This is a genomic window from Dehalogenimonas sp. NIT-SK1 (assembly GCF_055384165.1).
On record NZ_AP042352.1, the window covers coordinates 55,942 to 169,576 of the forward strand.

117 protein-coding genes and 5 tRNA genes (2 of these 122 running past the window's edge) are annotated in these 113,635 nt (G+C 51.9%); 47 read left to right on the plus strand and 75 right to left on the minus strand.

Annotation, left to right across the window (positions count from 1 at the left end):
* Positions 1-32: the 3' end of an ABC transporter ATP-binding protein gene (locus tag ACZ48S_RS00305; RefSeq protein WP_464212935.1), read on the plus strand. It extends 688 nt beyond the left edge of the window; 32 of the gene's 720 nt are visible here — the last part of the coding sequence; its start codon lies off the left edge, out of view; it ends in the stop codon at positions 30-32.
* Between the two features lie 45 nt (positions 33-77).
* Positions 78-443, plus strand: coding sequence for a 6-carboxytetrahydropterin synthase QueD (gene queD / locus ACZ48S_RS00310; RefSeq protein ID WP_464212937.1), 366 nt, complete (start codon positions 78-80; stop codon positions 441-443).
* A gap of 10 nt (positions 444-453) precedes the next feature.
* Here the strand turns inward: queD and ACZ48S_RS00315 are convergent, their stop codons facing one another.
* The 9 genes from ACZ48S_RS00315 to ACZ48S_RS00355 form a co-directional block, all read right to left on the minus strand.
* Positions 454-1,143, minus strand: coding sequence for a glycerol-3-phosphate acyltransferase (locus tag ACZ48S_RS00315; RefSeq protein ID WP_464212939.1), 690 nt, complete (start codon positions 1,141-1,143; stop codon positions 454-456).
* Between the two features lie 22 nt (positions 1,144-1,165).
* Positions 1,166-1,996, minus strand: a complete 831-nt coding sequence (locus tag ACZ48S_RS00320) for a PHP domain-containing protein (RefSeq protein WP_464212941.1) — start codon at positions 1,994-1,996, stop codon at positions 1,166-1,168.
* Positions 1,993-2,769 carry a TIGR00282 family metallophosphoesterase gene (locus ACZ48S_RS00325; protein WP_464212943.1) on the minus strand — a complete coding sequence of 259 codons (777 nt, stop codon included), beginning with the start codon at positions 2,767-2,769 and terminating at the stop codon, positions 1,993-1,995. The genes ACZ48S_RS00320 and ACZ48S_RS00325 overlap by 4 nt, the downstream gene beginning before the upstream one ends.
* 134 nt (positions 2,770-2,903) lie before the next feature.
* Entirely contained in the window at positions 2,904-4,088 is a 1,185-nt protein-coding gene (locus tag ACZ48S_RS00330; RefSeq protein ID WP_464212945.1) for an ABC transporter substrate-binding protein, read from the minus strand.
* A 157-nt stretch (positions 4,089-4,245) separates the two neighbouring features.
* Positions 4,246-5,826 (minus strand): helicase HerA domain-containing protein, encoded by a 1,581-nt coding sequence (locus tag ACZ48S_RS00335; RefSeq protein WP_464212947.1) that lies wholly within the window; start codon positions 5,824-5,826, stop codon positions 4,246-4,248.
* Positions 5,823-6,425, minus strand: coding sequence for a hypothetical protein (locus ACZ48S_RS00340; protein ID WP_464212949.1), 603 nt, complete (start codon positions 6,423-6,425; stop codon positions 5,823-5,825). Before ACZ48S_RS00340 ends, ACZ48S_RS00335 begins: the two co-directional genes overlap by 4 nt.
* Positions 6,407-6,760 (minus strand): hypothetical protein, encoded by a 354-nt coding sequence (locus ACZ48S_RS00345; protein WP_464212951.1) that lies wholly within the window; start codon positions 6,758-6,760, stop codon positions 6,407-6,409. Before ACZ48S_RS00345 ends, ACZ48S_RS00340 begins: the two co-directional genes overlap by 19 nt.
* A 24-nt stretch (positions 6,761-6,784) precedes the next feature.
* A complete protein-coding gene (locus ACZ48S_RS00350; protein ID WP_464212953.1) occupies positions 6,785-7,990 on the minus strand; it encodes a DNA double-strand break repair nuclease NurA in 1,206 nt (401 codons plus the stop codon).
* 63 nt (positions 7,991-8,053) lie between these two features.
* Entirely contained in the window at positions 8,054-8,722 is a 669-nt protein-coding gene (locus tag ACZ48S_RS00355) for an MBL fold metallo-hydrolase (RefSeq protein ID WP_464212955.1), read from the minus strand.
* Between the two features lie 49 nt (positions 8,723-8,771).
* Between ACZ48S_RS00355 and ACZ48S_RS00360 the strand changes: the two genes are divergently transcribed.
* Entirely contained in the window at positions 8,772-9,263 is a 492-nt protein-coding gene (locus tag ACZ48S_RS00360; protein ID WP_464212957.1) for a YajQ family cyclic di-GMP-binding protein, read from the plus strand.
* A gap of 56 nt (positions 9,264-9,319) precedes the next feature.
* Positions 9,320-9,934, plus strand: coding sequence for a LysE family transporter (locus ACZ48S_RS00365; protein WP_464212959.1), 615 nt, complete (start codon positions 9,320-9,322; stop codon positions 9,932-9,934).
* Positions 9,935-10,013: 79 nt separating this feature from the next.
* Here ACZ48S_RS00365 and ACZ48S_RS00370 read toward each other — a convergent pair whose 3' ends face one another.
* The 12 genes from ACZ48S_RS00370 to ACZ48S_RS00425 all read right to left on the minus strand — a co-directional run bounded on the left by ACZ48S_RS00370 (position 10,014) and on the right by ACZ48S_RS00425 (position 20,440).
* On the minus strand, positions 10,014-11,246 hold the full coding sequence (locus ACZ48S_RS00370) for an ABC transporter permease (RefSeq protein ID WP_464212961.1): 1,233 nt from the start codon (positions 11,244-11,246) through the stop codon (positions 10,014-10,016).
* Positions 11,243-12,136: an ABC transporter ATP-binding protein gene (locus tag ACZ48S_RS00375; protein WP_464212963.1), complete on the minus strand. Its 894-nt coding sequence runs from the start codon at positions 12,134-12,136 to the stop codon at positions 11,243-11,245. The genes ACZ48S_RS00370 and ACZ48S_RS00375 overlap by 4 nt, the downstream gene beginning before the upstream one ends.
* A gap of 228 nt (positions 12,137-12,364) precedes the next feature.
* On the minus strand, positions 12,365-13,030 hold the full coding sequence (locus tag ACZ48S_RS00380; protein WP_464212965.1) for a 50S ribosomal protein L25: 666 nt from the start codon (positions 13,028-13,030) through the stop codon (positions 12,365-12,367).
* Between the two features lie 133 nt (positions 13,031-13,163).
* Positions 13,164-15,482 (minus strand): MMPL family transporter, encoded by a 2,319-nt coding sequence (locus tag ACZ48S_RS00385; RefSeq protein ID WP_464212967.1) that lies wholly within the window; start codon positions 15,480-15,482, stop codon positions 13,164-13,166.
* Between the two features lie 148 nt (positions 15,483-15,630).
* Entirely contained in the window at positions 15,631-16,077 is a 447-nt protein-coding gene (locus tag ACZ48S_RS00390; protein WP_464212969.1) for an SHOCT-like domain-containing protein, read from the minus strand.
* Between the two features lie 11 nt (positions 16,078-16,088).
* On the minus strand, positions 16,089-16,373 hold the full coding sequence (locus ACZ48S_RS00395) for a hypothetical protein (RefSeq protein WP_464212971.1): 285 nt from the start codon (positions 16,371-16,373) through the stop codon (positions 16,089-16,091).
* Between the two features lie 111 nt (positions 16,374-16,484).
* Positions 16,485-16,856, minus strand: coding sequence for a DUF2089 domain-containing protein (locus ACZ48S_RS00400; RefSeq protein WP_464212973.1), 372 nt, complete (start codon positions 16,854-16,856; stop codon positions 16,485-16,487).
* Positions 16,857-16,889: 33 nt separating this feature from the next.
* Complete coding sequence (locus ACZ48S_RS00405) at positions 16,890-17,066, minus strand: hypothetical protein (RefSeq protein WP_464212975.1); 177 nt, start codon at positions 17,064-17,066, stop codon at positions 16,890-16,892.
* A gap of 81 nt (positions 17,067-17,147) precedes the next feature.
* Positions 17,148-17,699, minus strand: a complete 552-nt coding sequence (locus ACZ48S_RS00410) for a flavodoxin domain-containing protein (RefSeq protein WP_464212977.1) — start codon at positions 17,697-17,699, stop codon at positions 17,148-17,150.
* 11 nt (positions 17,700-17,710) lie between these two features.
* Positions 17,711-18,121 carry a response regulator gene (locus tag ACZ48S_RS00415; protein ID WP_464212979.1) on the minus strand — a complete coding sequence of 137 codons (411 nt, stop codon included), beginning with the start codon at positions 18,119-18,121 and terminating at the stop codon, positions 17,711-17,713.
* Positions 18,122-18,302: 181 nt separating this feature from the next.
* Positions 18,303-18,944 carry a response regulator gene (locus ACZ48S_RS00420; RefSeq protein WP_464212981.1) on the minus strand — a complete coding sequence of 214 codons (642 nt, stop codon included), beginning with the start codon at positions 18,942-18,944 and terminating at the stop codon, positions 18,303-18,305.
* Between the two features lie 2 nt (positions 18,945-18,946).
* On the minus strand, positions 18,947-20,440 hold the full coding sequence (locus tag ACZ48S_RS00425; protein ID WP_464212983.1) for a PAS domain-containing sensor histidine kinase: 1,494 nt from the start codon (positions 20,438-20,440) through the stop codon (positions 18,947-18,949).
* 212 nt (positions 20,441-20,652) lie between these two features.
* Here ACZ48S_RS00425 and ACZ48S_RS00430 point away from each other — a divergent pair, with 212 nt between their 5' ends.
* From ACZ48S_RS00430 to ACZ48S_RS00455, 6 genes are all read left to right on the plus strand, one after another.
* The gene (locus ACZ48S_RS00430) at positions 20,653-21,036 is read left to right on the plus strand and encodes a hypothetical protein (protein ID WP_464212985.1); all 384 of its coding nucleotides are present in this window, start codon (positions 20,653-20,655) and stop codon (positions 21,034-21,036) included.
* 131 nt (positions 21,037-21,167) lie between these two features.
* Positions 21,168-22,088: an ABC transporter ATP-binding protein gene (locus ACZ48S_RS00435; RefSeq protein WP_464212987.1), complete on the plus strand. Its 921-nt coding sequence runs from the start codon at positions 21,168-21,170 to the stop codon at positions 22,086-22,088.
* A gap of 11 nt (positions 22,089-22,099) precedes the next feature.
* Complete coding sequence (locus ACZ48S_RS00440; RefSeq protein WP_464212989.1) at positions 22,100-22,837, plus strand: ABC transporter permease; 738 nt, start codon at positions 22,100-22,102, stop codon at positions 22,835-22,837.
* A gap of 61 nt (positions 22,838-22,898) precedes the next feature.
* On the plus strand, positions 22,899-23,072 hold the full coding sequence (locus tag ACZ48S_RS00445) for a hypothetical protein (protein ID WP_464212991.1): 174 nt from the start codon (positions 22,899-22,901) through the stop codon (positions 23,070-23,072).
* A 26-nt stretch (positions 23,073-23,098) separates the two neighbouring features.
* Complete coding sequence (locus ACZ48S_RS00450) at positions 23,099-23,422, plus strand: DUF3784 domain-containing protein (RefSeq protein WP_464212993.1); 324 nt, start codon at positions 23,099-23,101, stop codon at positions 23,420-23,422.
* A gap of 134 nt (positions 23,423-23,556) precedes the next feature.
* On the plus strand, positions 23,557-24,183 hold the full coding sequence (locus ACZ48S_RS00455; RefSeq protein WP_464212995.1) for a GNAT family N-acetyltransferase: 627 nt from the start codon (positions 23,557-23,559) through the stop codon (positions 24,181-24,183).
* A gap of 1 nt (position 24,184) precedes the next feature.
* Here ACZ48S_RS00455 and ACZ48S_RS00460 read toward each other — a convergent pair whose 3' ends face one another.
* Positions 24,185-24,574 carry an FxsA family protein gene (locus ACZ48S_RS00460; RefSeq protein WP_464212997.1) on the minus strand — a complete coding sequence of 130 codons (390 nt, stop codon included), beginning with the start codon at positions 24,572-24,574 and terminating at the stop codon, positions 24,185-24,187.
* A 306-nt stretch (positions 24,575-24,880) separates the two neighbouring features.
* Here ACZ48S_RS00460 and trhA point away from each other — a divergent pair, with 306 nt between their 5' ends.
* Together trhA and ACZ48S_RS00470 are read left to right on the plus strand one after the other, a co-directional pair.
* Positions 24,881-25,447: a PAQR family membrane homeostasis protein TrhA gene (gene trhA / locus ACZ48S_RS00465; RefSeq protein WP_464214604.1), complete on the plus strand. Its 567-nt coding sequence runs from the start codon at positions 24,881-24,883 to the stop codon at positions 25,445-25,447.
* A 49-nt stretch (positions 25,448-25,496) separates the two neighbouring features.
* A tRNA-Leu gene (locus tag ACZ48S_RS00470) sits at positions 25,497-25,581 on the plus strand.
* A 103-nt stretch (positions 25,582-25,684) separates the two neighbouring features.
* On the opposite strand, the gene ACZ48S_RS00475 is transcribed toward ACZ48S_RS00470, so the two are convergent.
* Both ACZ48S_RS00475 and ACZ48S_RS00480 read right to left on the minus strand, forming a co-directional pair.
* Positions 25,685-26,137: a helix-turn-helix domain-containing protein gene (locus ACZ48S_RS00475; protein ID WP_464212999.1), complete on the minus strand. Its 453-nt coding sequence runs from the start codon at positions 26,135-26,137 to the stop codon at positions 25,685-25,687.
* Between the two features lie 207 nt (positions 26,138-26,344).
* Positions 26,345-26,512, minus strand: coding sequence for a hypothetical protein (locus ACZ48S_RS00480; RefSeq protein WP_464213001.1), 168 nt, complete (start codon positions 26,510-26,512; stop codon positions 26,345-26,347).
* Positions 26,513-26,572: 60 nt separating this feature from the next.
* On the opposite strand from ACZ48S_RS00480, the gene ACZ48S_RS00485 reads away from it, so the two are divergent.
* Positions 26,573-26,980 carry a hypothetical protein gene (locus ACZ48S_RS00485; protein ID WP_464213003.1) on the plus strand — a complete coding sequence of 136 codons (408 nt, stop codon included), beginning with the start codon at positions 26,573-26,575 and terminating at the stop codon, positions 26,978-26,980.
* Between the two features lie 19 nt (positions 26,981-26,999).
* On the opposite strand, the gene ACZ48S_RS00490 is transcribed toward ACZ48S_RS00485, so the two are convergent.
* The 7 genes from ACZ48S_RS00490 to ACZ48S_RS00520 all read right to left on the minus strand — a co-directional run bounded on the left by ACZ48S_RS00490 (position 27,000) and on the right by ACZ48S_RS00520 (position 29,590).
* Positions 27,000-27,074, minus strand: a tRNA-Cys gene (locus ACZ48S_RS00490).
* Positions 27,075-27,121: 47 nt separating this feature from the next.
* Positions 27,122-27,196 (minus strand) — tRNA-Gly (locus ACZ48S_RS00495).
* 26 nt (positions 27,197-27,222) lie between these two features.
* Positions 27,223-27,309: transfer RNA gene (locus ACZ48S_RS00500), tRNA-Leu, on the minus strand.
* 3 nt (positions 27,310-27,312) lie between these two features.
* A tRNA-Trp gene (locus ACZ48S_RS00505) sits at positions 27,313-27,388 on the minus strand.
* 102 nt (positions 27,389-27,490) lie between these two features.
* Complete coding sequence (locus tag ACZ48S_RS00510) at positions 27,491-28,111, minus strand: TetR/AcrR family transcriptional regulator (RefSeq protein WP_464213005.1); 621 nt, start codon at positions 28,109-28,111, stop codon at positions 27,491-27,493.
* A 122-nt stretch (positions 28,112-28,233) separates the two neighbouring features.
* Positions 28,234-28,374, minus strand: a complete 141-nt coding sequence (locus ACZ48S_RS00515; RefSeq protein ID WP_464213007.1) for a DUF5679 domain-containing protein — start codon at positions 28,372-28,374, stop codon at positions 28,234-28,236.
* Between the two features lie 229 nt (positions 28,375-28,603).
* Positions 28,604-29,590 (minus strand): hypothetical protein, encoded by a 987-nt coding sequence (locus tag ACZ48S_RS00520; protein WP_464213009.1) that lies wholly within the window; start codon positions 29,588-29,590, stop codon positions 28,604-28,606.
* A 75-nt stretch (positions 29,591-29,665) separates the two neighbouring features.
* Between ACZ48S_RS00520 and ACZ48S_RS00525 the strand changes: the two genes are divergently transcribed.
* On the plus strand, positions 29,666-30,136 hold the full coding sequence (locus ACZ48S_RS00525; protein WP_464213011.1) for a gamma-glutamylcyclotransferase family protein: 471 nt from the start codon (positions 29,666-29,668) through the stop codon (positions 30,134-30,136).
* Positions 30,137-30,194: 58 nt separating this feature from the next.
* Here the strand turns inward: ACZ48S_RS00525 and ACZ48S_RS00530 are convergent, their stop codons facing one another.
* The 4 genes from ACZ48S_RS00530 to tsaD all read right to left on the minus strand — a co-directional run bounded on the left by ACZ48S_RS00530 (position 30,195) and on the right by tsaD (position 33,630).
* On the minus strand, positions 30,195-31,472 hold the full coding sequence (locus tag ACZ48S_RS00530; protein ID WP_464213013.1) for a M16 family metallopeptidase: 1,278 nt from the start codon (positions 31,470-31,472) through the stop codon (positions 30,195-30,197).
* Positions 31,473-31,559: 87 nt separating this feature from the next.
* The gene (locus tag ACZ48S_RS00535) at positions 31,560-32,063 is read right to left on the minus strand and encodes a hypothetical protein (RefSeq protein ID WP_464213015.1); all 504 of its coding nucleotides are present in this window, start codon (positions 32,061-32,063) and stop codon (positions 31,560-31,562) included.
* 107 nt (positions 32,064-32,170) lie between these two features.
* A complete protein-coding gene (locus ACZ48S_RS00540; protein WP_464213017.1) occupies positions 32,171-32,296 on the minus strand; it encodes a hypothetical protein in 126 nt (41 codons plus the stop codon).
* 341 nt (positions 32,297-32,637) lie between these two features.
* Positions 32,638-33,630 carry a tRNA (adenosine(37)-N6)-threonylcarbamoyltransferase complex transferase subunit TsaD gene (tsaD, locus tag ACZ48S_RS00545; RefSeq protein ID WP_464213019.1) on the minus strand — a complete coding sequence of 331 codons (993 nt, stop codon included), beginning with the start codon at positions 33,628-33,630 and terminating at the stop codon, positions 32,638-32,640.
* A 319-nt stretch (positions 33,631-33,949) separates the two neighbouring features.
* On the opposite strand from tsaD, the gene ACZ48S_RS00550 reads away from it, so the two are divergent.
* From ACZ48S_RS00550 to tilS, 13 genes are all read left to right on the plus strand, one after another.
* Positions 33,950-34,240, plus strand: coding sequence for a co-chaperone GroES (locus tag ACZ48S_RS00550; RefSeq protein ID WP_464213021.1), 291 nt, complete (start codon positions 33,950-33,952; stop codon positions 34,238-34,240).
* A 32-nt stretch (positions 34,241-34,272) separates the two neighbouring features.
* Positions 34,273-35,877: a chaperonin GroEL gene (gene groL / locus ACZ48S_RS00555; protein WP_464213023.1), complete on the plus strand. Its 1,605-nt coding sequence runs from the start codon at positions 34,273-34,275 to the stop codon at positions 35,875-35,877.
* 113 nt (positions 35,878-35,990) lie between these two features.
* A complete protein-coding gene (gene hypA, locus ACZ48S_RS00560; RefSeq protein WP_464213025.1) occupies positions 35,991-36,431 on the plus strand; it encodes a hydrogenase maturation nickel metallochaperone HypA in 441 nt (146 codons plus the stop codon).
* On the plus strand, positions 36,412-37,068 hold the full coding sequence (hypB, locus tag ACZ48S_RS00565) for a hydrogenase nickel incorporation protein HypB (RefSeq protein WP_464214606.1): 657 nt from the start codon (positions 36,412-36,414) through the stop codon (positions 37,066-37,068). The genes hypA and hypB overlap by 20 nt, the downstream gene beginning before the upstream one ends.
* A 4-nt stretch (positions 37,069-37,072) precedes the next feature.
* The gene (gene hypF, locus ACZ48S_RS00570) at positions 37,073-39,397 is read left to right on the plus strand and encodes a carbamoyltransferase HypF (protein ID WP_464213027.1); all 2,325 of its coding nucleotides are present in this window, start codon (positions 37,073-37,075) and stop codon (positions 39,395-39,397) included.
* Between the two features lie 22 nt (positions 39,398-39,419).
* Positions 39,420-39,647, plus strand: a complete 228-nt coding sequence (locus ACZ48S_RS00575) for a HypC/HybG/HupF family hydrogenase formation chaperone (RefSeq protein WP_464213029.1) — start codon at positions 39,420-39,422, stop codon at positions 39,645-39,647.
* A complete protein-coding gene (gene hypD, locus ACZ48S_RS00580; RefSeq protein WP_464213031.1) occupies positions 39,644-40,735 on the plus strand; it encodes a hydrogenase formation protein HypD in 1,092 nt (363 codons plus the stop codon). Before ACZ48S_RS00575 ends, hypD begins: the two co-directional genes overlap by 4 nt.
* Before the next feature lie 18 nt (positions 40,736-40,753).
* Positions 40,754-41,767 (plus strand): hydrogenase expression/formation protein HypE, encoded by a 1,014-nt coding sequence (gene hypE / locus ACZ48S_RS00585; protein ID WP_464213033.1) that lies wholly within the window; start codon positions 40,754-40,756, stop codon positions 41,765-41,767.
* Between the two features lie 117 nt (positions 41,768-41,884).
* Entirely contained in the window at positions 41,885-43,228 is a 1,344-nt protein-coding gene (locus ACZ48S_RS00590; RefSeq protein WP_464213035.1) for an HlyC/CorC family transporter, read from the plus strand.
* Positions 43,229-43,287: 59 nt separating this feature from the next.
* Positions 43,288-43,932, plus strand: a complete 645-nt coding sequence (locus ACZ48S_RS00595) for a TIGR03936 family radical SAM-associated protein (protein ID WP_464213037.1) — start codon at positions 43,288-43,290, stop codon at positions 43,930-43,932.
* 7 nt (positions 43,933-43,939) lie between these two features.
* Positions 43,940-45,067 (plus strand): M48 family metallopeptidase, encoded by a 1,128-nt coding sequence (locus ACZ48S_RS00600; RefSeq protein ID WP_464213039.1) that lies wholly within the window; start codon positions 43,940-43,942, stop codon positions 45,065-45,067.
* 57 nt (positions 45,068-45,124) lie between these two features.
* Positions 45,125-45,748 (plus strand): histidine phosphatase family protein, encoded by a 624-nt coding sequence (locus tag ACZ48S_RS00605; RefSeq protein WP_464213041.1) that lies wholly within the window; start codon positions 45,125-45,127, stop codon positions 45,746-45,748.
* A gap of 149 nt (positions 45,749-45,897) precedes the next feature.
* The gene (gene tilS, locus ACZ48S_RS00610; RefSeq protein WP_464213043.1) at positions 45,898-47,277 is read left to right on the plus strand and encodes a tRNA lysidine(34) synthetase TilS; all 1,380 of its coding nucleotides are present in this window, start codon (positions 45,898-45,900) and stop codon (positions 47,275-47,277) included.
* Between the two features lie 10 nt (positions 47,278-47,287).
* Here the strand turns inward: tilS and ACZ48S_RS00615 are convergent, their stop codons facing one another.
* From ACZ48S_RS00615 to purM, 6 genes are all read right to left on the minus strand, one after another.
* Positions 47,288-48,112 carry an arsenite methyltransferase gene (locus ACZ48S_RS00615; protein ID WP_464213045.1) on the minus strand — a complete coding sequence of 275 codons (825 nt, stop codon included), beginning with the start codon at positions 48,110-48,112 and terminating at the stop codon, positions 47,288-47,290.
* 12 nt (positions 48,113-48,124) lie between these two features.
* Positions 48,125-48,388, minus strand: a complete 264-nt coding sequence (gene hgcC / locus ACZ48S_RS00620) for an HgcAB-associated protein HgcC (protein ID WP_464213047.1) — start codon at positions 48,386-48,388, stop codon at positions 48,125-48,127.
* A 117-nt stretch (positions 48,389-48,505) separates the two neighbouring features.
* On the minus strand, positions 48,506-49,534 hold the full coding sequence (locus ACZ48S_RS00625; protein WP_464213049.1) for a nicotinate phosphoribosyltransferase: 1,029 nt from the start codon (positions 49,532-49,534) through the stop codon (positions 48,506-48,508).
* A 27-nt stretch (positions 49,535-49,561) separates the two neighbouring features.
* Complete coding sequence (purH, locus tag ACZ48S_RS00630) at positions 49,562-51,097, minus strand: bifunctional phosphoribosylaminoimidazolecarboxamide formyltransferase/IMP cyclohydrolase (RefSeq protein WP_464213051.1); 1,536 nt, start codon at positions 51,095-51,097, stop codon at positions 49,562-49,564.
* A 22-nt stretch (positions 51,098-51,119) separates the two neighbouring features.
* The gene (locus ACZ48S_RS00635) at positions 51,120-51,830 is read right to left on the minus strand and encodes a hypothetical protein (RefSeq protein ID WP_464213053.1); all 711 of its coding nucleotides are present in this window, start codon (positions 51,828-51,830) and stop codon (positions 51,120-51,122) included.
* Positions 51,830-52,891 carry a phosphoribosylformylglycinamidine cyclo-ligase gene (purM, locus tag ACZ48S_RS00640; protein WP_464213055.1) on the minus strand — a complete coding sequence of 354 codons (1,062 nt, stop codon included), beginning with the start codon at positions 52,889-52,891 and terminating at the stop codon, positions 51,830-51,832. The genes ACZ48S_RS00635 and purM overlap by 1 nt, the downstream gene beginning before the upstream one ends.
* A gap of 210 nt (positions 52,892-53,101) precedes the next feature.
* Here purM and ACZ48S_RS00645 point away from each other — a divergent pair, with 210 nt between their 5' ends.
* From ACZ48S_RS00645 to rho, 7 genes are all read left to right on the plus strand, one after another.
* A complete protein-coding gene (locus tag ACZ48S_RS00645) occupies positions 53,102-54,055 on the plus strand; it encodes a DnaJ C-terminal domain-containing protein (RefSeq protein WP_464213057.1) in 954 nt (317 codons plus the stop codon).
* A 17-nt stretch (positions 54,056-54,072) separates the two neighbouring features.
* Positions 54,073-54,390: a MerR family transcriptional regulator gene (locus tag ACZ48S_RS00650; RefSeq protein WP_464213059.1), complete on the plus strand. Its 318-nt coding sequence runs from the start codon at positions 54,073-54,075 to the stop codon at positions 54,388-54,390.
* Between the two features lie 30 nt (positions 54,391-54,420).
* Positions 54,421-56,853 (plus strand): ATP-dependent Clp protease ATP-binding subunit, encoded by a 2,433-nt coding sequence (locus ACZ48S_RS00655; protein WP_464213061.1) that lies wholly within the window; start codon positions 54,421-54,423, stop codon positions 56,851-56,853.
* Between the two features lie 502 nt (positions 56,854-57,355).
* The gene (locus ACZ48S_RS00660; protein ID WP_464213063.1) at positions 57,356-59,002 is read left to right on the plus strand and encodes a CTP synthase; all 1,647 of its coding nucleotides are present in this window, start codon (positions 57,356-57,358) and stop codon (positions 59,000-59,002) included.
* 338 nt (positions 59,003-59,340) lie between these two features.
* Positions 59,341-60,006 (plus strand): fructose-6-phosphate aldolase, encoded by a 666-nt coding sequence (gene fsa, locus ACZ48S_RS00665; protein ID WP_464213065.1) that lies wholly within the window; start codon positions 59,341-59,343, stop codon positions 60,004-60,006.
* A gap of 97 nt (positions 60,007-60,103) precedes the next feature.
* Positions 60,104-60,472 (plus strand): four helix bundle protein, encoded by a 369-nt coding sequence (locus ACZ48S_RS00670; protein ID WP_464213067.1) that lies wholly within the window; start codon positions 60,104-60,106, stop codon positions 60,470-60,472.
* A 115-nt stretch (positions 60,473-60,587) separates the two neighbouring features.
* Positions 60,588-61,937: a transcription termination factor Rho gene (rho, locus tag ACZ48S_RS00675; RefSeq protein WP_464213069.1), complete on the plus strand. Its 1,350-nt coding sequence runs from the start codon at positions 60,588-60,590 to the stop codon at positions 61,935-61,937.
* A gap of 582 nt (positions 61,938-62,519) precedes the next feature.
* Here rho and ACZ48S_RS00680 read toward each other — a convergent pair.
* The gene (locus tag ACZ48S_RS00680) at positions 62,520-63,314 is read right to left on the minus strand and encodes a hypothetical protein (protein ID WP_464213071.1); all 795 of its coding nucleotides are present in this window, start codon (positions 63,312-63,314) and stop codon (positions 62,520-62,522) included.
* A 368-nt stretch (positions 63,315-63,682) separates the two neighbouring features.
* Here ACZ48S_RS00680 and ACZ48S_RS00685 point away from each other — a divergent pair, with 368 nt between their 5' ends.
* Complete coding sequence (locus tag ACZ48S_RS00685; RefSeq protein WP_464213073.1) at positions 63,683-63,979, plus strand: AbrB/MazE/SpoVT family DNA-binding domain-containing protein; 297 nt, start codon at positions 63,683-63,685, stop codon at positions 63,977-63,979.
* On the plus strand, positions 63,979-64,239 hold the full coding sequence (locus tag ACZ48S_RS00690) for a type II toxin-antitoxin system RelE/ParE family toxin (protein WP_464213075.1): 261 nt from the start codon (positions 63,979-63,981) through the stop codon (positions 64,237-64,239). The genes ACZ48S_RS00685 and ACZ48S_RS00690 overlap by 1 nt, the downstream gene beginning before the upstream one ends.
* A gap of 112 nt (positions 64,240-64,351) precedes the next feature.
* Here the strand turns inward: ACZ48S_RS00690 and ACZ48S_RS00695 are convergent, their stop codons facing one another.
* Complete coding sequence (locus ACZ48S_RS00695) at positions 64,352-64,669, minus strand: type II toxin-antitoxin system PemK/MazF family toxin (RefSeq protein ID WP_464213077.1); 318 nt, start codon at positions 64,667-64,669, stop codon at positions 64,352-64,354.
* Positions 64,670-64,921, minus strand: coding sequence for a ribbon-helix-helix protein, CopG family (locus ACZ48S_RS00700; protein ID WP_464213079.1), 252 nt, complete (start codon positions 64,919-64,921; stop codon positions 64,670-64,672).
* 585 nt (positions 64,922-65,506) lie between these two features.
* Here ACZ48S_RS00700 and ACZ48S_RS00705 point away from each other — a divergent pair.
* The 3 genes from ACZ48S_RS00705 to ACZ48S_RS00715 all read left to right on the plus strand — a co-directional run bounded on the left by ACZ48S_RS00705 (position 65,507) and on the right by ACZ48S_RS00715 (position 73,059).
* Positions 65,507-68,359, plus strand: coding sequence for a fibronectin type III domain-containing protein (locus ACZ48S_RS00705; protein WP_464213081.1), 2,853 nt, complete (start codon positions 65,507-65,509; stop codon positions 68,357-68,359).
* 466 nt (positions 68,360-68,825) lie between these two features.
* Positions 68,826-71,729: a fibronectin type III domain-containing protein gene (locus ACZ48S_RS00710; protein WP_464213083.1), complete on the plus strand. Its 2,904-nt coding sequence runs from the start codon at positions 68,826-68,828 to the stop codon at positions 71,727-71,729.
* A gap of 370 nt (positions 71,730-72,099) precedes the next feature.
* The gene (locus tag ACZ48S_RS00715) at positions 72,100-73,059 is read left to right on the plus strand and encodes a histone deacetylase family protein (protein WP_464213085.1); all 960 of its coding nucleotides are present in this window, start codon (positions 72,100-72,102) and stop codon (positions 73,057-73,059) included.
* A 201-nt stretch (positions 73,060-73,260) separates the two neighbouring features.
* Here ACZ48S_RS00715 and ACZ48S_RS00720 read toward each other — a convergent pair whose 3' ends face one another.
* From ACZ48S_RS00720 to ACZ48S_RS00775, 12 genes are all read right to left on the minus strand, one after another.
* Positions 73,261-73,533, minus strand: coding sequence for a type II toxin-antitoxin system RelE family toxin (locus tag ACZ48S_RS00720; RefSeq protein ID WP_464213087.1), 273 nt, complete (start codon positions 73,531-73,533; stop codon positions 73,261-73,263).
* Complete coding sequence (locus tag ACZ48S_RS00725) at positions 73,520-73,753, minus strand: ribbon-helix-helix protein, CopG family (protein ID WP_464213089.1); 234 nt, start codon at positions 73,751-73,753, stop codon at positions 73,520-73,522. Before ACZ48S_RS00725 ends, ACZ48S_RS00720 begins: the two co-directional genes overlap by 14 nt.
* A gap of 98 nt (positions 73,754-73,851) precedes the next feature.
* Complete coding sequence (locus ACZ48S_RS00730; protein ID WP_464213091.1) at positions 73,852-74,070, minus strand: type II toxin-antitoxin system HicA family toxin; 219 nt, start codon at positions 74,068-74,070, stop codon at positions 73,852-73,854.
* Positions 74,070-74,315, minus strand: coding sequence for a type II toxin-antitoxin system HicB family antitoxin (locus ACZ48S_RS00735; protein WP_464213093.1), 246 nt, complete (start codon positions 74,313-74,315; stop codon positions 74,070-74,072). Before ACZ48S_RS00735 ends, ACZ48S_RS00730 begins: the two co-directional genes overlap by 1 nt.
* 692 nt (positions 74,316-75,007) lie before the next feature.
* Positions 75,008-75,886: a protein translocase subunit SecF gene (secF, locus tag ACZ48S_RS00740; RefSeq protein ID WP_464213095.1), complete on the minus strand. Its 879-nt coding sequence runs from the start codon at positions 75,884-75,886 to the stop codon at positions 75,008-75,010.
* A complete protein-coding gene (gene secD, locus ACZ48S_RS00745) occupies positions 75,879-77,225 on the minus strand; it encodes a protein translocase subunit SecD (protein ID WP_464213097.1) in 1,347 nt (448 codons plus the stop codon). Before secD ends, secF begins: the two co-directional genes overlap by 8 nt.
* A 25-nt stretch (positions 77,226-77,250) precedes the next feature.
* Entirely contained in the window at positions 77,251-78,759 is a 1,509-nt protein-coding gene (locus ACZ48S_RS00750; protein ID WP_464213099.1) for an HD domain-containing protein, read from the minus strand.
* 68 nt (positions 78,760-78,827) lie between these two features.
* Positions 78,828-79,217: a helix-turn-helix domain-containing protein gene (locus tag ACZ48S_RS00755; RefSeq protein WP_464213101.1), complete on the minus strand. Its 390-nt coding sequence runs from the start codon at positions 79,215-79,217 to the stop codon at positions 78,828-78,830.
* 167 nt (positions 79,218-79,384) lie between these two features.
* Positions 79,385-81,805 carry a replication restart helicase PriA gene (gene priA, locus ACZ48S_RS00760; RefSeq protein ID WP_464213103.1) on the minus strand — a complete coding sequence of 807 codons (2,421 nt, stop codon included), beginning with the start codon at positions 81,803-81,805 and terminating at the stop codon, positions 79,385-79,387.
* A 29-nt stretch (positions 81,806-81,834) separates the two neighbouring features.
* Entirely contained in the window at positions 81,835-82,185 is a 351-nt protein-coding gene (gene rplS / locus ACZ48S_RS00765; RefSeq protein ID WP_464213105.1) for a 50S ribosomal protein L19, read from the minus strand.
* Positions 82,186-82,373: 188 nt separating this feature from the next.
* The gene (gyrB, locus tag ACZ48S_RS00770) at positions 82,374-84,299 is read right to left on the minus strand and encodes a DNA topoisomerase (ATP-hydrolyzing) subunit B (protein WP_464213107.1); all 1,926 of its coding nucleotides are present in this window, start codon (positions 84,297-84,299) and stop codon (positions 82,374-82,376) included.
* A 169-nt stretch (positions 84,300-84,468) separates the two neighbouring features.
* Positions 84,469-85,611 carry an iron-containing alcohol dehydrogenase gene (locus tag ACZ48S_RS00775; protein WP_464213109.1) on the minus strand — a complete coding sequence of 381 codons (1,143 nt, stop codon included), beginning with the start codon at positions 85,609-85,611 and terminating at the stop codon, positions 84,469-84,471.
* A 128-nt stretch (positions 85,612-85,739) separates the two neighbouring features.
* On the opposite strand from ACZ48S_RS00775, the gene ACZ48S_RS00780 reads away from it, so the two are divergent.
* Both ACZ48S_RS00780 and ACZ48S_RS00785 read left to right on the plus strand, forming a co-directional pair.
* Positions 85,740-86,702, plus strand: coding sequence for an ROK family protein (locus ACZ48S_RS00780; RefSeq protein ID WP_464213111.1), 963 nt, complete (start codon positions 85,740-85,742; stop codon positions 86,700-86,702).
* Positions 86,699-87,526 carry a UTP--glucose-1-phosphate uridylyltransferase gene (locus ACZ48S_RS00785; RefSeq protein WP_464213113.1) on the plus strand — a complete coding sequence of 276 codons (828 nt, stop codon included), beginning with the start codon at positions 86,699-86,701 and terminating at the stop codon, positions 87,524-87,526. Before ACZ48S_RS00780 ends, ACZ48S_RS00785 begins: the two co-directional genes overlap by 4 nt.
* 16 nt (positions 87,527-87,542) lie before the next feature.
* On the opposite strand, the gene ACZ48S_RS00790 is transcribed toward ACZ48S_RS00785, so the two are convergent.
* Entirely contained in the window at positions 87,543-89,294 is a 1,752-nt protein-coding gene (locus tag ACZ48S_RS00790) for a chloride channel protein (RefSeq protein WP_464213115.1), read from the minus strand.
* A 103-nt stretch (positions 89,295-89,397) separates the two neighbouring features.
* Positions 89,398-89,760: an ArsR/SmtB family transcription factor gene (locus ACZ48S_RS00795; protein ID WP_464213117.1), complete on the minus strand. Its 363-nt coding sequence runs from the start codon at positions 89,758-89,760 to the stop codon at positions 89,398-89,400.
* A 188-nt stretch (positions 89,761-89,948) separates the two neighbouring features.
* Here ACZ48S_RS00795 and alaS point away from each other — a divergent pair, with 188 nt between their 5' ends.
* The 3 genes from alaS (at position 89,949) to tgt (ending at position 94,226) form a co-directional block, all read left to right on the plus strand.
* Positions 89,949-92,528, plus strand: a complete 2,580-nt coding sequence (alaS, locus tag ACZ48S_RS00800; protein ID WP_464213118.1) for an alanine--tRNA ligase — start codon at positions 89,949-89,951, stop codon at positions 92,526-92,528.
* Between the two features lie 8 nt (positions 92,529-92,536).
* Positions 92,537-92,965 (plus strand): Holliday junction resolvase RuvX, encoded by a 429-nt coding sequence (gene ruvX / locus ACZ48S_RS00805; RefSeq protein ID WP_464213119.1) that lies wholly within the window; start codon positions 92,537-92,539, stop codon positions 92,963-92,965.
* A 97-nt stretch (positions 92,966-93,062) separates the two neighbouring features.
* Positions 93,063-94,226, plus strand: a complete 1,164-nt coding sequence (tgt, locus tag ACZ48S_RS00810; protein ID WP_464213120.1) for a tRNA guanosine(34) transglycosylase Tgt — start codon at positions 93,063-93,065, stop codon at positions 94,224-94,226.
* 39 nt (positions 94,227-94,265) lie between these two features.
* Here tgt and ACZ48S_RS00815 read toward each other — a convergent pair whose 3' ends face one another.
* Positions 94,266-95,762, minus strand: coding sequence for an alpha,alpha-trehalose-phosphate synthase (UDP-forming) (locus ACZ48S_RS00815; protein WP_464213122.1), 1,497 nt, complete (start codon positions 95,760-95,762; stop codon positions 94,266-94,268).
* 266 nt (positions 95,763-96,028) lie between these two features.
* Here ACZ48S_RS00815 and ACZ48S_RS00820 point away from each other — a divergent pair, with 266 nt between their 5' ends.
* Entirely contained in the window at positions 96,029-96,295 is a 267-nt protein-coding gene (locus ACZ48S_RS00820; RefSeq protein WP_464213124.1) for a dehalogenase, read from the plus strand.
* 93 nt (positions 96,296-96,388) lie between these two features.
* Here the strand turns inward: ACZ48S_RS00820 and holA are convergent, their stop codons facing one another.
* The 8 genes from holA to ACZ48S_RS00860 all read right to left on the minus strand — a co-directional run bounded on the left by holA (position 96,389) and on the right by ACZ48S_RS00860 (position 103,297).
* Positions 96,389-97,414: a DNA polymerase III subunit delta gene (holA, locus tag ACZ48S_RS00825; RefSeq protein ID WP_464213126.1), complete on the minus strand. Its 1,026-nt coding sequence runs from the start codon at positions 97,412-97,414 to the stop codon at positions 96,389-96,391.
* 148 nt (positions 97,415-97,562) lie between these two features.
* A complete protein-coding gene (locus tag ACZ48S_RS00830; protein ID WP_464213128.1) occupies positions 97,563-98,228 on the minus strand; it encodes a potassium channel family protein in 666 nt (221 codons plus the stop codon).
* Entirely contained in the window at positions 98,229-98,627 is a 399-nt protein-coding gene (locus ACZ48S_RS00835; protein ID WP_464213130.1) for a potassium channel family protein, read from the minus strand. It abuts the gene before it with no gap.
* A gap of 11 nt (positions 98,628-98,638) precedes the next feature.
* Positions 98,639-99,073: a universal stress protein gene (locus ACZ48S_RS00840; protein ID WP_464213132.1), complete on the minus strand. Its 435-nt coding sequence runs from the start codon at positions 99,071-99,073 to the stop codon at positions 98,639-98,641.
* 92 nt (positions 99,074-99,165) lie between these two features.
* Positions 99,166-99,513, minus strand: a complete 348-nt coding sequence (locus tag ACZ48S_RS00845; protein WP_464214608.1) for a DUF4870 domain-containing protein — start codon at positions 99,511-99,513, stop codon at positions 99,166-99,168.
* A gap of 768 nt (positions 99,514-100,281) precedes the next feature.
* Positions 100,282-101,193, minus strand: coding sequence for a hypothetical protein (locus ACZ48S_RS00850; RefSeq protein WP_464213134.1), 912 nt, complete (start codon positions 101,191-101,193; stop codon positions 100,282-100,284).
* A gap of 377 nt (positions 101,194-101,570) precedes the next feature.
* Positions 101,571-101,849 (minus strand): dehalogenase, encoded by a 279-nt coding sequence (locus ACZ48S_RS00855; RefSeq protein ID WP_464213136.1) that lies wholly within the window; start codon positions 101,847-101,849, stop codon positions 101,571-101,573.
* A gap of 29 nt (positions 101,850-101,878) precedes the next feature.
* Positions 101,879-103,297 carry a reductive dehalogenase gene (locus tag ACZ48S_RS00860; RefSeq protein WP_464213138.1) on the minus strand — a complete coding sequence of 473 codons (1,419 nt, stop codon included), beginning with the start codon at positions 103,295-103,297 and terminating at the stop codon, positions 101,879-101,881.
* 280 nt (positions 103,298-103,577) lie between these two features.
* On the opposite strand from ACZ48S_RS00860, the gene ACZ48S_RS00865 reads away from it, so the two are divergent.
* Both ACZ48S_RS00865 and ACZ48S_RS00870 read left to right on the plus strand, forming a co-directional pair.
* Positions 103,578-104,768, plus strand: coding sequence for a PAS domain-containing sensor histidine kinase (locus ACZ48S_RS00865; RefSeq protein WP_464213140.1), 1,191 nt, complete (start codon positions 103,578-103,580; stop codon positions 104,766-104,768).
* A complete protein-coding gene (locus ACZ48S_RS00870) occupies positions 104,765-105,454 on the plus strand; it encodes a response regulator transcription factor (protein WP_464213142.1) in 690 nt (229 codons plus the stop codon). The genes ACZ48S_RS00865 and ACZ48S_RS00870 overlap by 4 nt, the downstream gene beginning before the upstream one ends.
* A 565-nt stretch (positions 105,455-106,019) precedes the next feature.
* Here the strand turns inward: ACZ48S_RS00870 and ACZ48S_RS00875 are convergent.
* The 8 genes from ACZ48S_RS00875 to ACZ48S_RS00910 all read right to left on the minus strand — a co-directional run.
* On the minus strand, positions 106,020-106,484 hold the full coding sequence (locus tag ACZ48S_RS00875; protein WP_464213144.1) for a QcrA and Rieske domain-containing protein: 465 nt from the start codon (positions 106,482-106,484) through the stop codon (positions 106,020-106,022).
* 203 nt (positions 106,485-106,687) lie between these two features.
* On the minus strand, positions 106,688-107,068 hold the full coding sequence (locus ACZ48S_RS00880; RefSeq protein WP_464213146.1) for a hypothetical protein: 381 nt from the start codon (positions 107,066-107,068) through the stop codon (positions 106,688-106,690).
* 113 nt (positions 107,069-107,181) lie between these two features.
* A complete protein-coding gene (locus ACZ48S_RS00885; protein WP_464213148.1) occupies positions 107,182-107,889 on the minus strand; it encodes a flavodoxin family protein in 708 nt (235 codons plus the stop codon).
* Positions 107,890-107,920: 31 nt separating this feature from the next.
* Complete coding sequence (locus ACZ48S_RS00890) at positions 107,921-108,337, minus strand: pyridoxamine 5'-phosphate oxidase family protein (protein ID WP_464213150.1); 417 nt, start codon at positions 108,335-108,337, stop codon at positions 107,921-107,923.
* Between the two features lie 70 nt (positions 108,338-108,407).
* Positions 108,408-108,872, minus strand: coding sequence for a MarR family winged helix-turn-helix transcriptional regulator (locus ACZ48S_RS00895; RefSeq protein WP_464213152.1), 465 nt, complete (start codon positions 108,870-108,872; stop codon positions 108,408-108,410).
* A 1,927-nt stretch (positions 108,873-110,799) separates the two neighbouring features.
* The gene (locus ACZ48S_RS00900; RefSeq protein ID WP_464213154.1) at positions 110,800-111,786 is read right to left on the minus strand and encodes an NAD(P)-dependent alcohol dehydrogenase; all 987 of its coding nucleotides are present in this window, start codon (positions 111,784-111,786) and stop codon (positions 110,800-110,802) included.
* A 32-nt stretch (positions 111,787-111,818) separates the two neighbouring features.
* Entirely contained in the window at positions 111,819-112,757 is a 939-nt protein-coding gene (locus ACZ48S_RS00905) for an NAD(P)-dependent alcohol dehydrogenase (RefSeq protein ID WP_464213156.1), read from the minus strand.
* A 293-nt stretch (positions 112,758-113,050) separates the two neighbouring features.
* Positions 113,051-113,635, minus strand: the 3' end of a protein-coding gene (locus ACZ48S_RS00910; RefSeq protein ID WP_464213158.1) for a hypothetical protein. 912 nt of this gene lie beyond the right edge of the window; only the last 585 of its 1,497 coding nucleotides appear in the window; its start codon lies beyond the right edge, outside the window; it ends in the stop codon at positions 113,051-113,053.

Consider the following 113,635-nt stretch of genomic DNA (forward strand, 5'->3'; position numbering starts at 1 on the left):
CCCGCAAGAAGTATCTCGGCCTCGGTAATTAGTTCAATCCAGAATCCAGACGCTTTAATAACGGGTGAGGTGGAGTAATGTATTATGTCAGCGTAGAAAGCCATTTTGACGCCGCCCATTTTCTCCGTGGTTACGGTGGCAAATGTGAAAAGATGCACGGCCACCGTTATAGGGTGGCCGTCAAACTGGGCACCGATCGGCTGAATGAAACCGGGCTGGCCTATGATTTCACTGATCTAAAAGCAGTATTGAAACCTTTGCTGTCCCATTATGACCATACATTGCTGAACGATATTCCGCCATTTGACGAAATCAATCCCTCGGCTGAAAATATCGCCAAGGTGATTTTTGAATCGCTCCAGCCCCAGGTTTCCGGCGCGTCCCTGGAATCGGTAACCGTGTGGGAATCCCCGGAAAGCTACGCCGAGTACCGTCCCGGCTAAACTGCCTGGTTTAACTCAGCGCTTTGCCGCCGGTGTTTTCCGGCCGCGTTATCCAGACCTGACGGTCCCGAATATCCCGGTCGAACAATAAGCGGTTCAGCAGCAGTTCCCCCGTTGGCAAGTCGGCGGACAATTCACTGCGCCGCCATACCAGGCGGCGTCCCAGGGCTAATATGGTAAGGGCGGCGAACCCTCCGGCCGCGGCGCCCGGTTCTTCAATGCTGAAAAAACCCGGAAGATAATAGGATAAAAACGGCAAGGCGACCAGCCCGATAAAAACTCCCAGCGAAAGATTTTTAAACGGAGCCAGCGAGAAAGCTATAATAGTCACGAAAAGCCCCAGGAGCGGCGAGAAGGCCAGTATTACTCCCAGCGTGGAGAGAATACCGCGCCCGCCGCGAAAACCGAGGAAAACAGGCCAGTTGTGTCCGGCCACGGCAGCCATGCCTACTAAAAACTGCGGCAGTATATCAAGTCCGGCCCAGCGTGCCAGCCAGACCGCCAGCAGACCTTTGCTGACATCAAACAGGGCAACGGGCAGTGTCCAGCGTTTAGAGGTTACCTGCAGTACGTTGGAAGATCCGACATTGCCGGATCCGTATTTGCGCAGATCAACCCCGCGGACAATCCGGGCAATGATGTATGCCAGCGGGATGCTGCCTATCAGGTAAGCTGTTACTACCAGGAAAAACAGGACCATCAGTTAAAACCCTCGTGTGAATTTATTTTTTTAGTCTAGCCAACAGGTTCTTTACCGCTTCCAGCGGTACCGGCTGCCCACCGGTCATTGTTTCGGTGGTCGGGTCCAGGCCGTGATAGTCGGTGCCGCCGGTAGCTGCCAACCCGTTTTTGTCTGCCAGTTGCTTAAGGTAACGGATTTCATGGTCATTGTAAGTGGCGTAATAGACTTCAATGCCGCTTAATCCCGCGGGGACCAGGCTTTTAATCAGTTCTTCGGCACCCGGCAGCGTCAGCGGATGGGCCATCACCGCCAGACCTCCGGCGGAGCGGATCAGCGCTACCGCCTCAACGGGGCTCAGCTTGATGCGCTCGGCGTAGCCTGGCCCGTTGCGGCTGATGTATTTATCAAAAGCCTCAGCGAAACAGGATATATAGCCCTTTTCCAGCATCGCCTGGGCAATGTGAGGCCGCCCGATAACGGCGTCACCGGCAATTTCCTTGACCCTGGCCCAATCCAGAGGCATGCCCAGTTGCGCCAGTTTTTCGATGATGGCCAGCCCACGTTCTTCCCGGGAAGCCCGCATGGTATCCAGTTTTTGTTTAAAGTTTTCGTCCCGCCAATCTATAAAATAGCCCAGTATATGGACGTCGCCTCCGGTAATATCGGTGGAAATCTCAACCCCGGGGATAACCGTCAGTCCCGGGTGTTTTTCCGCCTCCGCCAGCGCTTCGGCGATGCCTTCTACGGTGTCATGATCTGTCAGGGCAATGTACTCAAGTCCACGTGAGGCTGCCAGTCGCACTACTTCAGACGGGGGCAGAACGCCATCAGAGGCGGTTGAATGCAGGTGCAGGTCAACTTTACTGGTCATGCCAGGGCCGCCGTTTCCCGGTCAATCCGTTCAATAGCAATTGCCCGTCCGTCTTTGTTGGTGGTGATAAGTACGGCATTAAAGGTGACCGTACCCCGGCCGACCGCCAGCCGGTTGGGCAGACCGGTGAGGAAGCGTTTAAGCACGTCGTCTTTACTGTCGCCGATAATAGAGTCCCACGGTCCTACCATGCCGATGTCGGAAACACAGGCGGTGCCGTTGGGCAGCACCCGGGCGTCAACGGTACCGACATGAGTGTGCGTACCGACTACCCCGCTGACCCGTCCGTCCAGGTACCAGCCCATTGCCTGCTTTTCCGAAGTTGCTTCAGCGTGGAAATCCACTATGATGTGTCCGGGCGGTTTTTCCATTTCAGCCAGCAGCCGGTCCATCGCTCGGAAAGGGCAGTCAATCAGATTATTCATAAAGGTCCGGCCCATCAGGCTGACTACCATTACTCCCTTGACTGAAGTAAATGCCTTGCCGGGTACATCAGGGGGGTAGTTCAGGGGGCGGACTACCGGGTCATCCCCATCCAGCATGGGCATGATTTCCGATTGAGCCCAGATATGATTGCCTGAAGTAATAGCATCAACGCCGCAGGAAAAAAGTTCTTCAGCGACATCAGGAGTAAGCCCGATACCACCGGCTGCGTTTTCGCCGTTGGCAATGACCGCGTCAATATCCAGGCCCAGTTTCAAGGCCGGCAGGATTTCCTTGACGCCGCGCCGGCCGGGTTTGCCGATTATATCGCCGATGCAAAGTATTTTCATGGATTTCCAATCTATGGTTTATTGATTGTCTTATTATGCCACTCATTGGGCATTCGTTCAATTAAATACTGTAAATGATACAAAAAAGAGGGAGCCTATAAGGCTCCCTCTTTCAATTGCGGTGGTCCTAAGAACTAGGGTTCAAGGATGCGAACTTGTTCGTACTTGAAGCCGTCTCCGTCCTCGACGACTTTCCAAACTTCAAAAAAGGCACTCTGTCGATCGCCGTATTGGTCTAGCGTGATTGTACCGGAAACACCGGCATAGTCCTTGGCTACATTCAACACCTCGGCGGCAATTTCAGAGGCACTGTCAGCGCCGACATTTTTCATTGCTTCCAAAACCAGGTTGGTAGCGTCATATACAGTGTCGGCATAGGTGCCTGGGGCGTTATTAAACCGAGCTTCATACTGCTGTGCGAATGTCTCAGCAAGATCTAACCCTTCAGGTGCTACCGGGTTGGTGCCGATGACGTTATCTTTCATAAAAGCGGCGGCAGCTGCATCTTCCAGGGTGCGGTCAGCTTTGACTCCCTCAGAAGTTATCCACTGGGCGGTGTCCAGGCCGACCTGTGCGGCTTGCTTGAAGACTATCTGGGCGTCATCCTGATAGCCGGCATGGACGACCACATCAGGATTCTGTGCTTTGATCTGCTGGAGCTCTGTCTGGTAGTCGAGCTTGGCCGGGTCGTACTTGATATAGGAAACGACGTTATCGGCACCTACCAGATCTTGAACTTCGTCACCGATACCAGTGCCGTACTGGTTGTCCTGTACGATTATGGCAATATTCTGGTAGTTATTTTCCTCGATAATCTGGGCCATCGCCTTACCTTGAATGGCGTCTGTAGTTGCGGTCCGGAAAACGAACTGTCTCCATGACTGCTGGGCGATATCCGGGGACGTAGCGGAAGGGGAGATAATAAAGACACCGTTATCGGCAGCCCACTGGCCGGCGGCCATGACTGCACCGGAAATCATAGGTCCGATTATGACCTTTACACCATTGACTGTGGCTAATTTTTTAACAGCTTCAAAACCGGCGGTGGGGTCGGTTTTGCCGTCTTCAACAATCAGTTCGACTTCGGCGCCGTTGATGCCGCCGGCGTCGTTGATCTGCTCGACAGCCAGGATGATGCCGTCGCGGATGGGCCCACCGATGCCTGAGAGTGCACCGGTAAGATCCATAACAGCCCCAATTTTAATGGGATCGGGATCGGTAGTCGTGGTTGGGTCGGTGTCGCCGTTATCATCGCTGCAGGCGGCGAAGGTGAACACCATGACCAGGGACATGAGAAGTACTAATACCTTTTTGAGCATGCCTAACCTCCTATTTAAGTTGTGAATGGTTGATAATACACTGGCATTAAAGCTAGTGTCAAGATGAACGCCGGCAGGTTTGAGCTGATCCATCTTTAAGGGCTGGTTTTAATACCCAGTCGATGGATATCATCAACCAGATTTTTCCGGACCATGGTCAGCTCCAGAGGTCTTCTATATCCTGTTCGCTGACTGGCGCGGTTTTTTCTCCCCAGTCACCGTAATTCTGCCCGTATTCCCGCGGTTCAAAGGCTACCGGCATGGGAACGGCATGACCGAATATAAGGGCCTGCTGCCGGGCCGACAATTTGGCCAGGACATTTTTAAGTTCGCCCTTGCCGGATACACCGGACAAAACCGCGTCAATATCTTTTTCCGAATCCAGCAGGCAGGTTATCTTGGTTCCCAGCTGGGACATGATTTCATCATCGATGCCTGAAGGCCGCTGGTCAATAATCAGCAGGGTAACGGAGTATTTGCGCATCTCACGGGCGATGGTGCCGAAGATGGTCTGGTCGGCCACGCCGGGATTAAGGAATTTGTGGGCCTCTTCAATAGTAATAACCAGCGGCCTGGGGTATCCGGAATCAGCGGCGATGGCTTTTTCGGTTCGGTCACGGTAACGGGCATATATGCGCCGGGTCAGCATGTTGGCTACCAAAATGTAAGCGGTGATGTCGGTGTAGCGGCCGAATTCCAGTACCACGTGCTTGCCGGCTTCCAGGTAAGCAAGAATCCGCTCAACCACGTCGCCGGGGGCGTTGGCGGCGATGAACGGCAGCCGCTGAATGGTATTCAGCCCCCGTTTCAGGTTCTGGAAAGTACTTTCATGTATGGACAGTTCCGACAGCGTTTCCGTATCTTCCATGCGCGTTGTTTCCAGGAACCAGTTTTTGCCGAAATGGCGGCGCAGCTGGTAAACGGCTTCCACCGCGGCATCAGTGAGGTTAAGTGTTTGCCGCAGGAGCGAAAGGTCTTCCGGCTCTACTTCTTCAAATCCGATTTTGACTACGTAGTCGGTGGAGACGCCGCGGCGGCGGGAGTTCTCCTCATCCAGCGTAAATACAGCTACTTTGGAAGGGAAAAGCTGCTTCAGCGCCTTGACCTGGCGCTTTTTTTCCGAGGTCCCAGCCCAGCCATATTCCGAATGCATATCAAATACCAGGTTTACCGCCGCGCTTTTTTGCAGCAGCCCTATCAGCAGCATCCGGGTCAGGAAGGTTTTCCCGGTGCCGCTCTTGCCGAAAATGCCGTTGGAGCGCTTGGCCATCTCCGGCAGGTTAAGGCACAGCTTCACCTCCATGTCCAGCGGATTGCCGATCCAGAAACGCTCCTTGTCTTCTTTGCCGAAAACCAGTTCAATGTCTGCCGACGAAGCTTCCTTCACGGTGGAGAAATGGCTGGGAATGGTCTTTACCGGCTGCGGCCCTTCCAGGGCTGTTTCGGTACCGCCGATAGTCAGGTATGGGGCGACGTGCAGCGAGCCGTAGGCTGAAGTACCGGATAGCACCTCGGAGAGAAAATCATCGCCCGAAGGGGGTGACACCGTCAGGTTGAGGTCGGTGACGCCGAGGGATACGTCGGTGATCATGCCGAAAAAACGGCGTTTGTTTCCTTCGATGGTAACATAGCGGCCGACGGCCATGTCTTCAATGGAAGACGACCCATCAAGCTTAACTTCAATGCCCTTGTTCAGGGAACCGGCGGTAACAATTCCCAGCTTGTTCTCAATGGTCATACGGCAAGCCTTTCCAGGATAGTTTTCAATCGGTTATAGTCCGCGGACAATAATTGGGCCAGTGCCTTGCCCGATGAAGTCAGGAACAGCCGTCGTTCATCGCCCTCATAAGCGTAACTCAGACGGCGGATGGCTGCCGCGGTCATTTCTTCGGCGGATACTTCACCGCGGGCGGCCAGCAGCAGCGGGATATAACCGGGGTTGCGGCTGAAGTTCCTGATTTCGTCGTTGCTGCAGTTATACACAAACCCATGCAGCCGGGCCGGACGGGGCGGCAGATGATGGCGAACAGCGCCGTTTTCGGCGTAACCGACGATAAGCGCCTCTACCTCGCAGCGGATCAGTTTTTCCAGGTGCGGATTGGCCTTGAATATAGCGTCTTCCGTGGCCTCGTCCCGGCCGCGGGCTATGGGTTTGCGTCCCGAATCAAAGGAAGCAGTGGTAACGTGACTGACAACGGCAAACAGCATTACCCCATCGACGGATGTTTTTACCAGTGAACCCAAGGCAGGCGGCGCGTCCAGGTCATAGCACTGGGCGGTAAAGCCGGTGCTTGCGGTTTCAATAACTTCGGCGATTTTTAATTCTTCGGCGGGCAATTTTGCCTCCCTGGATTTTTTTCAGCTGCCTGGGGCAGTTTAGCCTGTCTGCTCCTGGAGTTCAAAAACGGGTTGTTTTCCATCAGTTCAGCCGGGTAGAACAGCGTCTTAATCCCGGCACGGGAGTGTACATAGCGGTCTTGCGGTGGGTTTGACTGGTCTTCCAGTATCTTTTTAATGGTCCACTGCACCCTTCCGCCCTGGATGGGCTGCAGTTTCTTTTTAATGATGAGTTCCCGGAGATAGTCATTGAAGTCGGCATAACTTACATAGCCGTGTTTAGCCGATGCCTGCCGGGCGACGGCCAGGACCCTGTTTTTATCCAGTTCATACATTCGACACCTCCCTGGGGGCTGTTTTCACAGCCACCGCGCCTGTTTGCTGAAACTTTTGGCGGAGATAGCGGATGTAATCCCCTGTTCAGCAAGATAAGAATCAACCAGTTCAAAGAAGACTTCCCGGTCGGCGCCGGTAACTACCGCCAGTTCATGCGCCTCGGCCAGGGCAACCGGGTAACCGCCGCCTTTTTTGACCTGTTCAAGGGTGAGCGAATGGATCAGCTTGACTTTCTGGCTATCGGCAGCCAGCCAGGACGGCAGCTCGATGCGGGCTATCTCATCTTCCAGACGGAGATAGAAAAAGCAGATATGGTGGGGTCCGTAATACTGCCCGATGACTTTCGATGTGCTTTCGAAAATGCCTGACCTTTCTCCGGCGGCCAGGTGGCCGGCGAATAACTCGGCGTCGGCGATGCCGGAAACGGCGTCACAGGGGCGCCCTCCCGGAGCCAGGGCGGCGCAATGCCGGTCGCAGTTGGCTGGTTCGTAAGGGCACAACAGCAGCCGCAGGGTATTGACCACCTCTTCTCCTCCGGGGCGGGAAATATAAGAAGCCATGGCCAGCGGCTGCTTTTCACACAGGTTTTTGAATTCATCCAGGCATTTGATGTAGCCGTTGTCCAGCAGCTCCCGAAGCACATAAGCATCGTAGTTCTGAGTGGTCAGGCTCCACCGGATAAGGCTGCCGTCGGACAGGGCTAAGGCCGGACGCCCGGACGGCAGCGCCGCGGATAAATCGGCCAGTGCGCGAAATTCTTCAACGTCTCTTTTAATGCCAAGCAAAGCTCCCTGCAGCGGCGTTTCCCGGCTGCTCTGGGGGTCACGGATAAATAAATCCCGGTCTTCGGACAGCAGAACCGGGTAACTGTCCAAATCGGCACCGCTGTCAGCGCCATAGTCCAGCCGGACGGTTCCGATATTGATCAGGCGGCAGGGAGTAGGACGATGCCGGTCGAAATCGATGTGAGATCCGTCGGAGGCGGTAACGCTGCTGGTTTCGGGCGGTGCTGTCGCCGGCATTTTGCAGTTTATATCTTCAGTCGGGTCGGCCAGCAGGAAGCTGGTTTTGCTGCGGCGTACTTTTTCGCGAAGGTTGTCAAGTTTGACTTCACCGTCCAGCGCGGCCTGGGCGGCGGCCAGGTGCTGGCGCTGCACGGCGGCATTAGCCTTCATTTTTTCAGCCATCAGGCTGACCTGTCCGGCTACTTTGGTAATATCCAGTGACACGAGTACCTCCGCTTCACCGTTAAGTATAGTTTATGGTGACCGCCGGCTCAAGGATGGAAAAAGTCAGGCGCGGGCACCGGATATGAGTTCCCCGAGTTTTGCCGAAGCCGAGCCCATTACCGGCGGACCGTGACCGCCGCAAAGGGTTTCGAATTCAAAGCCGGCTATACGGCGCATTGAAGCTAAAGCCGTTTCCAAATCGACGACGGTGGGTCGGGAAGGAGTCAGTATTTTGCCTCCGGCGTGAGTGCGCACGGTGTCTCCGGCAAACAGTAGTTTGCCGGACTGCCATAGACAAATACTGCCGGGGGTATGTCCAGGGGTGTGGATGACGTGAAAACTGCCCACATGGTCTCCGTCATCCAGGGTAATGTCCGGTTTCAACTCAGCGGTGCGGCTTAGCTTTGGTAACAGGCGTGAAACCCAGCGGAACGGGCCGGGAAGGTTGGCTTTTTCGTTCAGAAATAGCGCTTCGGCGGCGCCGACGGCGATGCGGGCCCCGCTAATTTTCCGCAGTTGTGCCGCGCTGCCGCCGTGGTCGATGTCGGCATGGGTCAGGACTATATATTTAATTTTGTTGCTGCCGCCGCATCTGGATGCGTAACCGGCAATGCGGTGGGCGTTGCCCGGCAGTCCGGTGTCAACGACCATGAAATGGCCGCAGTCTTCCACCAGCCAGCTGTTGCCGCCGACCACGCCCCGTATCCAGTGAACTCCGGGTAAAATTTCCACCGCTATTCATGTTAGAATGACCGCAGTTTCGTGTCAAAAGGGAGGAGATATGCCATCGGTAGATGTAGTCAGTGATGTTGATTTACAGGCGTTGGATAACGCGGTCAACAATGTAAAAAGAGAGACCTCTTCGCGTTATGACTTCCGCAATGTCAAAAGCGAGATAACCCTGGACCGCAAGGAAAAAACCCTCCACCTGGAAAGTGTTGATGACCTCAAGGTAAAAGCCATGACCGAGATGCTCATCGGGCAGGCGGTCAGATTCGGTCTTGATCCCAAGTGCCTGGATTTCGGCAAGATGGAGGCTACAGCCCAGGGCGGGGCGGAGATGGAAATCAAGATCAAAGAAGGCATAGCCAAGGAAACCGCCCAGAAGATGGTCAAGTTCGTTAAAAGCCTTAAGCTTAAAGTGGAACCGGCTATCCAGGGAGAGCAGCTGCGGATCACCGGCAAGAAAATTGATGACCTGCAGGAAGTCATGAGCCAGCTCAAGGAACAGGATTATGATATTCCGCTGCAGTTCGTTAATATGAAGCGATAGTACGCAAATCCATCCGTTTTCCGTTGTTTGCCAGTTCGGTGCTATAATGCCGTTCTATGTTTACGATCCTGGTTTCGGTGTTTTTTATTTCCATGTCCGGCGCACTGATGCCGGGACCTATGTTCGCAACCGTACTGGCCAAGAGCTATAAGACGCCATGGGCCGGCGCCCAGGTATCACTGGGGCATGCTGTAGTTGAAATCCCGATTATCCTGCTGATTTATTTCGGCGCCGCAGCTTTTTTTGAAAATGCTGCGGTTCATTTTCTCCTGGGAGTAGCCGGCGGCGGCATGATAATCTGGATGGGACTGGGCATGCTGCGGGCGAGTAAGGAACTGTCAACCGGTCGGAAAGATACTCCATACAACGCTTTTACTGCCGGTATTATCCTCTCAGCGGGCAATCCGTTCTTTCTGATATGGTGGGCGACTATTGGGGCGCTTTTGGTGTTTAAAATGGCTGATTATGGCTTTGGCGGGCTGTGGGCGCTGGTTTTGACGCATTGGGCCGTCGACCTAATCTGGCTTTCGATAGTATCATGGCTGGTCTACCGCACCCACCGGCTGTGGGCGCCGGCTTTTCACCAAGCGGTGTTCGTCGGCTGCGGACTGCTGCTGATGGGTTTCGGGAGTTGGTTTTTGATCTCCGGGGTACAGGCGGTTATCAGTTAATAGCTTTCAGTAGTCAGTATAATAAACCGGGAGGCCAAAAAAGCCTCCCGGTTCTTAGTTGACAAGGATTCTTAGTTGTCTACGCCTGCCGGATAAGCCGGATTATCTCTCCAAGCTTGGGAGTCTTGCCGTACATCAGCAGGAAAGTGCGGAATATCTTGGCTGACAGTAACAGCAGACCTACCACGGTGGCGGCCATCAGCGTCAGGCTGAGACCTATCTGCCAGACTGGCACGTCGGCAATGCCGATGCGAACAATGGTGGTGATGGGCGCGGTGAATGGAAAGAGGCTCAGAAAAACGCTTACCGGATGATGCGGGTTTTCAATCAGGAAAGCCATGCCCCACAGCGGGGATACCGCCAGCAGGGTGAAAATGGTGGCCATTTGCTGGCTTTCGCGGGCGTTGGAGCCGATGCTGCCGGCGGCGGCCATGATAATGGCGAACAATAAATAACCCAGGATAAAATAGCTGAGACCCAGGATGATGAAAGTGGCTGAAACTTCAATCGACCCCAGTATTTCTGAGAAGTTTTCTGAAGCCATGTCAGCCAGGAAACGGGCCGACATGAGCCAAATGGCCATTTGCAGCAGCCCGGCGGCGCCGAGCCCCAATACCTTGCCGGTGATAAGCTGGCGGCTGGAAACGCTGGACAGCAGTATCTCCATGATGCGGTTTTCCTTCTCTTCTGCCAGCCCCTGGAGCAGGTAGCCGGAAGAAGTGAAGATAGACATTACCAGTAGTATGCTGAACAGGTAAGGCAGGATGAATTGTGAGAAACCGCCCTGTGAATCAGCCGGCAGTCCGGTATCCGGGTCGATGACTACGTTGGACAGGTTGACCGGGTATATCGCCCTGTCAACAACTGAAGGGTCGGCCTCTCCGGCCAGCAGGTTCTTAACGACGAAATTCTTAATGGCGTCATGTCTGTCGCCGGGTGTATCCAGTTCGCGGGAAACGGTAAAGCGGGTTATGGAGCCGTCCTGCAGATAATCAGGTGATATGATGATGTATTCGGCGATATCGCCGTCGATCATGGCCTGTCCGGCAGTTTCCGGATCAGCAAAAGGCTCAAAGGTGAAATGCTGCTGCTCTTCGTAGCCGCTTATCAGCCCGGCGCCGTCGACATACCCGATGGTAACATTAGTAACCTGGCTGGGGTCGTCGCCGCCGTTGTCCATGCCGGAGATTAAATCACCGCCGACAATAAGGAGTAAACCCAATAGCGGGAAAGCCACGGTCATGATAATGAAACCGGTGCGCCTCACCAGGGTGCGGAATTCATGTTTGAAAATCAAAAGGGTTTTATTCATGATTGTTTCACCACCTGGACAAAGATTTCATCCAGACTGGGCGTGGACACTTCAAAGCGTTCCACCGCCACACCGGCGGCTATCAGCTGTTTCAGCAGTGCCTGCGGAGAAGTGGCTGCATCCAGTTGGAGTTCGGTAACATTACCTTTCACCTGCCGGTTGATGATGCCATCAAGTTTTTCCGGCAGCGGCTCCTGGCTTTCCACTATGGCGGCGTGGGCTCGGTACTTGCGGCGGATATCATCCAGTTTGCCGTACAGCAACCGTCGGCCTTTGTTTATCATAAACAACCGGTCGCACATCTCTTCCACTTCATTCATGCGGTGGGTGGACAGTATTACGGCTTTGCCTTCTGCGCGCAGTTCTCTGATGGTGTCCTTCAGCAGGCGGGAATTGACCGGGTCCAGTCCGGCAAAAGGCTCATCCAGGATGATCAGGTCGGGATTATGAGCCACGGTAACCACGAACTGGGTCAGTTGCCCCATGCCTTTGGAGAGTTCCTCTATCTTTTTAAACCGGTGGTCAAAAAGATCAAACTTTTTCAGCATGTTCTCTGCCCGTGTTACCGCCGCACCCGGCTCCGCTCCCTTTAGGCTGGACAGGTAGTTGATGGTGTCCATGATTTTTAGTTTACGGTATAAACCGCGTTCCTCCGGTAGGTAACCGATGCGGTTTTTGGCGTCTTCACCCAGTTGTTCACCATTAATGAGAATCTCACCGCTGTCCGGTTTTATAATGTCCATCATCATGCGTATGGTGGTCGATTTACCGGCACCGTTTGGGCCGATGAGGGCGAATATTTCGCCGCCGTCCACTTCAAACGACACATCATTAACCACCCGGACATTGCCGTAGGTCTTATTTATATTAGTCAGTTTGACCGTGGGCATGGTTTTCTCCTTTCTCGAAAATCGGCCTGATGATATAAAATTATTAACCTGAAAACACCCGCCGCCGGAAGGGTTTCCAACTGGCCCGATGGCCAGTTTTTCAGTGTAGCGGCATTTTTTTAATTCGGTGATAACAACTTCGGCTCCCTCTGAAAAGAGAGAGCCGAAAGCATATTAATCTTGCCTCTTGAGGTATAGACAAGCCCTCCAATCAGGGCTTGCCTGGGCTTAGCTGTTTTCCTCAGCTTCGGCTGTTGCTTCGCTTTCAGCCTCGGCTGCTTCCTCAGCCGCTTCTTCAGCTGCCGCTTCTTCTTCCTCTTCGACTTCAGTCTTGACGCTGGTTTCGTTGACCTTGGCAATAAGGGTTTCCGGATCGGTCAGCAGGGTAACGCTTTCATCCAGTTCCAGGTCGCTGACGTGAATGGCATCGTCAAGTGTTTCCAGTGTGGACAGGTCAACACTGATGCTGGCCGGAATGTCGGCTGGCAGGCTCTCTACTTCAATGAAGTCCTGGGGATGCGCCAGCATGCGCCCCTTGGCCTTGAGCGCCGGGGCTTCACCAGTCAGGTGGATCGGTACTTTGGCGCTGATTTTCTCGGTCATTTTAACCTGGTAAAAATCAACGTGCAGCAGATCTCCGCCGACGGGAGTGCGCTGCACCTCGCGGATGAAAGCCATGCGCGGCTTTTTCACCCCGGTATTCAGCGCGATCAGGCGGGTTTTACCGGCGGTAGCAATGGTATTTTCCAGGTCTGCCGTCTCGGCCTGAAAGGCTTCTGAATTTATTGAATTGCCGTAAATATGACAGGGCGTTACCCCTTGTCTCCTCAGGAACCGGTTTTTCTTGCCGGTTACTGAACGCTTGGCAACAGAAAGTGTTATCTTTTCTGCCATTTAGAATATCCTCCTTGACTTAACAAACCTTTATTAAAGCAGAGCAGGTCGTCACAAGTCAATTGAATATGTTTATGTTAAATATATTTCCTATTAAGTACTCAAAATCCGGCGCGGTTGACTTGCCGCTCTATTATTCGAGGTCATCATGCCTGACCACTATAGGGACAGGGGTTAAACCAGGACTATTAAGATTAGGCAGTCTTCTTTTGGAACCGGAAAGAGAAGGCTTTGCCGGTGCTGTTTCTGCCGATTCTTCACCGATGCTGAGCTGCGGCAGCCACTTGAGCCAGGCGGGCAGGTACCAGTTTTTCTCCCCCAGCAGCGTCATGGCGGCCGGTACCAGTACCGAACGCACCAGGGTGGCATCAATCAGCACCGCAACCGCCAAACCGAAGCCCATTTGCTGGAACATGGCCATATCACCCAGGGCGAATCCGCCGAAGACAGCCACCATTATCAGCGCGGCGCCGGTTATCAATTTACCGGTGGATGCCAAGCCGAAAGAGATGGCATCCGCGGTATTTCGCGTCTGCAGATAGCGTTCCCGGATACGCGAGAGCAGGAATACCTGGTAATCCATAGAAAGACCGAAGAGCAGGGCAAACAGCATCAGCGGCAGCCAGCTCTCGATGACGTCAACCTGGATAAACCCGAAAAGCTCGGCTCCGACACCTTGCTGGAATACCAGCACCAGCAGACCGTAAGCAGCCCCTACCGACAGCAGATTCATCAGTATGGCTGTGGCTGGAATTACAATTGACCGGAAGGCTACGGTCAGGATGATGAAGGACAGCGACAGTACGAAAGCGAAGATGAAGGGGGTGTAGTTATCAGTTGTCTGATTGAAGTCCAGTATGCTGGCGGTATTGCCGCTGACCAGCGCCTGTACCGGCGCCTCGCCCAGTGCCTGGGGAATAATATCAGCGCGAAGAGCGGCAACCGAATCCATCGAGGCCTTGCTCTGGGGGTCACCGGCCATTACGGCGTAGATAACAGCCAGGTTTTGTTCCGGATAAGTTTGGACGGCGGTACTGTTGTAGGTAGGGTCGGATTCCAGTGAGGCGGTCAGGGAGGAGATTCCCGATTTGGTGGCCGGGTTTTCAATGTCACCGTCAAGCACGATGATGGCCGGGTCATCCATACCCATGTGGAAGTCTGACTGCAGCACCAGGAAGCCGGCTTTAGCCCGCAGGTCATCCGGCAGCCCGGAGATGCCGGACATACCGGTATTTTTATCAAAGAAAGGCACCAGGGCCAGGAGAAGCACACCGGCGGTCAGTATCACGCTGAGCAGCGGTTTATGGGTAACCACCCGGACTACACCGTTCCAGAATCCTCCGGTTTTAGTGGTGCCGGATTGAATATTGAGGCGGCGAGCCCACGGCATCCGCAATCCGTCAAGGCGGTCGCCCAGCAGGCTCATTAGCGCCGGCAGCAGGGTCATTGAAGCAATGATGGCGGTGGTTACTACCAGGATGGCTCCCAAGCCCATGGATTTAAATATGGAAAGGGGGAAGAACAGCAGTCCAACCAGTGCCAGCACCACTGTCATGCCGGAGAAGAATATTGCACGGTTGGCGGTGGCGCCGGTAACCGCGATGGCCTCGTGTTTGCCTAGCCCCTTTTGCCGTTCCTCGCGATAGCGGGAAACAATGAATAGTGAATAGTCTATACCGACAGCCAGGCCCATCATGGTTACCATGTTGGTGATGAAAAAAGTCAGGTCCATGGCCTGTCCCACCAGTGATGCCAACCCCAGGGCGGCTACGATGGCTACCACTCCCAGGGTAATGGGCAGCAGAGCGGCGACGATGGCGCCGAACACGGCTGCCAGCACCACCATGGCCACCAGGATTCCAATGGTTTCTCCTTTGGTCATGGTGTCTTCGGCCAGTTTCATGGTGTCGGCGTTGAAGGAAGCGTTGCCGGTATAAAATATTTCAAAGCCGGAGGCGGCGGCAAATTCGTCCCCTGCTTCGTAAATACTCTCGACTACTTCATGCCCTTCAGCCGGCAGTATCAGTGGTATCAGTGTAGCATGACGGTTGGTCGATACCATTGAAGGGTCGCCGGTCAGGTAATAGGTGGTTCCGCCTTTAACGATGTCGTCGCCCAGAGCTGTCAGGTTGCTGAACAGTCCTTCAACGGCGGAGCGGAATTCCGGGTCATCCACAGTATACGTCGCCGAACGGACAATGACCGTTTCATCATCAGTCTGTTCCTCCGCCGGACCCGTGGACGGCTCCGACAGTCTTTCCTCCATCAGCTTCAAGGCCTGGCTGGATTCCGGATTGTCCGTGAATTCAATATCAGTGACCAGCGCGCCGCCTAGCAAAGTGGCGATAAGAGCGCCGGAAACAGCCAGACCGGCAATCCATATGCCGATGGTCAATAGCGGTCGCCGCGCTGAATTGCGGGCCAGGGCGGCGATTCCTTGGTTAATGTTCATTGATGCCGTTTCTCCTGCAAAAATAAGTGTGATAGAAATATACGCTGCCGCTTCCGGTGCGGAAACGCGCTGAAGGATAGTTTCTGCTTGGACTGGCTAACAGTTTTTCTGCTGGCCATATGGACAGGTATGGGTTTTGGCGGAAAAGCTACTCGGCGAACACCCTTACTTTCCCGTTGCCGCCGTCAACATCAACTTCAAGTTCAGCCAGGGCGACGATGAGTTCGTCAACATCTTCGTCCTTGATGTTTTTCAAGTTGAAATTGATGCCCTTGGCTTTCAATTCTTCTTCGATTTTATCGCCGGCTTCCTTCGGGATGAGGGAAGTAAATTTAATGCCGGCTCGTATCAGGCTGACCGGCACCCTGACGTTGACCTTTTCCGCTGACTCGCCGTGGTGACCACCGGGATTGTCTACCAGTACCCGCAGGTATTTGATTCGGCTGGTCACCCGGTCAGCCAGCTGTTCAAGGCTTCCTGTTTCCGTGGAACTTTTTTCACTGTTTTCCACGGCTTGGAGCAGTTTCATTGCCTCGGTCACCGTTATTTTTTTGGCATCCAGCATTTCCAGGATTTTTTGTCGGTTATCGTTCATGGACTTTCTCCTTAAATAAAATCAATCAGCATTTTTTTACCGCCGGTTTGCATATCCAGTTTCAGGCCACGCATGGCAAATAGCACTCGCCACAGGCAGGGTCCGGAAAGCAGCAGCATACGGCTTTTCCCGGTAGGCAGCAGAATCAGGGCCAGGGCGACTATGACCGGCAGCGCCAGCAGCATCAGTGCCAGCAGAACGGGGTAGAGCAGCAGCCATGGCAGCCATAACCCTATAAAGCCCTTTTGTGAAGGTATCCTGAGATGCAGCAGCAGCGGGGGACGGTTCATCTTCATAATCTTAACCGAACAACCCTTCCAGCCATTGCCAGATCTCAGATATATGGGTTAATACAAAAACCAGCAGTATCACCGAGATAATGAAACCGGTACAACCGAGAACCCCTTTCATTCCAGTCTCCTTAAGGCTTCACTTACGTCAATTTCTCCCTTTTCCAGCATAGACAGGACGGCGCCCCTGTCCGGCTCTTTCGTTTTCTGCGGTTCAAACTCCACCATCTTGAGCTTGGAAGCCAGTTTGTCCAGTCGGTTCTTGACCGTGGGATAACTGATGCCGAACAGGCGCTCCATGTCCTTTATGGAACCGTGTGACCCGACAAACGCCATTACGAAAACCTGGTCGTCAGCGGTGAGCCTGGCCAGCGGAGGCAGGTTGAACTGACCCTCAATGCCGATGCCGCTTTCAGCGATTCTAACCTTTTCAACGATAATCGGCGCTCCGCCGGTCAATTTCGTCAGTTCTGTCCAGTCTTTCGTCATAATGTCCTCTGTAAATGGAAATTTATTTCCGGATTATCTATCCATGAAGCGGTTGATGCCCCCGCCGCGCAGGTATTGCTGCTGCCGCTCAAAGGTCTCCGATTCCGCTCGAACCCGGACTCTGGCATCGGAAGGCAGGGACCGCCACAGCAGGATAATTGAGCTTATAATGAGTAATAACAGGAACCCCATGATTTTTTTACCTTTCATCAAAGATTAAATATATTTTTTATATTAGCAGTATAAATAAGAAATGTCAATATATTGATTAAAAAAAATTAAAAAAATAAATTAACGAACTGCGGTATGCCTCGTAATATCGCCGGCAGGTGCTTTTGAAAACTGACTGGAAGGCTTAACAGCGTCCCGAGACGTTAATGATTGGCAGAATCGCTCAATCCGCTCCATTGAAATATTAGTCATGTCATCCCGAATTTTAGCCGCGTTGTGCGCCATCAGACGGTCAAGCGTATTGAGCTTATTCATGATTATCTCACCGCCGAAATAATCACGGGCTCGAGCTTGGTCCCTTAGTTCTTGGGGATAGGACGCGTCAAGCTCGGCGAGAGCTGTTTCCCCCTGCTCCATACAGCAGATGAAAAGCCCCAGTTCTTTACTTCTCAGCAGGTCGAGGTTTTTACTGCAGAATTCCCTGATTTCCCGGTGGGCGCGGCCGACGTAAATTGAACTGCCGATGACGACCCGGTGGTACTCATCCAGGTTGATTGGTTTGTTGCTTTTGACATTGTGAAGTCTGATTCCGCCACCGATGTGCTCGGCAATAATCCTGGCGCATTTTTCAGTACAGCCGTACTTGGAGGCATAGACTATGACCGTATTCATTTCCTCAACTCCTATTTTTTTGTATCCTTAGATTTATTATCCGGGCTATTCGTTTGGTCATGGTCGCCGTTTCCGGAGGCAATCCGTTCCAGCAGCGCGGTCAGGCATTCAGGCTTGTCGACTTTGGAGATGTAAAAATCCGCCCCGGCTGCCAGCGCCCTGTTCCTTAATTCCCCGGAGTTATGTATTACAGTTACCGTAACCGGATATTTTTCCTTGAGGGCTTTGACCCGGTCTTCAGGCGCCGCTTGGAGCATTGCCCATTCGACCAAAATCAAATCCGGTTTTAATTCAGTGGTCATCACCAGCAGATTCTCGGATTTACCCGTCTCTCCGGCATATTCCATGCCGGGGTATTGTTCAAACAGCAGCCGCAACGCCGAACGGGTGCTTTGTTGCCGGTCTGCCAGGAAAAATCGCATATGCTCACCTTTTGTTAATTAGATTACCAGTCGGTACGTTCAGCATAAAAAAAAATCCCGCCGAATACATCCAGCATTCGGCGGGATTTTAACTGGCCATTAGACCAGTTTTTGTAAATTGCCCTGGTGTGTTAGCCGGAACGTGTTGGCTTCAGCCTCCTATCCGGCAACAGATTATTGCTCATTCTTTGATAAGTTTTTGTTTCAACGCCAGGGAGACCGCTTCAGTACGGCTGGTAACCCCAAGTTTGGAGAGAATATTGCTCACGTGAAATTTGGCGGTGGATGCTGAAACACCCAGGCGGCTGGCGATATCGCTGTTGGGTAAACCCTCAACCATCAGCGCCAGGATTTCTTTTTCCCTGGCTGTCAGTTCATAATCACGGGCTGACGGGCTGCGCATTTCCTGGATAAGCACCTGGGTAGCCTCAGAAGATAATTTGGATTGTCCGTCTGCCGCGCCGCGGATAGCAGAAACCAGTTCCTCCGCGGTTACCGTTTTCAGGAGATAGCTAATAGCCCCGGCTTTCAGGGCGCCGTCCACCTGTTCCTTTTCCTTGAAGCTGGTCAGGATAATGATTCTGCTGTCCGGACAGCGTTCGCTGATGGTCCGGGTGGCGGTTACCCCGTCCATTACCGGCATCACAAGATCCATCAAGACCACGTCGGGTTTATAGCGTTCACACATGCGCACCGCTTCAGCGCCATCACCAGCTTCACTTACCAGTTCCAGCCCATCTTCGGTCATCAGCATGGCAGCCAAACCGCTTCTGACTACCTTGTGGTCATCCACCAGCATTACCCTTATCGGTGATTCAGTCATGTCTAATCCTCACTTTTCGGCCATGAGATAGTTATTTTGGTGCCCTTATTTGTTTTGCTTGCTATATTCAGTCCGGCGCCGATATCAGCAGCCCTTTCCCGCATGATGCTTAAACCGAACCTGTCGGAGGCTGTTTTCTCGGTATTAAAGCCGCATCCATTGTCACTGATAACCAGTGACACACGATCCGGACTGCAATCCAATTGCAATTCAGCTTTGGTTGCCCCGGAGTGTTTGATGATATTATTCAGCGCTTCCTGGGCAATGCGATAGATAACGGTCTTGACATCTGCCGGGGGTTCGCCGCAATAACCTTTTATTTCGGTTTTCACTGGAAACTGGCCTCGGCCGGAGGCCGATTCTGCCAACTGCTGCAGCAACTGGCTCAGTTCAGCTTCAGCCAGCGCTGAAGGCCTCAATTCAAAGAGAAGCGACCGCATTTCCGCCAGAGCTCCCCGTGTCAACTGCCGCACTTCCTCCAGCCGCTTCCTGCCCTCTTCAGGGTCTTTTTCCCATAATCGCGGCAGTACTTCAGCAATGATGCCGGCAGAGAAAAGGGTTTGGCTGACGGCGTCATGCAAGTCGCGCGCCAAACGGTTGCGCTCTTCCGCCGCGGCCTGCTCCATGGCCTGTTGGGCCTGTTTCATCTCCTCCAGTCTCTGCTGGGTGTGGTCGATTCCGACGCACAGGATTTCACGCAGGTTTCCCTTGTCGTCAATAATAGGCTGGTTGGTCCAGATTATCCAGACTTTTTCGCCGTTCTTTTTGATATTTTCATTCTCATTCAGCCGGTATTCTTCCGGGTGATGCATGATTCTCCGCATCATCTCTTCCAGGTCTCTGCCGGATGAGTCATGCGGCGGCACTATCGTGCCGATCACTTTCTGACCGACTATTTCAGCTTCTGAAAAGCCAAAAAAGCGTTCCGCGTATTTATTAAAAGAAGAAATCCGGCCGCGGGTGTCAATTTCCAGGATAATGGTGTTGCCGCTTTCCACCAGATGCCGGTATTTGGTCTCGCTGCGCCGGAGATTTTTTTCGGTCTGTTTGCGCCGGTTGATTTCTTCGCGCAGCAGCTTATTGGTTTGCTGGAGTTCGGCGGTGCGTTCTTCAACCCTGAGCTCCAGGTTTTCCCGGGCCTGGCGCAATTCTTCTTCTGCTTTCCGTATTGCCGTAATATCCCGGTGGATGGACAGCAGTACCGTCTGTCCGCCTATCTCAATGCGGTTTAGGCTGACTTCGGTGTCGAAAACGGTTTGGTCCGGTCTCCGGTGGCGCCATTCAAATATCTGCGGCTGTCCTTTGACCGTGGCCTTGATTCTGTCTTCCGCCTTATGGTTCGAAGGAGTTCCGTCCGGCTGAAACTCGGGCGAAAATTGCTGTGGGGTGGCCCCGATCAATTGATTACGTTCAGCCCCGAACAATTCCTCCGCTTCGGTATTGCAGTCGATAAACCTGCCCGATTCGTCCAGGAAAAGAATAGCGTGATTTTGCATTGGAGAAATCATACTAAATATGCCTCGAGATGCCAAATGCGTATAATGTCCGACTGAAATCCTTGTTGACGACATTCCAGCCTGGCTTATCGGCGGATTGGTGAAGCTGGTCTTTAGACCAGTAAAAATCCGTTCCTCGGCAGGGTTACAGTAACGCGCGGGAAATGTATGATAGGCGTTAAGGATAATTAGAAATTGACAAGGAGCCGAAAATGAAAAAGCCTGACCTGGTGGCGCTCATATCTGTCTGGGAATTTATTACCGCTTTCTTTGCTTTGGTCGGGATAGCCGCCCTGGCACTCGTGGCGCTGGCGCCGGCGTCCTGGTGGTATCCGGATACGCCGTATCTTGACGGCACCCATGTTTGGATAGTTTTCGGTGTATCCATCGGTGCCCTGGTGCTTCTTGCCTATGCCATACTGGCTGTGGCGGCGGCGGTTGGTTTATTGAAAGGCAAAAAATATGGCCGCATCCTCTCAATAGTTCATGGTGCCCTCAGCTTACCCGGTTTTCCGGTAGGAACGGTTATAGGTATTCTTCAGATAGCCTATCTGACAAAAACGGAGGTGAAGGAGTACTTCGAAAACGTACTGTAAAGTGAGCCGCAAGTGTCTTGATTTGAATGTTGCTGTTTAGGGTAAAATATGAAGCATGAAATGTTAACGAGCATTTATGACGAGGCACCTGCGGTCCTTATTCGGTAGATTAACTGGAGGGAGCGAAGAAAATGACCTATGCCGTTGAAGTAAATAGCCTGGTCAAGCGTTACAAAGATGTGGTGGCAGTCAACGGGGTCAGTTTTACGGTTTCCAGTGGTGAGATTTTTGGTTTGCTCGGTCCTAACGGCGCCGGTAAAACGACCACTATTGAAATGATTGAGGGGCTGCGTAAGCCTGATTCCGGCAGTATCAAGGTTCAGGCAATAGATGCTTTAGCTGAACCGAAAGCGTTGAAAGAAATCATAGGTGTTCAGCTGCAAAGCACCACCCTGCATGACCAGGTCAAGGTCAGGGAAGTACTGGAACTCTTCAGTACCTACTACCGGAAAAGCGCCCCTATTGACCAGTTGCTGGCTGAGGTCAGTTTAACTGAAAAGCAGGATTCTTTTGTCAGAACGCTCTCCGGCGGTCAGAAGCAGCGGGTGTCTTTAGCCCTGGCCCTGGTCAATGATCCCCAAGTTTTATTCCTTGATGAGCCAACCACCGGATTGGACCCTCAAGCCCGGCGCAATGTCTGGAAAAGTGTTGCCAAGTTGCGGGATAAGGGCAAGACTATAATGCTGACCACTCATTACATGGAAGAAGCCGAAATAATGTGTGACCGGGTTGGCATTATCGACCACGGTCAGATCATAGCCATGGATACACCGACCAAGTTGATTGCCGATACCGGGCTTGATTCGGCAGTCGAGTTTATCTGTCCAAAGGGACAAGCGGAATCAATACTCCAAAAACTGCACGATATCAGCCGCACCATTAAGCATGAAGAAGGCCAGGTGACCGTTTTCACCAGCCAGCCGTCGGCGGTGCTTCAAGAGATAACCCGCCTGTCCAACGAAAACAATATTACCCTCAGTGGTCTTTCCATCAAGAAAGCCACGCTGGAGGATGTATTCATCAGCCTGACCGGCCGGAACTTGAGAGATTAGGAGAAATTGATATGAGCAGTTTCTTAGCGCAATTCCAGATGGAAAACAGGCTGTTTTTCCGCAGTAAAGACGGATTATTCTGGACACTCCTGTTTCCCGTGTTTTTTATCATGCTTTTCGGTCTGATATACGGAAAAACGCAATGGGGTGAAATCAGGGCTATAGACCATTTGCTGCCCGGCATCATTGTCATGGCCTTAATGGTTACCGGCATCATGTACACCGCTACCGGTTTTGTGGAGGAGCGCGCCAAGGGCATATACCGGCGTTTGTCGGTAACTCCGGTGAAAAAACAGACCATTCTCGGGGCCCAATTGTTTAATCGGTACCTGCTGGTGGTGGCGCAGACGGTCTTGCTGCTGCTGGTCGGACTGCTGGTTTTCCAAGTGAATATAATCGGCAACTGGCTGCTGCTTTTTGGCCTGCTGACCCTGGGTGCTCTTTGTTTCCTTTCCATCGGCTTGGCACTGACCGGGCTGATAAAGACACCCGGCAGTGCCAACGCGGTTACCATGATTGCTTTTTTCTTCCTGATGTTTATGGGTGGTATCTTCTTCCCGGTTGATATTATGCCGGAATTTCTGAGCTATATAGCTAATCTGCTGCCCTCTACCCATTTGAATGACGCGCTGAGGGAAGTGGCTATCAGCGGCCAGAGCCTGGAAGGCATTTGGCTGGAAATCGGCGTGATAGCCTTCTGGACGATCGCGGCTTTCGGGCTGGCGGTCAGGACATTCCGCTGGGAATGAAAACGGCAATAACGATAAAATAAAAATACAATAATGGTCCCAGTTTTAAAAGGAGGCTGAAATGTCAAGAAACGCGAAACGGGCTTGGGTAAGCCTTATAAGTCTGGCTGGGTTGATAGTACTGCTGGTGGGGCTTTTTACGGATCTGTATGGCTTCCTGGTCGGCCTGATTATCACGATTGCGCTTTGGGTCGGCAGTGGTATTTTAGGCCGATACTGGGGCGTGAAAGATTAAAGGACGCTGATTCCGCTGGAGGTATCATGGAGATTGCTAACCTAGTCGGCGGCATTGGTGTTTTGATTCCCGGCATCCTGGTCCGGTTTTTTCGGATGAACAATCTTGTTGCCGGTTATAATACTGCCCCAGCGGCGGAGAAAGAGTCCTATGATCAGGAAAGACTGGCAAAATATGTTGGAAATTTTATCATCTTATTGGCCGTTATTCTTCTGGCAGGATGGGCGCTGGTAGCGTTGGGCGGACTTTCCGACGCTGCGGCACGAGTTGCCTGGGTGCTGTTCGGCCTGGTCACCGTAGTGGGACTTGTATTTCTGAATACTGGTAACCGGTTGAAAAAGACTGAATAAAACACTGCATGGAGGAAATTGATGGAAGCGGCTGCCTTTGTCTTCGGTTTGATGGGATTTATTTTCGGTATGAGTGCTTATGACAAGGTCCGGAAACTGGAAAAGAAACTAAATACTTCGCCGAAACAACAGCTATGAACCAACTCGAAGGTTTAATCAGATTATCCTCCGAGGATAAAAAACGAGCCGCTGAAGTACTGGCGCGGGCGTTCGCCGATTATGAGCTGCTGACGTATTTCTATCCGGATGAAGAGCAACGGCAAAAACTGGCTCAGACATTCGGGATGATCGCGGTTTCAGTATGCCTGAAATACGGAGAGGTCTATACTGTCTCCAGGGAATTCGAAGGAATTGCCGCCTGGCTGCCTCCCGGGAAAGCGCCATTCAACAGTTGGCAGATGCTGCGGTCCGTATCACCATCGGTAATATTGGAATTTGGCCGGCTTGGGGCAAGCCGGATGCAGTCTTTCAACCGGTTTGCGGATGCACTGCACCGCCGGTTGGCGCCCTATCCTCACTGGTATCTGCAGATCCTGGGGGTTGATCCGTCCAGCCAAGGTCAGGGGATGTCCAGCAGGTTGCTGAAACCAATGCTGGAACGGCTTGACCGGGAAAACATCCCTTGCTACCTGGAAACCAATACGGAAAAAAATGTCGCTATCTATGATAGATTCGGTTTTGAGCTTGCTGCTGCCAAAAAACTGGAAGGTACGGAAGTAACGTGCTATGCCATGGTAAGACAGCCCGTTTCTACCGGCTGAATCAGCGGATTCGGTAATAGCGTACGTTTCCCCGGCTGATCATTTTCAGTATGTAAGCTTTCAAAGCCCCTGAGGCCAATGCCCTGGTTTTGGGGATGAGCAGGGCGAAGCCAATCAGGTCGGTCAGCACTCCCGGTGTCAGCAGCAGCAGACCACCGATTAAAATCAAACCCGCGCTGAGTATGTCGTCGCCGGGCGGGTCGCCCTGGTCAATACTGCTGCGAATTTTGGAAAGGGCGGTAAATCCCTGTCTCCTGGCCAGCATCGCTCCGACAATTCCGGTAGTTATAACCAGGAGTATGGTATTGAATACACCCAGAAAATTGCCTATGTAAATCAAAATTGCCAGCTCAACCAGCGGTACGGCGATGAATATCAATACTAGCGGCACTATTGGTAAAGGTTCCTCTCTCGCTATGCTGCGTCTGCTTCAAAGTATTAAAGCTTAACGTAATCAGCTTGCGTTTAATTTTAACACCCACCCGCACCTCCGGCAAAAACGCGGTCAATTACGCCGGAAATACGGTATGACCGTCCGGAGTGTTTATTATTAACAGGTGGTCTCATCATTACCGTCAAAACTGATATAATGACCTGGTATTAAATTGCTGGCGGAGGCGGAAATATCGTAGTCAATCGAACGGAAAGGTTTTCTCACTACTCTCACCTGGGAGGAGCTATCGCCGCTGTTATCGGCCTGTTGGCGCTGGTCATTGTAACCTGGGGCCGCTGGGACTATTTAGCCGTGATGCTGGTTTACGGGCTGGCGGTCACTACTCTTTTTTCTTTCAGTGCCGTTTATCACGCCTTGAAAAGGCGCGAGAATGAAAAAACCATCTGGCGCAAACTTGATCATATAGCTATTTTTGTCATGATAGCCGGCAGTTATACTCCGCTGGTCTATATCTATCTTGAGGGCGCCTGGCGATGGGGCATGATAATAGCGCCATGGACTATTGTGGTTATCGGTGTGTTTATAAAATTGTTCTGGCTGCATGCGCCGCGGGTGCTGTCACCAATTCTGTATCTGGGCATGGGTTGGCTGGCGCTGATACCACTGCGGGAACTTTGGATGTCGATGCCGCCCTGGGCTTTTTGGGGTTTGGTCGCAGGAGGTGTGGCTTACAGCGTCGGGGCGGTAATATACGCCCTGAAACGTCCCAATCCGCTGCCGGGCGTGTTCGGATTTCATGATATTTTTCATGTATGGATCCTGATTGGCGCCGCTATTCATTTCGGGGTAATACTCGCCTCTGTTATTTAGTAGCTGGAGTGGAAATATACCGCTGGTCTTGTGCTATAATCTTGACGGCGCCGGGATGGCGGAATTGGCAGACGCAACGGACTTAAAATCCGTCGACTTCGGTCGTGTGGGTTCGATCCCCTCTCCCGGCACCACCTTTTTCCAGTAGAGGTTGATTTCTTCTCTGGTCTATTGGTCTTTTGGGGAATATGTTGTCGTAAATTACAACAGGCGCAGTAAAAGTGCGCCTGTTTTGGTTTATTCTCCGGTTGATTTTTCCGTGTTTTCTTTTGTTTTGCTGAATCTGGTTTTAAGGCCGGCGTACCATTTCCGCCACCATGGGGTGTTGGGCGGCTTGCCGTCGGTCAGCTGTTTAAGCTGCCCTTCCAGGTGACGGACACGCTCGGTAGCGGCGCCTAGCTGTGCGGCCAATGATAGGTTCTTTTCCTGGAGTTCGCGGAAAACCGCCAGCATATCGCCGGAAGCCCCGGCTAAGGGGTCATGACTGTCCAGGGCTTTTTGACTATGGCTGTCATGGCTTTCGGTTTTTTTAAGGTCGTCAGGCAATTCGGTGATGCGGTATTCTTCACCGAAAGGGCCGTTTATCAGTTCTGCCCTCAATTTACCGGCTTTAATGTAGCGACGGATAGTGCGGGTGGAAACCTTCAATTTTTCGGCTGCCTGGTTGATTGTCATGCTTTTATGGGGCATAGTGTCTATAGTCTATATATTGTGACCAGGGGTTGTCAAGGGGTTCTGCCCGGGTTTTGAGAGAAGGGTTTCCAGGGGGTTACAACAATGCTGTTCCCTGTGGACAGCCTCTGGGTTCGCTTCTTCTACACAATCAGAGTAGCCATAAATATAATTACGGCAGGAGGTTTTTCCCCGCCTGCCGTAAAGAGGATTGGTTCTATCAGGCTATTTAGCTGAATAAGCCGTGATGAGTGCAGCTACCAATGCCAGTACGCCTACAGCCGCGTGAATATGGACAGCCGTGCCTTCCTCACCCATTGCCATAATACCGCCGCCTACGGCGATTACTGCCAGGGCCGCGGTGATCAGCGTCCACATCTTGGTATTTTTCATCTCTTCCTCCGTAAATAGAAATAGCGTATTCAATGCTATAATGGATGAAAGGAGATGTCAATGGTCAAACAAATAGAAAAACGCAGTTTTAAGTCATTTGCCGGCATGATGCTGGCCGGTGCTTTTATCGGTTTCCTACTGGCGGTTCCCGGAATTCTAGTAGGTGCCTGGGCATTGTCAGGTAATGACGCTGGTGGTTTTGAAGAACTAATAGGGGCTATCATGGGGATGGTTTTCGGTTATCCACTGGGTGTGGTGCTGGGAATCTGGATTTATGCGAGGATATTCAAATACCCGGGCTCAGTATGGCTGGCGCTGGCCGGTGCCGTCATGGGAGTCGTGCTCATTTTTGGACTGGCCGAACCGCTCAACCTAAATAGCAATTCAGACGTGCTGCTGGTCAGTTACTTTACTTTGACGGTGATTCTGGCTACCTGGGGTTATCATTTGAGGCCGGGTAAAAACTGAAGCAGACTAAAATAAAGGGTGGAGGCGACGACCGGATTCGAACCGGTGAATAGGGGTTTTGCAGACCCCCGCCTTGCCGCTTGGCTACGTCGCCAGATTTATGGCCTCGGACTTTCGGGGCGTGTCCGCGGGTGTTTTGAATGGAGCGGAAGACGAGGTTCGAACTCGCGACCTCCTCCTTGGCAAGGAGGCGTTCTACCGCTGAACTACTTCCGCAATATACCTGCTATTTTAACACAAATTGGTGCCGAGAGGGAGATTTGAACTCCCACGAGCTCATCACTCACTAGCCCCTCAAGCTAGCGTGTCTACCATTCCACCATCTCGGCCGCTGGCAGGAGTGGAAGGACTCGAACCCTCGACCGGTGGTTTTGGAGACCACTGCTCTACCAACTGAGCTACACTCCTACTATGTAGGCGCAGATAGATAGCATAGCGTAACCGGTTTGGAATTGTCAATGGCCGCAGCTTGCCGGAAGGTGTCGTTTTGTGCCCAAAGAACCCGGTCGTTCAGGCTTCGGGTACGGCCAGTCCGCCTAAAAGATTTTCTACCAGTTCATTGATGAATGTCTCCGGTCTGGTACGGTGATGGAAAGCCACACTGGTACCGCGCAGAAGTACTATGGTAAAGGCCAGTGTTCTGGCGGTGACATCGGTGTTATGGGGTTTAAGTTCTCCGGCTTCAATCCTCCGGGTGAGGTAACCCTGAAAGAGGGTTACTCCGTCATTCATGATGCGGCGCCAGATTCGAGGCACGACTGGGTGGCTCTGCGTTTCATGAAAAAAGATATTCATCAGGCTTTCTTTTTGTCCCAGCAAATCAAAGAATTGCTTACCGGCTACCCTGAGTACTTTGGCTGCGGGTTCGTTATGCAGTTCTGAAAGCAGGCTTTCCAGCTGCGGCATAAAACTGTGACGCTCCACTACCGCTTCAAGCAGCTTGTCCTTGCTTTTGAAGTAGTGATACATCAAGCCCTGGGCTACACCCGCTGCCGCTGCCAGTTCCCTGACGCTGGTCTTGTCAAAACCCTTGCGGGCGAATACTTCAAGCGCGGTATCTATAAGCTGATTGCGGCGCTCCTCAGCCTTCTCATCCCTCCAGGTTGTTTTCCGGGCAGGTGTCGAATTCATTGAATGTTCAGTCATCATACCGGATGGATTATAGGTTTGGGGCACCCCGGTGTCAAGGCAAAAACCAGGACCGGACGAATAGTCGTCCGGTCCGAAAGTTTTTCTAATTAAAGCTTAATTAATTAGGCCTTGCCAATTTTGAACATCTTGGTGCCGCAAACCGGGCAGGCGCCCTGGGTGGCGGGCCGGCCGTTCTTCATGGTGATGGCCTTGGCATCTTTCATTTCTCTCTTGGTGCGGCATTTCATGCAATAACCCTGCATCAGGAAACCTCCTTCGTAAATTTGAATATACGATAGCCCAAGCTGATGCGCTTGTCAAGAGCTTTGCGGATAAAATTTTGTGAAAAAGCCCTTTATACCCGCTAATTGGTACTATCGTTTATTTTCGTTAACAGTTTATCCATCATCGGCTTGGTCCCAACAATTTCCCGGTAGCCGATATTAAATTGGTAATGCATAGCCCCAGGGACTCGCGGCACTTTCTGCCTGACTATACGGCGCCGCGGGTTATGTTGGCCAGCGGCAGCATGATGGTTTTACCGGATTTCCGGTTCAGATAGCTCTTGGTGTACTGACTGGGGAAAGAATACACCACCTGAATCCGGGGATGCTCCAGCCAGAACACAAAAATTCCGACAGTCTGCGGCTTGGTGCCGAAAGGACCGATAATCATATTAGCGGTGGCTTTGAATTCGTCATATATGGATTCAAGAGTATTCCTGATATGATACGGCGAGTCGGCGGCTGCCTGGCGCACTTCCACATTAGGTTGGGACAACAGGAAGCTGTTGTTCTTTTCGGCATAACGCAGGTATTCATCGTTGCCGTCCCGCGGGGCGGTAATAAGGCAGATAGTGCGGGTCGGATTGAACTGTTTCCATACTGACAGCGAACGTTCTGACTCAAAGCCGAGGAACAATACCAGTATGGTTTCCTTTTCCATGGACATGGAACCGAAAAAGTTGGGAACGGTGGTAATCTGGTGAACCCCTTGAGTCAGGCGACTGGGGGCGTAAGTCTGAGTGGTATGCAGGATGCGGGGCAGACCCAGGTTTAATTCGGCAACAAGGTAATGCAGCAGGCCCAGCATGTATATTTTGGAAAAACCGCTGATGTCCAGGGTGATATGCGGTTCATCCTCATCCTTGGGTCGGCATCGTTTCCAGACGCCTTTCAACTGGGATATACCTTCGGTAGGATCATCCCTTTGACAGCGGATGACAAATACACCCTCGGAAGTTTTACGGGCCAGCAGGTTTTGGATCTTGAGCAAATTGCTGTCTATCTGCTGCTGGTAAATCGGCTCTTCAATGACAAAAATAATGGAGAAACGAACGCGGAAGTTGCCGGACAGGCGTTCCGCGGCGGCAATGCTCCTGTCTTCAAATGAAGCACAGCAGATGAACAGGTCGTCAGCGCCATATTCGTTCAGCCGTCCAAGGCTCTCGATTACAATGGGCTCATCGTTCGCCCGCATTCGGCAGCATCTCCATTGTGGATTTAGGGCCAATATAAAGACCTCAAAGCTAAATGTCAAACCAATGCGGGGGCTATGAAAGCTGTGCCATTGACAAGCCTTGACAGGATGCCGGGAGTTCAGGTGTGTTATAATCACGGTATGTCATTGTTTTTTGCCTACGGAACATCCCTTAACCGCCAGTATATGGCCCGGCATTGTCCGCAATGCAAGCCAAAAGTTTCCGCTACTTTGGCGCATTATCAACTGGTTTTTTCCGGTTGGTCAAGGATTTATCGCTGCGCTACGACTTCACTGCGTCCCTTGCGCGGCGCCCATGTCAAGGGTGGTGTCTATGAAGTGCCCGATTCGGCACTGAACAAGCTGGATAAAGTAGAAAATTATCCGACGCAAAACACTAAAATCAATATCATTGTTCATACGGAAACAGGAGAATCATTGAGCTGTTTTACCTATGTCCCAGTCCATCAGGCTGACGAAGGCAAACCGGCTGCGGAATACTTGAAACTGCTGCAGCAGGGATATCGGGACTGGGCGCTGGTTTAAATACCGTAGACAGGGATTTAGAAAGGCTTTTCTGATTGTTTGCCGCTTGTGATTTTCGTTATGATCCGGCCGCGGATGTCTGCAGCAAATCCAATAATGGTTCTTCGTCGGCTGCCGGTCCGACAACGGCCAGCCTGAAGTTTTTCGGCTGAAATAATTCCTCCGCCAGTTCAGACACTTCTGTCAAAGTCACCTTTTCCAGCAGTTCAAAAACCTCTTCCGGAGTGAGTATCTCACCCGAAAGCACTTCCTGCCCGCCCAGCCAGCTGGCCACGTGGCGTGAGTCCTCCAGGCGCAGCGCCATTCGACCCTTGGACAATTCCCTGGCTTTGTCCAACTCACGCTGGGTTATGGTGCTCTTCGCCTTTTCCAACTCGTCGATTACCGCTATCAATGCTTGTTCCAGTTTAGCTGGGGCAACGCTGGCGGCTACGGTCATCGCGCCGGTATCCAGTAAAAAATCGGCATAACTGTGTATGGCGTATGCCAGGCCGAGCCGGTCCCGGATTTCGGTGAACAGCCGGGAACTCATGCCTTCACCCAGGATGACGTTTAAAAGACTTTGGATATAACGCCGCGGGTCAATCACTGACAATGAAGGCATTGCCAGGTTAAAATGAGCCTGTTCTATCTTCCGTTGTTCAAGCGCGATGCACCGGGCATTGGAGCCGGTGAATGGCTGGTAGGAGCAGTTAGGTCGGCTGGAATCCCATACACTCAATTGTTGCTCGACCGCTTGAATCATTTCCTGGTGTGACAAGCCGCCGGCAATGGAGATAACGGTATTGTCCGGGCGGTAATGGTCTGCTTTGAAGTCAAGAAGGTTGTTCCGGGTTAACGCGCTGATCGTTGATGAGGTACCGGCGATGTCCCGCCCCAGCGGATGGTCGGGCCATATCAAGGTATCAACCAACTGGCATACTTTCTGGTCCGGCTGGTCTTCAGTCATGTGAATCTCTTCAATGATGACCTGTCGTTCCTTCTCCAGGTCTTCCGGATCGAAACGGGAGTACAGCAGCATGTCGGTCAATGTGTCCAGGGTGGACAGGAAGTGGCTGCTGGCGGTTTTGGACCAGAAAACGGTGGTCTCCCGGTCGGTGCCGCCGTTCATGATTCCTCCGACGCCTTCAATAGACTCGGAAATATCATGCGCCGTGCGCCGTTTTTCGGTACCCCGGAAAAGCATATGTTCAATGAAATGGGACGCTCCGCCGAGGTGGTCCGGCTCATACCTAGATCCGGTGCCGATAAAAATGCAGATTGATACTGAGTGGGTATGGGGCATTTCCTGGGTCAGAATACGCAGCCCGTTGGGCAGAGTGGTTTTACGGTACATTAATGACTCCTCTTGCTGCCAATTTTACCGGTTTTCGGGACGCCGGCAAAATGCCCCGCCGAGTCTCGCATGGGAATCTTATCATTGTCAGGCAAACCGGAGCATCAGCAGTAATCCGAGACCGAAGGTGACCGCGTTTACTGCCAGAACCAACAGCCGGATAGTGGCGGGCTTAACCGGTTTCAGCATGATTCCCTGCCTCAGCCAGCGGCGGAAAAGCCAGGTCAGCAGATAGTATTCACTTACCAGCGGAAAAATCTCGGCTAGAAAAAAGGCGTTGGGCGAATTAGTTAATCCCATCAGGCCCATTCCAAGCAGGTTGGTTATAGCCGGGGTGACCAGGTTGAGCAGAAAAATCACTAATAGAGCAAGCTGAAGCCATCGGTGTTCTGAGAAATATCGCCTGAGGATGAAGGTTATCAATAGGGCTTCTATCAGCGCGCTGAGCGGGTATATCCACAAGGTCAGCGCCGCCAGCATCTGAGGCGGGAAGATGACATTGGCATGAGCCGGTTCAGGATAGGCCAAAAGCCCCAATCCGCACACCACGGCACCGGTTAACAGCCGCACAAGATTATCGCGAAACTTCATTGTTACTCTGACTTCCTATCATGACGGGACAGCCGCCAGGCCGTTGCCAGGAGTATCAATCCTGTTATCATAAGGAGCCACGCCAACTGCGGGCCGCAGAAAAATGCTCAGCGGAAGCCCAGTATTCGGGTGGAAATTAAGGCATCGAGCCAGGGCAGGAAGACAGCCGCCAGACCGACCGATACCAGCGCTTTGATGACAGAAGGGCGGCTGAAGGTCAACGGTTGTTTCATCGATTCCTCAGCGACGGCCGGAGCAACATCCAGGCGAATAAGCCGAGAGGAAAAGTTATGAAACTTAAAGCCCGGACCAAGAATACCTGCCCCTCACTAAGACCTCTTTGTAAAGCGTCATTAGTGTAGAGGAAAATGACCCATACAATTGAACCCACCAGCGCAGCTATCAGTAAAAGCCCCAGTAGCATTGATTCCATCTTGTATTCCTCTCATGGAGAATTATATGCCCGGTCCAGGTGTGGGGCAAGGCCCGGGACCGAAATGATTATCACCCGACCGCTGGTCAGTCAGCCAGGCTGACCAAATTACCGCTGGAATAGTCCCGGGCGAACGTGATTTTACTGCCGGTTTGTGGGACTAAAAGGCATTGAGGGATAAATATCCAGGTCAAGATCCGAGCGTTCGCCCCGCTGAAGGTGGAAGTAACCGCAGGAAGCGATGACGGCGGCGTTGTCGGTACACAGTTTCAACGGCGGGATAAGTACCGGGATGGGCGAATCGGCGGCCATGCGCTCCCGCAGGCGGGAGTTGGCGGCTACGCCGCCGGAAAGCAGTATCTGATTGACGCTGTATTCCCTGGCGGCAGCTATGGTTCGGCTGACCAGAACGTCAACCACCGCTTCCTGGAAACTGGCGGCGGCATCGTCCGGTGAACCGACCTGTCCTGTCTCAACAAGCCGGTAAAGGGCGGTCTTCAGGCCGGAAAAACTGAAGTCATGGCTGTTGCGGATGACGGCGCGGGGCAGTTTCAGTATAGGATTGCCCCGGCGGGCGGCTTTATCCACCGCCGGGCCGCCGGGGTAGCCCAGGTTCAGCAGGCGGGCTGCCTTGTCGAAGGCTTCGCCGGCGGCGTCGTCCCGGGTGCGGCCGATGATGTCGAAATCGCCGTGGCCCTTCATATATACCAGGTCGGTATGGCCGCCGGAGACAATGAGCGCCATCACCGGGAACTGAGGCGGTTCCCCGGTCAGCCAGTTGGCGTAGATGTGGCCTTCCAGGTGATTGACGCCGATGAGCGGCTTGCTGCCGCCCATGGCCAGTGCCTTGGCGAAGTTGACCCCTACCAGAAGCGAGCCGGCCAGTCCCGGGCCGGTGGTCACGGCCACGGCATCGAGGTCCGTCAATCCTATTCCAGCGCCATCAAGACATTTGGCCAGCACCGGAGAAGCAGCTAATAAGTGCTGACGGGAAGCCACTTCCGGTACTACTCCCCCGTAGCGGGCGTGGATGTCTACTTGGGAGGCGACTTCATTGGAAATAATACTGGTGCCGTCGCGGACAATTGCGGCGGCGGTCTCGTCACAGGAGCTTTCAATACCCAGGATAAGCATGAATTGATTATAACAAATTTGAGCATCAAAAGCGGCGGACGCTTCATTTACCAGGTTCCCCCTGGCTTGAAGTCAGAGGTAAAATTGGCACACGACGGTTTGGTTTGCTAAAATAAGCAAAATAGAGAGCAATTGCCAGATAATTGGTTGAAAGAGGCAAAAATATTAAAAATATCCATCTGATATTACTCTCAATAAAGATCTATCGGTAGGGACTGATTTGCGTCCTGTATGAATCTAGGTTATTATTAGTGTTGTTAGCAGTCTCCTGCCGAGACTGCTAAAATATTGATAACTGAAAATATAAAAGGAGGTATTCATGGCAATTAACGTACAACCCCTGCAAAACTTCGTGGTCATCAAGCCGGGGAAAAAAGAGGAAACTCGCGGCGGTATCGTCATTCCTGATACTGCTCAAGAGAAAGCCTCTGAGGGTGAAGTAGTCGCTGTTGGCCCTGGCCGCATTGGCAAGGACAACGTCCGGGAAGACCTGGATGTCAAAGTCGGCGATTTCGTTATCTACCCCAAGTTCGGCGGCACCGAAATCAAGGTTGAAGGCGAAGATATGGTTATCATGCCGGAGAACCAGGTTTTAGCCAAGCGCGTATAATCCCAAAAAAACAAATTAATTAAGGAGGCAAAGTGGCAAAACAAATTATTTTTGGCGAACAAGTAAGAAATTCCCTCAAAGCCGGTATTGACACCCTGGCGGATACCGTTAAGGTGACTCTCGGTCCTAAGGGTCATCCGGTGGCACTGGCGAAGGCCTGGGGCGCACCAACCGTGATTGACGATGGTGTTACCATCGCCCGTGACATTGACCTGCCCGATGCTTTTGAAAACATGGGCTGCCAGATTGTCAAAGAAGCGGCTACCAAGACCAATGACGCTGCCGGTGACGGCACCACCACTTCAATCATGCTGGCCAGCGCCATCATCAACGAGGCTTTCAAGAACATCACCGCTGGTGCGGAGCCTCTGGCTCTCAAGCGCGGTATTGAGAAGGCCTCGGATGCCATCTCACAGGAACTGAAGAAAATGTCCACCCCGATCCGCGGCCGGGACCAGATCGTCCAGGTGGCTACCATCACTGCTAAAGACCCGGAAATCGGTGAACTTATCGCTGACGTGATGGAAAAGGTCGGTAAAGACGGCGTAATCACCATTGAGGAAACCAAGGGCCTGAAATACGAAACCGACTATGTTGAAGGTCTGCAGTTTGACCGTGGTTACATATCCCCCTATTTTGTTACCGATTCCGGCCGAATGGAAGCAGTGCTGGAAGAGCCGATGATTCTCATCACCGACCGCAAGATTGAGAACATGAACGAGCTTCTGCCCGCTCTTGAGAAAATGATGCAGTGGACCAAGACCCTGCTTATCGTTGCCGAGAATGTGGAAGGCGAAGCACTGGCTACCCTGGTGGTCAACAAGCTGCGCGGCACCATGAATGTCTTGGCTGTAAAAGCCCCCGGCTTCGGCGATCGCCAGAAGCAGATGCTGGAAGATATTGCCGTCCTGACCGGCGGCCGCGTTATCTCCAAGGAAGCCGGCCGCAAGCTGGATTCCGTTACCGAAGAAGATATGGGCCGTGCCCATCGGGTAACTACCACTAAAGACAAGACAGTTATCATTGATGGCGCCGGAACCCCGGAAGCCATCAAGGACCGCATCAAGCAGATTAAAGCCCAAATTGATGAGGTTGAAAGCGCTTTCGACCGCGAGAAACTGCAGGAGCGCCAGGCGGCTTTAGCCGGAGGCGTAGCGGTAATCGGTGTCGGTGCTGCCACCGAAACCGAGATGAAGGAACGCAAAGCCCGGGTTGAGGACGCTCTGGCAGCTACCCGCGCTGCCCTGGAAGAAGGTATCCTTCCCGGTGGCGGAGTTGGCCTGATCAATGCCTTGCCAGCCTTGGACAAGCTCAAGCTGGAAGGTGATGAAGCCACCGGTGTGCTCATTGTTAAACGAGCCCTGCCGACTCCGGTACGCTGGATTGCCAATAACGCCGGCCGCGATGGCTCGGTTATTATTGACAAAGTACGCAACTCACCGGTAGGTGTTGGTTACAACGCCGAGATTGATGAGTTCGGCAACATGGTGGAGATGGGTATTATCGATCCTACCATGGTAGTCCGGTCCGCATTGGAAAATGCGACCTCGGTGGCCAACATGATAATCATAACCAACTCATTGGTGGCTGATATCCCCAAGGAAGCCCCGGCCGCCCCGGCCATGCCGGAATACTAGAATCCCAGCCTGGTAAATTGCTGGTAGAAAGAGGCCGGTGGATATAAACCCACCGGCCTCTTTAATGCTGTTAAGGATAGTTTTCACTAAGAAGCTTTTCCCATGGGGTATTTATGCCTGCCGCCGTTCTTCAATTGCCGCTGGTGAGCTTTAAGCGTATAATTTACATTGTACTTTATTTACAGGACTTCTTTATGCATGAGATGGCTGTTACCCAGAGCATTTTAGATATAGTGCTCAAAGAAGCTGACAAAGCCGGAGCCAAAAAAGTGACCAGCGTGAATTTGGTAATTGGTGAACTGGCCGGTCTGGTTGATGACAGCATACAGTTTTATTTTGATTTTCTTACTAAGGATACCGCTGCCGAGGGAGCGGGTCTGAACTTTCGGCGCGTGGCGGCAAAAATGCGTTGCCGAGCCTGTTCCGAGGAATTTTATACCGCGCCGGATGAATGGGTTTGCCCAAAATGTGATCAATGGCAGGCGGAGGTAATATCCGGGAAAGAATTCTATATTGATTCAATTGAGGTGGATGATGCAGATAAAAGTACTTAAAGACATAATGGAGGCTAATACCGCAACTGCTGAGGCTAACATTGAACGGCTGGAAAATTACGGGATTCTAGGTTTGAACGTGATGGCTTCACCGGGATCAGGCAAAACAACGTTTATTTTACGCACTATAGACAGCCTTGGACAAGACATCAAGACCGGTGTTATCGAGGGGGACCTGGCCTCATCGGTTGACGCGGAAAAAGTGGCCGAAAAGGGCGCACCGGTGGTGCAGATAAACACTGGAGGCGGCTGCCATCTGGATGCCAATCAGATATCAGCAGCACTTGACAACCTTCCGCTGAAAGATTTGGATGTTGTTTTTATTGAAAATGTCGGTAATTTGGTGTGTCCTTCGGAATTCAAGCTTGGAGAACATCGTCGTGTGGTTGTATTGAGCGTACCCGAGGGGGATGACAAGCCTTATAAATACCCTGGTATGTTTGCCACTGCTGATGTTATTGTGGTCAGCAAGATTGATATTTTGCCTTATTTCGATTTTAATCTTCAGAAATTCGAAAAAGCTGTTGCCGGTTTAAACCCCGAGGTAGCGGTGATACCGCTTTCCGCGCTTACTGGAGAAGGGTTTGATGTGTGGACGGACTGGTTGAAAGGCCAGTTAGCATCTCGCAAACAATAATATTATGGTATCTGAATCAAGTCTGGAGCGAAAGCTGGTATCTGTCCAGGGTGTTGTCCAGGGTGTTGGTTTTCGGCCTTTTATTTACCAACTGGCTCACCGTTTTGGATTGTCCGGATGGGTGACCAATACTTCCGGTGAAGTCAGGCTCGAAGTTGAGGGAAAGCCGGAGAATGTTACAGCTTTTCTGGAAGCTGTAACCAATGAGGCCCCGCCGCAGTCTCGTATTAAAAACATTATGTCAAATAATATCCCTTTGGCGGGTGGCTATGGTTTTGAGATCAGGCCGAGTATCATCGAAGCTGGCAAATATCAATTGATTTCCCCTGACCTGGCCACCTGTAAAGATTGCCGAGCTGAGATTTTTGATCCCGAGGACCGACGCTTCCGATATCCTTTCACCAACTGTACAAATTGCGGCCCCCGTTTCACTATTATCAAGGATATTCCCTATGACCGGGAATTGACCACCATGGATTCGTTCAAAATGTGTTCCCTTTGCCGGAGGGAATTTGAAAACCCCCTTGACCGCCGCTTCCATGCCCAGCCGAATGCCTGTCCGGTTTGCGGACCGAGTCTCCGCCTGGTTGATGCCGGTGGTTCGGAAATCGGGACGGATGATGCCATCACTCAGGCCGCCTGTTTAATCAAGAATGGCAAGATACTGGCAATACGCGGTCTGGGCGGCTTTCTGCTGGCTTGTGACGCCGGCAGCCAGGCGGCGGTTGAGGATCTGCGGCGGCGTAAGCGCCGGCCAGCCAAACCGCTGGCTGTGATGCTGCCGGATACGAGCGCTGTAAAAAAAATATGCCATATAAACAAAGAAGAAATCAGTATTCTTCAATCTGCGGCGGCACCAATAGTTTTGCTGAGGACAAAACGCGGAACTGAGATAGCGCCTTCTGTTGCCCCCGGTTTAAAGCATCTCGGGGTCATGCTGCCCTATACACCGCTGCATTGGCTGTTGATGAGTGAAGTCCAGCGGCCTCTGGTCATGACCTCCGGGAATCTGTCTGAAGAGCCCATAATCAGTGATAATGCCGAGGCAATGACACGGCTGGGCGGTATTGCAGATTATTTCCTGCTGCATAACCGGGATATATTTTCCCGCTATGATGATAGCGTGGTTATGTATGAGGCTGGAAAACCCAGGTTCATCCGGCGAGCCCGGGGTTATGCTCCTTATCCGGTGAGACTGCCCATCAAAACACCGCAAATACTGGGAGTCGGTGCTCAGGAAAAATCCACCTTTTGTTTGTCCAGGGATGACAATGCCTTTGTGTCGCAGCATATAGGTGATATGGACAATGCTGATACAGTTGAACATTTTGAAAAAACTATTGCGCTTTACCGCCGGTTATTTCGCGTCAATCCGGAATTGCTGGCTTGTGATTTACATCCTGATTATGCCACCACCGAATGGGCGGAAAGACGGGCGGCAGAGTGGGCAATTCCGCTGGTTAAAGTCCAGCATCATCACGCTCATATCGCCTCCGCGATGGTGGAAAATAGTTTAACGGAGCCGGTTATCGGGGTTGCCATGGACGGTACCGGCTATGGCACTGACGGCAAGATATGGGGCGGGGAATTTCTGGCAGCTGACCTGGCTGGTTTTGAAAGACTGGGGCACCTGGAATATCTGCCCCTTCCAGGGGGTGATGCCGCAGTTCGGAAACCGTATCGCACCGCCGCCGGTTATATCTACCGGCTCCTGGGAGATGACGGGTTGACAAAATGGGTCGGATGTCAATCGGTTGACAAAGGATCGGAGATAGAGTTCATTAAAAAACAAGTCGATACCGGTTTGAACGCGCCGGAAACTTCCAGCGCCGGACGGCTGTTTGATGCGGTGGCCGGTATAACCGGCATTTGTCGGGAGATCCAGTATGATGCCCAGGCAGCGATTGAACTTGAAATGGCCGCAGAGGGTATCCAAAGTAACCATAGTTATTCTTATGATATAGACCAGAAGAGCGGCGTCAGCATTATCCGCCTGAAGCGGATGATTGCCGGTATTTTAGACGACCTGTCCAGGGGTGTCTCAGTCGGTCGGGTGGCAGTTGGGTTTCATAACACGATGGTTGACATAATCTTTGATATGTGTCAAAGTTTAAGGTCCGGAAAGGGTCTCAACACCGTTGTTTTGTCCGGGGGATGTTTTATGAATCGCCGTTTATTGCGGCTGGTTGTGGAGCGGCTGGAAAAAGCAAAGTTCCAGGTTCATAGCCATTGTAGTGTCCCGACTAATGACGGCGGTATTTCCCTAGGCCAGGTCGCTGTCGCTGCCGGAAAACTGAACAAAAATCCGGTTGCCGGCCCAGGCGGCTGACAGAAATGAATGGAGGTAAAGGATGTGTCTAGCAGTACCGGCTCAGATTAAAAATATTCAAGGAGATGTCGCGGAAGCTGATATGGCGGGCACTACTGTCCGCGCCAGTTTGATGATGGTGCCTGAAGCCAAGGTTGGCGATTATATTTTACTGCATACCGGCTTCGCCATACAGGTTTTGGATGAAGCGGACGCCTTGGAAACGCTCAAGCTGTTTAAAGAGATGGAGATGATACCGGAGAACACATGAATTTTAACCAGGGATTCCGTGATTCCGCTCTTGCTGAAAAGCTCCTTGAAAATATCAGGCGCAGGTCCATAACTCCGGCCAATATAATGGAGTTCTGCGGGGGGCATACTGTAGCCATATTTCGCTATGGGCTTCGGGAACTGCTGCCTGCCCATTTAAAACTTCTTTCCGGTCCCGGGTGTCCGGTCTGCGTTACCTCCAGTGCTGACCTCGACGAAGTGCTGGCACTGGCTGAAATACCGGGGGTGATTATCACCACTTTTGGTGACCTGGTCAAGGTTCCGGCCAGCTATTCCTCCCTGGATCGGGCGAGAGCCGCCGGGGCCGACATCAGGACCGTTTATTCCACCCTGGATGCGCTGGATATCGCCAGGCGGAATCCGGACAAGAAAGTGGTTTTCATCGGCATCGGATTTGAAACCACCGCGCCGACTATTGCTGCTGCGGTTCTTCAGGCGGCAGCTGAAAAGCTGCCTAATTTCTTTGTAAAATCTTTACATAAGGTGACTCCGCCAGTTACTAAAATATTACTGGACTCTGGAGAGGTTAAAATCCAGGGTATTATCTGTCCGGGACATGTTTCAGCCATCGTGGGAGCGGATGCCTGGAATTTTATTCCCGAGGATTACAGTATTGCCTGTGCTGTTTCCGGATTTGAGCCTTTGGACGTGCTGCAATGCGTCAGTATGATTGTGGAGCAGATTGAATCCGGGACACCTAAAGTGGAAACGCCTTACAGCCGGGCGGTGAAAAATGAAGGCAATCAGGTGGCGCTGCGCATGCTGAATCAGGTTTTTGAACAGGCAACGGCAAATTGGCGCGGCATCGGAGATATTCCCGGCAGCGGCTTGAAAATTCGCCGTGAGTTTGCTGCTTATGATGCGGATAAAGAATTTGACATAAAGCTCACACTCCCATCGAGGGAACCGGCGGGTTGTCTTTGCGGCGAGGTCATCCGCGCCGTGAAGACCCCGGAGGATTGTTCACTATTTCGCAGGGTATGCACTCCGGAAAACCCGGTCGGCCCGTGCATGGTATCCAGTGAGGGGTCGTGCGCGGCCTATTATCACTTCGCGGAAACTATTTAGCGCTATTCGGAGGACTATTTGGATAAAACCGAGCAAGTGCTGCTGGCCCATGGTTCCGGCGGCAAACTGAGCCAGAATCTGGTTCGCAGTCTTTTTGTTGAAGAGCTTGCCAATGAAGAATTGAATCGCCTGGATGATGCGGCTAGTTTAGTGGTCGGCGACGGCCGTGTAGCCTTTACTACTGACAGCTACGTGGTAAGTCCGCTTTTTTTCCCCGGCGGTGATATCGGCAAATTGGCTGTCTGCGGTACAGTCAATGATTTGGCCACCTCCGGGGCGGTACCCCAATATCTCAGCCTGGCCATGATCATTGAAGAAGGGCTTCCAATTGAGGAATTGTCCAGGGTTGTCCAGAGTATAAGAGCAGCTGCCGCTGAGGCCGGGGTTCGTATTGTGACCGGGGATACCAAGGTTGTCAATCGTGGTAAGGCGGATAAGCTTTTTATAAACACCGCCGGTATTGGGGTTATACCGGGTGGATTGGATATATCCGGGCATAATGCCCGCCCGGGTGATATAGTTATGTTAAGCGGAAGCCTGGGTGACCACGGTATGGCGATTATGGCTCAGCGGGAGGGATTCAGTTTCCAGGTTCCGGTGGCCAGTGACTGCGCGCCGCTGAACGGTATGATTGCCGCCTTGCTCCGGGCGTCCAGGAACATTCGTGTACTGCGTGACCCCACCCGCGGTGGCCTGGCGACCACCTTGAATGAAATCGCTGTCCAGTCACAGGTCGGCATTACCATAGATGAGACACTGATACCGGTTAAAGACGCGGTGCGTACCGCCTGTGAATTGCTCGGTTTTGATCCGCTGTATGTTGCCAATGAAGGCAAGATGTTGGCCATAGTTGCCCGAGAAGATGCCGACGCGGTGCTGCAGGCGATGCGGAGCAATCCTTATGGAACTGAAGCTGTTGCCATCGGAGAGGTTTCCGCCGAACGTCCGGGGAAAGTGGTACTGAGAACCGCGCTGGGAGCGCGCCGGGTGCTGGATATGCTTTCCGGAGAACTGTTGCCGCGGATTTGCTGATAGCGCTGGAGGGTTTAACGTCCGTAAAAGCGCTGTAAATTCTTATGAGTTATGGTATCATATCTACAAAGATGGTATTATCATTCTCGGTATATAGAATGGCCTTGAATTAGCATTATGTCAATAGAAACAGTATATCTGATTCTTCTTATCCTGTGTCTTCTCCTCTCCATGTTTTTCTCCAGTTCAGAGACGGCCTTTATCTCTCTGTCGCGTTACCGCCTGCAGGCCATGGTGGAGAATAAGGTTAAAGGCGCGTATCTGGTGGCTGAATTGAAAGAAAAGCCGGAACGATTGTTGTCTACGGTGCTATTGGGCAATAATTTCGTCAATGTTGCCGCTTCCGCTCTGGCTACCGTACTGGCAATTTCCGTTTTCGGCGAACAGAACGGCGTATTGATTGCCACTATCGGTCTAACCATAATCCTGCTTATCTTCGGCGAAGTGACCCCTAAAACCGCGGCAACCCGGCATGCCGAGAAAATGGCAGTTTTATATTCTCGGCCGATCACTTTTCTTGCCTGGCTGTTTACGCCGTTTGTAACCGTTCTTTCCTGGATCGCTTCAGCTTTTATGAAACTGTTCGGCGGCGGGCAGACCTACCACCACTCTCTCTTCAACGAGGAAGAGATTCGCTCCATGATTGATGTCGGTCATAAAGAGGGCACGGTGGAAAAAGACGAAGCGGAGATGCTGCACGCGGTGCTGGATTTCCGGGAGCGCCCGGTGTTTGAGGTGCTGGTTCCTCGCCCGGAAGTGGTGGCTCTGGAGAAAGATACTCTATTGAAAGAATTTTTTGAATTGTACGAAAAATCACCCATGTCACGTTTTCCGGTATATGAAGAAAATATGGACAATGTCATCGGCATCCTTTCGGTTAAAGACGTGTTGATGGCTCAGGCCAAGGGTGAAATTGGACTCGATGAGCCCATCAACGATTTGGTACGTCCGACTTACTTTGCCCCGGAAACCAAGCCGATCGGCGAGTTGTTTAATGAAATGCGTGATAAGAATTTTCGAATGTCCGTGATTGTTGATGAATATGGCGGTACTGCGGGTGTGGTATCGCTGTCCCGGCTGATGGAAGAAATTGTCGGCCCGGTGGGCGATGAGCTGGCCAGCGCTGAAAAAGACTTCGAGTCCATAAATGAAAACACTTTCCAGGTTGACGGCGGCATGCGCATCGACGAGGCTAATGAGCAGATAGGTATTGAATTGCCGGAAGATGATGAATATGAAACCATTGCCGGTTTTATACTCAAGCGTTTGGGTTTAATTCCCCGCCAGGGCCAGGTTTTGAGATACAACGGCCTTAAACTGGTCATAACCCGGATGCGCGGCAAGAAAATCGAGGAAGTGCTCATTACCCGGGAAAAGCGCTTGATGCCTCCCGCAGGAGAGCCTGGTCAGCAGCCGCCGGTCTCAGCCAGTCAGGATTCTGCTTCAAAGACTGGCTCCTGAAGTGCCGTTGTTTACTTCATCCTTTTCTACTTAAAGATTAATTGTTATTGGATTTGAATTTGATAAAACGTATCCGCTTTTGTTACAGCCGCGGTGAAAAACTCAAGTATATTTCCCATCTGGATATGATGCGTCTATGGCCGCGGGTCTTTCGCCGTGCCGGACTGGACATGGCTTATTCCGAGGGTTTCAATGCCCATCCCCGTCTGGCGGTCGCCGCGCCGCTGGCTGTCGGCTGGACTTCAGAAGCGGAGCTGATGGAAATCTGGCTGGATAATCCCCCATCACTGCCGCAGGTACAGGGCTTAATGCGGGCACAGCTGCCTGACGGACTTGGTATCGGGGCGGCGGTGGTTATGCCGCTGGAGGCGCCTTCTTTGCAGTCACTGGTGCGCTTCGCTGAATACCGGGTCAGGCTGCCGCTTGATCGTTCGGCAGCTGAAATTGAGCAGGCGGTGGCACAGTTGTTGTCGTTGTCCAGCCTGGACTGGAGTCACCGGCGGGATAAAGCTACCAAGACTTATGACTTGCGGGCACAGATAGACGGCATTCACCCTGTTCAAATTCTGGAAAGTGAAGCGGATTTATTCATGCGCTTAAAAAATGACCCTTCCGGGTCCGGACGGCCGGAGCAGATAGCCCTGGCTCTGGGTTTTAAAGAACCGCCCCGGCTGATTCACCGTACCCGGCTGGTCCTGGCTTAGATAAGTAATGAGCGCCTTGGACGCTGAACGCCAGAAGAAAGCTGCCGAGTACGCCGGACGACGGCGGTTATTGGGTGTATTTGAATTTACCCTGACCGCTGTATTGCTGGGGCTTCTGCTTTTCAGCCCGCTATCAGCGAAACTTGCGGAAATGCTGCCGTCATCCACTGTTCCCGCGGTAATAATTTACGCTGTCGTATTGCTTCTGGCTTATGAACTGCTTACTCTGCCTTTGAGTTATATCAGCGGACTGAAGCTGCCGCGGCAGTACGGACTATCCCGGCAGAATATAGGTGGTTGGATCGGGGACTATATCAAGTCGCTGTCCATAGGTATTGTATTTATGGTCGCAGTGGTAGCTGCGGTGTATGGACTGATGCTCTGGTCCCCGGAATGGTGGTGGCTTTACTCCTGGGCCGGGCTTATGCTGACCACCCTGATACTGACGGTGCTGGCCCCGGTTTTGCTCATACCGCTGTTTTTCCGGATGAGTCCAATGGAAGATGGTGAGATGAAAGCCCGCCTGGAAGGGCTGGCGGCACAAACCGGCGTCAGGGTGGGTGGTATTTATGTCATCGAATTCGCTGCAAAAACATCTCGGGCTAATGCGGCAGTCATGGGTCTGGGCGGCACCAAGCGAATCGCCATTTCTGACACGCTGCTGGAACAATACTCAGCAGCGGAAATAGAAGTGGTCATGGCCCATGAGCTGGCCCACCAGCGCCATCATGACGTCTGGCGTTTATATGCCTTTCAGGCGGCGGTACTGATCGGCTCCTTCGGTGTTGCTGCCTGGCTGTTTGAAAATACCATGCCGTATTATAGTTATGTCAACTTAACTGACCCGGCAGGACTGCCGCTGCTGGCGGCCAGCTTTCTCATCGCCGGTCTGCCCGCCCTGCCGCTCCTGGCCTGGTTCAGCCGTCGGTTGGAGCAAGCCGCGGATAACTACGCACTTGAGCTGACCGCCGAACCGGAAGTCTTTATCTCCGCTATGTCCCGGCTTACTGACCAGAATTTAGCCGAGGCGCGACCATCAAGTTTAATTGAACGTCTGGGTCAGGACCATCCGAGCTATGCCGACCGGGTTGATATGGCTGAACGGTTTGCGGCAAGGAACAGCGGCTCAAATTGAATTTGGCCGGCTGAAATATTATATTTAGTCTTTAATTATGAGGAAGAGTAAACTGCGGTGACCAAATTATTCATTGCCCGTCATGCCGAAACTGACTGGAACCGCCACAAGCGTGTCCAGGGAGGTGGTTCCGATACACCGCTCAATGAAACCGGGTTGAGACAGGTTAAATGCCTGGCGGGTCGGCTGGCTTCGGAAAAACTGGAAGCCATTGTGTCCAGCCCGTTGAAACGCGCCCGGGCTACCGCGGAAGCCATTGCCCGAGAGCACGGGGCGGTGAAAATAGAATTAGACCGAGACCTGCGGGAGATCGATGCCGGGGAATTGGAAGGGGTCTTGGCCAGCGAATTCGGCGGCAGCCTGGGCCGGTTGCTTACCGAGGTGACTTCCGATGATTTGCCGCGCCTGCCCGGCGGTGAATCGCTGACCGATGTGCGGGAGCGGGTCTGGCGGGTTGTCCAGGGGTTGGCATCCCGTTTTCCGGACGGTGAAGTTCTGATTGTCAGTCATTATTTTACCATCCTGAGCCTGGTCTGCCGGGTGCTGGAGCTGCCGCCGCAAGCTATCAGCAGGTTTCGGATGAATACCGGCTCTCTAACAATTATTCAAGTTGATGGTAACGCGGCCAAATTGGTGACTTTTAATGAAGCCTGTTTCCAGGTAGACAGCCTGCCGTGGTAAAGCGGCTCAAAAGCTGCCGCTCGGTATCGCCCGGCAATCCTTAGATATTTTGGTCCGGCTGTTCCCGGACTCTGTTATAATCTCTGTTGATGACAAATCAAATTTATTTATTAGAAAAAAGGGTTCTCAATCAGATCCGCTGTCAAGGGATGTTGTCCAAGGGTGACCGGGTGGTGGCTGCGGTTTCCGGAGGGGCTGATTCAGTCTGTCTGCTTTACATATTACATAAATACCGCGAAGAACTGGGTATAGAAATCCATGTGGCTCACCTGGACCACGGGCTCCGGGGTGAGCAGTCTGACGCTGATGCCGGGTTTGTTCTGGAGATGGCGCAAGACCTGGAACTGCCGGTCATTATTGAAAAACGCGATGTACTCAGCCACCAGCGCCGTTACCATCTTACCCTGGAAGAGGCTGCCCGTGAGGTCAGGTACCAGTTTTTGTCTGAAGTCGCGGCCAAGCTCGGCGCCGCCGTGGCTGTTGCCCATACCGGATCGGACCACGTGGAAACTGTTATGCTCCACCTGCTCCGCGGCAGTGGTCTCTCCGGCCTTGTAGGGCTCAAAGAGGTTGTTAATCTGCGCTACAAGCGCATTGAGTGCCTCAAGATTTTCCGGCCCCTGATTAGCCTTACAAGGGCTGAGGTGGAGAATTATTGTCGGGTAAACAGGATAGGCTTCCGCACTGACCTTTCAAATGATTCCTTGACGCCAACCCGCAACCGTATCCGACTGAAACTGCTGCCGGAAATCCGCCGCGACTTCAATTCCCGGATCGATGAAGCTATTGCTCGACTGTCGCGCCTGGCCGCGGACGACCTGGACTTTATTGCCGGGGAAGCCGGGCGCGCCGCTGATCGCTTGACCCGGTTCTCCTCCGGTGTCTGGACGGCTGATCGGGCCGGGCTGCTGCAGCTGCATCCGGCGCTGCGGCGGGTAGTGCTGCAAAGGCTGTTGAGCCAGGCGCTGGGCAGCCCAAAGGACATCGAGTCTGTTCATATAGAAGAAATGATGGATATTGCCGCCGGCGCCGCCGGGCGGGCGGTAAACCTGCCTGACGGGCTGGTCTGCGCTGCCGGTTATCAGGAGCTACTGCTGGGCAGGGACCTTTCGGTCACGGCTCCGCTGCCGGACCTGGAGGGGGAATTCCGGCTTAATATTCCCGGTGAGACCGAATTTTCTGGTTGGCGGGTTAGCGCCGAAATTATCGAAAAGATGGAGCATATCCCCCCGGACCTGGAGAAGTCCGGTGGAATGCTGCAGTTCATGGATTTTGACCGCACCGGCGATGAACTTTGCGTCCGCGGCCGCCGCGATGGTGACCGCTTCCAGCCGCTGGGAATGGCTCGCTCGAAAAAGCTAAAGGATTTCTTTATTGACGCCAAGGTGCCGCGGCTCTGGCGGTCAAGAATCCCCGTTGTAGTCAGCAACGGACAGGTTGTCTGGGTAGCAGGCTGTCGGCTGGACGAGCGGGTAAAGGTGACGGCAGAGACAGCCAGGGTGCTGAAGCTGGAATTCTGTCAGATTTGAAATCCGGGCTTTATCCTCCGGGTTTGACCGCTGAAACCCTGATACTGACGATGGTTTCCGAAATGCGCTCTAACTCCTTTTCGGTCAGTCCCTTTGCTGCCGTATTCCGCATCAGTTCCGGGGCCATCTCCAGGAAATCCAGGTCAAAGACGTTTTCGCCCAGCACCGCAATATTTTCTAACCCCGCCGCTTTTATCGCCCCCAGGTATTCTTCCTTGAGGACGGCTCCGGCGACGCAGGCGGTATATGCCGCCGCGGAATCGCGGATATAGTCGGGCAGGGATTCGGTCAGCACAATGTCTGAAACGGCAATGCGGCCGCCGGGTTTGAGCACCCTGAAGGATTCGGCGAAAACCTTCGGCTTGTCGGGTGAGAGGTTGATGACGCAGTTGGATATAACGCTGTCCACGGTATTGTCGCTCACCGGCAGGTCTTCAATTTCTCCCTGACGGAATTCAACGTTAGTAACCCCGCCGGCCACGGCGTTGGCCCGGGACCTTGACAGCATATCCGGTGTCATGTCCACTCCGATCACTTTTCCGCTCGGGCCGACCTGGCGAGCCGCCAGGAAGGCGTCGAATCCAGCGCCGGAACCCAGGTCGAGTACCGTCTCACCCGGTTTCAGGCTGGCTATGGCGGTAGGGTTGCCGCAGCCCAGGCCGAGGTTGGCGCCATCCGGCGCCGCCGCTAGGTCCTCTTCCGAATAGCCTATGACTTTGGCGATGGTGTCCGGTGAGGTACCGCAGCACCCCGAACCGCAGCCGCAGCCTCCGCCGGAGCGGGCGATCCCGCCGTAACGTTCTTTGACATAACTCTTAATTTCAGTGTCTTTCATGGTGTCTCCTGTTTAGATTTCCTGCAGTATCGGGCTGAGAAATTCCCCGGCGCCCCTGGCCAGTTTTTCGGTTTTCATCATTACCAGGCAGCACGGCTGACCGCCCCTGTTGAGCGTCACCAGCGCCATTTTTTCGCCGGCGTTTATTCCCATGCTGTGGCGGACTTCCTTGGGCAGGACTACCTGCCCGCGGCTGTCTATAGTGACCACCGCTTCAACCCGGCAGCATTCTCCGGTGTCACAGCATGAGTTTTCGGTGATTTTTTCTTGTGCCATGATAACCTCTGTAAAATCAGATAAATCAGTATAATCAGAAATTACGGGAAGTGTCAAGCGCAGAAAAGAGTTGATTTATGGATGATAATTGATTGATAGGCGCGCTTTCCGGCCTGCTTACAAAACCTGCTTAAGCCGTGGGTTCGCGGTAATCCCCGGAATCCGACCGCGCTTGGCAACCGGTTTGGCGTCCACTTCGTGTATGTCGGCGGTATAGTCGATGGGGTGCGCTCCGGAAATATAACTGCCGATACCGAAGCCGGTCACCGGCGCGCCGCTGTCCAGGAAATAACGAATGCGCTCCGGGGTTATGCCGCCGGAAACGAAGATGCCTACTCCGGCATGTCCGACCTGGTCAAGCCGCGCGCGGACTTCTTTCACCAGCTCTGCCGTTACCCGCCCGCGCTCCACCGGAGTGTCCAGCCTGACCGCCTTGAGCGTGTCACCCAGTGCTCCAGCTACCCGCAGGCTCTCCTCGGCCTCGTCCTTGAAGGTGTCCACCAGGGCCACCCTGGACACAGCCGGGTCTATATGCCGGTCAAAAGCCAGAGTGGCTTGTATGGTATCGCCCATGACAATAACCAGGGCGTGAGGCATGGTACCGGAAGGCTCAATGCCGGCCAGTCTTGCCCCCTGGACACTGGAACAGCCTTTGCATCCGCCGATGATAGCCGAGTAATCCATCCGTCCGGCCACCAGGGGGTGGACATGGCGCGCCCCGAAGCTGATGCAGGGAATGTCGCCCGCCGCTTCGGCGCACTGCCTGGCGGCGGTGGCCCAGCCGGTAGCGGAGGCCAGGATACCGCACACGGCGGTCTCGTAAAGTCCGTAGCTGCGGTAAGGGGCTTTAATCCTGAGCGCCACTTCCTTGGAGCTGACATCTTCCCCCTCGTCCAGCGCCCAAACCTCTCGGTCATTCGTTGGCAGTACGCGTTCCAGCAGCGCCAGTGTTTCGTCCATACCGCACAGCACGCCGTCGCCGTTGGGAAAGACTTCCATGACGGCAGGGGGGTCAAGGTCTTCTTTTCGCAGAACGTCAATGGTGCGGTGGAAATAGACGTCAGCCGAGTCGCCGTGTAGTACAGCCTCGGAGGGAGCAAACTTGCCCCGGCGTTCTGCAGTCTCATCTTTTTGATATTTGGTCATTTGATATTATCTAAAATTTAGATATTGCTAGTGCAGAAAGTGCCGGGTGCCGGTGAACACCATGGCAATATTATGTTCGTCAGCCGCCTTGATGGAGTCCTCGTCCCGGATGGACCCTCCGGGCTGGATGATGGCGGTAACTCCGGCCGCCGCCGCCTGAAGGACGGAGTCGTTGAAGGGGAACATGGCGTCTGAGGCCATGACGCTTCCCCTGGATTTTTCACCGGCCCGCTTGACCGCAATGTCTACACTGGTCACCCGGTTGGGCTGTCCGGCGCCCATCCCCAGGATCATCTTGTCCTTGACCAGCACAATGGCGTTGGACTTGATATGCTTGACAGCCCGCCAGGCAAACAGCAGGTCGGCGGTTTCTTCATCAGTAGGGGCGCGGCGGGTAACCGTGTTCAGGGTAACCGAATCCTCCTGCAGGGCATCCGCCTGCTGAACCAGCATGCCGCCCTTGACCCGTCGGTACACCGGCGGTACCTGGGCGCCAGCCTCCGGCAGCGCGGCTTTCAGGATGCGCAGGTCCTTGCGCTTTTTGAGGATTTCCAGTGCCGCCTCTTCGTAATCTGGAGCAATCGATATTTCATAAAAAGTACCCCTCATAGCCTCCGCCATTTCGGCGGTCAGCGTCCGGTTGACAGCCACAATACCGCCGAACGCCGAAACCGGGTCGCCGGCAAAGGCGCGGCGGTAGGCCTCGGCCACGTTGTCATGACTGGCCAGGCCGCAGGCGTTGGTATGCTTGATGATGGATACAGTCGGCGCCGCGTAGTCGGTAGCAGCGCCCCAGGCGGCGTCGGCATCCAGGATGTTGTTGTACGAAAGCGCCTTGCCCCAGAGCTGTTCGGCGCCGGTGATGCCGGAATCAATGTCGCTGCCCACCCGCTGCTCGGCGTAGAAGGCCGCTGCCTGGTGGGGGTTCTCACCATAGCGCAGCCCGTATTTCTTTTTCAGGGCAACGGTCATGTTGTCCGGGAATCCCTCGCTGTCCTGCCACAGGTACTGGGCGATGGCGGTGTCGTACATGGCGGTATGCTGGAAGGCTTTCTGGGCCAGCATACGGCGGTCCTGGTCTGACAGCCCGCCGCTTTTAAGTTTCTCGAGTACCAGTCCGTAGTCCGCCGGGTCGGTGACGATGATGACGCCGGGGAAGTTTTTGGCAGAGGCGCGGATCATGGTTGGCCCGCCGATGTCAATGTTTTCCAGCGCGTCTTCCTGGCTGACCCCGGGTTTGGACACGGTCTGGACAAAGGGGTACAGGTTAACCACCACCATGTCAATGGGGGTGATGCTGTTCTTCTCCAGTTCCGCCAGGTGCTCCGGCTTGTCGCGCCGGGCCAGCAGGCCGCCGTGTACCATGGGATGCAGTGTCTTGACCCGCCCGTCAAGTATTTCCGGGAATCCGGTGATGTCGGATATGCTGCGGACCGGCACCTCGGCTCCGGCCAGCGCTTTTTTGGTGCCGCCGGTGGAGAATATCTCCCAGCCCAGGCCCGCCAGTTCGCCGGCGAAATCAGTCAGTCCGGTCTTATCGGATACGCTTAAAATAGCTCGCATAATCGGAACCTCGCTTTTTTAATTAGTGCCGTCGCCTGGAGAACATAAAGCCGGCTATTATCAGGCCCAGCCCTACTATCGCCGTACCGGCAATTGCCGCCCAGTTGATTACCCTTACCTCAGCGGTCATGGCGACCCCCTGGCTGACGGAGGTCAGGTCAAAATTCCAGGTGGCGGAGGAGCCGCTGACAGTGTCGGCGTTGGACTCTAATATTTCACCCGGCATGTTGACCGTCCAGGACAGGGAAAACATATCCTGGAGAAAGCTCTGGGCCAGCTCATCAAACCCTTCTTCAAATTCCCCTCCCGTTCCTTCCAGCCCCAGGGTCTCCGGGTCAGCCGGGATATTGGCGCTGAAGCTGTAATCAGTGAAGACAAAGTAGTTCTGCTCACGAATGTCCAGTACCGGAGATTGCGCATCAGTGCCGGTGGCGTCGGGCAGGAAGAAGGGGTCGTCGGCGCTGAAGTCTTTGCTGGCGGTCAGGGTAACGGTATCGCCGGAAACAGTCCGGTTGACCTCCCAGCCTTCAGCAGTCATTTCCTCCGGCGTATCTTCAGTTGCCATGCTCTCGCCGATGGCGCCGGTGGCGGTAATGATAACCCGCTGCGTGTAATCACCGGATGCCTTGACATCGGTTTCCAGCTGCATGTCAAGGGTGCCGCAGCCGGCCAGTACAGCCAGCCCCGCCATCGCGGCGGTAATCAGCACCAGCGCGGTTTTTCGTCTCAACATTAGCTTCCCCCCTGGTCAAATAATACCCGATGGCCGGCCTCGGCGGTTACCTCTCCGATGACCCTGGCCTGCGGCATAGCCCGCAGCATTTCGCTGACATCGGATGAATCCACGAATACCGCCATGCCGATGCCCATGTTGAATACCCGGTACATTTCGCTGTCGCCGATACCGCCCAGCCGTTGAATCAGTTCAAACACCGGAGGTACTTCCCAGCTGCCGGTATTGATGCGCGCCGAAACGTTCTCCGGCAGTGTGCGGGGGATGTTGTCGGTAAAGCCGCCTCCGGTGATATGGGACAGCCCCTTGACCTTGCCCAGCACCGGCCGGATGGTCTGGAAGTACGAAAGATGAGGCTCCAGCAGCACCTCGCCGACAGGTCGGTCAAACCCGGGGTAAATTTTTGACAGCGCCTCCGGCGTCTCGCCCAGCACCCGCCGCGCCAGGGAGTAGCCGTTGGTGTGCAGCCCGGATGAGGGCAGCCCCAGTATCACGTCGCCGGGCTGAATGGACAACCCATTGACAATTTTATCTTTCTCAACAATGCCGACAATAAAACCCGCCAGGTCATAATCCTTGCCGCGGTACAAGCCGGGCATCTCGGCGGTTTCCCCGCCGATCAGGGCGCAGCCAACCTCTTGACACGCCATGGACAGCCCTTTGACAACATCGGCCACCATGGTCTGGTCCAGTTTGCCCATGGCGATGTAATCCAGGAAGAACAGCGGCGCCGCGCCGCAGGTCAGTATATCGTCCACGCTGTGGTTGACGATGTCGATGCCCACCGTGTCATGTTTATCCATGGCCGCGGCTATCTTGAGTTTGGTGCCTACTCCATCACATGATGAAACCAGCACCGGTTTGACGTAGCCGCCGGGCAGCTCGAACATGCCGCCGAAAAAGCCGGGCCCGCCCAGCACTCCGGGGCCGAAAGTGGCCTGGGCCAGCTGGCTGATTTTTTCCTTGGCCGCGGCGGCGCTGTCAATGCTGACACCGGCTGCGGCGTAAGCGTCTTTATTGATGAGGCTCTCCTTAAGAGGGTAATGGCTGAATGATAGCATCTCAAACCCGCCGGCGCAATTGGCCGCCGCTTGCGGAAACGGACAATCTATTACCCAGTGGAGATGCCAACTGAATACTATCAACTAGAAAACTGATAACTGATCATTTAACCGCTTAACCTTAACAAAACAATGTTAATAACATTAAAATAATTAGACAGAAAAGCTGATGAATGTTACAATAAATTATCCTGTTGAGAAGAGATCAATATGGCTGCGAAGAAAGATTATTACGCAATACTCGGCATTAGCCGCAGCGCCCCGCAGGACGAGGTCAAAAAGGCCTTCCGCAAGCTGGCGCGCAAATACCATCCGGATGTCAATCCGGGTGACAAAACCGCTGAGGCCCGTTTCAAGGAAATAAACGAGGCTTATGAGGTGCTGGGCAAAAAAGAAAACCGTGAAAAATATGACAAATACGGTGAAAACTGGCAGCATGCCGATGCCTTTGAAAAGGCCGGCGGCGCCCGCTACCAGCAGACCGGCGGCAGTCCGTTCGGTGGTGGTTCCTACGGCGGGGCCGGTTTCGGCGGTTTTGATTTCCAGCAGGGCGGCGCAGGTTTCGCCGGTGAGGATATCGGCAGTATTTTTGACCAGATACTGCGCGGCGGCGGAGGCGGCGGTCGTCCGCGCCCGCGCCGCGGCCAGGACCTGGAATACCAGGTTGAAGTCAGCCTGGAAGAGGCCTATCACGGCACCAGCCGCCAGCTGAGCATGCAGGGAGCCAAGACCCAGAAGCTGGAAGTTAAGATCCCGGCCGGCGTCACCAACGGCTCGCGGGTACGGCTGGCCGGCAAGGGCGGTGAAGGCGCCGCCGGCGGGTCCAAGGGAGACCTGTTCCTGGTAATCAAGGTACGGTCCCACGCCCGCTTTGAACGCAGGGGAGATGACCTTTATGAAACCATCGACGTGCCGCTGACCACCGCGGCCCTGGGTGGGGAGGTGCATGTGCCCACCATCAAGGGCGGCAAGCTGGCGCTGAAAATCCCGCCGGAAACCCAGAACGGCCGCACCTTTAAACTCACCGGCCAGGGCATGCCGCACCTGGGCAAGACCGGCCACGGTGACCTGGTTGCCCGCGTCAACATCAAGCTTCCCACCAACCTGACGGAGAAGGAAAAAGAACTGTTCGCCGAACTGGCCAGGCTGCGGCCGTCGGCGTAAATATCCGGGAGGAACGTATGCAGGAAGATAGATATCGCCCGCGTTATGTGATACATATTGCCGCGCAGCTGATCGGCGTCAAGACGCACACCCTGCGCTATTATGAACGCTCCGGGCTGGTCAAGCCGCACCGTTCGCCGGGCAACATCCGCCTCTATTCGGAGAGCGACATAGAAACCCTGCGGCGCGTCCGCAACCTGATGGATGACCTGGGCGTCAACATGGCCGGCGTAGAGGTCATCAACAATATGCTGGAAAAAATGCAGCAGCTGATGCAGGAAAATGAAAGACTGCGGGAAGAACTGCGGCAGTTGTACCAGGAAATGGATAGCTAACCGCTTTTTGCCGGAAAGGATAAATTCTTAATGAAACAGGAAAAATTCACCGAACAGGCCCAGGAAGCGGTTGCCGCCTCCCAGGAACTGGTACGTCATTACCAGCACAACCAGTGGGACGTGGAGCACCTGCTGCTGGCGCTGCTGACCCAGGAAAAGGGCCTGGTGGGTGAGATTATAAAAGAACTGGGAGCCGACGCCGAAGCGGTCAAGCGTGAAGTTGACGCCGCCCTGTCCAAGGTACCCAAGCTGGGCTATGAGGCGCAGCAGATATACCCCACTCCCCGCATAATGCAGGTAGGGCAGGACGCCTCCCATGAAGCTTCCCGGCTCAAGGATGAGTTTATCGGCACTGAGCATATTTTCATCGCCGTGGCCGGTGAGGCCAAGGGCCTGTCGTCGTCTATCCTCAAGCGTTTCGGCATTGATAAAGAAAAAGTCTACCTGGCGCTGCAGAAGATCCGCGGCTCCCACCGGGTTACTGACTCCCGGGCGGAGAGCAAATACCGCTCGCTGGAAAAGTACTCCCGTGACCTCAATGAGCTGGCGGAGAAGGGCAAGCTGGACCCGGTCATCGGCCGGGACATGGAAATCCGCCGGGTGATGCAGATACTGACCCGCCGCACCAAGAACAACCCGGTCATCGTCGGTGAGTCCGGCGTCGGCAAGACGGCCATCGCCGAAGGCGTCGCCCAGAAGATAGTCAACGGTGACGTACCCACATCCCTCAAGGGCCGCCGCGTCATGGCCCTGGACATGGGTTCGCTGCTGGCCGGCGCCAAGTTCCGCGGTGAGTTTGAAGAGCGCCTTAAGGCGGTCATGGACGAGGTCATCGCTTCATCCGGTGAGGTCATCATGTTCATCGATGAAATCCACACCCTGGTCGGGGCCGGCGCCACCGAGGGCGCGCTGGACGCTTCCAATATGCTCAAGCCTGCCCTGGCCCGCGGTGAACTTCAGGTCATCGGCGCCACTACTTCCGATGATTACCGCAAGTACATTGAAAAGGACAAGGCGCTGGAGCGGCGGTTGCAGTCGGTGTTCGTCGAGGAACCTAACGTTGAAGACGCCGTCGAGATTTTGAAAGGCCTGCGCCCACGCTACGAGTCCCATCATAAAATCCGCATTACCGATGAGGCCCTTGACGCCTCCGTCCGGCTGTCGCAGCGTTACCTGACGGAGCGGCACCTGCCGGACAAGGCCATAGACCTCATTGATGAGGCCGCTTCCAAGCTGCGGCTGGATTCGGAGTCGGCGCCGCCGGAAATCCGGGAGCAGGAGCGGCAGCTGCAGCAGCTGCAGTCGGAGGAAGAGGCCGCCTCGCAGCGTGATGACTTTGCCGCCGCCGCGGAGCTGAAAAGCCGGCGCCTGCGCCTGGACGAAGATTATAAAAAGGCCTACGCGGACTGGCTGGAGAGAGAAAAAATCGCCGGTGAAGTGGACGCGGAGCAGATCGCCCAGCTCATCGCCAACTGGACCGGCATCCCGGTCACCCAGATGCTGGAGGCAGAGGCGGAGAAGCTGGTGCACATGGAAGAGCGCATACACGAGCGCTTCGTGGACCAGGATGAGGCGGTGGTCGCCGTGGCTGAGGCCATCCGGCGCTCGCGCGCTGGTCTCAAGGACCCCCGCCGCCCCATCGGCAACTTCCTGTTCCTCGGTCCCACCGGCGTCGGCAAGACGGAGCTGGCGCGCTCGCTGGCCTGGTTCCTGTTCGGTGATGAAACGGCCATGGTGCGCATTGACATGTCGGAGTACCAGGAACGCCATACCATATCCCGCATGGTCGGCGCCCCGCCCGGCTATATCGGCTTTGAAGAGGGCGGCCAGCTGACCGAGGCGGTGCGCAAGCGCCCTTACCGGGTAATCCTGCTGGACGAGGTGGAAAAAGCCCATCCCGAGGTGTTCAATACCCTGCTGCAGCTCCTGGACGACGGACGCCTGACTGACGGCCACGGCCGCACCGTGGACTTCAAAAACACCGTGGTCATCATGACCTCCAACGCCGGCGTGGAAACCATCCGCCGGGAGTCCCGGCTGGGCTTCGCCACTGGCAGTGATGAGGCCAGGGACAGCTATGACAAGATGAAGGACAAGGTGCTGGGCGAGGTGCGCAAGCAGTTCCGGCCGGAGTTCATCAACCGCATCGACGAAATAATCGTCTTCCGTGAGCTTACCGAGCCGCAGCTGCGCCACGTGGTTGACCTGATGGCCAGGGACGTGGAGCAGCGCCTGGCCGAGATGGAAATCGGCCTGTCCATTACTGATGCCGCCAAGGACTGGCTGGTCAAGGCTGGCTATGATCCCATTTACGGCGCCCGCCCGCTGCGCCGCGCCATCGAAAAATACGTGGAAAACCCGCTGGCTTCCCGCATCCTCAAGAGCGACTTTGCCGCCGGCGCTACCATAACGGTGGAACTGGCCGGAGATGAACTGACCTTCCAGTCCGGTGAGGCGGTATGAAGTCTCACCGGACCTGAAAACCTGAATTCCAGGCACTGGATAACAGGGAAATTCCGAAGTTAGTCAGAGATCAGTTATTAGTGTTCAGTTGGCAGTTCTTTAAGGAAGTGGATTACCCGTTTTCACGGGTAATGACAAATAGAGAGTAGGGATTTCCCCGCTTTCGCCGGCAATCCAACTCCTTATAACACTGAAAACCGACAACTGAGAACTTAGAACTTTTAAGATTTGAGATTTTTCTGGTTTCTGTTTTGGTCATTTGAATTTGGATATTAGATATTGTTTAGTGTTTAGATATTCGACATTAGATATTGAACATTGCGTATTGTTTAGCATTTCGATATTAGTGCTTAGATATTCCCCGGAAGCCTCGTGGCTTCCGGCAGTTGACATCCCCCCTTCTCCATCCTATAATACGTTGCGGGCTTGAGATTTCCCCCAAGAGTCCGTTCCCAAATGAACATCACAAACACTATTTTCAGGACGTTCGGTATGCTGTTAAATGGCTAAGTACATCTTCGTGACCGGCGGCGTGGTCAGTTCCGTAGGCAAGGGCATCACCGTCGCCAGTATCGGCACTGTTCTCAAGAGCCGCGGCGTCAGTGTCTCCGTCCAGAAGCTGGACCCCTACCTCAACGTTGACCCCGGCACCATGTCGCCCTACCAGCACGGCGAGGTTTTCGTCACCGGTGACGGCGCTGAAACCGACCTTGACCTGGGCAACTACGAACGCTTCATCGACATTGACCTGACCGCCGAATCCAACGCCACCTCCGGCCAGGTCTATTCCGCCGTCATCGCCCGCGAACGCCGCGGCGACTATCTCGGCGGCACCATCCAGGTTGTGCCCCACCTGACCACGGAGATAAAGTCCCGCTTCCACAAGCTGGCTGACAAGTCCGGCGCTGACGTTATCCTCATTGAGGTCGGCGGCACCGTCGGTGACATCGAAGGCCAGCCCTTCCTGGAGGCCATCCGCCAGATGCGCAAGGATGTCGGCCGGGACAACGTGCTTTATATTCACGTCACTCTACTGCCTTACATCGGCTCCACCCAGGAGCTAAAGACCAAGCCCACCCAGCACAGCGTCAATGAGCTGCGCCGCATCGGCATCCAGCCGGATGTCATTGTCTGCCGCTCGGACGTGCCCATCTCGGAAAGCACCCGGGACAAGATTTCTCTCTTCTGCGACGTTGACCGTGAGGCGGTCATCTTCGCTCCCACCGTGGACACCGTCTATGAGGTGCCGCTGGTGCTGGAGTCAGAAGGAGTAGGGGACCTGCTGGTCAAGCGGCTGGATTTGAAAGCCGGCCCGCCGCGCCTTGAAGGCTGGCGGCAGATGATAGACTGCCTCAAGAGTCCTTCCTGCGAACCGGTACGCATCGCCCTGGTGGGTAAATATGTAGAGCTGCGAGACGCCTATTACTCGGTGCGCGAGGCCCTGTGCCACGCCGGCCTGCATCACAGCCGGGACGTCAAGATAGACTGGATACAGTCGGAAGACCTGGAAAAGCCCGGCGGCGAACACCTGCTGGACCATGCCCAGGGCATCATCGTACCCGGCGGCTTCGGTGACCGCGGCATCGAAGGCATGATCAAGGCCGCCCAGTACGCCCGCCTGCATAAAGTGCCGTATTTCGGCCTGTGCCTCGGCCTGCAGATCATGGTCATCGAATTCGCCCGCAACGTAATCGCCGCTGAGCGCGCCAACTCCACCGAGTTCGACGAGGCCACTTCCCACCCCGTGATTGACATAATGCCGGAGCAGAAAGATGTCTGCGGCAAGGGCGGCACCATGCGCCTGGGCAACTGGCCGTGCCGGGTAGTGCCCGGCACCAGGGCCTCGGCCGCTTACGGGCAGGAACTGGTCCATGAGCGCCACCGCCACCGCTTTGAGTTCAACAACCAGTACTGGGATAAATATGAGTCAGCCGGCATGGTTTTCTCCGGCCTGTCGCCGGACCGCCGCCTGGTGGAGATATGCGAGGTCAGGGACCACCCGTGGATGCTGGCCTGCCAGTTTCATCCGGAGTTCACCTCCCGCCCCGGCAAGCCCCAGCCGCTGTTCCGTGACTTCATCGCCGCGGCCATGAAGGTCATGCGGGAAGGCTCCCAAACAGCGCTGCCGCTTGACAGCGGCAATACCTAATGTCTAAGCACTAATATCTAAACAATGACCAAAATACAAAAACTAAAACAGGGAACGACCGAAGCAAAAAAGGTTTTGAGAATTAGAAAATTAGAACTTTGATATTATTTAGGATTTAGGTATTAGGATTTAGAAATTATCAGGGCTCAGCTAATATTTAAACAATGACCAAAATAACTAAAGTCAAAATAAAATACAACAAGGTTGAGCCGGCTAAAACTAGTTGTCATTGCGAGGCTGCTGCCGAAGCAATCTCGGTAAGCTGTTTAAATATTTGAAATTAGATATTGTTTAGGATTTAGATATTAGATATTAGAAATTATAATCGGAGTTATCCAATGAAACTGTTCTTAGACACCGCCGTAATCGAAGAAATTAAAAAAGCCGCCGACATGGGTGTTATCCACGGCGTCACCACCAACCCCACGCTGGTGGCCCGCGCCGGCCACAAGGACTATAAAGCGCTGGTGCAGGAAATCGCCGCCATCCTGCCGGAAGGCTCGGCTATTTCGGTGGAAAGCGTGGCCGAGGATGTTAAGACCATGGTGGAAGACGGCAAGCGCTTCTTTGACTGGGCGCCGGACAACGTGGTCATCAAGCTGCCCACCAACGCCGCCGGGCTGGAAGCCACCCGGGAGCTGGCCAAGGACGGCATCCAGGTCAATATGACCCTGTGCTTCTCCGTCAACCAGGCTCTCCTGGCCGCCCACGCCGGCGCCGCTTACGTCAGCCCCTTCGTCGGCCGGTTGGATGACATCGGCCATGACGGGATGCAGCTGGTGCGCGATATTGTTACAATGTATAAAGAGTATAATCTGGAAACCTGGGTCATCGCCGCTTCCATCCGCCACCCACTGCACTGCGTAGAGGCGGTAAAAACGGGCACCCAGGTGGCCACCGTACCTTATAAAATCCTGGAGCAGATGCTCAAGCACCCCCTGACGGATAAAGGCATCACCGCTTTTATTGAAGACTGGAAGAAGTCGGGGGCTTCGAACGCCTAGCGTTCGAGAATATCGAATATCTAATCCCTAATATCTAAACAAATCCAAATATCAAAATAATAAATTCAAAATAAGAAAGAACAATACCAAAAAAGTCTTGGAAAATTTACGTGAAAAGCCTTATGACCTGGAAGAGCGGACACTCAGTTTTGCCAAAGGTATTATCGGGTTTATCGGTCAGCTTAAGATGACCGTGGCTAATAAAGAAATCGCCAGGCAACTGGTGCGTTCATCCGGTTCCATCGGCGCTAATTATATCGAGGCTAATGAGGCTTTAAGCAAAAAGGATTTTGCCCTGCGGGTCAAAATTTGCCGCAAAGAGGCTAAAGAAACCAGATACTGGCTTCAACTGGTGGAAGCGGGCACTTCAGAGCTTGAAAATGCGCGGATAAAACTGCTTAATGAAGCAACCGAAATTATGAAGATATTTGGTTCAATCGTAGAAAAAACAGCAAAAGGATGTTAGATCAAATTAATTTTTTTAGAATTTTGAGCCTTAAATATTGTTTAGGATTTAGAAATTAGATATTAGAAATTGTTAAATATTGAGATTTGGAATTTAAATACACTAGGAGTCCACTATGGCCGACAACGAAAACTTGAACAGCAATATTGATCAGGAGAACAACGACACTCCCCCTCCCCCCGAACCACCACCACCCCCATTGTCCTTGTCGCGCCTGGAAACCATGTCCCGGGAGGACCTCCTGGAGCTGGCCAAGCGCATGAAGGTCACCGGCGTTACCGCCGCCAAGAAGCAGGAAATCGTGCGCAAGCTGCTCCAGGCCACCACTGAGCAGCAGGGCAACATCTTCTGCTCCGGCATCCTGGAAATCATGCCGGACGGCTACGGCTTCCTGCGCCAGGGCACGCTGCTGCCTTCGGCCTCGGACATCTACACCTCCCAGTCCCAGATACGCCGCTTCGGCCTGCGCACCGGTGACATGATCATCGGTCAGTCCCGCCCGGCCAAGCCCGGCGAGAAGTATTACAGCCTGCTCCGGGTGGAAGCGGTCAATGACCTCAGCCCGGAAGGCGCCAAGCGCCGCCCCTATTTCGGCGCCCTGACGCCCACCTTCCCGGACCGTATGCTCAACATGGAAACGGAGCAGAACATGCTCTCCACCCGCCTAATCAATTTGGTGTCTCCCATCGGTCGCGGCCAGCGCGGCATGGTGGTTTCGCCGCCCAAGGCCGGCAAGACCATGCTGATGAAAAACATCGCCAACGCTGTCGGCGCCAATTACAATGACATTCACCTCATGGTGGTGCTCATCGGCGAGCGCCCGGAAGAGGTTACTGATATGCGCCGCTCGGTCCGCGGCGAGGTCATGGCCGCCACCTTTGACGAGGCGGTGGAAAACCAGACCCGCGTGGCGGAGCTGGCGCTGGAGCGGGCCAAGCGCATGGTGGAATCCGGCAAGGACGTCTTCATCCTGCTGGACGGCATCACCCGCCTCACCCGCGCCTATAACCTGGCCATGCCGCCCTCAGGCCGCACCCTCTCCGGCGGCCTGGACCCGGTAGCTCTGCACCCGGCCAAGAAGTTCTTCGGTGCCGCCCGCAATACCGCGGAGGGCGGCTCGCTGACCATCATCGCCACCTGCCTGGTGGATACCGGCTCCCGCATGGATGACCTTATTTACGAGGAATTCAAGGGCACCGGCAATATGGAACTGCACTTGGATCGCCGGCTGGCGGAACGCCGCGTCTTCCCGGCAATTGACATCCCCCGCTCCGGCACCCGACGCGAGGAGCTGCTGCATCCTGAGGCTTCCTACCGCCAGATCCAGCTGCTGCGCCGCATGGTCGGCATCATCTCGGACGATACCACCAATTTCACCGAGGTCACCGAGCGCGTGCTGGAAAAACTCAAAAAGAGCAAGAATAACGTTGACTTCCTGACAAACCTGACGCGGGAGAAACAGTAAAGTCAGCCTGTGGCTGAAAATTCTAATATCGAATATCTAATTTCTAAACAATAACTAAATACAAATAGCAAATGACCTAAATGAGGCCGCCGGCAAAACCCGGCGGCCTTCTTCTTCCAATCGTCATTGCTCTCCCTTCGTCATTGCGAGCCTACGGCGAAGCAATCTCGGTATCCCCCATCCTGTCATTTTCGGCGAAAGCCGGGAATCCACTTCCTTGTATAACTGATAACTGATAACTGACAACTATAAACTGAAAACTGAGAACTGATAACTCTAAACTACTAACTACTGAAAACTGAGAACTGATAACTCTAAACTACTGATTACTTTTAACTTTTGAAACTTTGAATATTGTTTAGTGCTTCGAGATTAGATATTAGAATTTCCCGCCCCTGCGGGTTCGTCCTTGCGAGCCTACGGCGAAGCAATCTCGGTAACCCCCATTCTGTCATTCTCGGCGAAAGCCGGGAATTCACTTCCTTGTATAACTGAAAACTATTAACTGATTACTGACAACTGAAAACTGCTAACTACTGAAAACTGATAACTCTAAACTTGGGGAACTAAAAACTAAGGAACCTAAAACATCGCCACCCCTTTAACCAGGTAATACCCGGCCACAAACAGCAGAATTAAGGAACTGACGTTGAATATCATTCTCCGGTGCGGCAGCACTTTAAGTATTACCGCCCCCAGCGCCATCCCCAGCAGGGGATAAATGGTGGAAGTCAGCGCAAAGGCGCCGCCCACCAGCGCGGCGTGCCCCAGCGTTCCGGTCATCACCAGCGGCAGCAGGATTACCAGCCGCCCGCACATGGCCGAGCCTCTTATGCCGCCCAGCACCAGGCCGCCGCTGAATCCGGCCACTCGTTCCTCGGACACCTCGCGTCCCCACTTCACCCGGGCGTTGCGGGTAATCGGTTCCACCTGGAAATCCTCGGCGGAGCAGGCCTTCTCGTCGGCGCAGTCGTGGCAATGGTCTTTCCATTCATCGTCATGATGCACCGGGCAGGTATTGCAGTCATGCCCGCAGTTGGAATGGTCGGCTCCGTCGGCAGCCGCGGCGTGGTGATGGTGGGCTTTCTTGCTGGCCCAGGGCGGTACCCAGCCGTTGACATACCGGGCATAGAAATAGGCCACAAAGAGCAGCATTCCCAGGCCGGAGATTACGTTTATCCAGGCATGGGGAATATCAATCATGCCGCCTATAAGCCAGAAAATAAAGACAAAGCCCAGAATACCGATGAATCTTCCCACCAGGTAACCCCCGCAGGCCCACTTGTCGGATGTCTGCAGGGCAAAAACCACCAGGGCGCATATCCATAGATTACCCAGTGATAATCCTAATAAGGCTGCAGTCGCTACTTCATTCATCGTGCCGCACCTCCCTGGAACAGGATTTTGGCCTAGCTTACCGCCGTAAAATAAAGATGTCAAATCCACTGAATAATAATTAATAACATCATAAATAACTAAATAATCAGCTTGCTCCATACCGGTCCAGCCTTGACACTGGACACTTGTCACTGCTGAAAACTGATAACTGAGAACTCTAAACTACTGACAACTGAAAACTGAAAACTGTAAACTAAAAACTCTTAACTACTGACAACTGAAAACTGACAACTGATAACTGTAAACTCTAAACTATTAACAACTGTCAACTCGTAACAATTTAGATATTCGCCCTCTTGCCCTCTCACTCCATTTCTGCTATTCTTAAAATCAGAAAGTAGGAAATTATGTCAGAACTGGTACAGGTACGCAAAAAAGCCCAGATAACCCTGCCGCTGTCGGTGCGCCGCCAGCTGGGCATCGAGGACGGAGACCTGGTTGATGTTCGTGTGCATGAAGGTGAAATAATCCTCAGGCTCAAGAAACTGGTGGATAAAGAGCAGTCCTATTTCTGGAGCCGCCGCTGGCAGCAGGGTGAGGCCGCCGTTGAGGCTGATGCCGCCGCCGGCCGGGTCCATGAATTTACCGATGCCGCCCAGGCGGTTGACTATCTGCACCGGCGCTCCGGCGGCCGCGGCGCCTGATGACCATCCGCCTGTCAGAGCACTTCGTCAGCCGCTACACCGCGTTGCCCAAGGCCCTGCAGCGCAAGGTGGATGAAGCCCTTAAGCTGCTGGACGCTGACCATCGCCACCCCGGACTGCGCAGCCATCCGGTACAGGGAGCGCCCGGTATTTTTGAGGCTTACGTGGATGATAAATACCGCATGACTTTTGAGCGGGAAGGGGAAGTGCTGTTCCTGCGTAACGTGGATAACCACGACGAATGCCTGAAAAACCCCTGATCCGCTTTTCCTTATATATACTGAACGCTTATGGACAATCAATTTTTGAACATTGAGATTTGAGATTTCCCAACGGTCTGTCATTCTCGGCGAAAGCCGGGAATCCACTTCCTTATTCTTTCAGGTCCAGAGCAAAGACAATCGCCCTGGTAACAGCGTCCATCTTCTGCGAAGAGAGGGCAGTAATCCTCGCAGTCAACCTGGCCTTAGGAATGGTGAGGATTTCATCAAGGTTGACAACACATTGCTGAGGCATTTCATCTTCCGGGCCAAGTAGTACTTCAACCGGGATATCGCGGACAGTGCGGGTGACTACCCCAACAGTAATCGACGATCTCACTTTATAAGCGGCATCTCTGGATAGCAGGACTACCGGCCGTCTGCCGGCAGGTTGCGGCAAGTCAGCCCACCATACTTCACCGCGGCGCACTTACCATGACTCCCTGGCTAAAATCTCCCCAGTCATGGCTACCTGGGCCTCTGCCAACTTTGGGTTCTCCGGTAACCTCTCGTATCCCCTTTGGTATAACCGGTCCATCTCTTCAGATTCCATCTGCCCCAGGTAGCGCCGGCAGGCCTGCCGAATCAACTCTGACCTGGCTTTACGTTGCTTTTTGGATATCTGGTCCAAAGCAGAAAGCAGTACTTCATCAACCGGAACCTGTATCACCTTCATGACCATCAAATTACTCCTTATGATATTCCTCAGTTATTATACACAATATTATGTGTAAGATATACTTCAAATCATATAGCACCCTTATATATTGAAACACGTAAAGCCGGTCCCCCGTTTGGATATTGAATATTAAAGTTAAAATATTGTTTGTTATTTGGTGCTTGAGATTTGAGATTTCCCAACGGTCTGTCATTCTCGGCGAAAGCCGGGAATCCACTTCCTTGTATAACTGATAACTGACAACTGTAAACTCTAAACTTGGTGAACTAACTACTGACAACTGAAAACTCTAAACTACTGAAAACTGACAACTGAAAACTGTGAACTTATCAAACTGAAAACTGAAAGCTGTTTCTTACTCCCTCTCCCTCTTGACATACTATGGTACTATATTAAGGACGCAGAAAAAGGCTGCGCGCTTCTTGCGTTGCGCCTGTTGACATAAATCATATAGAAAGGTGGTGATGGAATACGAAAGCAGCCGGTAGGCGGAACGAATCACTAAACGTAGATCTCCAGGAGTCTTTAGGGAATACCAAAAAGACAATATAAATAAACCAAATAAATATATAAGGAAATAAAAGGTCGATGAAAAGATTAAATAAATTATTCGGCGTGCTGCTGACAACGGCCATGCTGACCGGCTTGCTGGTCACCAGTGCTTTGCCCGTAGCCGCTGATGACAATGCATGGAGTTCCTTCGACACTCCAGTTGATACCGAACAGGTCGGTACCTTCACCGATGGCAGTCTGCTGACCCAGGGTGCTGATGGTGCTTTATATGCCTCAATATATGACGGCAGTGATTTCAACCTGGCCAAGTCCACCGATGGCGGCAAGACTTGGGACCTGAATAAGACCCCGGCTTTCACCGGTCTGACCGTAGGCCCTATTGCTGCTGGTCAATGGGAAATCCAGGCTATCGCCGCTTCACCCAGTGAAGCCAATGTCGTCTATATCGCTTCTCTCCACACCGTTTTTAAATCCACCGACGGCGGTGAAACCTTTGCTAAAATGGCCTCTGTTGATTCAGCCTATGACATCACTGCAATGGATGTTGCTATGGCCGGCGGGGCCTATAAAGTAGTTGTCGGTGCGGATACTGGGGCTGCAGATTCAGCTGATGTATTCTTCATGGATGAAGCTGAGTTCTTCTATGCCTTCAATACCATTGGCACCCCCAGCTTCAATACCACTCATAGTACTGCCGATGTCATCTATGACATCAAACTTTCCCCCGACTTCGCCACCGACAAAGGCATTGTCGTTCTGGCTAACGACAGCAGCACTACCGACAATGCCATCGTTTCCTTTAACGTCAACGGCGGCGCCTGGGGTTCCACCGTTGATGCTCTGGATGGCACCGATATCGGCGCTATCACCGGTGGCGTTATCGCTCTCCCGGGTGACTTCAATATCCTGACTAGCCCGTTGTTCTACGTCGGCACCAGTGCCGGGTCCGATGCGGTTGATGGTATCTTCCGAGTTATCGGCAGTGCTACCGCTTCCGCCGCTTATCTGTTGCCGGCTTTCGCCAGCGGCACCTATGCCGCCACCGATGTTGCCAGCCTTGACGTTATGGGCACCTTCGCCGGCGCTTACATCGTTGCCGGTACTACCGACGGCGTTCTGACATCGGTTAATTCTGGCGCTACCTGGACCCAGGGTGGTAATGTTACCGGTCCTGTCAGCGCCATGGTTGCCTTCGATCCTGACTTTGGTGACAATGGGGCCATCTATGCCATGACCAGCGGCACTGAAGGCGCTTTCCAGGTGTCCATGGATCAGGGCGCCAACTTTGCCCAGATCAGCCTCATCAATAGTTCTATTGTTGTTATCTATGAAATGGCGTTTGCCGCCAATGGTGATATCTTTATGATTACTACCGGTGGCAGTTTATACCATCTGTGGCGCTACACTGATGGTTGGGAGCGCATCCGGTCAGCTTCTGGCTCTGAAGACATGGTTAATCTTCAGCTGTCACCGAACTATGGAACTGACGGTGGTGTTTTCTTCTATGATAATGGTGATGACACCATTTGGTATTCCACTGATAGTGGCAAGACCTTTACCGCCCAATTAGCTGCTTCTCCGGGTGACATTGATGTCTTCGCAGTTGTTGACCTTCAGACATTTGTTGCTGGCGGTGGTGATGGTATCTATCGTACTACAAACAACGGATTCATTTGGGATCAGGTCAGCACTATTGATGACGTTGATTTCCTGGTCTGGTCCAGCGATGGCAGCACTCTGGCTGCTGTTGATGGTGATACCAATGATGTATCCTTCTCTTCCGATGGCGGCGCCACCTGGTCTACGCCTGATGGCGATGCTATCTCTGGAATACCTGGCATCACCGCTGTTACCTTTGAGAACGGTTCTACTGACACTCTCTGGGCTACCACTGCTGATGGCCTTTACTCCAAGAAAGGCGATGGTGACTGGAGTACTGATAAAGACAATGGTACCCTGACCACCGGCATTGGCGTTGCTAGCGGCGTTGCCGGCAGTTATGCTATCTATGCTTTGGATAGCGATGACAGCAAAGTTACTCGCCTTCTTTCAGATGCTTCAGAACCTGAAGAGACTGTTGCCCCTTCCAGCACCACTTCTGCCAGTATGCTCTTCATTGACCCGGCCATGGGCGCCAACAAACTCTGGGGCGTCTTTGACAGCACCAAAATCCGCACTTACACCGATACCCTGGCGGTTAAAGTCACCGGTGTTACCGTAACTTCGTTCACCACTGGAACCGCCAAGGTTTCCTGGAACGCGGTCAACGGAGCTACCGGTTACGAAGTATTCGTAAAAGCTGGTTCCAGTGCTGAAAAGGATTTGTTCACCTCAGGCACTACCTTAGGCATCGTAACCGTAGCGGATGAGACTGCTACCATCACTGGCCTGACTGAAGACACTACCTACACCATTAGTGTATGGGCCAACGCTCCGGTCAGTTCCTTCTACGGCAGCGTAAGCTTCGCCACCCAGCCGGAAACCCCCACCACTCCTCTGAACCTGGCTCCGGCTGCCGGCGCTACCAATGTTCCGGTGAACCCGTCCTTCCAGTGGAAGGCCGTAGCTGGCGCTACCCAGTACAATCTGGAAGTCAGCACCAGCCCTGACTTCAGCGACCCGATGACCTTCACTTCGGCCATCGCCGCTTATGCCTGGGCTTCCGAGTCACTGGACAACAACACGGTGTACTACTGGAGAGTTAACGCTCAGACTGCCACTGGTACTTCTGACTGGGTAACCAGCGTATTTACCACTGTGGAAGCTGAAGAGCCTCCGGTAACCGTAACCCAGACTTCACAGCCCGGCGTTACCCTGACCATACCGGCTCAGGAAACACCGGGTTATATCTGGATAATCATCGGAGTCGGAGCAATCCTGACCATCCTGGTGATCGTCCTTATCGTCCGCACCCGCCGCGTAGTGTAAAAACTACCGACAACGGATAACAAAGAGGGAAGCCCTTAAAGGGCTTCCCTCTTTTATTTCCCTCAACTTGTCATTACCCGCCCTCTCTCTGTCATTACCCACGAAAGTGGGTAATCCACTTCATTATACTGATAACTGATAACTATTAACTTGGGGAACTGACTACTGACAACTAATAACTGTGAACTTATCAAACTGACAACTGAAAACTCTAAACTACTGCCAACTGTAAACTGTCAACCCGGCTGGCTTCAGGGTTGACGCCTGTGATAGTATATCAATCAGCATGGGGCCGAAGCCCGACCCCTTATATTTGACCCTGTGATTTCTAATTCAGTCATAAGCGGAGGAGGTGGTATTATACGGCAGCATCCTTAAAATTGAATAATTGCGCATAGTAGATTATCCATGTCTTTAAGTAGATTCTAGATATAATCAAAATTTAATAAAAGGAAATACAAGGTCGATGAAAAAACTGAATAAATTCTTCAGCGTGCTGCTGACGACGGCTCTGCTGACCGGCTTGCTGGCCACCACAGCCCTGCCGGTAGCTGCTGACGACAACGAATGGAGTTCATTTGAAACTCCGGTTGATACCGACCAGATTGTGGATCTCTATGATTCCGGTCTGCTGACCCAGGGTTCTGAAGGCAAGCTCTATGCCTACGTTGAAATTGTGGACTCCCCCAATACCGATAACCTGGCTGTGTCCAATGACAGCGGCCGGAATTGGGATTTTTATGAAGTGGACAATCCCATTGACGCCATTGCCGTGGCCCCTGACGATGATGATGTTGTTTATATTGCTATAGACGATGAAGTCTTCAAGTCCACCGACGGCGGTGAAAGCTTTGCCCTGATGGCTTCCCTGCCGGTAACCGGCCATATCATTACCGCCATGGACGTGGCCATGGCCGGCGGTTCCTACAAAGTAGTCGTCGGCGCTGATGACGGCACCGACGCCGAAGTCTTCTTCATGGATGAAGCCAGCTTCTTTTATGCCTTTGAGACCATCGGGACTCCCAGCTTCAATACCACCCATTCCGTGGCTGAGAAAATATTTGATGTTAAGCTCTCCCCCGATTTTGCTGATGACAGGGGCATAGTAATCCTGGCTGGGGATGATGGTGTCTCAATGAATCCGATCATCAGCTTCAACGTCAACGGCGGCGCCTGGGGTTCAACCGTTGACGCTATTATCGATGATGGTGACTTTTCAATTCCCGGCAGCATCTACGGCGGCGCTATCGCTCTGCCGGATGACTTCAACATCCTGACCAGTCCTTTGTTCTATGTCGGTTTGCCAGGTGACTCTGATGCCTCCGGTGTCTGGCGCGTCCTGGGTAACGGCGCCGAATCCACTGCCGTGCGTCTGCCGGCTTTTGATGCCGGCGGAGACTTCTACAACACAGACCTGGTTAGCCTGGATGTATTCGGCAATTTCAACTCCTGCAGCCTGGTAGCCGGCAGTGATGAAACCGATGTTATTACTTCAGTTGACTCCGGAGCCGGATGGACGGCCGGCGGCAATTTAACCGGCAGCTTAAGTGGAGATGTCTTTGCCGTCTTTGACCCTGACTTCGGCGCCAACGGCACTGTTTATGCCCTGACTGAAGCCAGCAGTGATAACGAGTCCGCCTTCCAGGTCTCCATGGACCAGGGCGAGAACTTCGCCCAGATAAGCCTGATCAATACTGATATTGCTACCATTGATGAAATGGCTTTTGCCGGCAATGGCGACATCTATATGATCACCTCGCCCGCCAGCGGTGAAATCAGCGTTTGGCGCTATATTGATGGTTGGCAGCGAATCCAGTATGACGCTGACTCTGAAGAACCTGGTATGCTCAAACTGTCGTCCAACTATGACTCCGATAATGGTGTCTTTGTAGTTGTTGATGATACCATTCTGGCCTCTGCTAACAAGGGCAAGACCTTTGACGCCCAGCTGGCCTCACCGGGCACTATCAATTCATACCTGGTGGTTGACCTGAACACCTTTGTAGTCGGTGGTTCCGGTTCAGTTTCCACCACCGCCAACAGCGGTTTCCTCTGGGATACCGAATCAATCAGCGGCATCGGTGATGTTACTTCGCTGGATATTGACGGTGATTCCATAGTGGCCGGCGGCACCGGCAAAGTAGCCGTGTCCGAGGATATGGGCTCCACTTGGGATGCCTTTGACCTTCCGGCTGGTACCGCGGGGGATACCCTGGTGGTGTTCCAGGAAACCTATGCTGACAACGGCCTTATATTCCTTACCAGTAATGGTATTCTTGGTGGGGACCTATGGCGCTATGACTATAATGCTGACAGCCCCGTCTGGGAAGAGATGGATGATTATTACGGCAACAACTATGCTCATATTTCAGATGTCTGGGTTGACAGGGGTGTAGGCCTGGCAACAGGGCTTGGCGGCCCGCAGGGTATGCTGTATGCCCTGGATGACAATGGCGCCATAATCCGCGTCAAGTGCCGCGACGGCCGTGATATTGATGACCTGCGCGCTGAGGCATTTATGCCGATGGGTGCCTTTACTTCTGCTTCGCAGCTTTACATCGAACCGGCCGCCGTGGGCGGCAACCAGCTTTGGGTTGTTGGCGACGATAATGAAATCTGGACCTACACTGATACCCTGGCTGTATTCGGCAGCGGTTCTACCGTCACCAGCTTTGATGAAACCTCAGCCACCATCAGCTGGAATGCTGTTCCCGGCGCTGAAAGCTACAAGGTGTCCCTGGTTGAAGGCAGTTCCGCACCTTCTAATGCCCTGCTGGCTCCTGAAGAAGCTAATGTTACCGAGACCACTTACACTTTTACCGGCCTTGACCCGGATACCACCTACTCCTTCCGCGTCTGGGCGGTTGAACCGCTTTCCAGCTTCCATATCGCTGGTGAGACTAGCTTCTCCACCCAGCCGGAAACTCCCACCACTCCTGACAGCCTGGCTCCGGCCGCTGGAGCTACCAATGTACCGGTACGCCCGTCATTCCAGTGGATGGCGGTACCCAATGCCACCGAGTACAATATAGAGGTCAGCACCAGCCCGGACTTCAGCGACCCGATGACCTTCAATTCGGACATCGAGGCGTTCGCCTGGACCGGCGATGACCTGGAAAACAACACGGTGTACTACTGGAGAGTCAATGCCACCACACCCACCGGCACTTCAGACTGGGTAACCAGCGTCTTCACTACCGTTGAAGGTGCTGAGCCTCCGGTCACCGTAACCCAGACTTCACAGCCTGGCGTTACCTTGGATATGCCGGAATCCGAGACTCCCGGCTACATCTGGATAATCATCGGAGTCGGAGCAATCCTGACCATCCTGGTGATCGTCCTTATCGTCCGCACCCGCCGCGTAGTCTAGTTCTCTAGACTACACGACAACGGATAATAAAGAGGGAAGCTCTTCAGGGCTTCCCTCTTTTATTTCCCAATAGTCTGTCATTCTCGGCGAAAGCCGGGAATCCATAAACTGCTAACTACTAACAACTGAGAACTGACAACTGTAAACTGTCAACTCGTAACAACTATAAACTAATAAAACTGAATATTGTTTGATATTTGGAGCTTGAGAATTGAGATTTCCGGCGTCCCCGTTTTCGGTCATTTGAACATTTGATATTGTTTAGCATTTAGAGCTTAGATATTAGTGCTTCCCGCAATCCTGTTTCGGTTATTTGAATTTAATTATTGTTTAGTGCTTAGATATTAGCAATTAGATATTCGGAATATTTATGTCTTCTTACGTCTATAATCCAAACTTCCTGCTCCACAAACCCGGTCCGCGGCATCCGGAATCCCCGGAGCGGCTGGAGGCGGTCATGCGCCGCTTGGCCGAAACCGGCCTGCTGGACCGATTGCGCGCCCTGGAAGCCCGCCCGGCAACCACGGCGGAGCTTGAGGCTGTTCACACGACGGAATACCTTGCCCGGCTGGAGGAAATGTCCGGCAGGGGCGGCGGCGAGCTTGATGCCGACACTACCCTGTCAGCAGAATCCTGGACGGCGGCGCGATATGCCGCCGGAGGCGCTGTGGCGGCCGTAGAGGCTGTCATGGAGGGTGATGCGCCTAATTCCCTTGTCCTGTCACGTCCACCCGGTCATCATGCTTTTGCCGGACGCGGCAGCGGCTTCTGCCTGCTCAACCATGTGGCCGTGGCCGCCGCGGCGGCGGCGCGCAAATACCGCCTGGAGCGGGTGGCCGTCATTGACTGGGACGTGCACCACGGCAACGGCACCCAGGCCATCTTTGACGGCCGCCCGGAACTGTTTCATGTTTCCCTGCACCAGTATCCCCACTATCCCGGCACCGGCGCCCCAGGTGATACCGGCAGGGTCGGCAACCTGCTCAATATCCCGCTGGCGCCCGGCAGCGGCGACAACCAGTACCTGGAGGTATTCCGGGAGCGGGTGGTGCCGGCGGTGCGCCGTTTTGCCCCGGAACTCTTGCTGATTTCCGCCGGCTACGACGGGCACTGGGCCGACCCCCTGAGCGCTATGCGCCTGTCAGTGTCCGGCTACGCTGAAATGACTGCCCTAGCCAAGGCCCTGGCCGAAGAATGCTGCGAGGGACGGCTGGTGCTGATCCTTGAGGGGGGCTACCACCATAGGGCGCTGGCGGCTTCCGTGGCCGCCGCCTTCAGCGTCCTGCTGGACGAACCCTGGGATGATCCCCTGGGTCCCTCGCCGGTCTAACCACCGGTACCCCTGTCCATACCCATCGTCATTACGAGCCTGCGGCGAAGCAATCTCGGTAGCCCTCAGTATGTCATTCTCGGCGAAAGCCGGGAATCCATTTCTTATACTGATAACTGATAACTGAAAACTGTCAACTCGTAACAACTATAAACTAAAAAAATCTTTAGTGCTTAGATATTAGAAATTAGATATTCGGAATTAGTGCTTCCCACCTTCCCGGTATGCTTCTCTCCGGTGGGCAATCCTGACCACCCAGACGGTAAGCTCATTGTCCTGGATGGAATAGAGTATGCGGTACACGCCCTGCCTCAGGCGGTATCTTTCCTGCCCGGTCAGCTTTTCACAGCCCCTGGGTCGCGGGTCGTCGGCCAGTCCGGCTATCCGGCTGAGGACCTTGTCAATGTCCTTTTTGGGGATGGTTGTGAAATCCTTTTCAACCGATTTCTTGAAAAAGATGCTATATCCGGCCATCAGCCTTCAGCTTTCGCACCATTTCTTCGTAGCTTACCAGCGGCTCATTTATCCTGGCGTCGAAAACCTCGATATCTTCGGAATCCTCAGCCAGCGATTGCCGCAGCGCTTCATTTATTAGTTCGGATATGGACCGGGAAAGGGTGGCTGATTTCATCCTCAGCGCCTGGTGCAGTTTGCTGTCCAGGTAGACGGTAGTTCTTTTGGTTTCTGTGTTCATGTCATCAATCCCCTCTACCGCCATTATAACATTAAGACGTTTTAATGTCATGATGTTGGTCTAAAAGTGACGCGGAACTGGCTAAGGCGAAAAAAAGCTTACAGCTTCTCCCATTCAGCGCGGCTGATATCGGCTTCCTTGAGAATTCGCGATAACAGTTCCCGGCTGATTTCGGAACGATGTGGATTGGGAATAACCAGGCGGCATTGCTGACGGATCATTACCTGGTGTTTACTGCCGGAAAAGGGACCTTCAAAACCTGCCTTCCGCAATGATGCTACCAGGTCTGTTCTTTTAATGGGTCCGAATTGCGGCATCAGGAAATCTCTGCCGGTAGTTTTAACTCAATAGCGTCAATTTTGGGTAGCGGCAGATGACGGGAAATACTGATCATCACCCAGTCTTCCAGGGTTTCACGGAGTTCCTGGCGGCAGCCTTCCAGGGTGGGAGCGTTGGCCCAGACTCCACGGAAACCGGGTATGGACCCGTAGTAAGATTTGTCATCCGGCAGTATTTCATATTCGGCTTTTTTCATCGCCGCTTCAAAATAATCGGTTAGCATAGCCCCTCCTGTTGTTAGTTTCAAGTATAAACTCCTGTCAGCTTAATGGCAATGGATGCTAAAATTTCACCACCTTGTCATTCTCGGCGAAAGCCGGGAATCCGTGCCCCAGTGCCCCTGGATTGCCTGTTTTTACGGATAATGACAAGAGTGGGCGGGTAATGACGAAAAAGCGGGTCAGTCATTGCGAAGCCGCCGGCAGGTGGTTGTGGCAATCTGGTATGAATATCTTCCCACGGCTTCGATGCCCTGTTTAGATAGTAGAAATTGCCGGTTCCGCCGGGCAAAAGTGTAACCTTTACCCCTTGCGCCGCAGGGTTTGTTAAGTTATCATAAGTTCTATTTATTACACGCATATAATTAAGATAATATGAGTGTTTAACTATTCCGGATGAAACTCTAAACTGGCAACTACCAACTATTAACCAAAAACTTTGAATTATTTGAATATGTTTGAATTGGCAAAACGACTCACGATTGGACGCTAAAATCTCAAAGCCGGAAAAGAAGGGTCGTTTCCGTGAGTTGGCATCAGGTGTGCAGAAACAAAAACAATTCCCGCTTCCCCGACTGACAACTATGAAGCCTCAACTTAAAACCTGAGAACTGAGAACTGAAAACTCTAAACTACTGACAACTGAGAACTTCTAAACTGTAGACTTCTTAACCAGTAACTCAGAATGTATCCGTAGCTACTTCTTCCCCCACTTATCCCAGGCCACCAGCACCGCCGGAGCCACGAATACAGAGTCATAGGTACCCACCACGATGCCGATCAGCATCACCACCGCCAGGTTCTGGATGGTGGCGCCCACGAACAGCATCAGCGCCAGCACCACGATGATGGTAGTCAGCGAGGTATTGATGGAGCGCACCAGGGTCTCGGTTACGCTGCGGTTGACCACTCCCTCGAAGTCAGGAGCCACCCGGCGCAGCTTGTTCTCCCGGATGCGGTCAAAGATAACCACCGTGTTGTTGACCGAGTAGCCGATGACCGCCAGCACGCCGATGATAAAGACCAGGTTGATTTCCCAGCCGAAAAGGGCCGACAGCAGGGCATAGACGCCCAGTACCGCCAGCACGTCATGCAGCACCGCCCCGACGGCCACCGCGCCGTAGTGCAGCGGTTTGGGCATGCGCCGGAAAGCCCAGGTCAGGTACAGCAGTATGCCCAGCGAGGCCAGGGCCACCGCGATAACGGCGATGCGGGTGGTCTGGCTGGCGATGACCGGGTCAACGGACTCAAAGCTGCGTTCGGTTACCGCGCCGAAGGCATCGGCCAACTCGGCCTGGAGAGTGTTCTTTTCCGCGTCGGTAATGGTCGGCAGCCGGATGATGAAGTCCTCGCTGCCGGTCTCCTGCACGATGGCGCCGTCGTAGCCGATGGCGGCCAGTTCATCGGTCAGTTCATCTACGGTGGGCGGTGAGTCAAAAGCTACCGTCAGCATGGAGCCGGCGGAAAAGTCGATGCCGGCCCGCAGCCCGAAGGCGGCCAGGAAAATCAGCGACAGGGCGATCAGTGCCCCGGATATACTGAGGAAAAGCTTTCTTTTACCGATTATATTAGGCATTCTGGTCCCCTGTTTCGGTGGTGAATAGATTGAGTTTTTTGGCGTAGCGGGAGCCGATGAGCGCCCGCAGGAAGGTGCGGGTGATGAACATGGCGGTGAACATGCTGGCCAGGACACCGATGCCCAGCGTCAGGGCGAAACCCTGCACCGGGGCGCCGGCGGCCACGCTGCCGCCCACCCAGACCAGCACCGCGCAGACGATGAGAGTGGTGATATTGGCGTCCCAGATGGCGCTCCAGGCGCGGTTGAAGCCCGATTCTATGGCCGCGCCCACCGTGCGCTGGGCGCGCAGCTCTTCTTTCATGCGCTCAAAGATGAGCACGTTGGCGTCAACCGCCATGCCGATTGACAGGATGAAGCCGCCGATGCCGGCCAGCGTCAGCGTCACCGGCACCAGCTTATATATGGCCAGCACCAGTATGACGTAAAAGATAAGCCCTCCGGCCGCCATCAGGCCCGGCAGCCGGTAGTAAAGGATCATGAAGGCCATCACCAGCAGCAGTCCGACGATGCCGGCCAGCAGGCTGAGGTCCACGAAATCGGCGCCCAGCACCGGGGAAACGGTGTTTTCGTAGATGACCTCCAGCGGCACCGGCAGGCGTCCGGCGTTCAGTTGGCGGGATAATAACTGGGCTTCGGTGGTGGACAGCCCGGTGATGACCCCGGCTTCTGTGATGACGTTGTTGACCCGCGGCGCGATGGGGAAGCCGTCCTCGCCCAGCAGAGAGGTTTCGCCTTCGAATATACCCATCCGCTCGCCCACCAGGCGGCCGGTAACTTCTTCGGAAATCTGGGAACCGAGGTCGGTCCATTCAAAATGCAGTTCCACCCCGCCGAACTGGCCGGTGGTCACAAAGGTGTTTTCCTTGAAATAACTGGAGGAGAGTTCATAGGTTTGGCCGTCAATCTCGGCGGTGGCCGGTTTCCACAGGCCCAGCTCGTTTTCCCATTTCGCCTCGTCCTCGTCTTCGGTCTGTTCGCCGAACACCAGGAGGGCGGTGGAGCCGATGCGCTGCTTCTGGGCGTCGGTCAGTTCGGTGCCGGGCAGCTCCACCACGATGCGGTTCTCGCCCTGGCGCACGATGTTGGGTTCACTGACGCCCAGCGGGTTGACCCGGTTGTTGATAACGCCCAGGATGCCCTCGATGGTGGCGTCCTTGTCCTCGTCGGCCACGTCTGACAGGTCGGCTTCATAGACCATGTGGATGCCGCCCTGCAGGTCCAGTCCCAGCTCGATGGGGCGGCCGAATAAAACACCCTGTCCCATGGGCAGCACTACCAGCGCCGACAGGATGAACAGGGTTAAAATGGTAATCAGTTTGGGCAGATGTTTTTTCATTATTTATTCCGAATCCAGACTAGTATTATTGGGCTTGTTCCGTTTTTATTATTTGGCGGGCCAGCCCGAGCGCCTCGCGGCGGCTGGTGATTTCCCCGGCCGCCTGGGCCTCGCGTACCGCTTCCAGCACCGCGCCCATTCGCGGTCCCGGCTTCATGCGCAGCCGCCTTTGCAGGTCATGCCCGCTGATGAGCTTGCGCTGCTTTTCCGCCCCGGCAGACTGGCGCTCCAGCTCACCCAAAATATAGTCCACTATTGTAACATGTTTATTGAAGTTATCAAGTTCCAGCTCCGGGCCGCGGGCCGCCAGGTGGTCGGCCAGGCTGAGATACAGGTTGGCTACTGCTGCCTCGCCGGTATCGCGCCGGTAGCGGTAGACGGCGCGCGGCGTCGGCATGATAGCCTCCGGTCCCATCTGCACCGGGCGCAGGTGCGCCCGCACCATGGCGCAGACGAACTCCGTTTCCCGCTTGGAGAAGCGCAGCCGCTCCAGAATGGTCGCCGCCGTTATGGCACCCTTCTGGGCGTGGCCGAAGAAGCGGATGCGGCCGGTGTCGGTCAGTACCCTGGTTTCCGGCTTGGCCACGTCATGCAGAAGCGCCGCCAGCCGCGACAATGCCAGCCGGCTGAAGCCGTTAACCTTTGTGCTGAAGTATTCCCAGGCCCGGTCGGGCAGCGGGATCATGTCGCGTACCGTCTCCGCCGCGTGGGGCCAGTTGCCCTGGCGGAAAATCCAGTCCAGGGCGGAGATGGTCTTCAGTTGGTGGTTCAGCACGTCCCAGGCGTGTTCCCTGGGCTGCACCAGGCCGCGCGAGGCTTCCAGTTCCGGGAAAATGGCTTTTATCAGTCCCAGCCGGTCAAGGTATTCGGTAATTTGGCCGGAACGCGGCAGGGAAAACAGCCGCAGCAGCTCCTCGCGGGTGCGTTCGCCGGCGGTGCCGGCTGCCAGGGACGCCTCGGCAGTGATAAGCGCCTCGGTATTCGCTTCAATGCTGAAATCAAGTTCGGCCGCCAGCCGCGCGCCGCGCAGCAGCCGAGCCGGGTCCTGCCGGAAGATATCCGGGGCCACTGCCCGCAAGACGCGGTTTCGGATGTCGGCCAGGCCGCCGGTAAGGTCAATGATGTCCATTCGCCCGGACGCTGGGTCAAAGCCGGCCAGCGAGGCGGCCAGGGCGTCAGCGGTAAAGTCGCGCCGCCGCAGGTCGGCTTCCAGGCTGCCGTGGGCGGCGCCGACATCAATCTGCCCGAAAGCGGAACCGACAGGCAGCGTGACACGGTACATCCCGGCAGCTTGGTCCAGGGTGAAAACAGACCCGCCGGATTCAGCGGCTATCGCCTCAGCCAGGGCCTTGGTGTCGCCCTCGGCGGCAATGTCCAGGTCAGCCGCTGTCCGTCCCAGCAGGCAGTCGCGCGGGAAACCGCCCACTACGGCCGCCGGCATCTTCAGCCGGTCAGCCGCGGCGGCTGACGCGGTGATGAGGGCGCGCTGTGCGGCGCCGTTGACTATGATGAAAGGAGTGTCTGGGTGTGACATAACAAACGCCTGTTACTATACAGGCATCAGAAAACGCAGGCAAGGCCGCCGGCCGCCGGATGAAGCGCTCAGCGCTGGTTTTTGAAATCACGCGCCAGGTTCTTGGCCGTTTCCAGGAAGCTGATGAGCGCCCGCTGTACCCTGGTAGGCTCCTTGGCCAGGATACGGGCTACATAAGGGTCGAGTCCGGGGGGCGCCTTGTCATTGCCGTTGTTGTTCTGTGTTAGAAAACCGGCCAGGGTGAATAATTCGTTCTCTTCGAATTTGAGGTGGCAGGCCAGTCTTCTGAGCACCTTGGCCGAGGGGAAACGGTTGCCGCGCTCCACCCGCCCGATATGGGAGGCCGATATGCCGGTCAGGTCGGAAAGCTGTTGCAGTGTCAGGGAAGCTTCCGCTCGGCGATGCCTCAGCATCTCCCCCAGTTCAACCGGGTCGGGAGCGAAACCTGATTTGTTCATCTCCTCAGTACCCATTAATGTATTATAACACATAATAACAAACAATAGAGGTAACAATTAGACAAATGTCTAAAATCGTGCCGCAACAAGCCAGAAATAATCATACTTGATTGTAGTTGATAATACCGGACTATACTAGTAAAACGAGCATGACAAAAGGCTAAAAATCAGCCCAACCCCAGCGGGTCAACGTCAACCGGCATGCCCGGCGGCAGCTGCGATTTATGCAGAAATTCCGAAACCTTGCGGCCTTTGATAATCAGCTGCCAGCGGTAGCGGCCCCGCCGCCGCGGCACGAAAGCCGGCGCCGGTCCCAGCACGCTGATGCCGCTGATGCCGCGGGCATCTCTGTCATTTTCCAGCTTTGTCCGCAGGGTTTCGGCCATTTTTCGGGCTTTCTCTTCGTCGGTGTGCTGCAGCGTCAGTATCGCCAGTTCTCCGAAGGGCGGGTACCCCAGCAGCTGACGGTAATGGATCTCCTGGTGGTAGAAAGCATCATAGTCATGGCCGACGGCGGCGCTAACGGCGTAGTGCTCCGGCTGGTAACTCTGGATGACCACCCGACCCGGGGATTCACCGCGGCCGGCGCGGCCGGCCACCTGGGCCAGCAGCTGAAAAGTACGTTCCTCGGCGCGGAAGTCCGGCAGGTTGAGGGCGGTATCGGCGTTGACCACGCCCACCAGGCTGACTCCCGGCAGGTCCAGTCCGCGGGCCACCATCTGGGTTCCGACCAGGATGTCGGCTTTGCCGGCCCGGAAATCGCTGAAAATGCGGTAGCCGGAATCTTTGCCGCGGACGGCGTCCGAGTCCCAGCGCAGGATGCGCGCATGGGGGAAGGCCTGCCGGGTTTCCTCCTCCAGCTTCTGGGTGCCCAGCCCCAGGTACTTGATGCGGCTGCTGCCGCAGGCCGGGCAGGCTTGCGGCACCCGGGAGGCAGCGTTGCAGTGATGGCATACCAGGCGGTTCTCCACCGGGTGGAAGCCCAGCGGTAGCCGGCAGTTGCGGCAGCGCAGTACCTCGCCGCATTCCCGGCACTGGATAAAAGTCGCCCCGCCGCGCCGGTTGAAAAAAAGAATAATCTGTTCTTTGTCGCGCAGCGCCGCGGTGATTTCGGCGCTTAACTTGCGGCTGAAGATGGAAAGGTTGCCGCTTTTCAGCTCCCGGCGCATATCTACCAGGCTTACCGGCGGCAGCGGAGCGTCGGCGTGAGGCGTCAGCCGCTGCGGCATTTCCAGCAGACGGTAGCTGCCGGCACTCGCCCGGTAGTAACTTTCTACGTCCGGCGTAGCCGAACCCAACAGCAGAGCGGCACCGTTGGCGGCGGCCAGGCGGCGCGCTGCTGTGCGGGCATGATACAGCGGCGGCGTATCCTGCTGCTTGTAAGCCCACTCGTGCTCTTCATCCATGATGATCAGCCCAGGGCGGTCCGCCGGGGCGAACAGCGCGCTCCTGGGACCGATGACGATGGGATATTCGCCTTCGGCGATACCGCGCCACTGGTCGAAGCGTTCTCCCAGCGACAGCCTGGAATGCAGCACTGCTACCTTGCCGGGAAAGCGGGCGGTGAAACGTTCGATAATCTGGTGCGTCAGGGCGATCTCCGGCACCAATACGATAACCTGTTGTCCGCGGCTGAGGGCATGAGCGGTGGTGTGCAGGTAAATTTCTGTTTTACCGGAGCCGGTGACGCCGTGCAGCAGGAAAACCGGCGCTTCGCCCTTGTCCATGGCACCGGTTACCGCCTTGACCGCTTGCTCCTGGGCTTCAGTCAGCGGCGGCACTACCGGCAGTTCCATATCCGCCGGCAGGCGCGGCACCCGGCGTGACTCTTCATTGACCGTTCGTATAAGGCCTTTGCCGGCCAGTGCCGCAAGAGCCGCCGAAACATCGCCGGTTATCCGGCGCAGTTCCCGTGCCCCGCAGCCGTCGCGGCAGTTGGCCAGGAAGGACAGCACCTCGGCCTGCCTGGGTGCCCTGGCACCCAGCTTCTCTGCGATCTCCTGTGCGGCGTCAGGGTCGGTGGTCAGATAGACCACCTTTTCCAGCCGGGGTTTTATCCTGGCTGGCCGCAGGCGGTAGCGGCGGTCAATCAGGCCGTTTTCCAGCAGGTGCCTGAGAGCCTTGACGGCCGCGGTTTTACCGAGATGCCTTTCCAGCGTCTTCTGTTCGACTTCACCGTGTTCGTCCAGTTGCCGCAGTATGTCCAGCTCGGCCGGGGAAAGCGCAGTTTCCTCGGGCGGTTCGACGCCGGGCAGGATTATGGTTTCCGGCTGTCTTTCAAAACCCGGCGGCAGCCACAGCGCCAGGGACTCAAAAAGCGGCGCCAGGTAATGGCGGCTTATAAACAGCCCGGTCTCCAGCTGCGCCGCGGTCAGGCACACCAGGGGGTCGGTCAGGCCGGACAGGGGACGGGTTTCATCAAAACGGGGTTTGGGGCCGGTTTCCACCACGATGCCCTGGAGTTTTTTCTGGCCGAAAGGTACCAGAACAGAATGTCCCGGCCGAACATTAAGTCCGGCCGGGACCTGGTAGCTGTAGGTGTTGCGGCCGGCGGCCGGTGAATTGACACTGACCTCGGCGTAAAGCAATTGTTTTCTCGCTGCGGCTGATTAACCGCTTAAGCGGTTTTTTCCCGACGTTCCTTGATTCGGGCGGCCTTGCCGGACAGCTTGCGCAGGTAGTACAGCTTGGCCCGGCGTACCTTGCCCATGCGGACCAGCTCTATTTTATCAACGCGGGGTGAGGCGAAAGGGAAAGTCCGCTCTACGCCCACGCCGTAACTGATGCGCCTGACGGTGAAATTGCCGCCGTCGCCGCCGGCGCGCTTGCGCAGCACCACGCCGGAGAAGGTCTGGATGCGCTCCTTTTCACCTTCGACGATCTTAACATGCACCTTTACCGTATCACCCGGATTGATCTCCGGGAAATCCGGTTTAATATCTGCCGGTACCAGCTCTGAAACTCTCACTTGGTGAACTCCTTTATACTGCCGCGCCGCTATTAACCGGCCGGTAAAAAATCATAGTCACAGACTGAATAGTAAATCACAAATGACCCCTCTATGGCAAGTCCCGGGGCAACCGGAGATATGCCGGGCACCATCCGCCCTGAGGCGACGTGGCGTTAACTACTTGGGGTAGTCAATTTATGAAATGCTTATATATCCAGGTTCTTAACCTGCTGGGCATGGGCCTGGATAAAGGCCTTGCGCGGAGGAACCTGGTCACCCATCAGCAGATTGAAGGTAGCGTCGGCATGGGCCGCGTCATCCACCTCTACCGTCAGCATGGTGCGGGTGGCCGGATTCATGGTGGTGTTCCATAATTGCTCCGCTGACATTTCACCCAGACCTTTGTAGCGCTGCAGTTCAACGTTCTTGCCCTTGAATTCTTTCAGGGCTTCTTCTTTCTCAGCGTCATTGAAGACCCAGCGCTCATCTTTGCCCTGCTTGACGCGGTACAGCGGCGGCTGGGCAATATACAGCCCGCCGCCGGCGATCAGTTTGCTCATGTGGCGGAAGAAGAAAGTAAGCAGCAGCGTGCGGATGTGAGAGCCGTCAACATCGGCGTCCGTCATCAGCACTACCCGGTGGTAGCGCAGTTTATTAAAATCGAAGTCATCATCAATACCGGCTCCGAGAGCGGTAATGATGGCCCGGATTTCCTCGTGCGACAGCATCTTGTCCGGAGCGGCTTTTTCCACGTTCAGGATTTTACCGCGCAGGGGCAGTATAGCCTGGAAGCGGCGGTTGCGGCCCTGTTTGGCCGAGCCGCCGGCGGAGTCACCCTCGACCAGGAAAAGCTCGCACAGGGAGGGTTCTTTCTCCGAACATTCCGCCAGTTTCCCCGGCAGGGAGCCGCCGTCAAGCGAATTTTTCTTGATAATCAGGTCCCGGGCCTTGCGGGCTGCGTCACGGGCGCGGGCTGAGGTCATTATTTTATCTATGATGCGCTTGGCCTCGTCGGGATGCTCTTCCAGGTAAAGAGTCAGCTGGTCAACCACCACGCTCTCCACCATGCTCTTCATCTCGGCGTTGCCCAGTTTGCCCTTGGTCTGTCCTTCAAACTGCGGCTCCGGAAGTTTAACCGATACTATGCTCACCAGGCCTTCGCGGCAGTCATCCCCCATGATATTGGGGTCAGAATCCTTGACCAGTTTATTTTTGTAGGCGTAGTCGTTGATGACCCGGGTCAGGCCCGAACGGAAACCGGTCAAATGGGTGCCGCCGTCCTGGGTATTGATGCAGTTGGCGAAAGCCAGGTTGGTCTCGGTGAATCCGTCATTGTACTGCATGGCTACTTCAACAATGGATGAATCCACCTTCTTGTGAACGGCGATCGGCAGACGATGGATGGTATTGCGGTTATGGTTCAGATGCCTGACAAAACCGGTAATGCCGCCTTCAAAGTAATAGGTCTGTTCTTTATCGGTGCACCGGTCGATGATGGATATTTCCAGTCCCTTGTTGAGATAGGCGATTTCTCGCATTCTCTCGGCCAGCGTCTTAAAGTCATAGCTGGATTCACCGAATATCTTGGGGTCAAATTTGAACGAGGTAGCTGTACCGGAACCGGTGGATTCACCGACCACGGCTACCGGTGCTTCCGGAATACCTTCTTTATATTGCTGCCGGTATAACTTGCCGTCACGACGAACTTCTACCGTGACCCATTCCGACAGCGCGTTGACCACCGAGGCGCCGACTCCGTGCAGACCGCCCGATACCTGGTATGTCTTGCCGCCGAATTTGGCGCCGGCATGCAGCACTGTCATGACCGTTTCCAGGGCGGAAAGTCCGGTCTTTTTCTGGATGTCCACCGGAATACCCCGGCCATTGTCTTCGACGGAAACGGACTCGTCGCCGTGAATAATTACCGTAATCTTGTCGCAGAATCCGGCCATGGATTCATCGACTGAGTTATAGACCACTTCATAAACCAGGTGATGCAGTCCGCGATAATCGGTAGAGCCGATATACATACCCGGACGTTTGCGTACCGCTTCACGTCCCCCCAGCACCTGGATATCTTCAGCGGTATAACTGGAAGGGTCTTGCGCGTTGGGTTTGGTTTCTTCAGCCATATTGTTACCTTAATGTTAGTTTTGGGAAACGCTGGACATTACCCTGCATTCAGGGCGCTGCACCGTTCGGCCGGATGAAATAGACGTTCGTAAATCACGCGTTTCCAGCTGCCTGATTATAGCATTTTAGGATTGCAGGGGGCAAAGCGCTAATGACGCGGAGCGGTTTTTACCAGGCCATGCGGTAAAGGTGCTCAAGGTCGGATTGTTCCACCGGAGTAGGATTGTTCACTATCCACGGTGATGAAATCCTGGCCAGTCGCGCCAGTTCGGGTATGTCTTTCTGCTGTACTCCCAGGTTTTCCAGCCTATGGCGCATGCCGATGCTTTTCAGCCATTCCTCAGTGGCTTTTATGCCTTCACCGGTGCCGAAAACCCGCTCGCCAAGTTTATTCAGCCTGTCGGCCCTGGCGCCGGAAACAACGGTCAGCCAGGCCGGCAGCATGGCCGCCAGACCATCGCCGTGGGTGATGTCGTACAAACCGGAAACCGGATGCTCAATACCGTGGAGGGTCATTGAACCATCGCCGCCGCCGAGACCGGAAAAGGCGGAGCAGGCCATGGTTGAAGCCCAGGCCAGGGCGCGTCGGGCTTCGGCGTCCTGCAGGTTGTGCCGCAGGCGCGGCAGGTATTTGACCACGCTGCGCATCATGGCTTCCCGCCAGCCGTCGTTCAGTTCCTCCGGATTGGCCGCTGTAATATATGGTTCTACGGCATGGCAGAAGATATCCACGCCGCCCTGGAGTGTCGGTTGAAGCGGCAGGGAGAGGGTCAGTTCCGGGTCGATGAGGGCCACCTTGGGTTGCAGGGAAGGCCGGGAAAGCACCCTTTTCTGGTGAAGTTCCCAGTTAGTGATAACGGCGCCGGAGTTGACCTCTGAGCCGGAAGCCGAAACGGTAGGCACGGTTATCAGGTCTGGTATTTTACCCTCAGGATTACTACTGCCGGTGATATAGTCCCATACGGGTCGATTGCCGGCGGCAGCTAAAGCTATTCCCTTGGCGGCATCCATAGCGCTGCCGCCCCCGAGGGCTACAATCACCTCTGCTTGTTCCCTGCGGACCAGTGCCGCTCCCTCATCAACGGTCGAAGCCCTGGGGTTCGGTTCGATCCTGTCAAAAAGAAAAACCTGCACTCCGGCTTTTTCCAGTAAATCAATCGCTTTGTCGAGAACGCCCAGCCGCCGCAGATTTTTTTTACCGGATACTATAATCGCCCTTTTACCCAGGTGAGCGGCTGTCTCTCCGAGTTTGTTGAATGAACCTTCGCCGAAGATAATCCGGGTCGGCATATCAAATTCTGTAATTGTCATTGTTTTCCTCCGGATAATAAGCTCGTGGTGCCGTTGTTCAATACCTTTCACTATATTACCCTTCATCCGTATGCGTCAATCGCCGGTGTTTGCGCCGTATTTGATGCGGGGCTTATAATCTGACCCTGATGGAAAAGGCAACGGAAATTCTGGCGGCTGACCTCGGCGGCACCAAAGTGCTGGCCGGCAACGTTGATGCCCTCGGTAGGTTAAACAACCGGGTCTGGCGCCAGTCCGAAGGCGGCGGCAGGCAGGAGTCGGTCCTGGCTAATCTCTATGCAGCCATTGATGAAGCTATGTCCGGTTCGAAGGATAGAATAGCGGCTATAGCGCTGGCGGCGGCCGGCGCTATTGACCTGGAAAGCGGTGTTGTTACCCATTCACCCAATATGATGGAAGTAAACGGGATGCCGCTGCGGAAATTGCTGTCGCAGCGGTATGGCTTGCCGTCAATCATGCTGAATGACGCCAGCGCCGCCGCGCTGGCCGAGCATCGCCTCGGTGCCGGCCGTGGTTGCCGCAATATGATTTACCTGACTGTTTCCACTGGTATCGGCGGCGGCATCATTATTGATAACCGGCTGTATCAGGGAACTGACGGCATGGCCGGGGAGTTTGGTCATACTACTATTGATCGTAATGGCCCAGCGGATACCTGCGGTAGTTTTGGCTGCCTGGAGCAATATGCCTCAGGAACAGCTATCGCCCGCAAGGCCGCTGATTTGGCAAGCCGCCGCCCCCGGTCCGCGTTGACTGATGTAATGGATAAACATGGCAAACTGATGGCGGCTGATGTGGCTGAGGCTGCCGGGAATGGAGACGCTTTAGCTGTTGAGGTTTTCAGTGAGGCGGTGCGTTGCCTGGGGATAGGGGTAGCCTCGGTAGTCAACGTATTCAATCCGGAAATTGTGGTTATCGGCGGCGGTGTCAGCCAGGCGGGAGAGATGGTATTTGATCCGGTACGCCGTTTTGTTGCTGAACATACATATAAGTTGGCCGCGGCGAGTGTTCAGATTGTTCCAGCAGAATTGGGAGATGCCGCCGGGGCTGTCGGCGCCGCGCTTTTTGCCAGGGAGGAATTGAAATTATGAAGCATGTAAAGAAGGCGGTAATTGTTGCCGGGGGTGCCGGCACCCGTTTCCTGCCTATTACCAAGAGTGTGCCCAAGGAGATGCTGCCGCTGATGGCCAAGCCAGTTATTCATTATAATGTAGAAGAAATAACATCTTCAGGCATTAAAGATGTAGTTTTTGTGATCGCCCAGGGCAAAGAGGCTATTGTTGATTATTTCAGCCCTGACCTGGCACTGGAGACGCTGCTGGCGGCCAAGGGTCACGCATCCCTGCTGAAGGACGTCCGGGCCTTGTCGCGAATGGCGCATTTCCAAAGGGTTTATCAGTCTGCCCCGCTGGGACTGGGACACGCGGTAGGGAGCGCCAGGGAAGAAGTAGGTGAAGAACCCTTTGCCGTAATGCTGCCGGATGACATTGTTGACTCCAATGTGCCGGTTTTAAAACAGATGCTGGATGTATATAAGAAGCATCCGGGGAATATTTTGCTGGTGGAAAAATGCCGGCCGGAAGATACCGCGCGATACGGTATTATTGACGCCGAAACCATTGGCCCAGGGGTCTATAAGGTCAAAGATTTGGTGGAGAAACCGAAACCGGAAAAGGCCCCGTCCAGTCTTGGTATCGTCGGCCGCTATATCCTGATGCCCGGTATTTTTGATGCTATCGGCAAGACCAAGCCCGGTAAGGGAGGGGAAATCCAGCTTACCGACGCCATCAGGCTTTTGTTGGAAACCCAGCCGGTTTATGCCTGTGAATTTGAAGGCGTGCGCTATGATACCGGCACCCCGGAAGGCTGGCTGAAAGCCAATAACGCCTGGGCGGAAAAGCATAATAAAAGATAGAACGCTTTATTGTTGGTTACTTTTTCAGTAGTTTTTGCTTTTTCGTTGCTTTTCTGTAAGCTCTGATTATGCCCTGACGCCGAAGTACGCCCAGGAGTTCCCTGGGTTTATCCCTTGAAACCACCGGTATATTAACATATTCTTCTTCTGTGGCCTCGAGAACTTTATCAAGTGTTTGTTCCGGATAAGCCAGGTAAAGAGATCGGGTGGCAATATCCCCAACCGTCTTGTAATTCTTTAGATTTTCTGTTCCCAAGTGCCGGGTGACATCCGTCTGGGTTACAATCCCGATTAGCTGCTTGTTTTTGTCCAGTACCGGAAAAGCATGGTGTCCGGTTTTGCGGAATTCGTCTATCAGCCGGTCTATATTCATATTTTCCGTAACGGTGGGGAAGTCAGTTGTCATGGCCTGTTTAACGCTGATGGTTCGCATGATATCGTTCACCTCTTCGCGTTCAATATCAACACCTCGGCGCAATAGTTTCAGAGTATAGATGCTTTCTTTCTTGAAAGCCCGGCTCAGCACTATACTGACGGCAACCGTCAGCATAAGAGGGAGCATGATAGCGTAATCATGAGTCATTTCAAAAATGATTAAAATAGCGGTAAAGGGAGCCCTGGCGGTGCCGGCAAATACGGCTGCCATACCGACAACCCCGTATGCGCCAGCAGGAGCGGTGATGTCGGGGAAAATACTGCCCACAGCAGTCCCAACGGCTGTCCCCAGCATTGCTCCAATAAATAAACTCGGGGCAAACACACCGCCGCTGCCGCCGCTGCCTAACGTAAAAGAGGTAGCGATTATTTTGAGTAAACCCACCAGCAACAATGCGCTGATGGCCATGCCCCCTGATAAAGCCTTGTCTATTCCGCTGTAACCGACGCCGAAAAGGTCGCTGTTGAAAAATCCTATCGCTCCAACTGCCAGACCTCCGAGAATCGGTTTGAAATATTCCGGCATTTTCAGCAGGGCGAAAAGATCTTCAGATTTATAAAGCACCTTTATAAAGATTACCGCCGCTGCCGCAGCGGTAATTCCCAGCGCGATATAAAATAAGAACTCCCATGGACTGACAATGCCGAAAGCCGGGATTGAAAATGCCGGTTCGCTGCCCGATATCGCCTGGGCGATCACACTGGCAACCACCGCGCTGGTTACTACATAAGCGAACTTTCTTGTTACCACCCGGCCCAGGATAACCTCAAGAGCGAAGAATACACCGGCGATCGGAGCATTGAAGGTGGCCGCAATACCGCCTGCCGCGCCGCAGGCCACAAGAATTTTTACCGTTCCCTCCGGTAACTTCAGCCATTGTGCTATGGTTGAACCGAATGAAGCCCCAATCTGAACAATAGGGCCTTCACGACCAACAGAACCACCGCTGCCGATAGTAATAGAAGATGCCAGTGCTTTTACCGCGGAAACCCGGGGCCGAATACGTCCGCCCTTCAAGGCGACTGCTTCCATAACCTCAGGAACTCCATGTCCCCTAGCTTCCCGGGCAAAAAAATATACCAACGGGCCGACCAGCAATCCACCCAATGCCGGAATAATGATGACATAGTATTCACCGAGGAAGGTGAACAACTCTTTTCCGCCATCGAAGAAAATAACCTGGAAATTATCAATCAACCACCGGAAACCTACTGCCGCCAAGCCCGCAACCATGCCGACGATAACGGCTAAGGTTAGCCCTATCGGGGTTTCGGACGCCCGGAATTGAGAGGCCAGGTAATCAAATCTTTTTAATATTGGTTTCAAGAACATAGATTTTGGTGGTTTCGCAAAGTTTTAACAGTGTATTAATACTGGTGTCATTTCGCTGTGTTGATTAACTTGCGGCTGAAATTGGCTTATTGATAATGTCCTGTCAATTTGGCAAGCCCTTTTCCGTGATTTCTTTATCTTCCTTTTCAAGTTTGTCCAGCATTATTTTATGGTCCGTGAGTTGTCTATTGAATATTTCCCGGGCTAGGTCAAGCAGCTGGTATATTTGCGGGTCCTTTGCGGTGTAATACACTTTGTTGCCTGATTTGCGCGTGAATACCATATTCTTGGACCTTAACGCCATTAAGTGCTGTGAAGTAACTGATGCGTCAACATCCAATTCATCCTGCAACTGGGTGACGTTTTTTTCACCGGAACGCAACAATCTCAGGATTTTTATCCGCAGCGGATGACTGAGCGTTCTGAACATATCGGCTCTGAAAGAATCCACCTGCATTTCCGTCATTTGAGTGCACCTTCTAATAGCGTTTATATAACAATATTATAAAATTCTAATATATAAATATCAACAGGTATGGTGTATTCGGCAATATCTGTTTTCTGAAAATACTGTACTTAGTTTCCGATTGACATCCCCATACCCCTCGCCTACAATCTTAATCTAAAGTAATTAATGACAGGTGCTTAACTATTATGCCCATGACCGGTGATGAATTACGCCAACTATTTTTGGATTATTTCGTGGAGAAAGGGCACAAAATCATGCCCTCGGCTTCGCTTATTCCCCATGGCGACCCGACGCTGTTGTTGACTACCGCGGGCATGGTGCAGTTCAAACCTTATTTTCTGGGTAGAGAAAAGCCGCCCTCCACCCGGCTGACCACTGTCCAGAAGTGTTTTCGTACCACCGATATTGATTCAGTGGGTGATTCTTCCCACCTGACTTTTTTTGAGATGCTGGGCAACTTTTCGGTAGGGGACTATTTTAAGAAAGAGGCTATTGATTTTGCCTGGGAATTTGTTACCGCCCGTCTGAAAATTCCTGAAGAACGTTTGTGGGTGACCGTCTATTTGGATGATGACGAGGCTATCCGTTTTTGGAAGGACCGCGGGGTTCCGGTGGAACGTATAGTACGACTTGGTGAGAAAGATAATTTCTGGGGACCGGCCGGGGATTCCGGCCCATGCGGACCGTGCTCTGAACTTCATTATGACTACGGGGAATCCATCGGCTGCGGCCAATCAGATTGTGGTCCTGCCTGCGACTGCGGGCGTTTCTGCGAAATCTGGAATCTGGTATTTATGCAGTTCAACCAGGACGCTGACGACACTCGTGTGCCTTTACCCCGGCCTAATATTGATACCGGCATGGGCCTGGAGCGACTTTCCGCTATTATGCAGGGGAAACCCACCGTTTATCAGACTGACCTCTTCAATTATCTATTAAAAAAGGTTGGTGAAGTTTCTGGTAATGATTATGGTGATGACGCCGAAATTGATCGGGCCATGCGCATCATCACGGAGCATTCACGGGGTATTACTTTTCTGATTGCTGATGGTGTTATCCCTTCCAATGAAAGCCGGGGCTATGTGCTGCGGCGTCTGCTGCGGCGCACGGCGTTATTTGGTCGTATTTTGGGACTGGAACGGCCTTTTATGGTGCCGCTTATCGAAGCGGTTATTGATCAGATGGGTGATGCCTATCCGGAACTCAAAGCGCGTCGACAGTTTATAATCGAATTGGTGGATCGGGAAGAATCCCGATTTGCCGAAACTCTCTATACCGGCATGCAGTTGCTGGAAGATATGATGGCTTCAGTCGAGAGCCAATTGCGGCGTAAAATTACCGGTGAGCAGGCCTTCAGACTTTATGATACTTACGGTTTCCCATTGGACCTGACCCTGGAGATTGCTTCACGCGGTAATTTTGAAGTTGATACTGCGGGTTTTGATTATGAAATGCAGAGGCAGCGGGAAAAGGCGCGCGCCGGAGCTAAATTCGCCAAAGATTTGAGCCAGGGATATGAGGGGCATCAATTCAGCACCACTTGTTTTACCGGTTATGACTCATTATCCCAATATGGTACGGTGGATGGTATTCTCAGAAACAATGACCAGGCGGATTTCATTTCTGAGGGTGAGCAGGGCGGAATTATCATGGATAAAACGCCTTTTTACGCGGAGATGGGTGGCCAGGCCGGAGACACGGGGTACATCAGTATTGGTGATAATGTATTCGTTGTAACCGATACCGTTTTTCTGAGTCCCGGCGTAATTCTTCACCAGGGTTATGTGAGTGAAGGGAAGTTTGCTATCGGTGACGAGGTATTAGCCAGTGTTGACGCCGCCCGCCGTTATGATATAGCTCGCAATCATACAGCAACTCATCTGTTGCATTCAGTCCTGCGGGAAGTGCTTGGTGACCATGTTCAGCAGCGCGGTTCCGTGGTGGCGCCCGACAGGCTGCGTTTTGACTTTTCTCATCTCAAGGCGGTTACGCCCAAAGAGATTGAACATATTGAAGAGTTAGTCAATCAGCGCATACGGGAAAACCACCCGGTTGAAGCGGCTGAAAAGGATTATCAGCGGGCTTTGCAAGAAGGGGTTACAGCCCTGTTTGGTGAGAAGTATGGAGAGACCGTTCGCGTGCTGGCTATCGGTGATGACAACTGGGTTTCCGCTGAACTGTGCGGCGGTACTCATATAAAAGCCACCGGAGAAATAGGTTTTTTTAAAATTATCAGTGAATCCAGTATAGGCGCCGGTTTACGACGCATTGAGGCTGTAACCGGCCGTGGGGCTGAGGCTTTTATCCGGGACCAGGTGAAGTCTTTCCAGGATAAAATATGCCAGCTTGAAGAAGAAATCAGTGCCGAGAAAAATAATGTGGCTGCTCTGCACAAGACACTGGCCGGCAAGGAAGCACTCGCCTTAATTGATGATGCCCTTTATGTAGACGGCGCAGCGTTGATTACCGCTGCGGTTGACCGGGCTGACATGGATACCCTGCGTGAAATGAGCGATGTATTGCGCCGCAGACTCGATTCCGCGGTGATTGTCCTGGGTTCAGTCTGGCAGGATAAACCCATATTCCTGGCCGTTGTTACGCCTGACTTGGTAAAAAAGGGCTATCATGCCGGCAATATTGTCAAAAGACTGTCCCAGATTGCCGGCGGCGGTGGCGGCGGCAAACCGAATATGGCCCAGGGCGGCGGTCGTGACAAAGCCAAATTACAGCAGGCCTTGGACGCGGTCAGTGAATTTACCAGGTAGTTTGACAGGTGCTGGAACGTGTTATTGGATTGGATATTGGCGACAAATGGGTGGGAGTAGCTCTCTCAGACCCCATGGGTGTGATTGCCCGGCCTTTGACCGTAGTTGAACGTCGTGACGAATTGACCGATGTTGAAGCTTTATCTGATTTAATAGACCATCACCAGGCTGCCAGGGTTATAATTGGATTACCCCGGTTGCTTACCGGTGTCACCGGCACTCAAGCTGAGAAGGTGCAGTTGTTTTCCCAGCGTCTGGCTTCCATAATAGACGTACCGGTTTTTTTCCAGGATGAACGTTTTTCTACGGCTGGCGCCAAGGAAATTATGAAAGCCAACCGGAAAAAAAAGAGGGGTTTTTATTTCAAGGAACGGGATGACGCAGTAGCTGCGGCGGTAATATTGCAGGACTGGCTGGATGAAAACCGGCAGTTCTAATTCGTGCTGCCGGATTATATAATTTTAGACGCTCAGTATTATTTCAAGTTGCCATTATATATTTTATTGATGAATTGACTAGTGAAGGATAAAGTAGTTGTTGTTTACACTTGAAAACAGCGGAAACGCCCGTGCCGGTATTCTGAAGACGCCGCACTCTGAGGTGAAAACTCCATGTTTTATGCCGGTCGGTTCGCAGGCGACGATAAAGACTTTGACTCCGGAAGAAGTCAGTGATATTGGTTACGGACTTATTCTGGCTAATAATTACCATCTTTATCTGCGGCCTGGAATCAATGTTATTGAAGGCTATGGGGGGCTGCATCGGTTCATGAATTGGGATGGTGCTCTTTTAACCGATTCAGGCGGTTATCAGGTGTTTTCACTCTCGCCTTTACGCAAGATAAGTGATGAAGGGGTTACCTTCCGTTCTCATATTGATGGCTCGGAGCATTTTCTCAGTCCTGAGCTGGCTGTTGAGTACCAGGAAGTACTGGGAGCCGATATTATAATGGCGCTTGATGAGTGTCCTCCGGTTGATGCCTCGAGAGAGATTATTGGAACCGCGGTAGCCCGGACTCATGATTGGGCTTTGCGATGCCAGAGGGCTAAAAAACGTACCGACCAGGCGCTTTTTCCCATAGTACAGGGAGGGTTATACCCGGAATTCAGACAGCGTTCAGCCGAGGGTTTGATGGAAGCTGATTTTCCCGGTTACGCTATCGGCGGACTGGCCATCGGTGAAAGTAAGGAACAGACAATCGAAATTACTGCCGGAACGACGGCAGTGTTGCCTGTCGACAGACCCCGTTATTTGATGGGTGTCGGCTCACCGGAAGATATTGTCCGGGCCGTGGGCGCGGGCATTGATATGTTTGACTCCGCCTTGCCCACCAGGGTTGCCCGCAACGGAGCACTGCTGACCCGTAGCGGGCGAATAGATATAGCCAACGCCCGTTATCAAGGGGTCAAACAGGCTGTTGAAGCAGGCTGCCGTTGTTATACCTGTACCAGATTCAGTGCCGGTTATATTCACCACCTGTTCCGCGCGAAGGAATTGCTGGGTCATAGACTAGCGACGATGCACAATCTCTATTTTATGAAGCGTTTGATGGATGATCTCAGGCAGGCTGTTCAGGACGGGCGTTATGATGATTTTGCCCGCGATTTTCTCTCGGATTATCGGTCTACCGATGAAAAAATACGACTTAGCCAGAAGCGCCAATGGCTTGATGGGCGTAATGCCCCGGGAAATACCTGATTCTTGTTTCCCAGAGACAAATTGGATTAAATTACGCCTTTAGATACTGGCTATGTCTCCGACCAATGACCGGATCCATCCCGCCAGGTCTTCCGCGGCAACGGATTCCCGGAGGGCTGTAGCCCTGAGTTTTCTTTCTTCGTCTGTCATGGTCAAGGCATGGTAAAGAGCGTTACAGGTCCCTTCAATATCAGCCGCGGCGGTTGACAGGGCGTATTCTCCCAATTGCTCCCAGGCGCCCACTGTTTCCGAAAGCAGCAGGATTCCGTCCCGGCGGTTAACGGTTACCCCTTCCTTGGCCACCAGGTTCATGCCATCAATCACGGCGTTGACCATAAGCACATCATACCGTTTCATGGCTGCCAGGGCTTGATGATAGTTGTTTTCATAAAAGCACTCAATTGGCTGCCAGTCTTCAGTTCCGTAAGCTGTGTTGATTGAGTCGATGAGACTGAAAACATCTTCAACATAACGCTGATAGGGTTTCAAATGGCTGCGGCTGGGAACCATGAAAGCCAGAAATTTTACCTGACCTCTGAACTGGGGATACTTGGTGAGCAACTGTTCATAGGCGCGGAATCCGCGGATGATGTTCTTTGACGGTTCAGCCCGGTCTACTCTTATAATTGTTTTTATTCCGCAGGCGGCTTCGATTTTGGTCTGATATTCCGATACGGCTGCAGAAGCTGCGGTTTCGTTCAAACCTTGAACATCTACCGAGATTGGATATGCCCGAACCCGAGTCAGGTGGTTGTCGCGCTTAATAGTTGCTTTTTCATAATCAACTTCAGCATCCGGAAAAAAATAATGACAGCACAGCAAGAAATTATCTACGTCACGCCGGGTTTGCAGACCGACGATATCCGAACAACATAATGAGGAAATGATGGCCTCACGCATATGTCGGGGAAGCAATTGCCAGTAACGGGGACTGGGCCAGGGAATATGGGTGAAGTGCTGTATGGGAAGATTAGGCATTGACTCTTTGATGAGTGAAGGAACCAGGTATAGATGATAATCATGGATAATAACCGCTGCCCGATTGCTGTCGGTACTGGCCTGTTCCAGTACCGCGTCGGCAAATGACCTGTTTACTTTTTTATAGCCGTTTTCCCAGGCGTCATATACTGATGCGTCAATATTCGGAGTCCGGGACCAATTCCACATGTAGTGCTGGATGAACCATAATAGCGGATTACAGAATACGCTGTAATGCTTATGATAGACGGCGCGGGGGTTTACCACCAGCTTTAGAGAAAGGTCGGCATCAGTTAAGGACACCCGGAAGGCCCCGTCCTCTTGCCGGGCCATCCGTCGGTCACCCTCCTTCATGGCGCTTGCGACCCAGTCCAGGTCCAAATATCGGCACAAACCTGATAGCGCGGTTACCACTCCGCCGCTGCCCCTGTGTGGCTGCAGTTTTCCCTCATCGTCCGTCTTGAATTCGACCGGGCCTCGATGAGAAGCCATGATTAATCTCCGGCCTTCCAGTAGCCGGGCAAATTCAGCTTCCGAGGTTATACCAGGTCGAGGCATAGAGGGCACCTTTTGTGTAGGGCAGATTGAGTTCAATCTAGCATTGGCGTAAATCAGGTGTCAAGGTAAAAGATTGATTATGATTATAATGCGTCCTTAACGGCAACAAAATAAAGAGTTTTAAAAAATAACCTGAAAAATTAAAAAAGAATTTTATTATTACGATTGAGAAAGGTTAATCAGGGTATTGACAGGGGGTGCCACAGTCACTATAATAAGTAAAAAATAAGGGAATAATAAGGAAAAAATAAGGGGGAAATGGAATTATGTGGTTAGTAATCGGTCTTATCCTCGGCGCCTTCCTGATCTGGTTGTTCAGTTTCTTGAAGGACAAAGGCATCACCATGAAGTGGTACGAATGGGTGATCGGTCTTATCGGTATCTTTCTGCTGCTCTTCACCATTCAGAACTACTTCGGTTCACTGGCTGAGCTGGAACCCACTGCCGCCAACATGTTCCTGCTGGTAACCGGTCTTCCGGCTGTTATCCTGCTGGTTGTGACTTGGCAGCTGGTTGTCCGCCACAAGGCCTAAAAACAGAATATTGTAGAAACAAAAGAGAGGGGGCTTTATAGCCCCCTCTCTTAATATTTGGCAAATCACCTCAATAGCGTTTCAAAAGTATGACTAACTAGTAGTGCGATCAACTGAAAGTTCGGCAATCAATAAATCAATAGCGGTGGTTTCATCCATCTGCCCGGTTTTGATGGAAATATCAGTGTCAAGAAGCCTGCGATAGATATCCTTGAATCTGTTGAGAGGGAAAAAAGAAGCCTGATTCAATGTCTTACGCCAAACAAAATCAGAATTCAGCCCCAGCTTTTTTCTAATTTCAGCATCTTTTTCGCCGCGGCTTTTCAAGTCTTTGAGCTGGATAATAAACCGAAGTTGCCGTGCTATCATGGCTATTATATATGCGGCTGAAGCGCCATTCATCTTAAGATTTTCCAGAGATTCGGTAGCTTTTTTTATTTTTTGTTCAAAAATGGCATCTACCAGGTGGAAAATATTAGCCTCCTGGGCATTACTTACCATTAGTTTGACATCTTCTTCAGTGACCGGTCTGCCGTCAGCATAGAGAGTTAGCTTTTCTACTTCAGCCGCTCCTGTCCAGAGGTCGGAGCCGATATACTGGGCCAGCAGATTCACCGCGGGCGGGGTGAAGTCCCCGCCGGCTTCGGCAGCCCGTCGCTTGAGCCATTCTTTGAGTTGAGGTTTATCCAGTGACGGGAACTCGAAGATTTCTATGGGCTCGGTAATCAGTTTAAGCAGCGGATTGCTGCGGTTCAGTGATGATTCGGTAAACACCAGTACCGTTGTAGGTGGCATTGAGTTAATTATTTTGCCGAACTCCTCAATGGTATCCGGGTTGTTTTTCCCTTTTTCAGCTGTTTTACCCTTTTTGTTCTTGATACCGGGTTTTTTATCCGCGACTTGGAAGCGATTCAGCAGGCCGTTGATAATCACCAGTCTGGCAGGTGAAAGAAAGGGGGTGGCATTAACTACCAGGCGGAGTTCGTCCGGACTTAATTTGCTGCCTTCAAAAAAATTGGTAGCCGAAGACAGCATTGACTGGTCACCCAATGATGTTTTGATCTGACTCAATTTAGATTTGAGGGAGAAATCATCCGGTCCGGCTAACAGGTAACGCAAAAGATAACTCCTGCTCTCAGATATTTTTTACCGTCTCATTCGGCTTAATGATGCTGAATTCTCGAGTTATGGGCATATAGATTAACCCGGTCAGCGCTATTTCAGCCGGTTAAGGCCGATTTACAATCTATTTTGAGATTGTAAATCGTTAATTTCCGTTGAAAAGCTCCCTAAGTTTATCTTCGCTGTCGGTCGGGGCAACGGCTATTATCTGGTCTTGAGATTGGAATACCGTATCGCCGCGCGGCATGAAAGGTTTTTCTCCCGAACGAATTACCAGGCTCAGCACCACTTTATCCGGCAGGGCAATATCATTCATGGTTTTGCCGACCGCTTCACCCGAGTCGGCTCGGATTTCCAATATCTCGAAATCCTTTTGGTCACCGGTAATGCAGAAGAGATGAGTCATCGGGTGAGAAGGAACCTCGTGTTCTATACGCTCTAAGATGATATTGGTGGAGTTGACGGTTACGTCAACTCCCAGTTTTTTAAAAATAACTTCGTTTCGTGGGTCCCTTACCCGAGCTATGGTGCGTGGAACATTGAAGCGGTATTTGGCGACTTGGCAGGCTACCAGATTATCTTCGTCCCCGCCGGCTACGGCAATGAGCATATCGGCTCGCCCGGTACCGGCTTCGGCTTGAATGGCTGTTTCACAGGCATCCCCGCGCAGGCAAACATTACCCAATTCCTTGTTGATACCGTCGCAGACTGCCATGTCACGTTCAATAAGCAGTATTTCATGTCCTTCAGCCAGTAGAGCTTTGGTCAGCGAATAGCCCAGGCGGCCGCCGCCAACAATTATTATATACATTTAACTCTCCAACTTTTCTTTCAAAAGTTCGGCAAAGATAGTGGTCGGGCTTAAAGCTTCCAGACCGAGGATAGTATAGAGATCACGCCTAAGCGGGTCATATATTCGGCATAATACTTTTGGCACATTGAATATTTTTTTGGCTATCTGCGCTGCCATCACGTTGCGGTTGTCTCCCTCGGTTACGGCTACAAAAGCATCCGCCGTTTCAATGCCGGCTTTCTTGAGAAATTCTTCCTCTAGTCCGCTCCCCAGCAAAGCCTGCCCCTTAAAGTCCGACGGCAAGCGGCGAAAAGAATAAGTGTCGGTATCCAGGGCAATAACCTCGTGACCTTCCTTATCCAGTAGAGCCGCTAACTGGGCACCTACCCGGCCGCAGCCCATGATGATGACTTTCATCAGCTAACTCCTTATTGAAAATTGGAGCGATGATACAAAATAACCCGGCAGGGAGCATTTTGCAGGACATAGGGCACTACCTCGCCCAGGCAGAATTCTCCGAAATGAGTTTTGTATTCTGAACCGAGCACAATAGCATCTGCTTTTTGTTCGACCGCTTCATCCACGACGGCCGGGCCTACCGAACGCGCCTGCAGCAGGTTAGTCTCGACATCAATACCGAATTTCTGAGCCAGGTTTTCGAAACGGGACAAAACCCCTTCGGCTTTGGCAATTTCCGAATCAATTTCGGCATCCAGCGGAAGTGAGCGGTCTACCGAAATCACATGGGTAACCACCACTCTTGGATTGCCAGAGCAACGGGCCAGATTACAGGCCAACTCCAGGGCATCTTCATCTTCCGGACGTCCAGCTACCGGGACCAGTAAAGTTTGATATTCAGTCATAAATAGAGACGCTTCTTAATCACGTCAGGCTATTATAAGCACCATAAAGGTTCTGGTCAATAATAGAAATTTTCGCAGTCATTTCTATTAGATCAGCCGGCCTGCTTTTCCGCGAAATCGCCGGCCAGCGGCATTTTATATTTTTCGCCCTGGTAAGCCTTTACCATCAATACAATCCAGAAAACCAGGGTTATTATTCCAATACCGGCTTCCAGCAGTTTCCCAAAGAAAGGCCAGGCACCCAATACCGTTCCGGCTATGGTAAGAAATCCGAAAACAATGATGCTCTGCAGCGCGTGGAAGCGGACGAACTTATTCTCCTTTTCCAGGATAAATATGATAATGCCTGATATCCATCCAAAAAGGTAACACAGCAGTCCTGCCACATTTGGGTCCAGTCCCAGGCTGGTTTTACCATCAGGGACATCGGTGTTTTCAATGTTATTCTCGGCAGCTGAATTTTCGGACTCTGCTTGCGAGGGGTTGGCTGGTGGTGGATTATCCTGGTTGCGTGGGGACCTAACGGCGAAGAAAATCATGATGCCGCTTATAATCAATCCTAAAACACCCATGAATATAATCCCGAAACCTATTCCGGTCAGCCATGGGACTTTCATACCCAGCACCACCTCAAGATCAACTCCTTTGGACCCGTCGCTGTTCATTAAAACCAGGGAGTATCTGCCGGATTCCATGTCCCATTCCAGCGTTTGAGTGCCGGAGCCGTGAACTGCAGCAACCCAGAACGATTGCGCGGTCGGGCTATCGGGTACGGCAGTCCCGGCGTGGTTGCGGTAACTCACATTGGCAGGGAACATTGAAAAATCAGTAACTTCATCATAATCAACACCGCTCAGATAGTCCTCAACATCATCGGTTTCAGCTACTCCGATGAATATATCTCCGGAGGTCTCACTACTGGACCCGGTTGCTTTGAATGAAGCCAAATCCCCCCAGTCCCAGCCGTTGTCGAGATGAATGTCGGCGGGGCCGGTCACCACCGCGTAAGAACCGCGCTCAACTTGAATAGTCTTGGTGGAGTAATAGCCGGCATTATCTTTGATGGTAGCGTCGGCTAAAAATATTCCGCCTCCGCCGAATAAGAACCCTGTCGATGCGACAATGCCCAGCAAACCAAATATTAACAGAATTACTTTTCCCGCTCTCATGACTCCTCCTTGAATACAAATCTTATTTTAGCCTGGCTATTATGACCTGATTTCATCGCTGGTTATGAACCGCTCCTCAACCATAGATGTTTCCTTGTCGACCACATTTTTAAGCAGGATTACCGCCAAGACGACACTTATCAGGGTGATAAGCATGAATGGAACAACGATGGCCATCTCGTCGGCAACTCCCCGCAAAGCCATATTGACGGCCATGGCGCTGACCCCCAGGCCCAGGGTTATTCCTTTAAGCAGCATCAATGAAGTAAGCATATACCCCCATGGCTTCCGGCGCAGCAGTAATATACCGGCCAGTATCGCCAACGGAACAATAAGTCCAAGGTCCATCGCCTGTATAACCAGGGTAGTTGTATTTTCCAGCGCCGGCGTTTGGCTTTCTAACAGAGGCGCAATAATCCGCCCCAGCCATGCCATCAGCAGGAAACCGCCTACCAGGAACATGAACCCGCTTATGGTTTTATGCGGCAGGCGGGGTGCAAAACGGTGCGGCAGCTCCTTGATGTTGAAGGACATGATGCTGAGAATCAAGGCAAAAAGACTCAAACTGAATAGAACTACATATACCAGGAACAGCATATTATAGGCGGTAAGCATGGACATGGAAAGATAGGTATAAAGAAAATATCCGAGCGTGCCGGTCAGCAGCAATCGGCCTCTGAAGGAGCCGCTAAAGGCCATCCTGGCGGATATGACCAGGAGCGGCAGTCCCACCGCCAGGGCTACCAGATCATTGCCCTGCTGCTGAGCGGCCGAACTGACGGTGTCGTAGTAATATAATCCTTCGCCGTTGATGGTGACTGTTTCACCCCGGTGATTGGTATAAGAAAATGGCTGCCCTTCTTTCTCATAGAACAGGCCCATCCCGGCGGCAAACAGCACCAGTATGCCTATAATTGGTATCAACCAGCGCAAAGCCGTTTGGTTTTTCATAGTGCCTTTCTTCCGGTCAAAATCTATATTTGATGCAATCTGATTATCAAGTATAGCTGTTGAAGAAAAGAAGCACACCCGGCGGCGGGATAGATTGTTACTGGTCTTTAGATTAGGTTTTATTCAGTATGTGAGAAAATATGCTTAAGCGGCTGGGAACATAATTCAATTGGAAGAAAGGGTCTTGAAGGCAGTATTTTAGCAATATAATCCAGCTAATGTGAAGTTTTCGGGGATGGTGGGGCTGATGGGGGATAATGTTCGGAATAAACAGCTTATCAATAGAGCGAAGCAGATTAATTTTAGTTCAATTAGGAGGCACATAATAAAGTGGCGTAGATGTGATAAAAACACATCTACGCCAAACATTGGAGATACTATAATCTTTTCGAACTTTTCCTTACATTAAGTTGCCAAATTGTGACCAGAATTGCTACCCCTATGAGCTCGAATATTAGTAGTCCCATCCAACCTGCAGTTGGTTCATTTTCCATTGTTATTGAACCTATGAAATGCTGAATGCCAAGAATTATCGAAAAAATAGCAATAATAACTAAGACCCATTCATACCATTTTACTAATATACCTTTTGATTTAGCTATAGAAATTAACAGTATCACAGCTGCGCCTATTAAGGCACCTATAAACAAAGACATAATGATTTATCCTCCATCAAATATATTTTTTAATAGTAACCAAATTCCGGTTGATCAAGTGACCACCACTCGTCGGTCGGTTTCCGGCCGTATTTAAAAGTTTTTTCCATTCCAGTAAAGAAACCGTTGAATATTGGTGAAATTGCGACGGTACCTTTCACAATGTCATGCACTGCCGAACCTGATAGTGCATTGAAAGGACAAGTGCCTTGGCATGTGGGGCAATGTGGGCAGTTTTCATAATTACAGCGCCATGCTTCATAGCCGCTGTTCATCCAAGGTTGTGAACCTTCCCAAGTCGGGTCTCCAGTTTCTATACAACCAAATGGGCAGGCATCAGCACAAATACCACAGGTATAACAAAACTTTCGCATACCACCATCAATGGGCTTGGTCGGGGCGATTGGAAGATCGGTAATCATACGGTTCATTCCTCTAGTAGCTAACCCGTACTTTGGGTCGATAGCGTAACTGGCTCGTGATAATTCACCGAGTCCTGTTAGAGTCGAGAATGCACCGGCAGGACCCCATTCTCCAGTACCACCGCCTAAACCTTGATATCCAAGGGCATGTAAAAAAGCTTGGATCCTAAGTTCAACAATCGCGATTTGGGAATATGCCATGAATACAGCCGCATTCTCAGTGACTCCTTGCATTCGTCGAGTCAAGTCTTGTGATTGTCTTAATGTCCAAGTCAAAATCCACTGGCATTTATTTGGAATAACTAACTTATCATCGGTCATATATGCTTTTTCGACCTCTTCATAAATCAGAGGTATGTCACCTTTTACCCCATCTACAATTTGCCCCATTTCTCTGGTACCTCGGCATGACTCTCCCGGTGTGGTTTGGGTCCAAATTAATTTCCTTATATTTGGAGTTAATTCAATGCCGCCAACTTCACTTCCACCATAAAAACGTACTGCCGATCTTAACAAGCTCAAATTTTCTTCAGGACTGCCCTCCCATTTTGGGGTATCGGGTGGAAGTTGATAGAGAGAGGGGCGACCAAGAAGTGTATGCAGATTAGAAGGTTTCCCATCTGCTCCAAACATAACACCAAAAGCAAACATTCCTGCTCCAGCGCTTAAGGCGCTGATTCTGAGATCACCAATACCAGTTGGGCCGGGTTCCCAACCAGGGTCTTCCTGTTTTGCATAGGCGATTAAAGTCTGTGCCTCATCTGGGGTTGCAAATGTTGGTCTTAGTGGCAGTTTAGCTCTGTCATAGCGTTGAATGGCATTCCAGTCTATTGGTGTGGTTGGGTTTTCATAATCCCTCTCTTTGATATACCAAGGTAATTTCTTTGTAGAAATGTCTGATGAGGCAAGCTCATCAAGGTCATGAAATTCAGGAGCAACTAACGCTGCGCTTCCCAAACCTGCCCCGGCTAAGCCGAGGCCTTTCATAAAGTCCCTTCTACTCACCGTTGAATGAAAATTAGGCATTCTAAGCCTCCCTAATATTTAGTATTTGAAGTCAGTATAGACTTGATGAATAAAAGGTTGCCTGAAAAAAGGTTACATATGATTAATATGACGTTACAATTATTTTATTTAGAACGAGTATGGACCTACCCATATCATATTCACGGTGTTAAAATGATGAGTTATATGGAGTACAATTATAATTAATATATTTTGTAGAGTCGCGAGTATAAAAACTGATATTTGTGTTATTTTCTCATATGTTTTTATCAGCAGGTGAATTTTGAAGGAAGCATGAAACATGAATAGAAGGAGTGTTAATAAACCCAATTTCCAAAGCGAAATGGATTGCACCTACTGTGCTGAATTTTTTCATATAGTCAATGATGGGTTAGCAGTATTGGATTTCTCTCAAGGATCGAATGACAGATTTATAGAAGTGAACGATGTTTTCTGTAACATGCTCGAGTACACAAGGGAGGAATTATTAGCACTTTCCCCGATCGACATAAGCCCAGAAGATGCAAAACAAGATATGAAATGTTTTATTGATCGGCAGAAAGCTGGATTTGATAGGAAATTCACTAAAGAAATAGTCTTTTTGGCAAAAAATGACCGACGAATACCTATAGAATTGAGTGGGCATGTAGTCGAAATCGATGGAAGATTAATTGGTTTTGGGATTCATCATGATATTACCAAACGAAAGATTGTGGAAAAAGAGATAAAATCACAATATGAAAATGAAGTCCATCTTAGGCAAGAGCTTGAACACCAAATGAACCAGAGAATCGAATTTGCTCGCGCGCTAGTGCATGAAATAAAAACGTCATTTACGCCCATTTTATGCAATAGCCAGGTCTTAACCAATACTGTTTCAGATGAGACCTCTTTGAGGTTAGCTAGGAATATATTTCGCTCAGCTTTAAATTTGAGCAATAGAATTGATGAGCATTTTGACTTGATACGAGGAGAGATTGGTATTCTTAAACTCGAAAAAACATGGATTAATCCTTCAAGCTTATTGAATGAATTGGTATCTGAGTTCAGTACTCGTGCCTTGTTGAATGAAATCGTGTTTCTGACGGATATCAGTTCGCATTTACCCCCGCTCTGGGCTGATGTTGAAAGACTCAGACAAGTAGTTCTAAATTTACTTGATAATGCAATTAAATATTCCCATTCGGATATAAAAATACAACTCAGAGCAAGTTATTATGATGATAAGTTGCACATTTTTGTTGAGGATAATGGCCCTGGTATATCGCCTGAGGATAAAGAGAGAGTGTTCCAGTCTTATTATCAATCAGGGGCAAATCCTAATAAAGCAGGTGGATTAGGGCTGGGACTTGCGCTGTGTAAATATTTTGTCGAACTTCATGGTGGACAAATACGAATTACTAATGGGAAATTTAAGGGAAGTATATTTCACTTTTATATACCTTATAATGGGATAACGCCACCTACCAATCTCAAAGGCCTCATAAAATGAAAATATTAATTATTGAAGATGATAAAGAAATCACCGAATGCATTCAATTAGCTTTTAAAGTTGGTTGGCCATTTGTTGAGATCATTCATAAAGATTGTGGTTTGAAAGGACTATTGAGTGTTGAAAACGATTGTCCGGACGTAGTTCTGTTGGATTTAGGATTACCTGACATCGATGGTTTTGATGTTTTAAAACAGATTCGCTCCTTTTCAAATATCCCGATTATTATCATGACTGTACGTGTAGAAGAATCCAATGTAGTGAAAGGTCTCGAGCTTGGAGCTGATGAATATATCCGGAAACCTTTCGGTCAAATGGAACTACTTGCAAGGGTTAAAGCAACACTAAGGAGGCAGAGACCTTTTCAAGGAGAATCAAGCACCATTTGTGGACCTTTATCTTTCACGTATTCCTATCGTAAAGTTAACTATAGCGGGCGTGAGATATATTTGACTGCAACTGAAGGGCTTATATTGAAAAAGCTTGCGGAGAATGAGGGTCAAATTGTAAGTTATACAGCTCTTTCTGAAACGATATGGGGGGAATTCTATCCTGGAGCCGTTGAGAGTCTGCGAGTATATATCTTACGATTGCGCAAAAAACTTGAGAAAGACCCAGGCAATCCAACTTTTATTTTAAGCCATGCTAATATGGGTTATTCGATTTCAAAGAAACCAAACTCCTGAAACTCGAATTCCCTTTTAAAACCAATAATAATGGATTTTACAGTCTTTCACTTGATTAGATTCTGCTATGGTTAGGTGAAATCTATTTTAAGATCGTTGAGTATTAACTAAAAGACCTGCAAAATTGGAGGAGTAAGTTAATGAGGTAGTTTTGCCATAAAATCACCTGAAATGGTGGGCACTGGGAGACAGTGACCGAACTTTTATTTGAGAAGAAGGGATTGATTCCTGTGCTCCAAAAACTACTGATATCATATCAAACTTGACGATGATTTGGTGTTCTATCAATAACAGGTAGCTGAGGGACACTAAAAGTGTAACTTCTTGGTATCACTGACTGTTTGCAATCGTACATCCAAGAAATTAGCCATCCCATTGAGCGAACAAGTCAGCATATTGATTGGGATTCTTGTTGTCGACAGTATGTTCAAGGCAACTCTACAATAGATTAGTTGCTGTTTGAAATAGTTAGTCCGAATTTGACATCTTAACTTTGCTGTAGAAATACCGGAGGGACTGAAAAACCCCTCCGGTATTTCTAACGGTTCTCTCCTGATCTAGGGATCTAACTCGTTAAATCTATTACCATCACATTATCATTAATAGTAAAATCATAAATCGCTAAATCTTCTTCAGCTGACCCACTTTTGTAGTTTCCGTTTATATCGAAGGATTCTCCGCCAAGGCTTGAACATTTAAAGATCGAATCTTCATGTATGTAATAAATAGCATGTCCTCTATGCGGACATTCACTGGATACGACCCTATATTCATCAATCCCTACTCTGGCAATAAGAATATAGCTGGGCAATGATTTATCAACGATGGTTACAGCCCCTCCCACCTTAGCTAAATCATCGATATCGGCGAGATTAATCATTAGTGAACTACCTGAAACGCTATATTCACTTGCTGCAAGTTCCGTCTCTTGACTAACATATGTAAGCGTCGCATGGATTTTTGGCGCGCTTACAACTCCAATGACTAGTAGGACCGCGAAAATACCTATTATCCAAGTTTTCTTCTTCATTTACTTTTCTCCTTAATATTTTACCTTATTGTATCTATCTGCTTTGACTGTAGCCTTTTCGCCTTATCTTGACCGAACTCTCCGGTCAATGAAGGGCACAACATATTTGTCATTGTTTAATCATTTTATCTCCCTCCGCAAAAATAGTTGGTACCTGGGTCTGTACTAAGTCGTGCTGTTCATCCATAACTGAGATCTGGAAATCAAACTTGCTTAAAATTTTCTTTTATATCAGTACGCGTCAGATAAACCATCTGTAACACACCTATTGCTGTACCAACTGGAAAGGCCGGTAAACTAAGAGCGCCATGGAAAATGCCAAGAACACGCCCGTAATTCCGACCTTTAAGAATACCGATACCTGAGACAATTCCAAGTGCCATATAGGCGCCTAAAATCAATATTCCAATAGCGGCGCCAAATCCTAACCAACCATGCATTCCATCAATGCAATGGGTATCGGGATGCCACCATGATGACGGCGCCAGTGCAACAAGCGCAAACGCACCTATGCCGATAAAGGCGAAGAAAGCGGTTATGAATTCCCAAACGACGATTAATATCACCCAATCAGGTTTTTTCATTTTGTTGCTCCTTGTTTGTCTATTACGACCTGTTCATTAAAATGCGTTCTTGGTTTTTCCCTGGAATCTGGAGTCGTAAACTCTTTACAACAACTACTTGGAGAGCAATTCATTTAGACGGCTCCCCGCTGCATAGCCATCATTCTTTCCTGCATCGCAACGGTAACCCTCATCCTGTCGTGATTGTTATTGAGCCTACCAGCAAGTAATCTGCCGGCTTCAACTGCAGATTTGACGACATCCTGTTGCTTATTTATGTTAGGAATCATGGCGGGTGCTATTTTCACCCCTGGACCGTGGTTTAAGGCAGCAATACCAATCCTGCAGGTTTCTCCGTGTCCACAGTCATAACAAGAGGCTGTTCCCTGACCAGTAACCTTTGCCACAGTTTCGATAAAGTTATACAAAAAGAATTTTTCAATTTCATCTGCAGGAAAACGACCCCCACTTTTTGTGCCAGATACTCCGACAGCAACGGCGAGTTTACCCATTAGCAAATTCCCCTCTTGATGCCTGAATTGGTAAAAACGTTCAAGGAATGCATGAGATATAACATTCATGGTTGAAAAATAATTTGGCCCACCCAAAACATAGGCGTCGGCCTTGATGATTTTGTCTCTCAATCCCTTAAAATCGTCATCAACTTTGCATACATTATCATTGACGCAACATAAACAGGCGATACACCCTGATATTCTTTTGTTTCCTAGGGAAATCATTTCATATTCCATGCCGGTATGATCCAAAACGGTTTTTACAAGTGTATAAACACCTGATTTATCATTTTCCCTTGGGCTTCCTGAAATACCAAGAATTTTCATAGATTTCTCCTTTGTTCGTTTATGTTTTTCTTTACATTGAGGAATGTTTATCACAGGCAATGATAGGCCTCTTTGCAGTCACCTTAAATGTGACCGCGGCTACAATTAACTCAGCCGCATCTTCACCTGCATTTCTCGCAACTGCTCTTTTAATCCCATCTAATAAAGGTCCCTCCTTCTGAATTTGATTGGCTTTGAGATACAAACGGTAGCCAGGCGTAGAGAATGATACCGGGCTTTCTGTAACGAAAAATAGTACAGCAAGCGGGTTTTCCTCAAGATTTTCCAGACTCCGGTTATTGCTTAATCCAAGGACCACAGAATCCTTCAATCTAATACTACCGAAATACGCCAGATTGGGCTGCCCCTGCTTGTCCGCAGTACCCAAAACACCCACTCTGCCTGGCGTGTTTACGATCTCGCTGATCTCCCAGTTTAAATTAGTCATAAAGTGATCCTTTGTTCAATCCCAATTATTAGCAAATTGTGTATGCAATTTTAAAAGTAAAAATTTTTATTTAGGCTAATAATTTGGTCATTGCTGCCGATAACATTTTGTCACCCGCACTACGTATAGCCCTGACGGTTTCTTGACCAAAATATTCAGTTGCCTGATTTTCAGCCTTTTTCCAATCCGGGTATGCGTGTTGTATAAGATTCAAGCCTTCATTCGTTGCCGAAATAATGTGATTTTTTCCCTGACCGCTGGGTTCAACTTTAAGATAGCCTTTTTTTGCGATAATGGTTATAGCTCTGCTTATTGTGGATGAATCCATATTAAGTATTCGACACAACGGTTGGACTTCCATTGGGCCATACGCTGACACCACTACAAGAATATTCATCTGTGTGATTTTAATGCCATGGGGACGAAGGGCTTTGTTATAAATGGAGCTGATAGCCCGATCCATTACCCTAATCCGGACAGCAATGCAATTTCTGGTGATGTCCTTTAAAAAATTTCCTTTATCGGTTAATTCCACATTAGCCTCTTCATCTCTGAAGTAAAGTGTATATGCAATTATATATTTTGTCAACCCCAAATATTTTTCACGGGATCAGGATGCACTTGAATATAATATTTTGTAGTACATCCCAATGATTGAACAATTAACATATCTTAATAGGTAGGATGAAGTGACCTTGGTTATTTTGAAAGAATAAATAAAGACAAAGTTAACTTTTGCTATATTTTTGCATGTAGTTGGTGGGCTTTGGGAGACAGTGACCGAACTTTTATTTGAGAAGAAGGGACTGATTCCTATGCTCCAACATTTCCTGACATCATATCACACTTGAAAATGATTTTGGTGTACTATCCATAACAGTTATCTGAGGGACACGAAAGGTTCAACTTCCCAGTAACGCTGACGGTCTACAATCGTATGTCCAGCTTTCACAGTGATCTGCCTTCTTGTTGGATTTGCTATTCCAGGTATTAACCTAGAAGACTTCGGTCTGCTAATATGATTGGTATCTTGATGTTTCCTGAATAACATGGTAAAAATTCACATATGAACAAACACCAATCAGGATTCGTGCCCATTCCCTTCAAATCTGGGGGGAAAGTCCTGTTACGGATTTCATTTGCAATATTTGTAGTAAGTGGGCTTGACTACCTTTTTGGTTGGGACTTTATTCCTCGATTAATTCTGGTAATTAGTCTTGTATTGATTTTTATTAGCCTTTACATGATTTATATCGTGCCTGAAGAATAATTATCTTGCTTTCGCGGGATTCGGAAATGAACCTCCTACTATCTCTCAACGTAAGCATGGAAGGGCAATGATCCCGATGTTAGACCGAAATGTAAGCATGAAAGGGCGAAACATCCTTATGTTTGAATAATATATTGGAAAATAGTAAATCAGACTAATGTTGAAACTTGGCCTATTTGAATATTCCTAATTGGTTAGATTATCCAATAATCAACCTTATTTCATTGGGATTCACATCCTCGACATGAATATCAATCCCTTCTATTTGAATATCCTTGCATGATGTTGGATAAAACTGGTTCCAGCTATATCCTCGATAAATGAATTCCCATTTCTTCCGTACAATTGAAAACACATTCTCAGAAGACATACCGGCATAGCAAATGCGGTCTTTTCCAACCCCAATATGATATGTGTCACCAACAGTTAAAACTATTGTCCTGGCCACAGTATTCACCCCAAATAGCATTTACAACAAGAAGCCTCTGCTGTATAAAGATAATTATATACTATGGGATCAAATAATCTTCGGAAAATTATTCATCAATTGGATAGTTTCTGCACCCTTTGTTTTCGGAATAATCAGACTCTCTCCCATCTCAGGTAAAAAATATTGATACTTCTCCCTCAAACTCTCAATATCCAATACAAGCGTATTCATGAAATGGCAACGATCCCCAAGGTTGAACAATTGACACATTTTGATAGACAGGACAAAGTAATCCGGGTATTCTTTAAAAAAGAATCAATCTAAAGCTAATATTTTGCTATATTTTTGCAAGTGGTTGGTGGGCCCTGGGAGACAGTGACCGAACTTTTATTTGAGAAGAAGGGATTGGTTCCTGCGTTCCAACAACTCCTGATATCATATCACCCTTGAAGACAAATTACGTGTTCTATCTATAACAGATGACAGGAAATGCGAAAGTGTAATCTCCCGTTGACTATCCACCAAAAACCTGCATTCCCCGTTCAAATACGCTGACAGCCAAATAATATCGACTATAACCAGGGTCTTAGAGAGCTTGCCAACACTGCCTGATCGGGCCTAAAGTCTCCGGTTAAAAAAGTGCTCCATTTCGCTGATTGACAACACTTAGTAATACCCAATGTTTGAATGGCATATGCGTCCGTTGCGACAGTATCGGTCATACAGTGTCTCCTTTCGAAATGTATGTATCAATGGATGCAATCAACTATTAGTCACCACCACGTTACCGATTTTCTGTCCGGTTTCAACATACCGGTGAGCATCAGCTGTTCGTTCCAACGGAAAATGATGACTTATAATCGATCTGATTTTGCCTGCTTCAATGAGTTCTTTGAGATAGACGAGATCTTCTGAGCATTGAGGAGCCGCACCGAAGATAACTCTCTTTTTTCCCTTCATCCGCGTTAGCCGACCACGAAACATCTTAAAAAGGCTTGGATTTGCCATCAGCAAACACCCATCACACTTCAACAATCTTACACTGCGTGAATATGAACTCTTACCCGCCACCTCAAAAATGACATCGTAAGTCTCACCACTCCTAGTGATATCTTCTTTTGTATAATCAATGACATGGTTTGCGCCAATAGAGTGAAGCATGTCTAGTTTCTCTGTGCCATCTACAGCAGTAACTTCAGCCCCAAAGTATTTTGCCAATTGAACTGCGAAAGTGCCTATAGTTCCACCGGCACCATTAATTAATACTTTGTCCCCACTCCGGATGTTCCCTTTTCTGAGAAAATGCAAGGCTTCAAGTCCACCGGTAGGGACAACTGCGGACTCCTCATAGGTCATATTGGTAGGTTTTATTGCCAGTGCCCCTTCTTTGGCTGCTTCAGGCAGACATATATACTCGGCGTAAGTGCCCATATGTAAAAAACCGGTAGCAGCGAAAACTTGGGCTCCCTGCTCAAACCGTTTTACGTCTTTGCCAACTGCTTCAATTTCTCCAGCTAAATCCATACCCAGTATAGTTATCCTCGTTGGTCTTTTTAGTCCCACGTATAGCCGCATAGGGAGGCGCAGCCAGAACGGTAGCTTCAGGTTGCGTTGCTCACAGTCCCCCATCGATATTGCTGTCGCATATATTTTTATTAGTACTTCATTATCTTTAGGGACAGGTTTTTCGACCTCTCTTAGGCGAAGAACATCTGGAGGTCCGTATGCCGTCCATATAACTGCTTTCAAAAATACCCTCTTTTAACTACTGAAATAAAGTACTAATTTATCGATATATTTACTACAACGTTGCCCTTTTTGTGCCCTTTTTCAACGTACCTGTGAGCCTCGGCCATCTTTTCTAGCGAATAGCGTCTATCAATGACCGGTTTTATCTTTCCCGCCTCTACCAGCTCTTTGAGAAAATCCAAATCATCAGCCTCTATGCTTGCCAGACTATTTGTCGAAAGGAAGACACCCATTTTCTTTAACAGGCTTTTACAATGTGAATGTGAAGTCTTACCTACCGCATCAAAAACAACATCATAAGTCTCACCATTATTTGTAAAATCCTCTACAGTATAATCAATGACTTTATCCGCTCCCAGTGATTTTACTAAGTCTAGATTCATTGTACTGCATACTCCGGTAACTTCTGCACCAAAGTGCTTGGCAAGCTGTACTGCATAAGTACCTAGACTGCCAGACGCTCCATAAATAAGGACTTTTTGCCCGACCTGAATATTCCCTTTTTGAAAAACCTTGAGTACCGTGAGTCCCCCGGCGGGGACGGCAGCGGCTTCCTCGTAACTTATGTTGGCGGGCTTTATTGCAACCAACCCCTTCTTTTCTATGGCTCCGTTTCCAGTCTTTTCAGGCAGACATATATACTCAGCATAAGCACCAAAGCCAAAACCGGTGAATGCAAAAACTTGGTCACCTTTCTTGAACAATTTTACGTCTTTACCAATCGATTCAATTTCTCCGGATAATTCTATTCCTAGTACGCTTCGTTTTGGTTTTGTAAGACCCAAATATAATCGAAAGGGGATCATTTGCCAGGCAGGGACATTAAAACTTCGAATTCTCACATCCCCTACATGACAGGTTGTTGCGTGTACTTTTATAAGTACTTCTTTATCCTTGGGTGAAGGTTTATCTATCTCTTTTAGCTGAAGAACTTCCGGTGGCCCATATTTTGTGCATACAACTGCTTTCAAAAGTATTCCTCCAAATAAAAATCCTACTCAAACCTACTCTCCGGTTGAGGCATTGTCAATGGAGTTTGGGTTTATTCAGATGGTGTAGAGCTACGAGGTAGCGCTCCAACTCAGTGCTAAACAATCATCGGGATGTCTGCCCTTTCATGCTTGCGTTTATGTCTATAGACTACTTCAGCATTAAAGATACTCATATATTCTCATTTTTTGTAATGAGGGGTATGAAGTGGGTGAAAAAAGTGAGGGAGTTTCCGAAGAAACTCCCTCTGAGCAATTTATCCTAAGTTGCGAATTTAAGGAAGATGTGTGGCTGTCCAAGTATAGGAGTTGCCTTTGTTATCCGAAGCTTCGCCAATCATCTCACTGCAATCACTCAACACTGTACCTTCGAGACTAACGATATAAGGATTAGTTCCGCCCACAGTCTGATCGTAGGTGATTGTCATATCTATAGAGTCATCTGCTTCTAAATTTCCTTCGACAACCCAAGTCCAATCGGGCCCGGTTTCAGAATAGCCGGTGCCGTTAAATGTACCATCGGGATTCTGCGTAATTATCACCATGATGTGCCCTGCGGCAAAAGCACCACCGGGAACGCTATATTCTAATGACCATTCACCCGTTAGGTCACATTGTGAGGTGTTGTAGGTGAAGAATGTTGCCCAGTTAGCTCCATCGAATTCTTCTGCGCCGGCCCATGCGGTCTCTTCTTGAATAGCCGAATTGACACAGACATTATCGATGGCGTAACCAACCACACCTGCATCATTGTTGTTCATCTCGCCGAAGATTACTACCTTGTCTATGCTATAGTCGGCGTCGGTCCAAGTGGTGCCAAAAGCTTGACCATCGTAGTTGCCGGTACCCGCTGCGAGGTG

Bases quoted from the DNA above. Each gene is read 5' to 3' on its own strand.
- hypF (WP_464213027.1), top strand. From the start codon at position 37,073: ATGGTATCTGAATCAAGTCTGGAGCGAAAGCTGGTATCTGTCCAGGGT.
- ACZ48S_RS00815 (WP_464213122.1), bottom strand. From the start codon at position 95,762: ATGCCTCGACCTGGTATAACCTCGGAAGCTGAATTTGCCCGGCTACTG.
- ACZ48S_RS00625 (WP_464213049.1), bottom strand. From the start codon at position 49,534: ATGACCAAATATCAAAAAGATGAGACTGCAGAACGCCGGGGCAAGTTT.
- ACZ48S_RS00615 (WP_464213045.1), bottom strand. From the start codon at position 48,112: ATGAAAGACACTGAAATTAAGAGTTATGTCAAAGAACGTTACGGCGGG.
- ACZ48S_RS00830 (WP_464213128.1), bottom strand. From the start codon at position 98,228: ATGTATATAATAATTGTTGGCGGCGGCCGCCTGGGCTATTCGCTGACC.
- ACZ48S_RS00375 (WP_464212963.1), bottom strand. From the start codon at position 12,136: ATGCCCACGGTCAAACTGACTAATATAAATAAGACCTACGGCAATGTC.
- ACZ48S_RS00380 (WP_464212965.1), bottom strand. From the start codon at position 13,030: ATGGCAGAAAAGATAACACTTTCTGTTGCCAAGCGTTCAGTAACCGGC.
- ACZ48S_RS00405 (WP_464212975.1), bottom strand. From the start codon at position 17,066: ATGAAAGGTAAAAAAATCATGGGGTTCCTGTTATTACTCATTATAAGC.
- ACZ48S_RS00315 (WP_464212939.1), bottom strand. From the start codon at position 1,143: ATGGTCCTGTTTTTCCTGGTAGTAACAGCTTACCTGATAGGCAGCATC.
- ACZ48S_RS00520 (WP_464213009.1), bottom strand. From the start codon at position 29,590: ATGCGGGCGAACGATGAGCCCATTGTAATCGAGAGCCTTGGACGGCTG.
- hypB (WP_464214606.1), top strand. From the start codon at position 36,412: ATGCAGATAAAAGTACTTAAAGACATAATGGAGGCTAATACCGCAACT.
- ACZ48S_RS00525 (WP_464213011.1), top strand. From the start codon at position 29,666: ATGAAAGCTGTGCCATTGACAAGCCTTGACAGGATGCCGGGAGTTCAG.
- ACZ48S_RS00430 (WP_464212985.1), top strand. From the start codon at position 20,653: ATGAAAAAGCCTGACCTGGTGGCGCTCATATCTGTCTGGGAATTTATT.
- ACZ48S_RS00680 (WP_464213071.1), bottom strand. From the start codon at position 63,314: ATGAATGAAGTAGCGACTGCAGCCTTATTAGGATTATCACTGGGTAAT.
- ACZ48S_RS00735 (WP_464213093.1), bottom strand. From the start codon at position 74,315: ATGCTAACCGATTATTTTGAAGCGGCGATGAAAAAAGCCGAATATGAA.
- ACZ48S_RS00775 (WP_464213109.1), bottom strand. From the start codon at position 85,611: ATGACAATTACAGAATTTGATATGCCGACCCGGATTATCTTCGGCGAA.
- ACZ48S_RS00645 (WP_464213057.1), top strand. From the start codon at position 53,102: ATGGCTGCGAAGAAAGATTATTACGCAATACTCGGCATTAGCCGCAGC.
- ACZ48S_RS00550 (WP_464213021.1), top strand. From the start codon at position 33,950: ATGGCAATTAACGTACAACCCCTGCAAAACTTCGTGGTCATCAAGCCG.
- secF (WP_464213095.1), bottom strand. From the start codon at position 75,886: ATGCCTAATATAATCGGTAAAAGAAAGCTTTTCCTCAGTATATCCGGG.
- ACZ48S_RS00725 (WP_464213089.1), bottom strand. From the start codon at position 73,753: ATGAACACAGAAACCAAAAGAACTACCGTCTACCTGGACAGCAAACTG.
- ACZ48S_RS00530 (WP_464213013.1), bottom strand. From the start codon at position 31,472: ATGTACCGTAAAACCACTCTGCCCAACGGGCTGCGTATTCTGACCCAG.
- purH (WP_464213051.1), bottom strand. From the start codon at position 51,097: ATGCGAGCTATTTTAAGCGTATCCGATAAGACCGGACTGACTGATTTC.
- ACZ48S_RS00370 (WP_464212961.1), bottom strand. From the start codon at position 11,246: ATGAATAAAACCCTTTTGATTTTCAAACATGAATTCCGCACCCTGGTG.
- ACZ48S_RS00345 (WP_464212951.1), bottom strand. From the start codon at position 6,760: ATGTATGAACTGGATAAAAACAGGGTCCTGGCCGTCGCCCGGCAGGCA.
- ACZ48S_RS00890 (WP_464213150.1), bottom strand. From the start codon at position 108,337: ATGACTAATTTAAACTGGGAGATCAGCGAGATCGTAAACACGCCAGGC.
- fsa (WP_464213065.1), top strand. From the start codon at position 59,341: ATGAAACTGTTCTTAGACACCGCCGTAATCGAAGAAATTAAAAAAGCC.
- ACZ48S_RS00650 (WP_464213059.1), top strand. From the start codon at position 54,073: ATGCAGGAAGATAGATATCGCCCGCGTTATGTGATACATATTGCCGCG.
- ACZ48S_RS00480 (WP_464213001.1), bottom strand. From the start codon at position 26,512: ATGAAAAATACCAAGATGTGGACGCTGATCACCGCGGCCCTGGCAGTA.
- ACZ48S_RS00655 (WP_464213061.1), top strand. From the start codon at position 54,421: ATGAAACAGGAAAAATTCACCGAACAGGCCCAGGAAGCGGTTGCCGCC.
- ACZ48S_RS00535 (WP_464213015.1), bottom strand. From the start codon at position 32,063: ATGAAGTTTCGCGATAATCTTGTGCGGCTGTTAACCGGTGCCGTGGTG.
- ACZ48S_RS00600 (WP_464213039.1), top strand. From the start codon at position 43,940: ATGAGCGCCTTGGACGCTGAACGCCAGAAGAAAGCTGCCGAGTACGCC.
- alaS (WP_464213118.1), top strand. From the start codon at position 89,949: ATGCCCATGACCGGTGATGAATTACGCCAACTATTTTTGGATTATTTC.
- ACZ48S_RS00730 (WP_464213091.1), bottom strand. From the start codon at position 74,070: ATGCCGCAATTCGGACCCATTAAAAGAACAGACCTGGTAGCATCATTG.
- hypA (WP_464213025.1), top strand. From the start codon at position 35,991: ATGCCTGCCGCCGTTCTTCAATTGCCGCTGGTGAGCTTTAAGCGTATA.
- ACZ48S_RS00335 (WP_464212947.1), bottom strand. From the start codon at position 5,826: ATGACCATTGAGAACAAGCTGGGAATTGTTACCGCCGGTTCCCTGAAC.
- tsaD (WP_464213019.1), bottom strand. From the start codon at position 33,630: ATGCTTATCCTGGGTATTGAAAGCTCCTGTGACGAGACCGCCGCCGCA.
- ACZ48S_RS00360 (WP_464212957.1), top strand. From the start codon at position 8,772: ATGCCATCGGTAGATGTAGTCAGTGATGTTGATTTACAGGCGTTGGAT.
- ACZ48S_RS00660 (WP_464213063.1), top strand. From the start codon at position 57,356: ATGGCTAAGTACATCTTCGTGACCGGCGGCGTGGTCAGTTCCGTAGGC.
- ACZ48S_RS00885 (WP_464213148.1), bottom strand. From the start codon at position 107,889: ATGAAAATTCTTGGTATTTCAGGAAGCCCAAGGGAAAATGATAAATCA.
- ACZ48S_RS00420 (WP_464212981.1), bottom strand. From the start codon at position 18,944: ATGACTGAATCACCGATAAGGGTAATGCTGGTGGATGACCACAAGGTA.
- ACZ48S_RS00700 (WP_464213079.1), bottom strand. From the start codon at position 64,921: ATGGTCATGAAGGTGATACAGGTTCCGGTTGATGAAGTACTGCTTTCT.
- ACZ48S_RS00390 (WP_464212969.1), bottom strand. From the start codon at position 16,077: ATGAACGATAACCGACAAAAAATCCTGGAAATGCTGGATGCCAAAAAA.
- hypD (WP_464213031.1), top strand. From the start codon at position 39,644: ATGAATTTTAACCAGGGATTCCGTGATTCCGCTCTTGCTGAAAAGCTC.
- ACZ48S_RS00835 (WP_464213130.1), bottom strand. From the start codon at position 98,627: ATGAAAGTCATCATCATGGGCTGCGGCCGGGTAGGTGCCCAGTTAGCG.
- ACZ48S_RS00635 (WP_464213053.1), bottom strand. From the start codon at position 51,830: ATGTTGAGACGAAAAACCGCGCTGGTGCTGATTACCGCCGCGATGGCG.
- ACZ48S_RS00385 (WP_464212967.1), bottom strand. From the start codon at position 15,482: ATGAACATTAACCAAGGAATCGCCGCCCTGGCCCGCAATTCAGCGCGG.
- ACZ48S_RS00590 (WP_464213035.1), top strand. From the start codon at position 41,885: ATGTCAATAGAAACAGTATATCTGATTCTTCTTATCCTGTGTCTTCTC.
- ACZ48S_RS00400 (WP_464212973.1), bottom strand. From the start codon at position 16,856: ATGACGAAAGACTGGACAGAACTGACGAAATTGACCGGCGGAGCGCCG.
- ACZ48S_RS00850 (WP_464213134.1), bottom strand. From the start codon at position 101,193: ATGAAAAACCAAACGGCTTTGCGCTGGTTGATACCAATTATAGGCATA.
- ACZ48S_RS00865 (WP_464213140.1), top strand. From the start codon at position 103,578: ATGAATAGAAGGAGTGTTAATAAACCCAATTTCCAAAGCGAAATGGAT.
- ACZ48S_RS00425 (WP_464212983.1), bottom strand. From the start codon at position 20,440: ATGCAAAATCACGCTATTCTTTTCCTGGACGAATCGGGCAGGTTTATC.
- ACZ48S_RS00365 (WP_464212959.1), top strand. From the start codon at position 9,320: ATGTTTACGATCCTGGTTTCGGTGTTTTTTATTTCCATGTCCGGCGCA.
- ACZ48S_RS00780 (WP_464213111.1), top strand. From the start codon at position 85,740: ATGGAAAAGGCAACGGAAATTCTGGCGGCTGACCTCGGCGGCACCAAA.
- ACZ48S_RS00840 (WP_464213132.1), bottom strand. From the start codon at position 99,073: ATGACTGAATATCAAACTTTACTGGTCCCGGTAGCTGGACGTCCGGAA.
- ACZ48S_RS00410 (WP_464212977.1), bottom strand. From the start codon at position 17,699: ATGAATACGGTCATAGTCTATGCCTCCAAGTACGGCTGTACTGAAAAA.
- ACZ48S_RS00860 (WP_464213138.1), bottom strand. From the start codon at position 103,297: ATGCCTAATTTTCATTCAACGGTGAGTAGAAGGGACTTTATGAAAGGC.
- ACZ48S_RS00440 (WP_464212989.1), top strand. From the start codon at position 22,100: ATGAGCAGTTTCTTAGCGCAATTCCAGATGGAAAACAGGCTGTTTTTC.
- ACZ48S_RS00510 (WP_464213005.1), bottom strand. From the start codon at position 28,111: ATGAATTCGACACCTGCCCGGAAAACAACCTGGAGGGATGAGAAGGCT.
- ACZ48S_RS00685 (WP_464213073.1), top strand. From the start codon at position 63,683: ATGTCAGAACTGGTACAGGTACGCAAAAAAGCCCAGATAACCCTGCCG.
- tilS (WP_464213043.1), top strand. From the start codon at position 45,898: ATGTTGTCCAAGGGTGACCGGGTGGTGGCTGCGGTTTCCGGAGGGGCT.
- ACZ48S_RS00820 (WP_464213124.1), top strand. From the start codon at position 96,029: ATGTGGTTAGTAATCGGTCTTATCCTCGGCGCCTTCCTGATCTGGTTG.
- ACZ48S_RS00515 (WP_464213007.1), bottom strand. From the start codon at position 28,374: ATGCAGGGTTATTGCATGAAATGCCGCACCAAGAGAGAAATGAAAGAT.
- ACZ48S_RS00690 (WP_464213075.1), top strand. From the start codon at position 63,979: ATGACCATCCGCCTGTCAGAGCACTTCGTCAGCCGCTACACCGCGTTG.
- ACZ48S_RS00755 (WP_464213101.1), bottom strand. From the start codon at position 79,217: ATGAACAAATCAGGTTTCGCTCCCGACCCGGTTGAACTGGGGGAGATG.
- ACZ48S_RS00320 (WP_464212941.1), bottom strand. From the start codon at position 1,996: ATGACCAGTAAAGTTGACCTGCACCTGCATTCAACCGCCTCTGATGGC.
- ACZ48S_RS00875 (WP_464213144.1), bottom strand. From the start codon at position 106,484: ATGAAGAAGAAAACTTGGATAATAGGTATTTTCGCGGTCCTACTAGTC.
- ACZ48S_RS00575 (WP_464213029.1), top strand. From the start codon at position 39,420: ATGTGTCTAGCAGTACCGGCTCAGATTAAAAATATTCAAGGAGATGTC.
- ACZ48S_RS00715 (WP_464213085.1), top strand. From the start codon at position 72,100: ATGTCTTCTTACGTCTATAATCCAAACTTCCTGCTCCACAAACCCGGT.
- ACZ48S_RS00710 (WP_464213083.1), top strand. From the start codon at position 68,826: ATGAAAAAACTGAATAAATTCTTCAGCGTGCTGCTGACGACGGCTCTG.
- ACZ48S_RS00705 (WP_464213081.1), top strand. From the start codon at position 65,507: ATGAAAAGATTAAATAAATTATTCGGCGTGCTGCTGACAACGGCCATG.
- ACZ48S_RS00485 (WP_464213003.1), top strand. From the start codon at position 26,573: ATGGTCAAACAAATAGAAAAACGCAGTTTTAAGTCATTTGCCGGCATG.
- queD (WP_464212937.1), top strand. From the start codon at position 78: ATGTATTATGTCAGCGTAGAAAGCCATTTTGACGCCGCCCATTTTCTC.
- hgcC (WP_464213047.1), bottom strand. From the start codon at position 48,388: ATGGCACAAGAAAAAATCACCGAAAACTCATGCTGTGACACCGGAGAA.
- ACZ48S_RS00790 (WP_464213115.1), bottom strand. From the start codon at position 89,294: ATGTTCTTGAAACCAATATTAAAAAGATTTGATTACCTGGCCTCTCAA.
- ACZ48S_RS00395 (WP_464212971.1), bottom strand. From the start codon at position 16,373: ATGAAGATGAACCGTCCCCCGCTGCTGCTGCATCTCAGGATACCTTCA.
- ACZ48S_RS00720 (WP_464213087.1), bottom strand. From the start codon at position 73,533: ATGGCCGGATATAGCATCTTTTTCAAGAAATCGGTTGAAAAGGATTTC.
- ACZ48S_RS00880 (WP_464213146.1), bottom strand. From the start codon at position 107,068: ATGAAAAAACCTGATTGGGTGATATTAATCGTCGTTTGGGAATTCATA.
- ACZ48S_RS00785 (WP_464213113.1), top strand. From the start codon at position 86,699: ATGAAGCATGTAAAGAAGGCGGTAATTGTTGCCGGGGGTGCCGGCACC.
- ACZ48S_RS00450 (WP_464212993.1), top strand. From the start codon at position 23,099: ATGGAGATTGCTAACCTAGTCGGCGGCATTGGTGTTTTGATTCCCGGC.
- gyrB (WP_464213107.1), bottom strand. From the start codon at position 84,299: ATGGCTGAAGAAACCAAACCCAACGCGCAAGACCCTTCCAGTTATACC.
- rho (WP_464213069.1), top strand. From the start codon at position 60,588: ATGGCCGACAACGAAAACTTGAACAGCAATATTGATCAGGAGAACAAC.
- ACZ48S_RS00795 (WP_464213117.1), bottom strand. From the start codon at position 89,760: ATGACGGAAATGCAGGTGGATTCTTTCAGAGCCGATATGTTCAGAACG.
- ACZ48S_RS00855 (WP_464213136.1), bottom strand. From the start codon at position 101,849: ATGTCTTTGTTTATAGGTGCCTTAATAGGCGCAGCTGTGATACTGTTA.
- ACZ48S_RS00475 (WP_464212999.1), bottom strand. From the start codon at position 26,137: ATGCCCCATAAAAGCATGACAATCAACCAGGCAGCCGAAAAATTGAAG.
- ACZ48S_RS00445 (WP_464212991.1), top strand. From the start codon at position 22,899: ATGTCAAGAAACGCGAAACGGGCTTGGGTAAGCCTTATAAGTCTGGCT.
- ACZ48S_RS00435 (WP_464212987.1), top strand. From the start codon at position 21,168: ATGACCTATGCCGTTGAAGTAAATAGCCTGGTCAAGCGTTACAAAGAT.
- ACZ48S_RS00330 (WP_464212945.1), bottom strand. From the start codon at position 4,088: ATGCTCAAAAAGGTATTAGTACTTCTCATGTCCCTGGTCATGGTGTTC.
- ACZ48S_RS00415 (WP_464212979.1), bottom strand. From the start codon at position 18,121: ATGCGATTTTTCCTGGCAGACCGGCAACAAAGCACCCGTTCGGCGTTG.
- purM (WP_464213055.1), bottom strand. From the start codon at position 52,891: ATGCTATCATTCAGCCATTACCCTCTTAAGGAGAGCCTCATCAATAAA.
- secD (WP_464213097.1), bottom strand. From the start codon at position 77,225: ATGAAAAAACATCTGCCCAAACTGATTACCATTTTAACCCTGTTCATC.
- ACZ48S_RS00750 (WP_464213099.1), bottom strand. From the start codon at position 78,759: ATGTCACACCCAGACACTCCTTTCATCATAGTCAACGGCGCCGCACAG.
- ACZ48S_RS00325 (WP_464212943.1), bottom strand. From the start codon at position 2,769: ATGAAAATACTTTGCATCGGCGATATAATCGGCAAACCCGGCCGGCGC.
- ACZ48S_RS00455 (WP_464212995.1), top strand. From the start codon at position 23,557: ATGAACCAACTCGAAGGTTTAATCAGATTATCCTCCGAGGATAAAAAA.
- ACZ48S_RS00870 (WP_464213142.1), top strand. From the start codon at position 104,765: ATGAAAATATTAATTATTGAAGATGATAAAGAAATCACCGAATGCATT.
- ACZ48S_RS00540 (WP_464213017.1), bottom strand. From the start codon at position 32,296: ATGAAACAACCGTTGACCTTCAGCCGCCCTTCTGTCATCAAAGCGCTG.